Below are 115,343 nucleotides of genomic sequence, written 5' to 3'. Positions count from 1 at the left end.
CCGGAGCGGCACACCCAGATCCCGTTGACCGCGACGTCCACCCTGTCCGGATCGAACGCGGCGGCGGTGGTGCCGACGGCGGCGAGAATCCGACCCCAGTTCGGGTCGTTGCCGAACAGCGCGGTCTTGACCAGGTTGTTGCGGGCCACCGAGCGGCCCACCTCGACCGCGTCGTCCTCGTCGGCGGCACCGACCACGTCGATGGCGATCTGCTTGGTGGCGCCCTCGGCGTCGGCCACCAACTGCTGGGCCAGGTCGTGGCAGGCGGCGGTGACGGCCTCGGTCAGCTCGACCTCGGTGGGCTCCACGCCGGACGCCCCGCTGGACAGCAGCAGCACCGTGTCGTTGGTGGACATGCAACCATCGGAGTCGACCCGGTCGAAGGTGACCCGGGTGGCGGCCCGCAGCGCGGCGTCGAGCAACTCCGGCCCGGCCACCGCGTCGGTGGTCAGCACGCAGAGCATGGTGGCCATCCCGGGGGCGAGCATGCCGGCGCCCTTGGCCATCCCGCCGACGGTCCAGCCCGCGCCCCGGACGACGATGGTCTTCGGCCGGGTGTCCGTGGTCATGATCGCCTCGGCGGCGGCGAGGCCGCCGTCGCGGGCCAGCCCCCGGATCGCGGTACGCACCCCGGGCAGCAGCTTGTCCATCGGCAGCCGCTCGCCGATCAGGCCGGTCGAGCAGACCGCCACGTCACCGGCGCCGAGCCGCAGCCGGAGGCTGGACGCGGTGAGCGCGGCGGCGGTGTGCTCGGCGGTGGCGTGGGTGTCCTGGAAGCCGGCCGGGCCGGTGCAGGCGTTCGCACCGCCGGAGTTGAGCACCACGGCACGGACCACCCCGCCCCGGACGACCTGCTGGGTCCAGCGCACCGGCGCGGCCTTGACCCGGTTGCTGGTGAAGACGGCGGCGACCCCGGCGTCCGGGCCGTCGTTGACGACCAGGGCGACGTCGGCGGCCCCGCCGCTCTTGAGCCCGGCCGCAACGCCGGCCGCGCGGAACCCCCGGGGGGCGGTGACGCTCACTGTGCCAGCCTTTCATTCGCGACTGCGGGGCTCCGCTGCGCTGCGCTCCTCGCGCTCACGGGTGCCAGCCTTTCATTCGCGACTGCGGGGCTCCGCTGCGCTGCGCTCCTCGCGCTCACGGTGCTACTCCAAAGGAGGACAGGCCGGTGGTCTCGGGCAGGCCGAGCATCAGGTTGGCGTTCTGCACCGCCTGGCCGGCCGCGCCCTTGCCGAGGTTGTCGATGGCGCTGACCACGATCACCCGGCCGGAGTCGACATCGACGGTGGCCTGGAGGTGACAGGAGTTCGCGCCGGCGGTGGCGGCGGTGTGCGGCCAGGCCCCCTCGGGCAGCAGGTGCACGAACGGCGCGTCGGCGTAGGCGGCGGCCAGCACCGCGCGGGGGTCGGCGTCGCCGGTGGGCACGGCGGTGACGGTGGCGAGGATGCCACGCGGCATGGGCGCGAGCACCGGGGTCAGCGACAGGCCGGTCGCGCCGGTGGCCTGCTTGATCTCCGGGACGTGCTGGTGGGCTCCGACCTTGTAGGGCGACAGGTCACCCATCACCTCGCTGCCGAGCAGGTGCGGCTTGGCAGCCCGGCCGGCGCCGGAGGTGCCGGAGGCGGCGACCACGACCACGTCGGCCGGCGAGACCGTGCCGGCGGCGATCAGCGGGGCCAGGCCCAGCGTGATGGCGACGGCGTAGCAGCCGGTGTTGGCGACCCGGTTGGCTCCGGCGATCATCGCCCGCTGGCCGGGCAGCTCCGGCAGGCCGTACGTCCAGGCCCCGGCGTGCGGGCCGCCGTAGTACCGGGACCAGGCGTCGGCGTCACGGAGCCGGTGGTCGGCACCGAGGTCGACCACCCGGACCGACTCCGGCAGCTCGGCGGCGAGCGCCGCCGACTCGCCGTGCGGCAGGGCCAGGAAGACCAGATCCGCGTCGGCCAGGACCGTCGGGTCGGTCACGGCGAACACCAGGTCCAGACCCGCGAGCTGCGGGTGTACGGCGGTGACCGGCGCGCCGGCCTGGCGGTGCGCCGTGGCGGCGACCAGGTCGAACTCGGGGTGACCGGCGACCAGGCGCAGCAGCTCGCCCCCGGCGTAGCCGCTCGCCCCGGCGACCGCAACTCGGATACCCATTCCAACCTCCGCATGACTATGCAGAGAAGGTTAGCGGGGCCCCCACCCCAACGCAACTTCATACGTTCCACTGCATGGGCATGAGGGGTGAGCTGGATCACTCAGACACATTGACAGCCGTAACCGCTTTGGCCATCCTGAGAGAGCGCTCTCTAGCCCGCCTGTCAGCTCATACCCCGCCTGCACCCTGCGGCCGAAGGAGTCGTCGTTGCGTACCCCGAGAAGCTGGACCACCGCGCTCGCCGCGATCACCCTCGCCAGCGTCACCGCCCTCGGCGCCACCACCGCGCCCACCCGCGCCGTCGGACCGTCCCCGCTACCGCTGACCGTCACCAACAACACCGGCCGGGCGGAGGCCGTCCACCTCTACCTCCTCGGCGTCGACCTCGCCTCCGGCCGGCTCGGCTACGTCACCGCCGGGGGCACCTTCACCCCCTGGCCGGCCGGCGGCCAGCCACCCACCCCCGCCCCCGAGGTCGCGATCGCCGGGCCCGCCAACGGCGGCACCGTCACCCTGCAGGTCCCCCGGGGCCTGTCCGGGCGGGTCTACTTCTCGTTCGGCCAGAAGCTGCGCTTCTCGCTGACCCCGGACGGCCTGGTCCAGCCGGCGCCCTGGGCGGCCGGTGACCCCAACCGCGACATCCTCTTCGACTGGTCCGAGTTCACCTACAACGACGCCGGGCTCTGGCTCAACAGCACCCAGGTCGACATGTTCGCCGTGCCGCACGCGGTCAGCGTCACCGGTGCCAGCGGCACCACCCGGCGAACCGGTCAGCTCGTCGGCGGCGGCCGGCAGGCCGTCATCGACGCCGTCCGGGCCCAACCCGGCTGGGCGGACACCGTCCAGACCCGGTCCGACGGCACGGTGCTGCGGGTCCTCTCCCCCGGCAAGGCCGTCGACGCCGGCCGATTCGCGTCCGGCTACCTCGACCCGTACATCGACGCCGCCTGGCGCTCCTACACCACCCGGACGCTGACCGTGACGCCGTTCACCGACCGGCCCGACGTGCGCTACCTCGGTCGTACCGCCGGCACCACGATGACGTTCACCGACCCGGCCGGCCGACAGGTCGCCACCTTCACCAGGCCGACCAGCTCCGACGTGTGGGACTGCGACGGGGCGCTCGCCGCTCCCAACGACCAGGTGGTCGGGCCGATCGCCCGGACGCTCTGCGCCGCCCTGCACCGCGCCACCCTCGACACCATCACCACGCAGCCCGGTGGCGGTCCGGCCGACTTCTACCGGGGCACGCTGACCAACCACTACTCCCGGATCATCCACCAGCACATGGTCGACGGCCGGGCGTACGGCTTCGCCTTCGACGACGTGCTCGCCCAGGAGTCCCTGGTGCACGACGGCGACCCACGCGCCGCCGGCCTCACCCTCACCCCGTTCACGGGTAGCGCCACGCCGACGCCCACCGCCACCCCGACCCCCACCGCCGGCCCGACCTCGTCCCCCGGCCAGCCGTGGAACGCGACCCGCCACCTCCAGGCCGACGGCACCCTGGCCGGCGTCACCGGACCCACCGGCACGATCACCCTGGCGGCAGCGAACGGCAACCACGACGGCACCCCCACCAATGCCCGGGTCTTCACCGCCCGTGGGCTCACCGGCACCTGGACCGGCGGAGCCACCGCCTTCGACCTGGCCGTCGACGCCGGCACCGCCGTCGGCGACGGCGTCCAGGCCCGGGTGTCGTACGACCTCACCGGCGACGGCACCGCCGACCGGGTCGAGACGTACGCCTACTTCGCCACCGACCCGGTGCCCGGCGTCGAGCGCTACCGGCAGACCCAGGGGCTGCGCTCGGCCACCGGCTCCCTTGGCGACCTGCGCGGCGGGACGGTGACCGTGCAGGTGTGGAACGCCATCGGCGGCACCCCGACCACCCTCGGCGTCGGCGACGCCTCCCGCGTCGTACTGCCCTTCACCGGCTGAGCGGCCGACGGCCCCGACCCGGTGAACGGGTCGGGGCCGTCGGGCCGGTGTGCTCAGGCCCCGCGCAGGGTCGCCCCGAAGCGCTGCGCGGCGACCGCGACGGCGGCGTCCCGGGCCGCCACCGCCTCCTCCACGGTCAGCGTCCGGTCCGGGGCACGGAAGGTGAGCTTGTACGCCAGCGACCGGCGACCCGCGCCGAGCGCCTCCGAGGCGTACACGTCGAAGAGCCGGACGTGCTCCAGCAGCTCACCGGCACCCTCGACGAGAGCGGCCCGGACGTCGGCGGCCGGCACCGACTCGTCCAGCACCAACGCCACGTCGATCAGCGCCGGCGGGAAGCCGGAGACGGTCGGCGCGGACGTCACCGGTGCGGCCGGCAGGGCGTCCAGGTCCAGCTCCATGGCGCTGGTCCGCCGGGGCAGCTCCAACGCCGCCACCACCGTCGGGTGCAGCTCACCGGCGTGGCCGACCACCACGCCGTCGACCACCAGTGCGGCGCAGCGACCGGGGTGCCAGGGGGCGTGCTCGGCGGCCCGCACCTCGATCCGCTCGGCCGGAAGGTCGGCGGCGGCGAGCACCGCCCGGCCGGCCTCGACGGCGTCGGCCCAGCCGGCGGCGCGGCCCGCGCCCCACCAGCCGGCCGGCTCCACGTCGCCGGTGAGCACCACCGCGACGTGCCGGGGCTGGGCCGGCACCACCGCGTCGGCGGCGGCGAACTCGGCGTCGGTGGGACGCCGGTCCACCCCCATGGCCGGCGGGGCGCCCGCACCGGGACGCGGGTGGAACACCGTGCCGATCTCGTAGAGCGCCAGGTCACGGTGGCCCCGGCCCAGGTTGCGCTTGAGGATGCCGAGCAGCGGGCCGAGCAGCGCGGTCCGCAGCAGCGGCTCCTCCTCGGACAGCGGGTTGGCCAGCCGGACCGCCGGACGGCGGGGGTCGTCGGCGGGCAGGCCGAGCTGGTCGGCCAGCTCCGGGGCGACGAACGGCAGGGCCAGCACCTCGACGTAGCCGCGCTCGGCGAGCGAGCGGGCCACCGCCCGGCGGCGGCGCTGCTGCCAGGTCAGGCCCCGGCCGGGCGGCGCGGTGGGCAGCACCGACGGCACCCGGTCGTACCCGTCGAGGCGGACCACCTCCTCGACCAGGTCGGCCGGGTCGGTGAGGTCGGGCCGCCAGGTCGGCGGGGTGACGGTGAGCACGTCGCCGGTGCCGGCGGCCGTCCCGACCGCGCCCGGGTCCTCGGCCAGCCGGTCGGTCCCCCGGACCACCGTGCAGCCCACCTGCTCCAGCAGGTCGACCACCCGCTGCGGGGTGTAGGCGACCCCGATCCGGCGCGACGGCAGGTCGGCCGGGAGGACGACCGGGCGCATCGGCCGGACGTGGTCGAGGTCGAGGATCTCCGCGCCGGCCTCGCCACCGCCGTGCGCGGTGAGCAGTTCGACGGCGCGCTGGAGGGCCACCAGCGGCAGGGCCGGGTCGACACCCCGCTCCCACCGCTTGGCCGCCTCGCTGAACAGCTTGTGCCGGCGGGCGGTACGGCCGACCATCACCGGATCCCAGTGGGCGGCCTCCAGGAGCACGTTGGTGGTGCCACCGACCACCTCACTGGTCTCGCCACCCATCACCGCGGCCAGCGAGATGGGGACGCCGGCACCCTCGCCCGCGAGGGTGTCGGGCAGCCCGGCGTCGCAGATCACCATGTCCTCGACGGTGAGCGCCCGGGTGACACCGTCCAGGGTGGTCACCTTCTCGCCCGCCTCGGCCCGGCGTACCACCAGCGGGCCGGTGATCCGGTCGGCGTCGAAGGCGTGCATCGGCTGGCCCAGTTCGAGCATCACGTAGTTGGTGATGTCGACCGGCAGCGAGATGCTGCGGATGCCGGCCACGGTCAGCCGCTGCCGCATCCAGCCGGGCGTCACCGCCGTCGGGTCGACGCCCCGGACCAGCCGGGCGGTGAACCGGTCACAGCCGACGGTGTCGCGCAGCTGCACCGGGTACGCCGGCTCGGCCGTCCCGGCCGGTGCGGGCACCAGGCCCGGGTCGCGGAAGGACAGGCCCAGGGCGTACGCCAACTCCCGGGCGATGCCCCGCACGCTCAGGGCGTACCCCCGGTCCGGGGTGATCTCCAGCTCGACCACGACGTCGTCGAGCCCCACCACGGGCCGGGCGTCGTCGCCGGGCCGGGCCGTGGTGTCGGGGGGCAGCACGATGATGCCGGAGTGGTCGTCGCCGAGGCCCAGCTCCTGCGCCGAGCAGATCATCCCGGCCGAGGTGCGCCCGTACGTCTTGCGGGCGCCGATGGCGAAGTTCCCCGGCAGCACGCCGCCGGGCAGGATCACCACGACCCGGTCGCCGGGGGCGAAGTTGCGCGCCCCGCAGACGATCTCCTGCGGCTCGCCGGTGCCGTTGGCGGTACCGACGTCGACCCGGCAGTGCCGGATCGGCTTCTTGAAACCGGTCAGCTCCTCGATCTCGCGGACCTCACCGACGACCAGCGGCCCGGTGACCGTCCGGCTCAGGTCCACCACGGACTCGACCTCGATGCCGAGGTCGACCAGGGCCTGTTCCAGGTCGCCGGTGGGCAGGTCGACGGGGAGGTCGACGTACTCCCGCAGCCAACTGACAGAAACTCGCATGACTCAGACCACCGTCTCCGTGACTCGTACCCGCATCGCCCTACGCCCCGGCCCCGAACGCGCGGGTGAACCGCACGTCGCCCTCGGCCATGTCCCGCATGTCGCTGACCCCGTGCCGGAACATCACCGTCCGGTCGATGCCCATGCCGAATGCGAACCCGGAGTAGACCTCCGGGTCGATGCCGCAGGCCCGCAGCACCCTCGGGTTGACCATGCCGCAACCACCCCACTCGACCCAGCGCGGGCCGTCCCGGTGCTCGGGGAACCAGACGTCGAACTCCCCCGACGGCTCGGTGAACGGGAAGTAGTGCGGACGCCAGCGGGTCTTCGCGCCCTCGCCGAACATGGCCCGCGCGAAGTGGTCCAGGGTGCCGCGCAGGTGCGCCATCGTGATGCCCTTGTCCACCACCAGGCCCTCGACCTGGTGGAAGACCGGCGCGTGGGTGGCGTCCAGCTCGTCGGTGCGGTAGACCCGGCCGGGCACCACCACGTAGATGGGGGGCTTGCGGGTGAGCATGGTGCGCGCCTGCACCGGCGAGGTGTGGGTGCGCAGCACCAGGCCGGAGGAGTCGGCACCCGACGGCGGTGCGATGTGGAAGGTGTCCATCAGCCCGCGCGCCGGATGGTCGGCGGGGATGTTCAACGCGTCGAAGTTGGTCCACTCCAACTCGACCTCGGGGCCCTCGGCCACCTCGTAGCCCATTCCGACGAACAGGTCGCTGATCTGCTCCATCAGGGTGGACAGCGGGTGCCGGGCACCCCGGGGCCGCCGGTCGTACGGCAGGGTCACGTCGACCCGCTCCTCGACCAGCACCCGGGCCGCCTGCTCCCGGTCGAGGACCTCGGCGCGGGCGGCGTACGCGGACTCGATCGCCCGGCGGGCCTCGTTGACCCGCTTGCCGGCGTCGGACTTCGCGGCCGGCGGCAGCGCGCCGATCTCCCGGCGGGCCAGCGACACCGGGGAGCGGTCGCCGAGGTGCGCGGGGCGCAGCGCGGTCAACGCGTCGGGGTCGGCGGCGGCGGCGAACGCCTGCTCGGCGGCGGCCACCGCCTCGGCCAGGGCGGCCGGGTCGAGCAGGGCGACCTGCTTCGGGTCGTACGGATCGTTGCGGTAGCTCATGGCGTACGGGCACTCCCTCACGGCGGCGCCGGCCCTCCCGGGCGGCTAGGCGAGTCTACGGACGCGCGGCTTCGCCGCAGCCCGCCGGTGGGAGTTACGCGCGGGGGAAGGTCAGGCCCGCCGCCCGCCGACACCGGCGGGCTGGCTAAACGAACGCCGTGGCGCGTTCCTCACGTGACCGACTCCCCTGCTGGATGCGTGCGCCGATCGAGGTCAGCGCAGTGCTCGGGCTGAAGCGTACAGGCAGACGGCCGCAGCCGCAGCCAGGTTCAGGCTCTCGGCCCGCCCGTGCAGCGGCACCCGCACCCGGGCGTCGGCGACGGCGGTCAGCTCCTCGGGCAGGCCGTGCGCCTCGGAGCCGAACAGCCAGCCGGTGGGGGCGGCCAGCCGCCCGTGGTCGATGAGGTCGTCGAGGTCGCTGTCGCCGTACCCGGTGGTAGCGAAGATCGAGAGCCCGGCGGTACGGAGCACTTCGACCGCCTGATGGGGGTCGGTGGCGCGGACCACGTCGACGTGGAAGAGGCTGCCGGCCGAGGCCCGCACGCACTTGCCGTTGTACGGGTCGACGGTGTCGCCGGCGAAGACCACCGCGCCCGCGCCGGCCGCGTCGGCGGTGCGCAGCACGGTGCCGGCGTTGCCCGGATCGCGGATTCCGGCGAGCACCGCGACCAGTCGCGGCCCGCGCGCCAGCGCGGCGTCCAGCGGCACGTCGAGGTGCCGGCAGACGGCGACCAGCCCCTGCGGGGCGACGGTCTCGGTCAGCGCGGCGAGGGCCTCGTCGGTCACCTCGGAGACGGGCAGGTCGGCGTGGGCCGCCCGCGCTGCCAGGTCGACGTGCCGGTCGAGGGCGGTCGGGGTACCGAAGAGCTCCACGACCGTGTCGGTTCGGTCGAGGGCCTCGCGGACCGCCTGCGGCCCCTCGGCCAGGAACCGCCCGGCCGCGTCGCGGTCCCGGCGGCGGTGCAGCCGGCGAGCGGCGACCACCCTGGGGGTACGCGGGGTGAACGGGCCGGTGACGCCGTCGAGGCGTCTCCCGCGCGGTGGTGACTGCATGGGAGACGCCTCGATCTGCTGCCGGGGTGGGTCAGGCGGCCTGGGCCGCGGCGCCACCGGTGCCCTCGGCCGCCACGGCGGCGCGGGCCAGCTCGACGATCGCGGCGAACGCCGCGGCGTCGTGGACGGCCAGGTCGGCCAGGATCTTGCGGTCGACCTCGATGCCGGCCAGGCGCAGGCCCTGGATGAGCCGGTTGTAGGTCATGCCGTTGGCTCGGGCGCCAGCGTTGATGCGCTGGATCCAGAGCTGCCGGAAGTCGCCCTTGCGGTCACGGCGGTCCCGGTAGGCGTACTGCATCGAGTGCAGCACCTGCTCCTTGGCCTTGCGGTACAGCCGGGAGCGCTGACCGCGGTAACCGCTCGCGGTCTCCAGCAGGGTACGACGCTTCTTCTGGGCGTTCACAGCCCGCTTGACGCGTGCCATCTCAACTCCTTATTCGGTTCAGGTGGCGCGCGTCAGCGGCCGAGCAGCTTCTTGATTCGCTTGACGTCAGCCTTGGCCAGCTCGACCGTGCCGGTCAGCCGCCGGGTCTGGGTGGAAGGCTTCTTCTCCAGGTTGTGGCGAAGGCCGGCCTGCTGGGCGACGATCTTGCCCTTGCCGGTCACCTTGACCCGCTTGCCCATACCCGTGTGGCTCTTCATCTTCGGCATGTGGAACGTCTCTCCCTGTTACTGGCCGCTGGGTTCAGCGGTCGGGCCGGTCTCGCCGGCTGCTGCGGTCTCACCGGCCACCGGGGCCTCGCCATCTGCCGGCGCCGCGGACTCGTCCGTGGTCCGGTCCCGAGGCCCGGTGCGGGACGCCGTGGCGGCGACCGCGGAGGCCTTGACGGCCCGGTGCGGAGCGAAGACCATGATCATGTTTCGACCGTCCTGCTTCGGAGCGGCCTCGACGTATCCCAGGTCCGTGATCTCGGACTCGAGCCGGCGCAGGAGCCGGTAACCCAGCTCCGGGCGGCTCTGCTCGCGACCGCGGAACATGATCGTCACCTTGACCTTGTCGCCCGCCTTGAGGAACCGCACCACGTGACCCTTCTTGGTCTCGTAGTCGTGCGGGTCGATCTTCGGCCGGAGCTTCATCTCCTTGATGACGGTCTGCTGCTGGTTACGCCGCGCTTCGCGCGCCTTGAGTGCGCTCTCGTACTTGAACTTGCCGAAGTCCATGAGCTTGCACACCGGCGGGCGCGCCATCGGCGCAACCTCGACCAGGTCCAGGTCGACGTCCGCGGCCAACTGCAGGGCGCGCTCCAGCGGGACGATGCCCACCTGCTCACCCTCAGGGCCGACCAGTCGGACCTCACGTGCCCGGATCTGATCGTTCACGCGTGGTTCGACGCTGATGGGGCCTCCTCGAGTCGAGTCTGCTGCGTGGCCGACCCCGCGCAGCCCCCGGGTGAGGGCGACTCGGAAAGCAGAAGGCCCCGGCACATGCCAGGGCCCGCTCGACCGGTCGGCACGATCACATGATCGCGCATCCGGAACCGGGGCAGGCCCGGAACCGGTGACCGGACCCGGCCACCTACTGGGGCGACTCGGGTGGGAGCAGGCGCTCCGCTTCAGGACCACCCGCACGCCGGAGGCGGGGGCGGTCTGGTCGACTTGCCCACACTACACCCGCGCCCCAGCCATCCCCAAACCGGGCCCGCAGGTCAGCGGGGGTAGAAAGACCGCCGGCCCCAGCCGCACCCCGGCGTACCCGGTGACAGGCGTGGCACCGGGCCTCGGCCCGCCGCCCACCGGACGGCCGGCACGACGGTCGACCGCAGGCGACGACGGCAGGGCAGCGGCGTCGACCGAACCGGCGGGGCGGGCGGCGGCAGGGGCGGTTCAGTGGTTGGTCGGAGCGCCGCCGAGCCGGGACAGGTGGGCCTGGTGCAGCCGGCGCAACGCGCGGACCCCGTCGACCGCGATCTCCTTGTCGGCCGCCTGGAGGGCCACCATCGGCAGCAGGTCGTCGTCGTGCAGCTCCAGGTGGGCCCACGGTGCGCCCCGGTCGAAACGCACCCCCCGGATCACCTCCCAGGGCAGCTCGTACGAGCCCACCACGTTGCGTACCCGGACACCACGGACGTCCGCCTCGACCCGGGGCCGGGTGAAGAGCAGGATGCCGAGCGCGCCGAGCACCCCGAGGCCGACCATGGCGAGCTGGTCACCACGCTGGAAGGTGCCGTAGCCCTCGCCGGTCGCCCCGGTCAACGAGGTGGCGACCAGGCTGAAGACCACCAGCAGGGCGATCGCCGAGGCCCAGCAGACGACCCGGATGCGACGCGGCTTCAGGCGGATCAACTCGGTGTCGCTCACCCGCCCAGTCTGCCACCCGTTCCCGGCCGCCACTGCGCCGCCACCCGCCCCACCAGCCCCCGATCGACCGCGACCGGCCGGGTCCAGGCGGGCCGGGCGCGAGTCGGGGCGGGGCGCGGGTCGGGTCGGGCGTTCGCCGTGGTGCCGAAGTAGCGGTGTCAGGGTGGTGTCGACACCGCTACTTCGGCGACACAGAGTGGATCATGCCGGGCAGGAAGGGCGGATCACCGCGCGGCGGGGTTCAGAGCCGGCAGGCGTGGATGTTGGTGACCAGGATGGCCCGCGCGCCCAGCTCGTACAGCTCGTCCATGATCCGGTGCACGTCGTCACGGAGCACCATCGCCTGCACGGCGACCCAGCCCTCCCGGTGCAGCGGGGAGACCGTCGGTGACTCGATGCCGGGGGTGAGCGCGCTGGCCCGATCGAGCAGGCCGGCCGGCACGTCGTAGGCGAGCATCACGTAGCGGCGGGCGACCAGCACCCCGTGCAGGCGGCGCAGCAGCTGCTCCGACTGCGGGTGCGCCGGGGCGTCGGCCCGGCGGACCAGCACCGCCGAGGAGCGCAGCAGCGGGTCGCCGAAGACGACAAGTCCGGCCTGGCGCAGCGTGGCGCCGGTCTCCACCACGTCGGCGACGACGTCGGCGACACCGAGCCGGATGGCGTTCTCCACCGCGCCGTCGAGCCGGATCACGTCGGCCTTGACGCCGAGTTCGGCGAGGTACCGCTCGACCAGCCCCGGGTACGCGGTGGCGATCCGGTGTCCGCCCAGGTCCTGGACGTCACCGACGTCCTGTGGGCGGGCGGCGAAGCGGAAGGTGGCCCGGCCGAACGCCAGGTCGACCACCTCCTCGGCGGGTGCGCCGGAGTCGATCAGCAGGTCCCGGCCGGTGATCCCGACGTCGAGGTCACCCGAGCCGACGTAGGTGGCGATGTCCTTCGGCCGCAGGTAGAAGAACTCGATGTCGTTGGCCTCGTCCGGGCAGACCAGGTCCTTGGGGTCGGTGCGCTGGCGGTAACCCGCCTCGCGCAGCATCTGGGCGGCCTTCTCGGCCAGGGCGCCCTTGTTGGGTACGGCGACACGCAGCATGACGGAGTGCTCCTTCGCTCGGATCAGATCAACGACGCGGCGCACTCACAGATGTCGGTAGACGTCCTTCAGCTCCAGCCCGCTGGCCAGCATCAGCACCTGCACCTGGTACAGCAGCTGGGAGATCTCCTCGGCGGTCCGCTCCGGGCCCTCGTGCTCGGCGGCCATCCACGACTCGGCCGCCTCCTCGACGACCTTCTTGCCGACGAAGTGCACCCCCTTGGACAGGGCGGCGACCGTGCCCGAGCCCGGCGTGCCGGCGGCGGCCTTGGCCTGGAGCTCGGCGAACAACTCCTCGAACGTCTTCACGGGACCAGATTCTTCCAGCCACCCGCCGACGCCGTGCGCTCCGGGTCCGGCCGAGTCATCCGGCCCACCGCCCGGTTCCCGCTGGCTGGGACGGTGACCGACCGGGAGCACGCCCCGGACGGGACCACGGACCGGCGGGAGCACGATGCTGGCCGGTCACGGCGTCGCCGGGACGACGGTCACCCGACGCCGGACCGACCGCCGGCAACGGACCGGACACGAATGGACACCGATCTCTCATCTACCTGATGGGACACCCTTCGGGGGATCGGCGGTCTTCTTTATCCTGGCGGCCATGGTCAGCAGCAGCTCACGTACCCGCACGGCCGCCGCCACCGCCGCCGCCGCGCTCCTCGTCGCGGTGGCCGGATGCGCACCCCAGGACGAGACCCCCACCCCCGACGCCGTTCCCACGGCGGCCACCTGCACCAAGGAGGGCCTGAAGACCCGGACGGCGGGCAAGCTCACCGTCGCCACCGACGAGCCCGCGTACGAGCCGTGGTTCCGGGGCGACAAGCCCGACACCGGCGAGGGCTTCGAGGCCGCCGTCGCGTACGCGGTGGCCGAGAAGCTCGGGTACGCCCGCGGGGACGTCACCTGGACCCGGGTCAAGTTCGACACCGCCATCGCCCCCGGACCGAAGACGTTCGACTTCGACATCAACCAGTTCTCCATCACCGAGGAACGCAAGCAGGCGGTCGACTTCTCCGCCCCCTACTACCTGGTGCGGCAGACCGTGATCGCGCTCAAGTCGTCCAAGATCGCCGGGAAGAAGTCGCTGGCCGACCTGAAGGACGCCAAGCTCGGCGCCCAGGTCGGCACGACCAGCTACCAGGCGATCACCGACCTGATCAAGCCCAAGGCGAAGCCGCAGGTCTACAACAGCAACGACGACGCCAAGAAGGCCCTGCAGAACGGCCAGCTCGACGGGCTGGTGGTCGACCTGCCGACGGCGTTCTACATCACCGGGACGGAGCTGCCCGACGCCACCGTCGTCGGGCAGTTGCCGCAGGTCGGCGCACCGGAGGCGTTCGGGCTGCTGTTGGACAAGGACTCCCCGCTCACCGCCTGCGTCAGCAGGACGGTCGGCGAACTCTCCGAGGCGGGCACGCTCAAGCAGCTGGAGCAGAAGTGGCTCACCCAGGTGGCGGGGGCGACCGAACTCCAGTGAGCCACCGGGCGACCCACCCCCACGGCACCCCGACGCCACGCCGCCAGCACACCCCCTCGGCCGCCCAGCGGCGGCGGGCCGCCTACCGGCGTCGGCAGACGACCCGCAGCGTGCTGGTCGCCGCCGCCTCCACGGCGGTGCTCGGCACGCTGCTGGTCGTCGCGGTCACCGGCGCGCCCGGCTGGGACCGGGTCCGCCGGTCGTTCCTCGACCCGGCGATCGCCCGGGACGCCCTGCCGGAGGTGCTGACCGGGCTCTGGCTCAACGTCCGGCTGCTGGTCTGCTGCGCCGTCGGGGCGCTGCTGCTCGGCCTGCTGATCGCGCTGCTGCGTACCCTGCGGGGCCCGGTCTTCTTCCCGGTCCGCGCGCTCGCGGCGGGCTACACGTACACCTTCCGGGGCCTGCCCCTGATCATCGTGCTGTACGTGCTCACCCTCGGCGTGCCCGGCCTGCGGTTACGGGGCATGCCCCCGGTGCTGGTGCTCGGCGGGCTGGCGCTGGTGCTCACCTACGGTGGTTACCTGGCGGAGGTGTTCCGGGCCGGCATCGAGTCGATCCACCCGAGCCAGCTCGCGGCAGCCCGCTCGCTCGGGCTGACCTACCGGCAGACCATGCGGCACGTGGTGCTGCCGCAGGCCGTCCGGCGGGTCGCGCCGCCACTGCTCAACGACGTGGTGGCGTTGCAGAAGGACGTCGGCCTGGTCTCCCTGGCCGGCCCGATCGACGCGGTCCGGGCGGCGCAGATCGCCACCGCGCAGACGTTCAACTACACGCCGTACATCCTGGCCGGGGTGCTGTTCGTGCTGCTCGCCATCCCGCTGATCGCGGTCACCGACTGGGTGACGCTGCGCTCCGCCCGACGCCAGTCCGGAGGCTGACATGGCGATGCTGACCTGCCGGGGGCTGCGTAAGGAGTTCGGCGAGCAGGTGGTGCTCGACGGTCTCGACCTGACCGTCGACGAGCACCAGGTGGTGGCCCTGATCGGGGCGTCCGGGTCGGGCAAGTCGACGCTGCTGCGCTGCCTCAACCTGCTGGAGGAGCTGGACGACGGGACCATCGAGCTGGACGGCGAGGAGATCTCCGACCCCCGGGTCGACCCCGACCGGGTCCGCCGGCGGATCGGCATGGTCTTCCAGTCGTACAACCTGTTTCCGCACCTGAGCGTGCTGGAGAACGTCACCCTCGCCCCACGCCGGGTGTACCGGCGGGGGCGGGCCGACGCCGAGGCGCAGGCCCGGGAGCTGCTGGACCGGGTGGGACTGGGGGCGAAGGCGGACGCCTACCCGGACCGGCTCTCCGGCGGCCAGCAGCAGCGGGTGGCGATCGTCCGGGCGTTGGCCAACTCCCCCCGGCTGATGCTGCTCGACGAGGTCACCTCGGCGCTCGACCCGGAGCTGGTCGGAGAGGTGCTGTCGATGATCCGGGACCTGAAGGCCGACGGGATGACCATGGTGCTGGCCACCCACGAGATGGGCTTCGCCCGGGACGTCGCCGACCAGGTCTGCTTCCTCGACGCCGGCCGGGTGGTCGAGGCCGGCCCGCCCGCCCAGGTGCTCGGCGAGCCGACCCAGCCGCGCACCCGGCAGTTCCTCAAACGCATCATCGAGGCCGGTCGACTCTGAGCGTCGCCAGGCGGACCGGCTCCGTGGGGCGAGGTGCGACCTCGCCCCACGGAGCGGGTGTCAGCCGGCTCCTGGCCGCGCGGGCCGGGAGCCGGGTGGTGGGGCACCACGGCCCGGACCGGTCAGCCGGCGAAGCCGACCCGGTGGCCGTTGGCGTGGGCGACGGCCCGGATCGCCAGGGCGGCGTCCAGGGCAGCCACCGTCGCCGCCCAGCCCTTGTCCTCGGCCGACCCGGGCAGCCCGGCGCGGTCCCGGGCCTGCTCGATGGTGTTCACGGTGAGCACCCCGTGCGCCACCGGCTTGCCCTCGTCGAGAGCGATCCGGGTCAGACCGTCGGTCACCGACCGGCAGACGTAGTCGAAGTGCGCGGTCGTGCCGCGCACCACCACGCCGAGGGCCACCACCACGTCGCAGCGCCGGGCCAGGGCCTGGGCCACCACCGGCAGCTCCACCGAGCCGGCCACCCGGGCCGTCACCGCCCGCGCACCGCACGCCTGCGCGGCGGCCACCGCCCGGTCGAGCATGTGGTCGGTCAGCTCGCCGTGCCAGCGGGCGGCCACCACCCCGACGGTCAGCCCGGTGGCGTCCACCGGGGTCACTCCGGGTTCACCGAAACCCGCCATCGTTACGCTCCGATCTCGTCGCCGGCGACCGGACGACCCATCGGGGCCTCGGTCACCTCGTCCAGCTCGTCCAACAGGTGGCCCATCCGGTCCCGCTTCGTCCGCAGGTAGCGGACGTTCTCCGGGTGCGGCCGGACCGGCAGCCCCTCCCGGCCGGTGATGGTCAGCCCGTACCCCTCCAGCCCGGCGCGCTTGGCCGGGTTGTTGGTGAGCAGCCGCATCGACCGCACGCCCAGGTCGTAGAGGATCTGCGCGCCGGTGCCGTAGTCCCGGGCGTCGGCGGGCAGCCCCAGGTCGAGGTTCGCGTCCACCGTGTCGCGCCCCTGGTCCTGGAGCTGGTACGCCTGGAGCTTGTGCAGCAGGCCGATGCCCCGTCCCTCGTGCCCGCGCACGTAGAGGACCACGCCCCGCCCCTCCCGGGCGACCCGGGCCAGCGACGCCTGCAACTGTGGGCCGCAGTCGCAGCGCAGCGAGCCGAAGACGTCCCCGGTGAGGCACTCGGAGTGCACCCGGACCAGCACGTCCTGCCCGTCGCCCAGGTCACCGAAGACCATCGCGACGTGCTCGGCCGGGTCGTGCTCGGCCCGGTAGCCCAGCGCCTGGAACACCCCGTACGGGGTGGGCATCCGTGCCTCGGCGACCTGCTCCACCTGCTTCTCGTGCCGCCGCCGATACGCCACCAGGTCGGCGATGGTGACCAGGGTGAGCGAGTGCTCGGCGCAGAACTTCTCCAGGTCCGGCAGGCGCATCATGGTGCCGTCGTCGTTGACCAGCTCGCAGAGCACCCCGGCGGGGCGCAGCCCGGCCAGCCGGGTCAGGTCGACGGCCGCCTCGGTGTGCCCGGGACGGCGCAGCACCCCGCCCTCGCGGGCCCGCAGCGGCACCACGTGGCCGGGGCGGGCCAGGTCCGTCGGGTCGGTGCCGGGGTCGGCGAGCAGCCGGATGGTGTGCGCCCGGTCCGCGGCGGAGATGCCCGTGCTGACCCCCTCCCGGGCGTCCACGGTCACCGTGTACGCGGTGCCGCGCCGGTCCTGGTTGGTGTGGTGCATCGGTGGCAGGTCCAGCCGGTCGCACTCCGACTCGGTCAGCGGGACGCAGACGTAGCCGGAGGTCCAGCGGACCATGAAGGCCAGCAGCTCCGGGGTGGCCAGTTCGGCGGCGAAGATCAGGTCGCCCTCGTTCTCCCGGTGCTCGTCGTCGACCACGACGACGGGACGGCCGGCGGCGATGTCGGCCACCGCCTGCTCGATGTCGGCGAAGATGGAAACGCGCTCACTCATGCCACGACCTCCGAGTAGGTGGACGGGATCGGTCGGGAGGTCGCCCTGGTCGCCCGCGAGCTGCCCCACCAGGCGGCGAAACCCGCGACGCAGAAGGCGCCGTAGACCAGGTACATGGCCGCCGACGGGTAGAAGCCGCCGCGCAGCAGCAGCGGTACGCCGACCGCGTCCACGGCGATCCAGACCAGCCAGAACTCCACCCAGCCCCGGGCCATGCCATAGGTGGCCAGCAGGCTGCCGGTGAGAATCCAGGCGTCCGGCAGCGGGCCCCACGACCCGAGCCCGGCGAGCACCGGGTAGCCGAGGGCGCTGCCGACGACGGCGGCCAGCAGCATGCCCAGCCGTTCCCGGCCGGTGGCCCAGCGAGGGCTGACCGCCGGCCCGTCAGCGCCGTGGCGGCGGTTGCCCGACCAGCGCCACCAGCCGTAGACGCTGACCGCGAAGAAGAAGACCTGCCGGCCGGCCTGGCCGTAGAGGTCGTGCGCCTGTGGGGTGGCGAACACGCCACCGAGGAAGACGGTGAACAGCAACCCGTTGCCGATCATGCCGACCGGCCAGGCCCAGACCAGTCGGCGCAGCCCGAGAAGCGCCGAGGCCAGCCCGAAGACGTTGCCGACGATCTCCCGGACCAGCACCGGCGAGCCGGCGACGTGCACCTGGGCGTCGAGCAGCCAGCCGAGCGGCCCCGTCACCGGGCACCGCCGTCGACGGGCGGGATCAGCGGGCCGGCGGTACCCCCGGCCGCCGTCGGATCGGTCGCCGGGCGGGTGCCGAGGAGGCGTTCGACGTACTTGGCCAGTACGTCCACCTCCAGGTTGACCGGGTCACCGACACCCCGGGCACCGAGGGTGGTGAGTTTCAGGGTGGTCGGGATCAGCCCGACGGTGAACCAGTCGTCGCCGACCGCCGCCACGGTCAGCGACACCCCGTCGACGGTGATCGAGCCCTTCTCCACCACGTACCGCGCCAGGGCGGCGGGGAGCCGGAAACGCAGTGTCTCCCACTGCGCGGCCGGTTCCCGGGAGAGCAGTTCGCCGACCCCGTCGACGTGCCCCTGCACCAGGTGCCCGCCGAGCCTGCTGTTCAGCGCGGCGGCCCGCTCCAGGTTGACCGGGTCGTCGGGGCGCAGCCCGCCGAGCGCGGAACGGCGCAGCGTCTCCCCCATCACGTCGGCGGTGAACACCCCGCCGCCGACGTCGACCACGGTCAGGCAGACCCCGTTGACCGCGATGGAGTCGCCGTGCCGGGCGTCCGAGGTGACCAGCGGGCCGCGGATCGCGACCAGCGCCGAGTCACCCCCGGTGTCGGCGATCCGGACGACCTCGCCCAACTCCTCGACGATGCCGGTGAACATCTCAGGCCTCCCTCTTCCGGGGCAGCGCGGTGATCCGCAGGTCGGAACCGACCCGGGTAACGTCGGTGATCTCCAGATCGATGGCCTCGGCGATGGTCGTCACACCCGCGTCGATCAGCGCGGTCGGGCCGGCGCCGAGCAGTTTCGGCGCGACGTACCCGACGACCCGGTCGACCAGGCCGGCGGCGAGGAACGCCCCGGCCAGCCGGGGACCGCCCTCCAGCAGCGCGGCCCGCACCCCCCGGTGGTGCAGCTCGGCCAGCAGGGCCGGCAGGTCGACCCGGCCGTCCGGGCCGGCCCCGACCTGCGCGGCGGTGGCGATCCAGGTCCGGGCGGCGCCGTCGCGGACCCGGGCGTCGACCGGGGTACGCCCCGCGCTGTCCACCACCACCCGCAGCGGTTGCCGGATGGCCAGGGTGCCGTCGCGCAGGTTGCGGGCGGTGAGCCGGGGGTCGTCGGCGAGCACGGTGCCCACCCCGGCGATGACCGCGTCCACCGTGCCGCGCAGCGCGTGCACGTCCATCCGGGCGGCCTCGGAGGTGATCCACATGCTGCTGCCGTCGGCCGCCGCCGACCGGCCGTCGAGGGTGGCGGCGTACTTCCAGATCAGGTACGGCCAGCCGCGCCGCATCGAGGTCAGCCAGGCGACGTTGCCGGCCTCGGCCTCGTCGGCGCGTACCCCGAACTCCACCCGCACCCCGGCGGCGCGCAGGGTGGCGGCACCGCCCGAGGCGACCGGATTGGGGTCGGGCACGGCGATGACCACCCGGGCGACCCCGGCGCGGATGAGGGCGTGGCTGCACGGGCCGGTGCGACCGGTGTGGTCGCAGGGTTCCAGGGTGACCACGGCGGTGCCGCCCCGGGCCCGCTCACCGGCCTGGGCGAGCGCGACGATCTCGGCGTGCGGCCCGCCGGTGTACGCGTGGAACCCCTCCCCGACGACGACGCCGTCCGCATCGAGCAGCACGCATCCGACGACGGGGTTGGGGCTGGTGGTGCCGAGGCCACGGGCGCCGAGCGCGATGGCACGACACATCGCCTCATCGACGGAGACGCCGTCCATGCCCTGCCCTCTCCCTCGCCGGTCCGCGCGCGGGCGGTACGGGAGAAGCCGGGCAGCGGGCGGAGCCGGGAACGGCAGAGCCGCCCCGGGGAGCCCACGCGCGGCCGGAAGGCGCTCGCGCAGGCCCGCCCCGCCCGCGCGCTGTCTCCCATCCGGACTGTCGGGGGTGCGGACGAACCGCTCCCCCACCGTCGGCCCCGGATTCTCACCAGGTCCACCGGACGGCAGAGCCGTCCGGGTCGCGGGCTTACCACGTTGGCCGTGGATCACCGCCGGTTCGGAATTTCACCGAGCCCCGCCAGCGCGTGGTGGGTACATGCGAAGTCTTACACGTTCACCCGGGAGGTCCGCCACCTCCAGCGTGCTACTTCACACCCCGCCGGCACGTCGGCGGTCCACCGCGACGTATGAACCCGGTTGGCTCTTGGCGACCGTTTTCATCTCGCTGGCGCTGGCGATGGCGTCCAGTGGGTCGGCGAAGCGCTTCCTGGCGTCCGAGAGCGAGACGCCGATGGAGAGCGTGACCAGGGCAGCTCGCCGGATGTTGCCCCGGCGGTCCTTCAACTCGACGAAACCGCGCTCCCGGTCGGTCGGGTCGTAGAGGGTGTCGGCGGACTTCTCGAAGTCGACCACGGCCCGCGAGGTCAGCGGGCGGATCTGCTCGGGGGCGCAGACGATCACGAAGTCGTCTCCGCCGACGTGGCCGAGAAAGGCCGGCGGCAGCCCGATCGCGACCACCGCCCGGTGCAGGCTACGGGCCAGCGCCGAGATGAACTCGTCGCCCCGGACGAAGCCGTACCGGTCGTTGACGCTCTTGAACCGGTCGATGTCGATGTAGCCGACGGCGTAGTCCACGCCGCTGCGTACCCGGTCGCTGATCTCCCGGCGGATCCGGCTGTTGCCGGGCAGGCCGGTCAGCGGGGAGACCTCGCGGAACTCCTTGTTGCGGCGCAGCGTGGAGCTGACCCGGGCCACCAGTTCGGCGGTGTCGAAGGGCTTGACCAGGTAGTCGTCGGCACCGGCGCTGAGCCCGTGGACCTTGTCCACGGTCATTCCCTTGGCGGTCAACATGATCACCGGCAGCGCCGAGGTGATCGGGTTGGCGCGCAGCCGGCGGGTCAGTTCCAGGCCGTCGATGCGCGGCATCATCAGGTCCACCACCGCCAGGTCCGGCCGGTGCCGCTCGATCATGTCGAGGGCCTCCTGGCCGTCACCGGCATGCAGCACCTCGAAGCCGTGCAACCGCAGGTTGAACTCGACGAAGCGGGCGATGTCCTCGTCGTCGTCGACGACCAGGATCAGGTCGGGACGGTCACCGGCGGGCTCCACCTCAGGCCCCGGGGACCGCGCGCTCCGCGAGCCCACGCAGGCGGCGGACCGCCTCGGCCGGGTCGGCTGCCCCGTACACGGCGGTGCCGGCGACGAAGGCGTCCGCGCCGGCCGCCGCGGCCTGCTCGATGGTGTCGGCGGCGATCCCGCCGTCCACCTCGATGCGCAGTTCCAGGTGGCCGCTGTCGACGTGCCGCCGGGCCGCCCGCACCTTGTCCAGCAGTTGCGGGATGAACCGTTGCCCACCGAAGCCGGCCTTGATCGTCATGATCAGCAGGGTGTCGAAGCTGGGCAGCAGCTCCAGGTACGGCTCGATCGGGGTGTCCCGGTCGATGGCCAGCCCGGCCTTGGCGCCGGCCGAGCGGAGTTCCTTGGCGAGCGCGACCGGGTCGTCGCACGCCTCGGCGTGGAAGGTGACGTTGTACGCGCCGGCGTCGGCGTAGCCGGGGGCCCACCGCCGCGGGTCGGTGATCATGAGGTGCACGTCGAACGGGAGCTGGGTCACCGACCGCAGGCTCTGCACCACCGGCAGGCCGATGGTGAGGTTGGGGACGAAGTGGTTGTCCATCACGTCGACGTGCAGCCAGTCCGCAGCGCCCTCGACGGCGCGGACTTCATCGGCGAGGCGGGCGAAATCGGCGGCGAGGATGCTGGGCGCGATGATCGACGGCGGTACGGTCACGGGGCAAGTGTACGAACGCGGCCGTCCGCCGCGGACAGCACGGCACCATGAGCGACACCTTGTGACCCATACGTGACGCACAGTGCATAATCAGCTCCCTTCGGGCCGAGATCGGGACGAAGAGCCAGCCGTGACTGGCCGAACGACCCCGACACGGCAACACTCCATCCGGGACGGTCACGTATGCTGCTCGCCCGGCGGCGGGCAACGCCACGCGGGGCGCGGCGACGGACCGTCATCTCCCGGAAAGGGCGGACGATGCGACGGTGGCTCGTGACGCTGGCGCTGGCCGGCGCGGTGACGGTGGCGCTCGGCGGCTGCGTGCCGCAGCACAGCGCCGACGGTGACCTGCTCGACGACTGGCCGGTGCTGCCGGTGGCCCAGTCGTTCGTGCCCGCCACCGACGCCTGCCTGCCCCGGATAACCCCGGTGGTACAGGCCGGCACCTACGAACTGGTGGACTGTGCGCGCAGCCACCTGGCCGAGGCCATCCACGTCGGCACCTTCACCGGCGCGGTGGTCCGGGGTGACCGGCCCGAGCCGGGGTCCGCCGCGCTGCGACCCGCCCGCACCGAGTGCGACCAGCGGGCCCGGGACGTGCTCGGCGGCGACTGGCACTCCGCCCGGCTCACCATGAACATCGCGCTGCCGTCCAACTCGGCCTGGAACAGCGGCGCCCGCTGGTTCCGGTGCGACCTCAGCGAGACCGACAGCATCGACAACACCCGGCCGGTGAACCGCGTCGGCAGCCTGCGGGGGGCGATGATCGGCGACAACCCGCTCAGCCACCGCTGTTTCGATCCCAAGCTGATCGGCAACAACCTCAACTACATGGCGCCGGTGCTCTGCTCCGAGCCGCACCGCGCCGAGTTCGTCGGCGTCTACCTGGAGCGCAGCGACCTCAGCTGGGCCGAGTTCGGTCGCGCCAACCAGCGGGTGCACCGGCGTTGCATGGCGCTGATCGCCGGCTTCGCCGAGGTGCCCAACAACAGCGACCTGCCGTACCGGGCCGGGTCCATCTTCTATCCTCCGTCGCAGCGTGAGTGGGAGGAGGGCGACCGGGGAATCCGTTGCTTCCTGTGGAGCGACGACCGGAAGCTGACCCGCTCGATGCGCGGCGCCGGCCCGAAGGGTCTGCCCGCGATCTGAGCCCGGGTGCCGTAAGCTGCCGCACCGTGACGTAGAGCAACAGCGCGATCCGGCCGGTCTCCGGGCCCGCGACGAGCCGACACCGCGCTGGCGACGAGCGAGGGACGGGTGTGATGCGGCGGTGGTGGACGGCGCTCGCCGCGGGCGGCGTGACGGCCCTGGCGTTGGGCGGCTGCGCCACCCCGGCCGGGATCGACCGTGACCTGACCGACGAGTGGCCTGCGCTGGCCACCCCGCAGGTCTTCGTCCCCACCGAGGGCGCCTGCCACGCCGGGGTGCAGGACGTCGGCTACCTCAGCGGCTGGAATCCCGTCGACTGCGCCGGGACGCACCACACCGAGACGATGCACGTGGGCACCCTGACCGGGGCACCTGCCCGGCAGACCGCTCCCCCGGCAGCCGGTTCACCCGCCGTCCGGACGGCTCACGCCGAGTGCGACCGGGAGGTACGCCGGGAGATCGGCACGGACTGGCGGGCCGGCCGGCTCGGCCTGACCGTCGTCTTCCCCTCCCCGCAGGGCTGGGCCGGCGGGGCCCGCTGGTTCCGCTGCGAGCTCGGCGAGGTCCGAAGCATCGACGAGCCGGGGATCCGCCCGCGCACCGGGAGCCTGCGGGGAGCTCTGGCCGACGACACCGACCTGAAGCTCGGCTGCTTCAACCCGAAGGTCGCCCGGGACGACGTCCAGGCGATGACCCCGGTCTCCTGCACCGCCCGGCACCACGCCGAGTTCGTCGGGGTGTGGCAGGCCCCGGACGTCAGCTATGCCGAGTTCCAGCGCTCCGGCGACCGGACCCACCGGGGCTGTCTCGGCCTGATCGCCCGGCACACCGGCGTGCCGAACGACGGCAACCTGAAGTTCCGGGCCGGCTCGATCTACTACCACCCGTTCGAGCGGGAGTGGCGCAGCGGCAACCGTGGGGTCCAGTGCTTCCTCTGGCTCAGCGACCGCACCCTCACCCGCTCCCTCAAGAACGCCGGCCCCCACTCCCTCCCCCTCCGCTAACACCCCTCCCCTCCTCCCCCTCCTCCCCCTCTCCGGGGTTGATCAAGAGGTTTACGTCATCCGCCAGCGCGATACTGACGTAAACCTCTTGATCACCGGGGGGTGAGTGGGTGGGGCCAGGTGGGGGTGGGGGTTAGCCTCGGCGGAGGACGGCGAGGAACATGGCGTCGGTGCCGTGGCGGTGGGGCCAGAGTTGCACCGTGGGGCCGTCGCCCAGGCCGGGCATGCCGGGCGGCAGCAGCGTACGGGCGTCGACGAAGTCCGCCGGCACCCCGGCGCGGCGGGCCGCCTCGGTGACCGTCACGTGCGTCTCCACGGTGTGCGGGGAGCAGGTGACGTAGGCGACGAGGCCACCCGGACGGGCCGCCCGCAGTGCGGCGGTGAGCAGTTCCCGCTGCAGCCGGGTCAGCGGTGGCAGGTCCGACGGCTGCCGCCGCCAGCGCGACTCCGGCCGGCGACGCAGCGAACCCAGCCCCGTGCACGGGGCGTCGACCAGCACCCGGTCGAAGTGCGCCTCCGGCAGCTTCGGGTCCGCCCCGACGGTACGGCCGTCGGCGTGCAGCACGTTCACCGGCAACCCCCGGGTCGCCTGTTCGACCAGCCGGGCCCGGTGCTCGGCGATTTCCACCGCGGTCACCCGGGCGCCCCGCTGCGCGGCGAGCGCACCGAGCAGGCCGGACTTGCCACCGGGGCCGGCGCACAGGTCCAGCCAGCGGCCGTCGGGGCCGTCGAGCGGGGCCACTGCCAGCGCGTTCGCCACCAGCTGGGAGCCCTCGTCCTGCACGTGCGCCCGGCCGTCGGCCAATGCCGGCAGGTCACCGGGGGCACCCCCACCCAGATAGACCGCGTACGGGGAGAACGCGCCCGGGGCACCGCCGACCTCGTCGGCCAGCTCGACCGGGTCCGCCCGGCCGGGACGGGCGCACAGGTGCACCGGCGGGCGCTCGTTGTCCTCGATCAACAGACGGGTGGTCTCGCCCAGGTCACCGCCGAGGGCATCGGCGAAGGCCCGCACGATCCACTGCGGGTGGCTGTAGGTCACGGCCAGGTGGCCGATCGGGTCGGCCGTCATCGACGGGGCGAGCTTTGCCACCCAGGCGTCGAGATCCTGGCCGGCCACCTCGCGCAGCACCGCGTTGGCGAAACCGGTGGCGCCCGGCCCGACCGCCCGGACCAGGTCCACCGTGGACGACACGGCGGCGTGCGCCGGTACCCGGGTGTGCAGCAGCTGGTACGCCCCGAGCCGCAGCGCGTCGCGCACGGGCGGGTCGATCCGCTCGACGTCCCGGCCAGCCGCGGCGGTGAGGATCGTGTCCAGGGTGCCGAGCTGGCGCAGGGTTCCGTAGGTCAGCTCGGTGGCGAAGGCGGCATCCCGCCCGGTCAGCCCCTCCTCGCGGAGCATCGCCGGCAGCACCAGGTTGGCGTACGCGTCGTCGCGGTGCACCGCCGCGACCGCCTGGTACGCCGCGTACCGGGGCCGGTCCACCGCCGGCCGGACCGGCCGGCCGGGTCGCCCGTCCCGCCGGTCGGCCCCGCCCCGCTCACCCCACCCGCCGGAGCGGGCGGGCCGGTCACCCCGGTAGCCACCGACGGGCCGCTCGGACCGCCGGTCGTCACCGCGCCGCTCGGACGGCCGAGCGTCGGCAGGAGGCTCGGACCGCCGGTCGGCGGCAGGAGGCTCGGACCGCCGGTCGGCGGTGGGGGCAGCCGGACCCCGGTCGTCGGCAGGGCGCTCGGGCCGTTGCGTCGGCCCGGTCACGCGAGTTCCTCCCCGGCACCGGCCCGGACGCCGCGCGCCCAGTCGGTCGCCGGCATGGCCTTCTTGCCCGCCGCCCGTACCTCACCGAGCTGCACCGGCACGGTCGCCGTGCCGGCCAACACGCGGGACTTCTCCACCAGCAGTTCTCCAGGCTTCAGATCGGGGCCGTTGCCGACCGGGGTCACCGGGCCGAGCTTGACCCGGTCGCCCCGGAAGGTCGTCCACGGGCCGGGTGCCGGGGTGCAGGCGCGGACCCGCCGGTCCACCGCGAAGGCGGGGTCGGTCCAGCGCACCCGGGCGTCGTCCACGGTCAGCTTCGGGGCCAGCGAGACCCCGTCGGCGGGCTGCGGCTCGGCTCGGGCGGTGCCCGCCCCGATCGCGTCCAGGACGGCCACCAGCAGCCCGGCGCCGGAGTGGGCGAGCCGCTCCAGCAGGTCGCCGGAGGTGTCGGTGGGGCGGATCTCGTCGGTGAGCGTGCCGTAGACCGGGCCGGTGTCCAGCCCCTGTTCCAGCTGGAAGACGCTGGCCCCGGTCAGCTCGTCGCCGTGCAGCACCGCGTGCTGCACGGGGGCCGCGCCCCGCCATGCGGGCAGCAACGAGAAGTGCAGGTTGACCCAGCCGAACCGGGGGATCTCCAGCGCCGCCGGGGGCACCAGCGCGCCGTAGGCGACCACCGGCACGCAGTCGGGCGCCAGGGCACCGAGCCGGTCGAGGAACTCGGGCTCCCGGGGCCGGGCCGGAGTGAGCACCTCGATGCCGTGCTCGTCGGCCCAGGCGCCGACGGGTGAGCGGACCACACCCCGGCCCCGGCCGGCGGGCGCGTCGGGGCGGGTCACCACGGCCACCAACTCGTGCCCGGAGGCGTGCACGGCGGCCAGGGCCGGGACGGCGACAGCCGGCGTACCGGCGAAGATCAGACGCATCGGCGGGTCACCGGCCCAGACCGAAAGGGCTGCCGGCGGCGTGCGGGCTGACCTTGACCGTCGGCGGGGCGGCTTCGTCGTACCAGTCGGCCTGGCGGATCGCCTTCATGGCCTCCTTGCGCCCGGCCGGGTCCAGCCGGTCCAGGAAGAGCACCCCGTCGAGGTGGTCGGTCTCGTGCTGGACACAGCGGGCCATCAGCCCGGTGCCGACGATCTGCAACGGGTCGCCGTAGCCGTTGAAGCCCTTGGCGATCACGTTCTGTCGGCGCCTGGTGTCGAAGTACAGCCCGGGAATCGACAGACAGCCCTCCGGGCCGTCCTGCTCCTCGGCGTCGGGGAACTCCAGCACCGGGTTGACCAGGTGGCCGAGCACGTCGTCCACCTCGAAGGCGAAGACCCGCAGGCCCACGCCGAGCTGGGGCGCGGCCAGCCCGGCGCCGCCGCGGTCGCGCATCGTGTCGGTGAGGTCGGCGATGAGCTTACGCAGCTCGACGTCGAAGTCGACGACCGGATCGGCCGGCGTGCGCAGCACCGGGTCCCCGAACAGACGGATGGGCTGGACGGTCACGCGGGGTGGCTCCTTCGTTGGACGGCGTGGTGCCGTACCAGTCTACGGAGTGCCGAGGGTGGTACCGGCCGGCCTACCGCGATGCGCCGACCCGGAGGCGGTGTCCGTGGTCACCGGCAGGGTGTCGAAGCCGCGCAGGGTGAGCCGGGTGCGCCGCTCCGGCCGACCGGCGCGGGCCAGTCCGGGCAGTCGGCGCAGCAACAGCGGGAAGGCCAGCTGCGCCTCCAGCCGGGCCAGCCCGGCGCCGAGGCAGTAGTGCGGGCCGGCGCCGAAGGAGAGTGGGTGCACCGACGGCCGCCACGGGTCGAACCGCTCCGGCTCCGGGTACCGGCGCGGATCCCGGTTGGCGGCCCCGAGCAGCAGCAGTATCCAGCTCCCTGCCGGCAGGTCGACCCCGCCGCAGGTCGTGGCGGCGGCGCTGACCCGGGTGGTGAGCTGCACCGGGGAGTCGATGCGCAGCAGCTCCTCCACGTAACCGGGGGCGAACTCGGGGTGCTCGCGCAGGGCGGCGGCCTGGCGGGGGTGGTCGAGCAGGACGACGAGCCCGTTGCCGAGCAGGTTGGTGGTCGTCTCGAAGCCGGCCACCAGCAGCACCACCAGGTTGGCCAGCAGCTCGTCGGCGGTGAGCCGGTCGCCGTCAGCGTCGTGTGCCTGGACCAGATCGGTGGTCAGGTCGTCGGCGGGCCTGCGGCGGCGGGCCCGGATCAGTTCGGCGAAGTAGCCACGCAGCTCCGTCGCGCCCCGGTCGGCCACCACCAGCTCCGCCGGGGTGATCTCCGGTTCGAGCACCCCGGTCAGGTCGGCGGCCCAGCGGCGGAACAGCGGTCGGTCGGCCGCCGGGACGCCGAGCAGCGCGCAGATCACCCCGACCGGCAACGGGTACGCGAAGGACTGCATGAAGTCGACCGGCGTCCCCGCCCGCCCGTCGTCGATCATCCGGTCGACGAGCTGGTCGGCCTGCGCCTCGACGACCTCCCGCAGGACGGCGATCCGGCGCGGGGTGAACGCCCCCGCCACGAGCCGACGCATCCGGCTGTGGTCCGGCGGGTTGGTACGCAGCATCGACCGGGAGATCGACACCATCGCCGGGCTGCCCTGCCAGCCGGGCAGGAACTGGTCGCGCAGCACGTCGTCGAGCACCCCGAAGCGGGGGTCGCGGAGCATCTCGTCGGCTTCGGCGTAGCCGGTGACCACGAAGAACACCGGCCCGGCCCGGACCACCGGGCCGGCCGCCCGCAACCGCTCGTAGGTGGGGTACGGGTCGACCCGCCCGGGTGGGGACATCAGCACGCTCAGCGCCTCGGCAGCGTCCACGTACGGCCTCCCGCGTCGACATGTCGGAAGGTCCCATCATGCGGCGTCCGGCGCCGTGCCCGCGACCCCCTCCGGCCCCGGTGGAGGTGCGGGCCGGGATCAGGCGCCGGCTCCGGGCTCCCCGGCCAGCACCGCGTCCCCGCCGAGCAGCGCGTGCGCGGGCAGCGGGAGCCGGGTGCCGTGGGCGGCCTCCCAGTCGTGGACGAGGCTCGGGCGGACCTGGGCGGCGAAGTAGTCGACCGCGCTCGTCCCCCCGACGACCGGCTCGTCCACCTCGGCCACCAGCTGCGCCGGCACCAGCGGGAAGCCGTTGCGCAGGGCGGCACTGAGCCGGCGATGCCCGTCGACGACGAAGAAGTACTCGCCGGTGAAGCCGATCCGCAGCGGTTCGAGGGCCTCGTCACCGGCCGCCGCCAACTGGTCGACGAACTCGGACTCCCCGAGCCCGCGCAGGGTGGCGACGTCCTCGGTCGGGTAGACCCGGGCCGGGTCCAGCAGCAGCAGCGGTGGGGCGTCGCGCAGCACGTCGGCACCGAGCCGGCCCTCGTACGCGTCGACGATGTGCGTGATGACCTCGTCGGCGGCGGCCCGGGTGGTGTCACAGACCAGGTCGTAGTTGCGCAGCCGGGCCTTGTCGACGCCGTACCGGAGGATGAACCGGTGGCGCTCGCTCTCGCTGCGTTCGCGGAGCTTGGCCTCCGCCTCCTCCAGGGAGGTGTAGCTCTCGGCGGGGCCGGAGGGGCGCAGCAGCACCCGGCGGGCCGCCTCGGCCGGCTCGGTGATCATGTGCACCTTGAGCGCGTCGGTGAAGAAGTGCCAGGCCAGCCGGGAGTCCATCACGAGGGACTCGCCGGAGGCGGCGATGTCGCGCTGGAGCTGGTCGACGTAGCCGTCGACGGCCTGGTCCAGCTCGGCGTGCAGGTTGAGCTGGAGCGCGGTCATCTGCCGCTCCTGCGCCATCTGCCGGTAGAGATCACCGACGCTGACCCGGCGCAGGCCCAGCCGCTTGGCGATCTCGACGGAGACGGTGCTCTTGCCGCTACCGAGGTCACCGTTGAAGACGATCGACTGACGAACGGTCACGACTGGTCCACCCCTGCTCACCGGCTGCTTGAGATCATCGATCTGGCGTCGGTTCGACGCGCTCCCGCGTTCGTCGCGCCATCCGTGCGCCCGGGCATGACGGGCGATGCTATCACGCGTAACTCCGCCGTCCGCCGTACCCGTTGTGCGACGGACGGCTGGCCAGGCGGCCGGCGAAACTGATCAGTGACTCAGAACAGGCTGAGCGGATCGACCTGGAGGCGGACCGGATCGGCGGACCGGCGGGCGCTGCGTACCCCGGCGGCGGTGTGCAGCGCCTCGGCCAGCGCGGCGGCCCGCGACCGGGGCACCCGGACCAGCATCCGTTCCCGGTCCTGGTCGGCGGGGACCGGGCCGAGCACCTCCGCCCCGTCGGGCAGCCGGGCCTGTGCCAGCAGGTCGGCCACCGCGTCCGCGCCGCCGGTGACGCTGGCCATCTTCACCGCCGGTGGGAAACCCAGCTCCCGGCGCTCGGCCAACTCCCGGGCGGCGAACCAGGCCGGATCCCAGCGCAGCAACGCCTGCACCGGGGCGAGCGCGCCGTCGGCGACCACCACCACCTTCCCGCCGGCCGGGGCGGGCCGGGCCAGGGCCGCGGCGGAGAGCCACCGCCGCAGGGTCTCCTCGCCGGCCCGCAGGTCGGCCCGGGTGAGCAGGGCCCAGGAGTCCAGCAGCAGGACCGCGCCGTACCCGCCCTCGGCCACCGGCTCGGCACCAGGAGTGGCGATCACCAGCCCGGCACCGTCCGGGACGTCGGCCAGCACCTCGTCGCGGCCGGAGGTGCGCACCGGCACACCCGGAAAGGCCCGGCCCAGTTCCTCGGCGGTCCGGCGGGCGCCGGTGACCGCCGCCCGCAGCCGCCGCCCGCCGCACTGCGGGCAGGCGTACGCGGCGGTGACCCGGCCGCACCACCGGCAGGCGGGCGGGGCGTCGGCGGCGCGCAGCGCCAGGGGGCCGGCGCAGTGCGGGCAGCGGGCCGGGATCCGGCAGTCGGCGCAGGAGACCGAGGGCAGGTAGCCCCGGCGGGGCACCTGGACCAGCACCGGCGCGTCCGCGCGCAGGGTATCCCGGGCGGTGGTCCAGGCCAGACTGGGCAACCGGGCCGTCGCGGCACCCGGGTCGCGGGCCAGCTGCGGGTCGTCACCGGTCGGGGCGATGGCCGGGGTACGCGCCCGCAGGGTCGCCCGGTCGGCGACCACCTCGCGGGCCCACCCGGTCTCCACCAGCAGCTGCCCCTCCGCGGTCCGGGTCCAGCCGCCGACCAGCGCGGCGGCGTCGGCGAGCCGGGCCCGGGTGAGCAGCACCTCCCGGGCGTGCGGGTAGGGCGCCCGCGGCTCGGCGTGCAGGTCGTCCCCGTCGTCCCAGATCGCCACCAGGCCGAGCCGCTCCACCGGGGCGAACATGGCGGCCCGGGTGCCGATCACCACCGGCACGTCACCCCGGCGGGCGGCCAGGAAGGCACGGTAGCGGCGGGCCGGGCCGAGCGCGGCGGAGAGGGTCACGTGCCGTCCGGGGCCGAGCAGGGCGGTCAGCGCCGCGTCGAGGCGGTCGAGGTCCCGGGCGTCGGCCACCACCACCACCGCGCCCCGCCCCCCGGCGACGGTGGCGGCGACCGCGTCGGCGTACCGGGCCGCCCAGTCCTCCCCGGCCAGCGCCGACCAGACGGCCCGGGGCGCCCGCCCGTCGGCGAGCGCCGTCAGGTACGCCGGTCCCGCCGGATAGTCCCGCCACCCACGCGGGTCGACCACGGCCCGGGTCGCCGGCGGGGCGGGGGTCGGATCAGGGGTGGCGGGCCCACCGGCCGGATCGGCGGCGGCACGGGGTTCCTTCTCGACCCGGGCGTGCCGGGGCGGGACGGCCAGCCGGAGCACGTCGGCGAGGTTGCCGGCGTACCGGTTGGCGACCGCCCGGGCCAGGTGGGCCACCTCCGCCGCCAGCACCGGCTCCGGGGAGACCACCTTCTCCAGGTACGCCAGCTTGCCGTCGTGCGTCGAGGCGTCGACGCGTTCCAGCAGCCACCCGTCGACCAGCTGGCCGGCGAAGCGGACCTTGACCCGGACCCCGGGGACCGCGTCGGCGTCCAGGCCGACGGGGACCAGGTAGTCGAAGGGGCGGTCGAGGTGCGGCAGCGGGACGTCCACGCAAACCCGAGCGACCGGCGACCCGTCCGCGGGTCGCCGGTCGTTGGGCGTGGTACCGGTCAGGCTCCCGCTACCGACTTCAGGTCGGCGGCCCGGTCGGTGTTCTCCCAGGTCAGCTCCGGCAGCTCACGGCCGAAGTGGCCGTAGGCGGCGGTCTGCCGGTAGATCGGGCGGAGCAGGTTGAGGTCCCGGATGATGGCCGCCGGGCGCAGGTCGAAGACCTCGCCTACCGCCTTCTCGATCGCGGCCACCGGCACGGTCTCGGTGCCGAAGGTCTCGATGAAGAGGCTGACCGGGTGGGCCTTGCCGATCGCGTACGCGACCTGCGCCTCGCAGCGCTCGGCCAGGCCGGCGGCGACCACGTTCTTGGCCACCCAGCGCATCGCGTACGCGGCGGAGCGGTCCACCTTGGACGGGTCCTTGCCGGAGAACGCGCCGCCACCGTGCCGGGCGTACCCGCCGTAGGTGTCGACGATGATCTTCCGGCCGGTCAGGCCGGCGTCACCCATCGGGCCACCGATCTCGAACCGGCCGGTCGGGTTGACCAGCAGCCGGTAGCCCTCGGTGTCCAGGCCCAGGCTCTCCAGCTCCGGGGCGATGACGTGGTCACGCACGTCCGGGGTGAGCAGCGAGTCCAGCGAGATGTCCGCGGCGTGCTGGCTGGACACCACGACGGTGTTCAGCCGGACCGGGCGCAGGCCCTCGTACTCGATGGTGACCTGGGTCTTGCCGTCCGGCCGCAGGTACGGGATGGTCCCGTCCTTGCGCACCGCGGACAGCCGCCGGGCCAGCCGGTGTGCCAGTGCGATCGGCAGCGGCATCAGCTCCGGCGTCTCCGAGCAGGCGAAGCCGAACATCATGCCCTGGTCGCCGGCACCCTGCGCGTCCAGCGCGCTCTCCGACGCCCCGGTCCGCAGCTCGAAGGCGTTGTCGACACCCTGCGCGATGTCGGGCGACTGCGCGCCGATGGAGACGCTGACACCGCAGGAGGCGCCGTCGAAGCCCTTCTTCGACGAGTCGTACCCGATGCCGAGGATCGTTTCCCGGACGATGGTCGGGATGTCGGCGTACGCCTTGGTGGTCACCTCGCCGGCGACATGGACCTGACCTGTGGTGATCAGCGTCTCGACGGCGACGCGGCTGTGCGGGTCCTGGGTGAGCAGGGCGTCGAGGATCCCGTCGCTGATCTGGTCAGCGATCTTGTCCGGGTGGCCTTCCGTGACCGATTCGGACGTGAAGAGGCGGCGTGTCACGGCACTCCTAAGCTCTTTAGAAAATCGTTCCGCAGCAGTCTAGTCATCACGGTGCGCCACTCTCGACAGGGCGAGCCGGCATCCATCGTTCAGGACCGGGCGGGCCACCGGGCGAGGACGAGGTCCCAGACGCTGTCGGCCAGGTCCTCCTTGGCCTGCTCGGGAAGGTGGTGCACGGCACCGTCCGCACCGATCACGGTGGCCGCGTTGGTGTCGGCGCCGAAGACCTTGTCGACCCCGACCTCGTTGACGACCACGAGGTCGGCCCGTTTGCGGGCCAGTTTGGCCCGGCCGTTGGCCTCGGCGTCGCCGGTCTCGGCGGCGAACACCACCAGCACCTGCTCCGGACGGCGACGACGCCCCAGCTCGGCGGCGATGTCGGGGTTGGTGACGAGCGCGATGGTCGGCGCGCTGCCGTCGTCCGACTTCTTGATTTTGCCAGTCGCGTAGCTCGCCGGACGGAAATCGGCCGGAGCCGCCGCCATCACCACCGCGTCGGCGTCGTCGGCGGCGGTCAGGGTCGCCGTGCGCAGCTCCTCGGTGGTGCCCACCCGGACCAGGTCGACCCCGGCCGGGTCGGCCAGTGACACGTTCGCGGCGATCAGGGTGACCCGGGCGCCGCGGGCGACGGCCGCGCGGGCGAACGCGTAGCCCTGCTTGCCGGAGGACCGGTTGCCGAGGAACCGGACCGGGTCGAGGGGTTCCCGGGTGCCGCCCGCGGTGACCACCAGGTGCCGGCCGGCGAGGTCGGCGGGGGCGTCGACGCCTCGGGCGAGAGCCCGGCTGGCGACCGCGAAGATCTCGGCGGGTTCGGGTAGCCGCCCCTTGCCGCTGTCCGCGCCGGTGAGCCGACCGACGGCGGGCTCGATCACCCGGACGCCCCGGGCGCGCAGGGTGGCCACGTTCGCGACGGTGGCCGGGTGCTCCCACATCTCGGTGTGCATCGCCGGGGCGAGCACCACCGGGCAGCGCGCGGTGAGCAGGGTGTTGGTGAGCAGGTCGTCCGCGAGGCCGTGGGCGGCCTTGGCGAGCAGGTCCGCCGTGGTCGGCGCCACCACCACCAGGTCGGCGCGCTGGCCGAGCCGGACGTGCGGCACCTCGTGCACGTCGGACCAGACGTCGTCGGCGACCGGCTGGCCGGACAGCGCCGCCCAGGTCGGCGCCCCGACGAAGCGGAGCGCCGACGCGGTCGGCACGACCCGGACCCGGTGACCCGACTCCGTGAAGAGTCGCAGCAGCTCGCACGCCTTGTAGGCGGCAATGCCACCGCCGACTCCGAGCACGATCTCGGCGGACATCGGGGCTACGGGGGTTACGGCTGGTCGGTCGGCTCGGCGGTGAGCAGGCCCGCGTTGATCTCGCGCATGGCGATGGAGAGCGGCTTCTCCTGCGGGGTGGTCTCCACGAGCGGGCCGACGTACTCGAGCAGGCCCTCGCCGAGCTGGCTGTAGTAGGCGTTGACCTGACGCGCACGCTTGGCGGCGAAGATCACCAGCGCGTACTTCGAGGTGGTCTTCTCGAGAAGCTCGTCGATCGGCGGGTTGGTGATGCCCTCGGGGTTGGCGATGGATCCCACGAAATACCTCTGCGTCTGAAGTGTCCGCGCGAACGCGGCTGGTCGCTCGGCCGCGCGAACGCGACCGGCCGCTCGACCGCGGGTCTACGGCCGGACAGGAGCCAGATTAGGACGAACCGAGCAAGCCTACCAGCTCGGCGGTGGCGCGCTCGGTGAGGTCGTGCCGGACGGTGTGCCCGGCGAGGGCCATGACGGCCGGCTCCGGACGGTGTCCGGGCGGCAGCAGCAGCACCAGACGGGCCCCCGGCAGGGCCGCCCGTACGGCGAGCGCCCCGGGCAGGTCCAACGGGAGCAGTACCGGCCGCCCCCGCGCCAGTCGGTCGATCACCGGGGCGCGCGGGGTGCCCCGGCGGTACGGCCCGGCCCGGGACCACTCGAGCAGCTCGCCCGCGGCGATCATCCGATCGAATTCGGCCGGCTCCCGAAAGAGCCGGTCGACGCCGTCGGACTCGTCGGGGCGACGCGGCCGGGTGGTCACCGGAACCGGCACCCACACGGACGGCGAACGTGCCCGGACCGCCTCGACCACACCGCCCCGACCGACACCCGAAGGTCCGGTCAGGACGGTGAGCCGAGCCGCCGGGCACGCCTCGTCATCCGTGCTCACCGCTTGTTTCTACCTGCTGCGGCGTTCAGTTGGCGGCGAACTCTCCAAGCAGCGCCTTGCGCTGCTGCTCGCCCAGGCCACGCAGGCGGCGGCTGTCGGCGATCTTGAGCTTCTCCATGATCTGGGTGGCCCGGATCTTGCCGATACCCGGCATCGCCTGCAGCACGGCCGACACCTTGAGCTTGCCGACGACGTCGTCGGACTCGGCTCGCGCAAGGACTACGGCCAGGGTGGTCTTGCCCTGCTTGAGCTGCTCCTTCAGCTCAGCACGGGCCTTGCGGATCTCCGCGGCCTTTTCCAGCGCGGCAGCGCGCTGCTCGGGGGTCAGTGACGGGAGCGGCACCAGTTCTCCTCAGGTCCCTATCGCGGCGGGCGGAACGCACCGCCGCTCTGTGAAACGTGGTGTCGCTGGCAACCAAAGGGGTCCGTGGTTCCCAGCGCGGGGAAAACTAGCGTTCGGCGGAGCTTTCGGCAACGTGGACGCGCGATGATCAACGTAAAGTGACCGAGCCGTCAGTCAGTCACGGGCAGCCAGAATGTGCCGGCAGTCGGCTGCCGCGCGGTCCGCGGCGGCCCGCAACGCGTCGACGTCGGGGCCCGCCCCGAGCACCTCCCGGGAGTACGACGGCAGCACTGCGGACAGGCTCGAACCGAACACGACCGGTAGGTCCGCAGCCGTCGCGCCCTGTGCGCCGAGCCCCGGAGCGAGCAGTGGACCGTTGACCCGGGACAGGTCGTGACCGGTGTCGCCGATGGTCGCGCCGACCACCAATCCGAAACTCCCGAGCGGCTCGGCACCCCTGTTGAGCTGGGAAATCTCATCGATAACAAGCTGCGCGACGGTGCGCCCGCCGGAGGTGACGGCACGCTGCACCGCCGCCCCTTCGGGGTTCGAGGTGAGCGCTAACACGAACACTCCGCCACCGTGCGTGGCGGCCGACTCGAACATCGGCGCCAGTGAACCTACTCCCAGGTAGGGGCTCGCGGTGACCGCGTCGACATACAGCGGGCTGGATGGATCAAGGTACGCGGAGGCGTACGCCGCGACTGTCGAACCGATGTCACCGCGCTTGGCGTCGAGGAGAACGAGCGAGCCAGCCTCGCGCAACTGTCGGATAGTTGACTCAAGAATCGCCACTCCGCGGCTCCCGAATCGCTCGAAGAAGGCCGACTGGGGCTTGATCACCGCAACCCGGTCACCGAGCGCTTCCACGACGGTCCGGACGAACCGCTCCAGCCCGTCGACGTCGTCCGGCAGGCCCCAGCGCGCCAGCAACCCGGGATGCGGGTCGATGCCCACGCAGAGCGGCCCACGCTCCGCCACCGCCCGGTGCAACCGGGTTCCGAAGGTCTCCATCGATGCTCCTCTCGTCTCGTACTCCACTGACCGTGGCGGCGGTCGCCGTCCCGGTCAGGCCCTTGTCCATGCGGGTTCAGCCGACTCGACCGCGGCGGCGATCCCGGCCTCGCTCCGGGCCACGTCCGCGTCCCCGGTCGGGGACCGCCGCACGGTGTGCACCAGGTCGCGCAAGGGGCGGAGGCAGCCGCTCCGGGCCATCGCGGCGGCCGTCGTGGCCGCCACGTCCACCTCGTGGTCCAACTGCGCCCCGCCGAACGCGCCCCGCACCCGGACGTCCGCCACGCCCGGCACCCCCCGCAGCGGCTCCAGGACGGTCCGCAGCCCCGTACCCACCCGCGCGCCACCCCGGCGGCCCAGTCGCCGGCCGTAGCAGCCACAGGAGGGCGTTGACGACCACACCGGCCAACGGGTTGCCCATGGGTGTCGGGCCACGCGCGCGGCATCCGGTCGGCCGCCGATGTCCCGCCCCGGATGGCGGAAGCGCAGACCGGTGCCCCGCACCACCGGCTCCACGGTCACCGCGGCCAGCTCGCCGGCGGGCCGGGCGACGGCGTCGGTCAGCACGGGCCCCGTTGCTCTGCCGACGCAGCCGGGGGCCCGGGACGGTGGGACCGGGACGTCGCACCCCACCAGCACGGCGACGGGCACGACCGGGAACGCCGGGCGTACCCGTCGGCTCACCGGCCGCCCACCGCCCGCTCGCCCGTCGGCTCACCGGCCCCGGTCGAGACGCGGGCCGCGGCCCGGACCAGTGCCGGGCCCCGGTAGATGAAGCCGGTGTAGAGCTGGACCAGGCTGGCCCCGGCGTCGAACATCCGGGCGGCGTCGTCCGGGTCGAGGATGCCGCCGACGCCGATCACCGGGAGCCGGCCGCCGGTCTCCCGGTGGACGAAGGCGACCATCTCCCGGGCCCGCCCGGTCAACGGCCGGCCGGACAGACCACCGGTCTGCGCGCCGCGCTCCCGGTCTGCGGGGGCGAGGCCGTCGCGGGCCAGGGTGGTGTTGGTGGCGATCACCCCGGCCGCCCCTCGGGCCAGACAGACCTCCAGCAGTTCGGCCACGGCCGACTCGGTCAGGTCCGGGGCGATCTTCACCAGCACCGGCTTCTCCCCCACCAGCGCGGTCAGCAGGGCGTCCAGGTGGGCCCGGTCCTGCAACGACCGCAGCCCGGGGGTGTTCGGGGAGGACACGTTGACCGCGAAGTAGTCGCCGTGCCCGCGCAACGCCCGGTACGAGGCGAGGTAGTCCTCGACCGCCTCGTCCAACGGGGTCACCTTGGACTTGCCCAGCGAGATGCCCAGCGGCACCCCGAGCGGGCGGGGCAGCGCGGCCAGCCGGCCGGCGAGGGCCGCCGCACCGGCGTTGTTGAAGCCCATCCGGTTGATCACGGCCGCGCTGTCGGGCAGCCGGAACAGCCGCGGCCGGGGGTTGCCCGGCTGGGCGTGCGCGGTGACCGTACCCACCTCGACGAAGCCGAACCCCAGCGCCGGCCAGGCCGGCAGGGCCACCCCGTTCTTGTCCATCCCCGCCGCCAACCCCACCGGATTGGGGAACTCCACCCCGAACACGGTCCGGGGCGCCCGGTGCAGATGGCGGGCCCGCAGCAACGCCAACGCCGCCGGCCGCCGGGAGAGGGTCGCCAATCGACGCAACGTCCAGTCGTGCGCCGCCTCGGCGTCCCCACCCCCGATGCGGAACAGCAGCCCCCGAACCCCCTTCTCGAACATCACCACGCCCACCGCCCCACTCCCCACTCCCTCCCCACCGGCGGTCCGCCGGCATCTTCATCAGTGATCAAGAGGTTTACGTCACCGCACCCGCCGTTCCCTGACCAAAACCTCTTGATCACCGGACGGGGTGGGGGGTTGGGGTGGGGGTGGGGGTGGGGGGTCATTGGGTGGCTCGGAGGGCGGCGTGGAGTTCCTGGAGGGGGCGTACCTGCATGTCGCCCCGGATGCGGGCCTCGATGCCCATCACCGCCGCCGCCGCGCCCGGCACGGTGGTGATGCAGGGGATGTCGGCCGTGACGGCGGCACTACGGATCTCGTAGCCGTCCGAGCGGGCGCTCGCGCCCGAGCCCTGGGGGGTGTTGATCACCAGGGCCACGTCGCCCGCGAGGATCATCGACACCGCGTCCGCGCCCTCACCCGCCTGGTAGTGCTTGCGGATCTGCTCGCAGGCGATACCGTGCCGGCGCAGCACCTCGGCGGTGCCGGCGGTGGCGACGATCTCGAAGCCCAGGTCGGCCAGCCGCTTGATCGGGAAGATCATGCCGCGCTTGTCCCGGTTGGCCACCGAGACGAAGATCTTCCCGGCGATCGGCAGCGAGCCGTACGCGGCGGACTGGCTCTTGGCGAAGGCGTGCCCGAAGCTGCTGTCGATGCCCATCACCTCGCCGGTGGACTTCATCTCCGGGCCGAGCAGCGAGTCGACGCCCTTGCCGGCCGGGGTGCGGAACCGCTTGAACGGCAGCACCGCTTCCTTGACCGAGACCGGGGCGTCGGGCGGCATCACCCCGCCGTCGCCGGTCGCCGGGAGCAGCCCCTCGACGCGCAGCTCGGCGATGGTCGCGCCGAGCGCGATCCGGGCTGCCGCCTTCGCCAACGGCACCGCGGTGGCCTTGGAGACGAACGGGACCGTCCGGGACGCCCGCGGGTTCGCCTCCAGCACGTAGAGCATGTCGTCCTTGAGGGCGTACTGGACGTTGAGCAGGCCCTGCACCCCCACCCCCCGGGCGATCGCCTCGGTGTAGCGGCGCACCTCGGTCAGGTGCGGACCGGCCAGCGTGATCGGCGGCAGCGCGCACGACGAGTCACCGGAGTGGATGCCGGCCTCCTCGATGTGCTCCATCACGCCACCCAGGTAGACCTCGCCGTCGGCGTCGCAGAGCGCGTCCACGTCGATCTCGATGGCGTCGTCGAGGAACCGGTCCACCAGCACCGGGTGGTCCGGGGAGATGTCGGTGGCCCGGCCGATGTAGGCGCGCAGCGTGTCGTCGTCGTAGACGATCTCCATGCCCCGCCCGCCGAGCACGTACGACGGGCGCACCAGCACCGGGTAACCGATCTCGTCGGCGATCGCCTTCGCCTCGTCGTACGAGGTCGCCATGCCGTGTGCCGGGGCGCGCAGCCCGGCCCTGGCCAGCACCGCGCCGAACGCGCCGCGCTCCTCGGCCAGGTGGATCGACTCGGGTGAGGTGCCGACCACCGGCAGCCCGGCGTCCTTCAGCCGCTGCGCCAGCCCCAGCGGGGTCTGCCCACCGAGCTGCACGATCACCCCGACCACACCGGGGCCGCCGGCCGCCCTGCCGGAGGAGTCCTCGGCGTGCCAGACCTCCAGCACGTCCTCGAAGGTCAGCGGCTCGAAGTAGAGCCGGTCGGCGGTGTCGTAGTCGGTGGAGACGGTCTCCGGATTGCAGTTGACCATCACCGTCTCGTAGCCGACGGCGCCGGAGGCCGGGTCGAGCGGTGCGCTGCGCAGCGCCTGTACCGCGTGCACGCACGAGTAGTCGAACTCGATGCCCTGGCCGATCCGGTTCGGCCCGGAACCCAGGATGAGCACCTTGGGCCGGTCCGACGGGGCGACCTCGGTCTCCGCGTCGTACGTCGAGTAGTGGTACGGGGTGGTCGCCTCGAACTCGGCGGCGCAGGTGTCCACCGTCTTGTAGACCGGGCGTACGTCGAGCCGGTGCCGCAGGGTGCGGATGCCGTCCTCGGCGGCCAGTTCCGGGCGGAGCGCGGCGAGCTGCCGGTCGGACAGCCCGGCCCGCTTGGCCCGGCGCAGCAGGTCGGCGTCGAGCACCGGGGCGTCCACGATCTCGGCCCGCAGCTCGACCAGGCTCGCGATCTGGTCCAGGAACCACGGGTCGATCCCGCCGGACGCCCGCGCGACCTCCGGGATCGACGCGCCCAGCCGCAGCGCCCGCTCCACGGTGTAGAGCCGGCCGTCGTGCGGCATCCCCAGCGCGGCGAGGGTGTTCTCCCTGGTCGCGTCGACCGGGTCGGGCTGGGTCCAGAAACCCGCGGCCTTCGTTTCCATCGAGCGCATCGCCTTGTTGAGCGCCTCGGTGAAGTTGCGCCCGAGGCTCATCGCCTCACCGACCGACTTCATCGTGGTGGTCAGCTCCGGGTCCGCGCCGGGGAACTTCTCGAACGCGAACCGGGGGATCTTCACCACCACGTAGTCCAGGGTCGGCTCGAACGCCGCCGGGGTCTTGCGGGTGATGTCGTTGGGGATCTCGTCGAGGGTGTAGCCGATGGCCAGCTTCGCGGCGATCTTGGCGATCGGGAAGCCGGTGGCCTTCGACGCCAGCGCCGACGAGCGGGACACCCGGGGGTTCATCTCGATCACCACGATCCGGCCGTCGGCCGGGTTGACCGCGAACTGGATGTTGCAGCCGCCGGTGTCCACCCCGACCTCCCGCAGCACCGCGATGCCCAGGTCCCGCAGGTTCTGGTACTCCCGGTCGGTGAGCGTCATCGCCGGGGCGACGGTGACGCTGTCACCGGTGTGCACGCCCATCGGGTCGACGTTCTCGATCGAGCAGACCACCACCACGTTGTCGTGCCGGTCGCGCATCAACTCCAGTTCGTACTCCTTCCAGCCGAGCACGCTCTCCTCGATGAGCACCTCGTGCACCGGGCTGGCGGCCAGGCCGGCACCGGCGATCCGGGTCAGGTCCTCGTCGGTGTGCGCCATGCCGGAGCCCAGGCCGCCCATGGTGAACGACGGCCGGATCACCACCGGCAGGCCCAGTTCCCCGACGGTCTCCCGGACCTCGTCCATCGAGTGACAGACCCGGGACCGGGGCACCAGGCCGTCCGGGTCGGCCAGTCCCAGCCGTACGCCGGCCTTGGCGACGATCTCCTTGAACAGCTGGCGGTCCTCACCGCGGTTGATCGCCTCGATGTTCGCGCCGATCAGCTCGACGCCGTACTTGTCGAGCACGCCCGCGGCGTGCAGGGCGACCGCGGTGTTCAACGCGGTCTGCCCGCCCAGGGTGGCCAGCAGCGCGTCGGGGCGCTCCTTGGCGATGACCAGCTCGACGAACTCCGGGGTGATCGGCTCGACGTAGGTGGCGTCGGCGAACTCCGGGTCGGTCATGATGGTCGCCGGGTTGGAGTTGACCAGGCTGACCCGGATTCCCTCGCTGCGCAGCACCTGGCAGGCCTGGGTGCCGGAGTAGTCGAACTCGCAGGCCTGCCCGATCACGATCGGCCCGGAGCCGATCACCAGGATGTGCTTGAGATCAGTCCGCTTAGGCATTCGTGCGCCCCTCGCTGTGGGTCCGGCCCGGACCGGGCTGTCCGTCGGGGCCACGGCCCTCGATCAGCTCGGCGAAACGGTCGAAGAGGTAGTCGGCGTCGTGCGGGCCGGCTGCCGCCTCCGGGTGGTACTGGACGGTGAAGGCGGGCACGTCCACGGCCCGCAGCCCCTCGACCACGTTGTCGTTGAGACAGACGTGCGACACCTGCACGCCGCCGAACTCGGTCTCGATGACCTGGTCGGGGACGACCGCGCCGGCCGGTCCACCCGGCTCGCGGCCCGGCCAGGCCACCGCGAAGCCGTGGTTGTGGCTGGTCACCTCGACCTTTCCGGTGACCCGGTCGAGCACCGGCTGGTTGATGCCCCGGTGGCCGTAGCCCAGCTTGTAGGTGCCGAAGCCGAGCGCCCGGCCGAGGATCTGGCTGCCGAAGCAGATGCCGAACAGCGGGATCCGGCGGCTCAGCACCTCCCGGGCGAGGGCGACCGGCCCGTCGGCGGTGGCCGGGTCACCCGGGCCCGGCGAGAAGAAGACCGCGTCCGCACCCGTGGCCAGCAGGTCGTCGATGGTGGAGCCGGCGGGCAGCACGTGGGTGGTGACCCCCCGGGCGGCCAGCCGGCGCGGCACGTTGCGCTTGATGCCCAGGTCCAGCGCGGCGACGGTGAACCGGTGCGGGCCGTCAGCCGGCACCACGTACGGCTCGCCCGTGGTCACCTCGGCGGAGAGGTCCGCGCCGACCATCTGCGGGGACTGCCGGACCCGGTCCAGCAGGGCGCGTGGGTCGTCGTCGACGCTGGAGATGCCGACCCGCATCGCGCCGCGTTCGCGCAGGTGCCGGGTGAGTGCCCGGGTGTCCACCCCGGCGATGCCGACCACGCCCTCGACGCCGAGCCGGTCCTCCAGCCCCCCGACGGCCCGCCAGTTGGAACCGATCCGGGCCGGGTCGCGGACCACGTAGCCGGCGACCCAGATCCGGCCGGACTCGTCGTCCTCGGTGTTCACGCCGGTGTTGCCGATGTGCGGGGCGGTCTGCACCACCACCTGCCGGTGGTAGGACGGGTCGGTCAGGGTCTCCTGGTAGCCGGTCATGCCGGTGTTGAAGACCGCCTCGCCGAAGGTCTCCCCGACACTGCCGTACGCCTCGCCGTGGAACGTGCGCCCGTCCTCGAGCACCAGGATCGCCGATCTACGCTTCACCATGCTGAGCCTCCTCGATCCGGACTGCGGGACTCCGCTTCGCTACGTTCCTCGCTCGGATCACGCGCTTCCTCCGATCCGGACTGCGGGACTCCGCTTCGCTACGTTCCTCGCTCGGATCACTTGACAGCCTTTCCGTCCAGGACCGTCGGCTCGCCGCGCAGGAAGGTCGCCACGATGCGACCTGGCAGCGTCATGCGGGCGTACGGGGTGTTGCGACTACGGCTGGCCAGCTCCGCGGGCTCGATCATTCGGCTGGCGGCCGGGTCGACCAGGGTCAGGTTCGCCGGCACGCCGGGCGCGGGGGCGAGGCCGTGGCCGTCGAGGCCGGCGATCCGAGCCGGGGTACGCGACATCCGCTCGGCGATCAGGTCCCACTGCGGGCCGAGCACGTCGAGCACGACGGACAGCGCCGTCTCCAGCCCGAGCATGCCGGGCCTGGCGTACGCCCACTCGCACTCCTTGTCCTCCACCGCGTGCGGCGCGTGGTCGGTGGCGACGATGTCGATGACGCCCTCGGCGAGCGCGGCGCGCAGCGCGGCGACGTCGGCGCCGGTCCGCAGCGGCGGATTGACCTTGAAGACCGGGTCGTAGCTGGCCGCCGGGCTCCAGTCGTCCGCGATCGCGGGGCTGGCGAGCTCACTGCGGCCACTCACGACCTCGTCGGTGAGCAGCAGGTGGTGCGGGGTGACCTCGGCGGTGACCCGGACCCCCCGGGCCTTGGCCTGGCGCAGCACCTCGACGCTGCCGGCGGTGGAGAGGTGGCAGACGTGCAGCCGGCTGCCGACGTGCTCGGCGAGCAGCACGTCCCGGGCGATGATCGCCTCCTCGGCGACCGCCGGCCAGCCGGTCAGCCCGAGCCGGGTGGAGACCTCGCCCTCGTGCATCTGCGCGCCCTCGGTGAGCCGGGGCTCCTCGGCGTGCTGGGCGATGATCCCGTCGAACGCCTTGACGTACTCCAGGGCGCGGCGCATCAACTTCGGGTCGGCGACGCAGTGCCCGTCGTCGGAGAAGATCCGCACCCGGGCTGCCGAGTCGGCCATCGCGCCCAGCTCGGCGAGCCGCTCGCCGGCCAGCCCGACGGTGACCGCGCCGATCGGCTGCACGTCGACCAGACCGGCCTGCCGGCCGAGCCGCCAGACCTGCTCGACCACGCCGGCGGTGTCGGCGACCGGCGAGGTGTTCGCCATCGCGCAGACCGCGGTGTAGCCGCCGAGCGCCGCCGCCCGGGAGCCGGACTCCACGGTCTCGGCGTCCTCCCGGCCGGGCTCGCGCAGGTGGGTGTGCAGGTCGACCAGGCCGGGCAGGGCGACCAGCCCGGTGCCGTCGACCACGACGGCGTCCGGGGCGGTCAGCCCGGACCCGGTCTCGGCGACGACGCCGTCGCGGATCAGCAGGTCGGTCGGCGCGGCGCCCATGACGCTCACGCTCTTGATCAGGTACGCGGTCACCGGTTGTTCCCTCCGAGCAGCAGGTAGAGCACGGCCATCCGCACGGAGACCCCGTTGGCGACCTGTTCGACGATGGTGGAGCGGGGTGAGTCGGCGACCTCGGGGGTGATCTCCATGCCCCGGTTCATCGGGCCGGGGTGCATGACGATCGCGTGGTCGGGCAGCCGACGCATGCGCGGGCCGTCCAGGCCGTAGCGCCGGGCGTACTCGCGGGCCGACGGGAAGTAGGAGTCGTTCATCCGCTCCCGCTGCACCCGCAGCATCATCACCACGTCCACCCCGGGAAGAACGGCGTCGAGGTCGTAGCAGACGTCGGTGCCGGGATGGGAGACGGCGGCCGGGACGGCGGGGGTGGCCGACGGCGCGGCGCCCGCTCGGGCGGCCCAGTCGACCGGGATCAGCGTCGGCGGGCCGACCAGGGTGACCTTGGCACCGAGGGTGCTCAGCAGCAGGACGTTGGAGCGGGCCACCCGGGAGTGCAGCACGTCCCCGACGATCGCCACGTGCAGGCCGGCGAGCCGACCCAGCCGGGCCCGCATGGTGTACGCGTCGAGCAGCGCCTGGGTGGGGTGCTCGTGGGTGCCGTCGCCGGCGTTGACCACCGACCCGTCCACCCAGTTCGCCAGCCGGTGCGGGGCGCCGGAGGCGGGGTGCCGGACGACCACCGCGTCGGCCCCCATCGCCTGGAGCGTCAGCGCGGTGTCCTTCAGGCTCTCGCCCTTGGTGACGCTGGAGCCCTTGGCGGAAAAGTTGATCACGTCGGCGCTGAGCCGCTTGGCGGCGGCCTCGAACGAGATCCGGGTGCGGGTGGAGTCCTCGTAGAAGAGGTTGACCACGGTCCGGCCACGCAGCGCCGGGAGCTTCTTGACCTCCCGGCCGGCGACGGTGGCCATCTCGGCGGCGGTGTCGAGGATCTGGGTGGCGGTGTCGGCGTCCAGGTCGGCCCCGGAGAGCAGATGCCTGATCATGAGCGGGGCCGCCTCTCGTGTGCGCCCACGGGGCACCGTCGCATCGCGTCGTGCGCGGTCATCGCGTACCCCCGTAGAGCTTGACCTCGTCGGCGCCGTCGGTCTCGGCGAGGGTGACCCGGACGCTCTCGGCGAGTGCGGTCGGGATGTTCTTGCCGACGTAGTCGGCGCGGATCGGCAGCTCCCGGTGACCCCGGTCGACCAGCACGGCGAGCTGGACCGAGGCGGGCCGACCGACGTCGTTGAGGGCGTCGAGCGCGGCCCGGACGGTACGACCGGAGAAGAGCACGTCGTCGACGAGGACGACCCGCTTGCCGTCGATGCCACCCGCCGGCAACTGGGTGGGGCCGACCGCGCGGGTGGCGTGTCGACGCAGGTCGTCCCGGTAGAGAGTGATGTCGAGCACCCCGACCGGGACGACGACGTCCTCGAAGGTGCTGATCCGGGCGGCGAGCCGCCGGGCGAGGGGGGCGCCCCGGGTGGGGATGCCGAGCAGGACGGTGTCGGCGGCACCCTGGGTCTTCTCCAGGATCTGGTGGGCGATCCGGTCGACGACGCGCTGGACGTCGGCGCTGGCGAGGATCACCTTCACCGAGGGTTGTCGCTCCTGCGACGGTGGGGCAGCCGGTGGGCAGGCCACGGCGGACCTCCTTCCCCGCCTCACGGGACGGGTCGTTAAAGGATGTCGGGGTGTCCGGTGGGGTCGCGGGCGGCCCGACCGGGGCTGGCGGCCACGTTACCAGCGGTCACCTGGCCGTTCGCCGCGACCCACTGATCCCCGGATCAGGACGGTGAAATAGGGACAACTCCCCCACTATCTCCGACGGGAATGTCACGAGCACTTGACCACGTGTCGCAATCCCCGTACCGTCACGCTCCGTAGCGATCGCTGGGAGAACCCCAAAGCACAGCACTGGGAGTGTCCGAATGCCCTCTGAATACGCCAAGTCGCTGGGTGCCCGCCTGCGCTCCATCCGCCAGCAGCAGGGTCTTTCCCTGCAGGGGGTGGAGGAGAAGTCGAACGGCCGCTGGAAGGCCGTGGTGGTCGGCTCATACGAGCGCGGCGACCGGGCCGTCACCGTGTCCCGCCTGGCGGAGCTGGCCGACTTCTACCGCGTTCCCGTCTCGGAGCTGCTGCCCGACGGCAGCGGTGTGCGGCACGAGCCCACCAGCAAGATCGTCCTGGACCTGGAGCGACTCTACGACGAGGCCTCCGAGGACCTCGCCTACGTCGCCCGCTACGCCCGGGCGATCCAGCAGCAGCGCGGCGACTACAACGGTCGGGTGCTCTCCATCCGCGCCGACGACCTGCGTGCCCTGGCGATCGTCTACGACGCCTCGCCGTCCGGGCTGATCGAGCGGCTCACCGAGCACGGTGTGCTGGTCGCCGACCCGCGGGCGTTCTTCGCCTCCTGACCTGCGGTCGCCGACGAGAAGGGCCCGTGCCGTCCGGCACGGGCCCTTCTCGTCACACCATCCCCCGCCACCGGGACCGTCCGGTCCCGGGACGCGCCCGGCCCTGGTGGGACGTGCGCGACCCGGGTCAGCGGGTGGCGTACTCGGCGATCCGGCCGAGAATGCCGTTGAGGAAGCGCGGCGAGTCGTCGGTCGACATCTGCCGGGCCAACTCCACCGCCTCGCTGATCGCCACCGCGTCGTCGATCTCGTCGACGTAGAGCAGCTCGTAGACGGCGATCCGGGCCAGGTTGCGGTCGACCGCCGGCATCCGGTCCAGGGTCCAGCCCTCGGCGTAGCTGGCGATCACCTCGTCGATCCGGTCGAGGTGCGCGGCGACCCCCTCGACCAGACCGACCGCGTAGTCCAGGTGCTCGGGGCGCGGTTTCTCGATCCGCTCGACGTAGCCGGCGAGCACCTCGACCGGGGGCCGGTCCCGCAGATCGGCCTCGAAGAGCACGTCCAGCGCCCGCTTACGCGCCTTGCGGCGCGACGGCATCTGCTGCTTGGGGCCCTCGGCCATCAGGCTCGGCCGAGGTAACGGCCGTCGCGGGTGTCGACCTTGATCTTCTCGTCGGTGGTGATGAAGAGCGGCACCTGCACGGTCGCGCCGGTCTCGACGGTGGCCGGCTTGTTGCCGCCGGTCGACCGGTCGCCCTGCAGACCCGGCTCGGTGTAGGTGACCTGGAGCACCACGCTGGTCGGCAGCTCGATGTAGAGCGGCACGCCCTCGTGGGTGGCGACGGTCGCCTCGGCCTCGGGGAGGAGGTAGTTGGCGGCCTCGCCGACGGTGCCGCCGGGGACGGTGATCTGGTCGAACGTCTCCAGATCCATGAAGACGTAGTCCTCACCGTCGGCGTAGAGGTACTGCATGGTGCGCTTGTCGACGGTGGCGGTCTCGACCTTGGTGCCCGCGTTGAAGGTCTTGTCGACGACCTTGCCGGACAGCACGTTCTTCAGCGTCGTGCGGACGAACGCCCCACCCTTACCGGGCTTGACGTGCTGGAACTCGACGACGGCCCAGAGCTCCCCGTCGAGGTTGAGTACCAGGCCGTTCTTGAGGTCGTTGGTGGATGCCATTTCCTGCCTTGATCATCAATTGGCGGACAGACCTGGCAAGTCTACTAGCTGCGTCTAATCGGCGGCTGCGCCGTCGGCCGGGGCCCGTTCCGGCGGATGAGACCATCGCCACATGTCACGCACAGTGACGAAGGACGTCAGCCGGCCACGCCCAGGCGGGTGGCGAGGTGCCGCAGGGCCAGCCGGTAGCCGTCCACACCGAGACCGCAGATCACCCCGGTGGCCACCGCCGAGACCACCGAGTGGTGCCGGAACTCCTCCCGGGCGTGGATGTTGGAGATGTGCACCTCGACCAGCGGACCCCGCAGCAACGCACAGGCGTCCCGCACCGCGATCGAGTAGTGCGACCAGGCCGCCGGGTTGAGCACCACCGCCGCCGCCTCGTCCGCCGCGCCGTGCAGCCAGCCGAGCAGCTCATGCTCCGCGTCGGTCTGCCGGACCACCACGTCCAACCCCAGTTCACGGCCCGTCTCGACGCAGAGCGTCACCAGGTCCGCATAGCTGGTCACGCCGTACACGTCGACCTGGCGGGTGCCCAGCCGGCCCAGGTTCGGCCCGTTGAGCACGTACACCCGGGGGAGGTCGGGGCCGCTCACCGGCTGACCTCCCGGAAGGCGGCGTGCAGCAGTTCGTCGTCGGGGCCGTCCAGGATCGCCGGGCGGGCCAGGCCGTCCAGCACCACGAAGCGCAGGCGGCTGCCCCGCGCCTTCTTGTCCACCCGCATCGCCGCCAACAGGGCCGGCCAGGCGTCCGCCGGGTAGCTGGTCGGCAGGCCCAGCGCGGACAGCACCCCGCGGTGCCGCTCGGCGGTCGCCGCGTCGAGCCGACCCGCCAACCGGGCGAGAGCGCCGGCGTAGACGGTGCCGACGGAGACCGCGTGCCCGTGCCGCCAGCGGTACTCCTCGACCTTCTCGATCGCGTGCGCCAGGGTGTGACCGTAGTTGAGCACCTCCCGGACGCTCGACTCGCGCAGGTCACCGGAGACCACGTCGGCCTTCACCCGGATCGCCCGCTCGATCAGCTCCCGGACCACCGGCCCGGTCGGATCGACGGCGGCGGCCGGATCCGCCTCGACCAGATCCAGGATCACCGGGTCGGCGATGAAACCGCACTTGACCACCTCGGCCATCCCGGCGGCCAGATCTGCCGATGGCAGGCTGTCCAGCGTGCCCAGGTCGGCCAGCACCCCGACCGGCGGGTGGAAGGCGCCCACCAGGTTCTTGCCGGCTGCCGTGTTGACCCCGGTCTTGCCGCCGACCGCCGCGTCGACCATGCCGAGCAACGACGTCGCCACCGGCACCCAGCGCACCCCGCGCAACCAGCAGGCCGCCACGAAGCCGGCCAGGTCGGTCACCGCACCGCCGCCCACCCCGACCACCGCATCGGTACGGGTGAAACCGGCCGCGCCGAGGCGGTCCCAGCAGTCGGCGGCCACCTCGACCCGCTTACCCGCCTCGGCGTCCGGCACCTCGATCATCAGCGGGGCCATCCCCACGGCGGCCAGCCGCTCGCCGAGCACCTCCACCAGTTCCTTGAGTGGTGGCGCGTGCAGCACCGCCACCCGCGTCGCCTCGGGCAGCAACGCGGGCAGCTCGGCCAGCAGGCCATGTCCGACCAGTACGTCGTACGGCAGTTCGCCGCCGACCGGAATCCGGGTCACCTCGTCCATCGCCGGCAGCCTAGTCCAGCGCCGTCCCCGGCACGGCGACTGTCCACCTGCTGGCCTGACCAGAGCGCGGGCCGCGTGACCGGACGACGAGGCCGGCGTTTAGCCCGACGAGACCCGGGCACCGAGGACGGGGTCGGCCCGAGCGGCGGAGGAACCCATGGCCAGCACGACCATCGACGGCGCGGACATCCGGCTGCCGGCCACCATCCTCGGCGTCGGCCTCGGCGGGTTCGTCGACGGCATCGTCCTGCACCAGGTGCTCCAGTGGCACCACATGCTCAGCAGCACCGGCAGCGACAACATCGGGATCAGGGCATATCCGGTGGACACCGTCCCCGGGCTGCAGATGAACACCCTCTGGGACGGACTGTTCCACGTGGTGACCTGGGTGGCGGTGCTCACCGGGCTGGCCCTGCTGTACGCCCGGGTCACCCGGTCCCGGGGCCGGTTGTGGCGTTCCGGCCTGCTCTGGGGCTGGGCACTGGTCGGGTGGGGGCTGTTCAACCTGGTCGAGGGGGTGATCGACCATCACCTGCTCGGCATCCACCACGTCCACGGTGGCCCGCACCAGACCGCTTGGGACGTCGGCTTCCTGCTGCTCGGGGCGGCCCTGGTGGCCCTCGGCTGGACGATCCGACGTGGTGCCACGACCGTGGACACCTGCGCCGAGCGGCGATGATCGGGCCGCACGGGAGCGGGATCGGCCCATTGCTGCTCGTACCGTTGGTGATGTTCTGGGGCTATCTGGCCGCCGCCCTGCGCCGCCGCGACCCGGGCCGCGGCGGCTGGAGCAGCTGGCGGACGGCCAGCTTCGGCACCGGCACGGCGTTGCTCGCCGTAGCCCTGCTGCTGCCCGCCCACGACCTGGTCGGGCACGTGTGGCAGCACCTGCTGGTCGGCATGCTGGCACCGCTCGGGCTGGTGCTCGGCGCACCCGGCACCCTGGCCCTGCGGACGGTACGACCCCGGGTCGGCCGGGCGGCTCTGCGGCTACTGCGCCGTCCCGCCCCGGCGGTGGCCACCCACCCGGTCACCGGGCTGCTGCTCACCGCCGGGGGCCTCTACCTGCTGCACCTGACACCGCTGTACCGGGCCGCCCTGACCCGTCCCGGCCTGCACCCGCTGCTCCTGCTGCACTTCCTGGTCAGCGGGTACGTCTTCACGTGGGCGATCGCCGGCCCCGACCCGGGTCCACACCGCCCCGGTGTGCCCCTGCGCCTGGTGGTGCTCGGCCTGTCCGTCGCCGCCCACGCCACCCTCGCCCAACTGATGTACGCGGGCCTGGTCGACGCCGCCGCCCCGACAACCCAGTTACGGACGGCGGCGACCCTGATGTACTACGTCGGCGACCTGGCCGAGATACTGCTCGCCCTGGCCCTGCTGGCAACCTGGCGACCCACGCCACGCCGGGACCGGGCCGCCCGCGCACCCGTACCGGCCTGAGCGGTCGGGCCGCCCACGCGCCTCGGCACGGGACCGGCCTGAACGGGCGGGACCGCACGGCCTTGTCGGGGCGGGACCAGGTCACGCTCGGCTCCGGCCGGTTCCGCCTCGGCCGCGTCCCCGCCGGGGGTCAGGGCTTGAGCAGGGCGACGATCTCGGCGACGATCTCCCCCGGCAGGCGGTCGTCGGTGACCACCGTCGCCGTCGCGACCTCCGCGTAGAGCGGTCGGCGCTGATCCATCAGGTACTTGAGGGTGGCGCGCGGGTTGACCGACAGCAGCGGCCGGCCGGCACCGAGCCCGACCCGCCTCACCGCGTCGGGAAGCTCCACCGACAGGTGCACCACGGTGTGCCCGACCAGCGCGGCCCGGTTCTCCTCGGCGAGGATCGCACCGCCGCCGAGGGCGAGCACCCCGGCATGTGACGCCAACCCCGCCAGCACTGCGGCCCGCTCCAGGGCCCGGAAGTGCGCCTCGCCCTCGTCGATGAAGATCTCCGGGATCGGCTTGCCGGCCATCTCCTCGATGTCGGTGTCGGTGTCCCGGAACGCCACCCCGAGCAGGGCGGCCAGCTCCTCGCCAACGGTGCTCTTGCCGGAGCCGGGAGCCCCCACCAGCACACAGACGGGTTTCGTCACCGAAGCCACCTTCCTGCGGGGCTCCCGGCGGTCATCGGATGACCAGGGTGTCGAGGTAGCCGGCGAGGTTGCGGCGGATCTCGGCCACCGAGTCGCCGCCGAACTTCTCGGTGGCGGCCTCGGCGAGCACCAGCGCCACCATCGCCTCGGCGACCACCGCCGCAGCGGGGACCGCGCAGACGTCGGAGCGCTGGTTGATCGCGGTCGCCGGCTCCCCGGTGCTGACATCGACCGTGGCCAGCGCCCGGTTCAGCGACGAGATCGGCTTCATCGCCGCCCTGACCCGCACCGGCTCGCCGGTGGTGATGCCGCCCTCCAGGCCACCGGCCCGGTCGGTGACCCGACGGACCCCGGTGGCGGTGGGCATGATCTCGTCATGCGCCTCGGAACCCCGGGACCGGGCCTGCTGCCAGCCGTCACCGATCTCCACCCCCTTGATCGCCTGGATGGACATCAAGGCGGTCGCCAGCCGGGCGTCGAGCTTGCGGTCCCACTGCACATGGCTGCCCAGGCCCGGCGGCACGCCGTACGCCAGCACCTCGACCACGCCACCGAGGGTGTCGGCGGCCTTCTTCGCGGCGTCGACCTCGGCGACCATCCGGGCGCTGGCATCCGGGTCGAGGCAACGCAACGGGTCCGCGTCGATCCGGGACGCGTCCTCCGGGGTCGGCCGCAGGCCCGGCTTCGCGGCGACCGAGCCGAGTTCCACCACGTGCGACACGATCTCGATGCCGAGGGCCTGCTTCACCAGGGCCTTCGCCACGGTGCCGACGGCGACCCGGGCGGCGGTCTCCCGGGCGCTGGCCCGCTCCAGGATCGGCCGGGCATCGGTGTGGCCGTACTTCTGCATGCCGGCCAGGTCGGCGTGGCCCGGCCGGGGGCGGGTCAACGGGGCGTTACGGGCCTGGCTGGCCAGCTCGTCCGGGTCGACCGGGTCGGCGGCCATCACCGTCTGCCACTTCGGCCACTCGGAGTTGCCCACCCGGATGGCGACCGGGCTACCCAGGGTGACGCCGTGCCGCAGGCCGCCGATGGCCTCGACCTCGTCCTGCTCGAACGCCATTCGGGCGCCCCGGCCGTAGCCGAGCCGTCGACGGGCCAGCTCACCGGCGATGTCACCGGTGGTCACCGCCACCCCGGCGGGCACCCCCTCCAACACCGCGACAAGAGCCGGACCATGCGATTCACCTGCAGTCAGCCAACGCAACACAGCGGCCAGTCTGTCACGCCGGGTGCCCGCCCCCACGCCGTGCCCGGCCCGTCCCGCCCTGCGGACGCCGACGTCCCCCGGTCGGTCTGCCAGGGGCGGTTCAGGACCAGTCGAAGCGCATCCCCAACCGCTGTTCCAGCGCCGCGTTGTGCGGGGCGAAGTGGGCGCTCAACTCGGCCCGTACCTGCGCCGGCATGGCGCTGCTGCGCCGGTGGTTGTGCGCCTCGTACGCGGCGAGCTGGTGCGGGGGCAGGCCGAGGAAGTCCAGCACCCGGGCGTACGTGGCGGCCGGCTCGGCGTACAGCGTCTCGCTGGGCAGGATCAGCAGCTGGGAGCGGTCGAAGCGGTCCAGCCAGGGCGTCAGGTGCTCCAGGTAGCGGCCCCGGGCCCGGTAGGTGTACCAGTCGTACGCCTCGCTGAAGTACGTCGGATCGGCGATCAGCTTCTCCCGCTCCCCCGCCGTCCGCTCCTGTTCGCGGGCCAGCGCCTCGGCGAAGTCCAGCGGCTCCCTGCCCTCGGTACGCCGCTCCTTCCAGTGCGAGTACGCCCGCTCCACCGGGTCGCGGAGCAGAAAGATCAACCGGACGTCGGGCAGCAGCTCGGCGACCCGCTGCGGGACGAGCGGATGGAACATGTACAGCGGCGCGGCCTCACCCACCCGCACCGGCCCACCGTGCCGGCGGGCCAACGCCTGGCGGTGCCGCTCGGTCGGGAAGTGCGAGCGGTACCACGCCTCGCCCCGACCCCAGTTCTCCTCGAAGTAGTGCGACGTCTTGGTGTTCCAGGCCGGGAAGAGCCGGGGCACCAGGGGGTGCGCCAGCAGGTAACGCCAGAGCGAGGTGGTGCCGCCCCGCTTGGTGCCGGTGATCAGGAAGTCCGGCAGCGGCCGGCGGTCGCTGGTCCGTTCGCCGTACCGGACCAGCGAGCTGCGCACCTGGTGGGTGACCTGGTGCGGGACCACACCCTTGAGGCGGTCGCGGATGGTCATCGTCTCCCTCTCGTCATGCCGGTCTCGGCCTGAGCATCGTCATGCCGGTTTCGGCCTGAGCATCGTCACGGCGGCGCGGACCGTACGCCGGACCCGCCCGTCCAGCAGCAGCCCGGCGGCGGCGACCACCAGCACCACCAGTGCCAGCACGAGGCCGGCCACGCCCCGGCCGGCGACCAGTGCGCTGAACACCGCCACCACGGCCGCGCCGCCGCCGGCCCCGAGCGCCGCCCAGCCCACCGAGCGGGTGAGCAGCGGCTCACCGATCGCCACCCGGGCGGCCACCGCCGCCAGCACGTTCTCCGCGACCACCCCGGCCGTCCAGGCGTACGCCGCGCCGAGTGCACCGTGGTCGGGGATGAGCAGGAAACCCAGCCCGACGGTGAGCGCCAGCCCGACCACGGTGGCCTGGAGGTGCCGGGCGCTGTTGCCGCTCATCAGCAGCATCGTCTGCACGATGCCCACCCCGGAGTTGACCAGCATGGCCCCGGCGAGCACCGCCAACGGGGTGGCCCCGGCGGTGAACCCGTCGCCGAAGAGGCTGAGGAAGGCGGGCGCGAAGACCGCGAGGAGCAGGTACGCCGGCCAGGACAGCAGGATGATCACGACGGTGACCCGCCGGTAGACCAGCGCCGCGTCGGCGGTGCGCCCCTGCCCGAGCAGTCGGGACAGCTGGGGCGCGACCGCCACCCGCAACCCCTGCATGATCAGCAGTCCGGCCAGGGCGTACCGGCCGACCGCGCCGAAGACACCGGACTCGTCCGCGCCGGCCAGCGCCGAGGTGAGCAGCACCCCGACCCACATGCTGCTGGCGTCGATGGCCGCCGACACCGCCCGGGGCAGCGCAAATCCCCAGAGGGTACGCCAGTCCGTGCCGTCCGGCCGCAGCCGCACCCCCGCGAGCAGGCCGAACGGCCGCAGCAGCAGGACGGTGGCGGCGACCACGGCCAGCGCCACCGGCAGCAGCCAGCCGCCGAACCCGACGGCCACCCCGGCACCGGTGGCGACCGTCGCCAGCAGCAGGACGGGCCGGGCCAGCGGCACCAGCACGTACTGGATGCCGACCACGGCGGTCACCGGCCGGACCGCCCGGACCGCGGCGAGCAGCACGGTCATCGCCACGGTGGCCGGCAACGCGAGGAACGCCAGCCGCAGCAGCGTCGACCCCTCCGGACCGTCGAAGAAGACCGGGGCGAGCCGGTCGGCGGTGAGCGCGCCCACCGCCGCCACGAGCCCGCTGAGCAGCAGGACCGGCAGCAACGCGACCGGCAGCAGTCGGGCGGCGTCGCCGTCGACGCCGGTCCGGCGTCGGGGCAGCGCCCAGACCAACGCGGTGTCCGCACCGGCGCAGCAGATCGCGCCCAGGATGGAGACCACGCCGATGGCGGTGAAGAGCGCACCGGAGCCGTCGGTGCCGAAGCCGCGCACGATGACCACGGTGAGCAGGAAGCCCAGCGCGCCGTTGACCGCCGCGCCGACCAGCCCGACCGCGCCGCTGCGGGCGCTGCGACGTACCTCGCCCGAACCGCTCGCCGCGTCGGCTGCGTCCGCCACCGCCGGCCCGGCCGACTCCCCGGTCGCCGCGGCACGGCGGTCGACCTGCCGGGGGATCGCCGGAGTGGTCCCGGTCCCCGTTCCGGTGCCCGGTTGCCTCATGCCTGCTCCCCGCCGCCCTCGGTGCCCGTCTGGTCTTCGGTCCGGGTGGTGGCCCGGGTCGGTGGGATCACCCCACCGGGCCGCGCCGGCGGCACCACGGTCGGTGCGTCCACCCCGCCAGCCGGACGGGCCCCGCCGACCGGAACCGAAGCCGGAACCGGAACCGAAGGCGGGGGCGATGCCGGAGCCGAAGCCAGGGGCAGGGCCGGGACCGGGGCCGAAGGCGGGGGCGATGCCGATGCCGATGCCGGAACCGAAGCCGATGCCGGAGGCGGGACGGCGGCGGTGGCTCTGCCGGCCGGAGGCGGCACGGCGGCAGTGGCTCTGCCGGCCGGAGGCGGCACGGCGGCAGTGGCTCTGCCGGCCGGAGGTGGCACGCTGGCCGTGGCGCGGGTGCGTTGGGTCGGCACGGTGGCCGACGCCTTCGCCGGCACGGAGGCCGTGCCGGTGGCCGAGGCCGCGCCAACAGCCGAGCCCGTCCCGACAGGCGAGGCCGCGCCAACAGCCGAGGCCGCCCCGACAGCCGAGGCCGTGCCGGTTGCCGATCTTGGTGCGTGCGGTGGACGGGAGTCGGTGACTCCCGGCGCGAGCGTCACCGCGCGGTTCACCGGCCCGCTGACCGCCGCCAACCCGGCCCCGACGGCGAAGAAGATGACCGACATGTTCGGGTCGATGTAGGCGTACACCGGGATCACCACGAGGGCGATCACCGGGATGGTGCTCAGCCACTGCCCGGCCGGGGAGACCGCCCCGGCCAACCGTTTGGCGATCAGCACCAGCCAGGCCAGGAAGGCGATCAGGGCCGGAATGCCGTGGCTGTAGAGCACCTGCCACACCATGCCCTGGGTGCCCAGCGGTTCCTCGGCGAGCGTGGTGTCGACGCTGTTCGGCGCGCCGTACCCGAGCAGCGGCGAGCGTTCGACCGCCTGGAGGGTACGCACGTAGAGGTCCATCCGGTCGACGTTGGTGTCGGTGCTGCTGACCCGGTTGTTGATCAATTCCTGCACCGGCACCACCAGGCTGACCACCCAGACCAGCAGCACCAGCCCGCCGATCGAGGCGATGAGTTTGGCGTTGCCCCGGACCAGCGCCCGCAGGCCCAGGTAGGTCAGCCCCGCGCCGAGGCCGAGGAACATGCCCCGGTTGAGGGTCATGAACGCCGGCACCATCGACAGCGGCAACGACACCATCAGCGCCACCCGGAACTTGCCGGTACGCACCGAGGTCAGGTACGCCAGCACGCACGGCACCAGCAGGGCGTACGCCGTACCCCAGTTGTTGGTGTACGGGTAGGGCGCGGCGGTCCGGTAGATCGGGGCGCGCGAGACCGGATTGAACTCGTTGGCCCGCACGTGGGTCAACGCCTGGATGAACCGCTCCCCCGACATGCTGCCCGGCAGCAGCATCTCCACCGGGGTGGTGAGCTGGAAGCGGGGTGCCAGCACGGCCAGCCAGCCCAGCGCGACCACACCCAGCCAGTACCAACCCAGCGGACGGAGCACCTGGTCCCAGGGGGCGCCGTCCCGGACCAGGTTGTAGACGTAGACACAGACGATCAGCGCGGTCAGCATGTAGCCGAAGCGCAACCCGGAGGTGAGGTAGGCGGTGGCCCGGTCCAGCCGGGTGAAGCTGAGCAGCACCAGGGCGAGCAGCACCAGCCAGCAGGCGGTCCCGGCGGGCAGCGCCACCCGGCCCCGGGTGACCAGCAGGCCCAGCAGCACCACCCCGAACACCGACCAGCCGAGGTAGAAGCCGCCGAGCGCCCACCAGAGCGGCACCAGCCCGAACATGGCCAGCAGCGGCCAGGTGGGCAGGGGCGGAGGCCCGGAAGGTGACGCGCCCGCCCGGAGCCGCCGGTCAGACACCCCGCCCCCGGCGCTGGGCCAGCCGGAGCACCCGCTCCCCGGACAGCAGCCCGAGCACCACCGGGACGGTCACCAGCACCCGCTTCTCCCGAGGGTTGAGCCGGACCACCCGGCCGAGTTCCCGCACCGCCTCCCGACGCCGCCGGCCGGAGGCGAGCGCGAAGGCGATCTGGCCGTGCAGCCGGGCCAGGCCGGTCCGGCTACCCGCCAGCTCGGGATGCTTGTCCAGCAGGTAGCGGGTGGCCTCGACGATGGTCGCCCAGCGGCCGAAGAAGAACGAACCGCCGTGCCAGTCGACCACCACCAGCACCTCGGGCACGATCACCACCGGGCCGTGCCCGGCGATCCGCAGCAGCCACTCGTAGTCCTCGCCGTAGCCGCCGGGCAGCTCCTCGTCGACCGGGCCGATCGCGTCCCAGGTGGAACGCCGGATGAGGATGGTACTGGAGTGCACCTCCATGATCCGGTCCTCGACGAAGTCGGGCAGGGCGACCTCGGAGCGGTCGAGCTGCCGTTCCTTGGCGATGCCCGGACCCTCCAGCCGGATCCCGCAGCTCGCGGCGGCGGCGTCCGGGCGTCGTGCCAGCAGCTCCACCTGCCGGCGCAGCTTCGCCGGCAGCCAGAAGTCGTCGTCGTCGCAGAACGCGATCAGCTCGGCGGTGGACTCGTCGACGCCGGTGTTACGGCCGCCGGGCAGGCCCTGCCGGTGGGCGTTGTGGACGTACCGCAGGGTGCGGCCGGCCGGGACGTCGACGGCCAGCTCGCGCAGGTCGGTGTGGTCGTAGACCACGACGCACTCCACCGGGCCGGGGTAGTCCTGGTCGAGCACGGCGCGGACGGCCCGTTCCAGCAACCCGGGCCGGTCCCGGGTGGCCACCACCACGGTCACCGGCGGGTGCTGCGGAGCGGCTGTAGCCTCAGTCACGCTTCTCTCCCGTCACCACGAATCCGACCGGTTCCACGCCGACCGCGCGCAGTCGTTCCACCAGTTGGCTCAGCCGGCCGGTGCGGGTCTTGTCCCGCGCGGCGACCAGCACTGCCCGACCCTCCCGGGCGGCCCGCACACCCCGCTCGTCGTGCAGGGCGGGCGGCGCGTCGATCACGGTGACGCCGCCGGCCACCGGGGCGTCCAGCGGGACCAGGCGCACCCCGCCGGCGCCGATGCGCAGCTCCTCGCCGTCGACGGCGGGGGTCTCCTTCGGCAGCACCCTCGGGATGACCTCGGTCTTGTCCGCCGAGGTGGTGGTGGTGGACCGGTAGACCCCGCCGTTCTTCGGGTCCTCGGTGGGGAACGGCCGGGGCTTGCGGACCGGCTGGATGATCATGGTGTCTTCCGGGTTGCCCGCCGGTGCCGGGGCGGGAACCGCCGGGGCCGGGGTCGGCACGCCGCTGGGCATCGGCCGGGGGCGGGGCACCCGGGGACGGGTCGACTCGACGGCCGGGTGCCGGCGCTGGGCTTCGGTGAGCAGTGACCGGATCCGGTCCCGACTCTCCGGGGCGACACCCAGGCGTACCTCCTGCCCGGCCTGGGCGAGCGCCGCGGCGACCCCGGCGGTGACCTGTTCGCGCCGCTCGTCGGCGGCGGTGGAGAGCAGGACCAGCGGCAGCGGCTTCGGCCCGTCCACCCAGCGGCTTAGGGCCAGCACCAGGTAGCGCAGGTCGGTGTCGGAGAGCCGACCGGAGCCGTCCCGCCCGACGGTGCCCAGCAGCGGGGCGCCGACCAGCGCGGACGCCTCGCTGGCGGTGCGCACCCGACGGTCCATGGACTCCCGGACGAAGGCGATCAACCCGCCGACCAGCAGGCCGCCGAGCAGCCCGGCGACCAGGATCAGCGGGGCGGCGTCCCGGCTGGACGGCACGGGCGCCCGAGCGGCGCTGGTGACCGAACCGGGGCTGAGGTCGGCCGAACCGATCTTGGAACGCTGCTCGGCGAGGGTGGCGAGCTGGTCGTTGAGCGCTCGCAGCTGGTCCAGCAGGGCGCTGGTCCGCGGCGACGGGTTGGACGAGCCCTGGTTGGCCGGCAGCGACCGCTGGGTGGTGGTGCGCTGGGTGGTGACCAGGGCGATGGTGTCGTCGTACGACTTGAGCACGGCGGCGCGCTGGTTCTCGTACATGCCCTTGCGCAGTTCCAGGTACGACTCGGCCGCACCGTTCGCACCGTCCACCGCCTCGGCCTCGCTGTGCCCGGCGTAGCTGAAGCGCATCACCTGGCCGCCGACCGGCGTCTCCACGGTGAGCGCGTCGGCCACGTCGGTGGTGTCCCGGCCGGTGATCGAGGCGACCTTGTCGATGACGTCGTTGCTGGTGGCGATCCCACTCTCGGCGGTCATGTTGACCGCCCGGTCGGCGCCGCCGGAGGGCACCGAGAACGGGTCGGTGACCACCGGGCGGACCACCACGGCCGTGGTCGCGGTGTAGGTCGCGGGGAAGACCAGCAGGTAGGCGGCCGCCAGCAGCACCACCAACCCGGTGGCGGCGAGCACCGTGCGCCAACGCCGCACCGGGATACGGGCCAATTCGGCCAGGCCGACCGGGCGCTGCCGGGCGGGAGTGACGTCGGTCACGTCCATCAGTCAGGTCCTCTTGCGATGCGGGGGGTGGGCAGGTCGGCGCGGGCCGGACGACGGCCCCGGTGCGAGCCGCTGGTCGTCCCATTGTCGCTGACCGTTCACCTGTGGTCGACAGCCGACCGGTCCCCTACGGTACGGGCGGTCCGCCGGTGTCCGGAGACACCGACGGACCGCCCGGATCGGGTGCGGATCAGGAGGTGGCGAAGAACAGCGTCTTGCTCGACCACGTCACGTCGGTGCTGGCCGGCGCGAGCTCGACCGAGGCGGCACCGTCGACGGCGGTCTCGTCGAACGGCACCGCACTCAGCGCGCCGTGCGTGTTGCCGTAGACGATCTTGCCGTTGACCCAGGCCATCCCGCGCACGTTGCCCCAGTTCAGACCCGCGCTCGGCAGGGTGAACTCGGTGCAGCCCACGATGTAGCCGTCCGGCTCCAGGTAACGGTAGAACAGTTTGTTGGTGCCGGCCTTGGTGTAGTACATCCGGCCGTTGAGGTAGAACGCCCCGCTCATCGTCGCCGCGTTGAACCAGTTGTTGTACCCACTGCTGATCCAGGGCGCGCCCACCGAGCCGCCCGAGAAGATCGACACGTCCAGGTAGCTGCCGCTCGGCGCGGTCGCGTCGGTCTTCGACCAGTAGAGCTTGTTGCCGATCGAGAACGCCGCGCCGGCCGAGGTGAGGTTCGGCTGGCTGCTGCTCACCGGCGTGCCCAGCGTGCTGCCGTTGAACGGCACCTTGGTGGCCTGGCCGTTGGCGGTCCCGACGTACAGGAAGCCGGACGACGCGGAGGGCGCGTTGGTCGCCGCGACGGTACGGCCACCGGCGAGCGGGAACAGGCCCATCCGGCCGTGGTACTCGTTGCCCAGACCGTCGGAGTCGAAGCCGGCCAGCAGGCCGTTGCTGCCCCGCCACAGCTCCCACATGATCGGGCCCCAAGTGGTGGTGCCCGTCGGGGCGCCCGAACGGGTCGGGTTCCAGGTCAGCGGCAGGCCGTTGATCGGGTCCAGCGCGCCCAGGCCGAACCGGTTGATCGCACCGGAGCCGGCCGAGTCGTTGCCGTTGGCGTTGCTCAGCCAGCGGAAGTGACCACCCACGTAGACCACGTTGTCGGCCACCTCGACGGAGGTCACCGAGTCGGTGCCGGTGTAGTTGACCCAGGTGGCGTCCAGCGCGGAGCCCCGGTCGGCGGTCTCGAAGCGGGCGATGGCGTCGCAGTACGCCCCGTCACCCCGGCCACCGTCGGCGATGATCACGAAGTACGTGCCGTCGTCGGAGAAGTCGACGTCCCGGGCGTAGAACGGGAACGACGCGCTGTAGCACGGGGCCACGTAGCGCTGGGTGCTCCAGTCCGCGACCGCCGGGGTGCCGTCCAGGTCGACGACCACCACCTGGTTGCGGGACTGGCCGTTGACCTCGGTGAAGTTGCCCACCGCGACCAGGGTCTTGCCGTCGGGTGCGACGGCGAGGCCCCAGACCAGCTCGCTGCTCGCGCGGGCGACGCTGGCGTCGATCTGGAAGGTCGGGTCGATCGCGCCGGTGGTCGCGTCGAGCCGGGCGAGCAGCGAGTGCTGGGTGCCGTTGACCCAGTGGAACGCGCCGGCGATGTAGAGCTTGTTGCCGACGACGATGGTCCGCCGGACCAGGCCGCCGTCGCTGCGGCCGACCCAGCCGGTGACCGTCGCGCCGGTGCTCGGGTCCAGCTCGACGAGGTTCTTGCGGCTGACGCCGTTCACGTTCACGAACGCGCCACCGACGATGAGCTTGCCGTCGGGGCTCGCCGCGAGGGCGTGCACCGCGCCGTCCAGCGTCGGGGTGAAGTCCGCCTTGAGCGCGCCACTGGCCCGGTCGTAGGCGAACAGGTAGTTGCGGGTGGTCCAGCTCGCCGCCCCGGCGGCCTTGACCGAGGTGAACGAGCCCCCGACGTAGACGGTGTTCCCGATCTCGGCGAATGCCTTGGTGTCACCGTTCTGCGCGTGCGGGATGTTGTCCGCCGGGTCCGCCGAGGTGAGGGTGCTGGTGACCGGCGTGAGGTTCGCCGCACGGGCGGGCGCGGCCAACAGGCCGACCGCGAGCACCGGTACGGCGAGCGCGGCGAACCACCGCCGCCACACCGGTCGAGACGTTCTGTGAAGCACTGGCGCCCCCAAAGATGAAGTGAGATCGTGCGTAGCTTGCTCTGCCCGGACATTTCCCACCATCGACCGAACCGGCCCGCTCGACCACCGGCTCGGTCCGGTCCTGCCGTACGGGTCGCGTCCGGACGACCCACGGAGGACGAGAATCGCGCATCGACCGGGGGAGCCTGACACCGGGCTGCCGGTCCCGGCTGGCCTCATGCCTGTTCCTCCCACCGGAACGGCGGGACCGTCCCGGTGCTGGCGACCGTCCAGGAGGCCGCCCGGACCAGGTCGTCCGTGGTGACGGCGTCGGCCTCCCGGGCCAGCACCAGTCCCCGCCGGTCGAGTTCGCGGGCCATCTCGACCTGGTGGTCGTCGACGTGCTCGCCGTGCCGGGCCCGGCGCGGCACGTAGACGGCCCGGCGCCCGGCCCGCATCGCGGCCAGCGCCGAACCCACCCCGGCGTGGGTGACGATCACGTCGGCTTCCCGCATGGCCTGCTGCATCTCCGCGTGGGGCACCTGCTGGCGGGCCCCGGCCGGCATCCGCGGGATCCGGGTCGACCCGACCTGCCAGAGCACCTCCGCCTCGGCGGGCACCACGTCGACCAGGCGTTGCAGCAGGCGCGGAAATCCGAACCGGTCCTGGGTGCCGAGGGTCACCACGATCCGGGAGACCGGGCGCGGGGTGGCGGGTGCGGCCAGGTAACCGTCGAAGATGGAGCCGCCGTAGCGCCAACGGCCGTCCGCCCAACCCGGGTACTGGGTGTAGAGCCGGGTCCGGGGCACCCGGGCGACCAGCCGACCGGTCAACGACGGGCCCTCGGTCCGGGTGGCGCTCTCGATGTAGTGGCAGTCCAGGCCGTGCCGGGCGGCGGGCAGGAAGAACGACATGGCGACGCTGGCGCCGGTGCTGATCACCCGACGGAACCGTCCGCCGCAGAGCACCCGGCGGGCGGCCAGCAGATCGCGCAGCGCGCCCACCGGATCCCGGGTGGTGGCCGGCGGCACATGGATGACCTCGTGACCGTCGAGCAGCGAGCGGCTCTGCGGGGAGTCGAACGTCGCCCAGACGCAATCGTCCTGCACCCCGAGCCGGGGCAGCAGGTCGTGCAGCTCGGCGAGGTGCCCACCGGTGGAGGCGACGAGGAGGGTGGTCACGTCGGTGGCCCAACTTCCGTTCGAGGAGTGGTGGGGGCCGGGTCCGCACCGGCGCGGGGAGGGGTCACGCCGGTGCGGACGGGGAGGGTTCAGGTACCGGTCAGCACCCGGTCGTCGGGGGCGGCGACCGGCTCGGCCGGTGGGCGGACCCGACCGTCGGCGACCAGCACGGCGAGCACCATCACGCCGGTCAGCAGGGTGCCGAAGAACCACCCGCCGAAGACGTCGGTGAGCCAGTGCTTCTCGGCGTAGATGCGGGTGTATCCCTCCACCGAGACCAGCACCGCCAGGGCCGTGACCAGGCCGATCAGCACCCGGCGCGGAAGCCGCCAGGTCAGCGCGGCCAGCACCAGGACGGTGCCGAAGGTCATCAGCACCCGGGCGCAGCCGCCGGAGGGGTAGGTGCCCAGGTCGGTCGGCGGGTGGCCCCGGTCGACGACCACCTTGAGGATCTCCTGGGTGTACTGCTCGACGACGAACTGCAACGGCATCGCCACCAGTGGAATCCACCAACGGCGACGACGCCAGGCGACGGCGAAGAAGATCGCGGCCACCACGGTCACCCACTTGAGCGGGTAGCGGTCACCGATCGGGGAGATGAACAGGTTGACGTCTGCCCAGGCGTCGACCCGGCGGGCGTGCACGTAGTCGAAGACCGGGTGGTCGACGTGGGGTTCGAGCCGGGAGATCGCCTCACCGAGCGGCCAGCAGACGGTGATGATCGCGGCCGAGCCGGCCAGCAGCACCACCAGGGCCGCGCCGACCCGGCCGAACGCGGCGGTCAGCCCGGCGAGGGCGACCCGCACCCGTTCGGCCGTCCGGCCCGTGTCGACGGCCGAGGCCCACCGGGACGCCAGCACCGGAACGGTCACCAGCGGCACCAGCACGGCCAACACGGCGAGCCCGTAGACGAGGGTCACCGCCGGTCACCGCCGTCCGGTCCGTCGATGCCCGGGGCGCAGTCCACCCCGAGCCGAATGACGCGTGACGATCCCATCGTGCTCCCTGATTGTGCCGGCCGCCGGCCGGACCTCCCACACCCTGCGCCCCGGACGAGGTCCCCACACCGTCCCGGGTCGGACCGACCACGCCGTCGCCGGCCTGTGGTGATCGAGTGGGGTCACCCTAGTGGAACGTGAGCGCGACGGGTAGCGGCGATGACGGCAGTGTGGCTTTTCCCCGTTTTTCCGGTCGGGACCCCGACACTTGTTCCCAGTCAGCGGGAGAAACCGCCGGTCAGGGGCGGGGTGAGCCCAGCCGGTCGGCGAGGGTGTGCAGCAGCGCGGGGTGCAGCTTGTCACTCCAACCGCCCCCACCGGCGGCGAGTTCCGCCGTGCGCAACCACAGCTCGACGAGATAGGCATCGGCGACGAGTCGACGCCCGGCAGGGTCCAGGCCGAACGCCGCGCCGTACCGGTCCAGCACCTCGACCAGCTCCCCGGTCGCCCCCGCCACGTCCCGGCCGTGCAGCGACAGCGCACTCTGGAACCCCTGGTGGGCGAGGTCGAACCCGACCGGCCGGTCGGTGCCGCTGTTCTCCCAGTCCCAGGCGACCAACCGCCCCCGGTGACGGCCGAGGTTCCACGGCACCCAGTCGCCGTGCCAGTGACCGAACTCCACCAACCGGTCGCCGTCCCGCTCGGTGAGGGCGGCCAACGCCGCGACCACCGGACCGCCGGCGGTGGCGGCCCGCGCGGTCAGGGCGGCCAGGAACGCCGAACCACGCAACGGGCGGGGCGTTCCCGCCGGCCCGCCGCGCCGGGCCACCGCCAGCATCGCGGCCACCTCCGGCCGGTGCGGGTGGCGCAGTCGGCGCACCCGCGCCGGCATCGGCTCGACCAGGGTCACCGCCAGCTCGCCCCAGCTCACCTCGCGCAGCAGCCGGGGCACGTCCGGAAAGTCACCGCCGTCGCGGGGCAGCTCCCGCAGTGCGGCGGCCTCCGCGCGGACCATCGCCCGAGTCGCGTCGTTCCACCCGATCTTCGCGTACGCCCGCGCGACGCCCCGGTCGTCGAAGAGCTGCAACGTCGGCTTGTGGTGCGGGTCGGGCGGGCGGATGCCGATCGCGGCGTGCAACGCCCGCCCCTGCAGCCGGCCCAGGTGCTCGGCGAGCAGCAGTTCGGCCGGGTCGCCGTCGACAGGCACCGCCACGGTCAGCACCGGCATCCGGGCCAGCCCGGTCGCCCCGAGCCCGGCCAGCACACCGACCACCAGCCGGTTGGCCCGTACCCGGGGCGGTCGCAGCGCGTTGTACGCCAGGGTCGACGCCGCGCCGACCCGACGGGAGACCAGCGGGAGCAGGAACCTGGCCCGCTCGACCGAGGGCACCACGGCGTACCGGACGGCGGGGCGGTGGCCGTCGGGAACCGGGGCCGGGTCGGCCGCGACGCCGAGCCACAGCCGGGGGTCGCCGAAGATCGCCCGGGTCACCCAGCCCAGCCCGTCCTGCCGGGTCCGGGGGTCTGTCACCACCGTCATGCCCTCCACCTGTCCCGCCCGACCGCCGCGCGCTGGCGGACACGATAGGGGCAGTGGACAAACAGCCGCCCGGCGGGCCGGGGCCCGCCGGGCGGCGTACGGTGCCTGGTCCGGCTCAGCGTTGCCAGACGCGCACGTAGTCGACCCGGAAGTCGGCCGGGAAGCGGGTGGCCGCGTCGGGGTCACCCAGCCAGCCGCCGACCTGGAAGTTCAGCCGCAGGTTGAACGGCTTGTTGAAGGCCTCGTCGAACCACGGGGTGGTGCTGCGGTCACGCTGCCAGACCTGCCGGCCGTCGATGTACCAGCGGATCACCCCCGGCTCCCACTCCGTGGTGTACGTGTGGAAGCCGTCACCCGGGTGGCCGGTCGGGAAGTCCCAGCGCTGGTCCTGCTTGACCGGCGTGTAGTCGTAGAAGATCGCCTGGGTGGCGGCCTCGTAGTAGGACCCGCCGCCGGGCAGCTCCACCACGTCGATCTCACCCTTGCCACCGTCGTCGGGGCGCAGCCAGAACGCCGGCCACAGGCCCTTGGAGTCGGCCGGCCCGTTGGGCGACTTCGCCCGCATCTCGAAACGGCCGTACGTGAACGACGCCTTGCCGATGGTGTCCAGGTAGCTCTGGGTGTACTGCCGGGTCTGCGAGCTGCACACCGCGGTCTCCCGTTGCGCCCGCAGGGTCAGCACCCCACCGGAGACGAAGGTGTTGTCCGGGTCGTCGACGTTGCAGCCCCGGTCGATGTCGCGGCCCTCGTTGTCGCGCAGGTTCCACCGGTTCAGGTCGACGGTCGGCCCGGTGAACTCGTCGGACCAGACCAGCCGCCAACCAGGCACGTCGGTGCTGGGCCGGACCGTCGGCGTCGGGCTCGGCGCGACCGTGGTCGGCGCGGGCGGGCTGACCGTCCGGGTCGGCGTCGGCGTCACCGTACGGGTCGGCGACGGCGTCGGGGCGGCGGTGGTCGGCGGCACCGTGGTGACCGGCGGCCGGGTGGGCAGCCGTCCGCCGCGGCGGTAGGTCACCACCAGGCTGGGCCGGATCGCGGCCTTGGAGTTCTCCCGGGACGCCCAGTAGATCCGGGTGTTCCAGGTCTCCTGGGTCAACGCGAGAGTGACCTGGCCGTTGCCCTTGACCGCGCCGGAGACGTCCCACTCGTTGTAGCCCTGGGTGACCCGGTCGACGGCGGCCAGCTCCGGGCCGAGGACGGGCCGTCGGTGCCACGCCCCGGTCCCCACGGCGGTGCCCTGGGCGGCGTGGGCCCGGATCCGGGAGGAGAACTGCTGCCAGGCGTACACCCGCAGCGACGCCTTGACGTCGGTCGCGTCGGCGGGCAGGCCGCGCACCTGGAACTCCAGCACGGCGTCCCGCTGGCCGACGCGGTTGCCGTCACAGAGCTGCGGGCAGCTCGCCAGGGTGGTCTTGATCCCGTTGTCACCGTCCTGCGGGACCTGGGTGACCGTGGTGTCCGCGACGGCAGAGAGCACGATCGGCGGCACCTCGGCGGCGACCAGCGGCATCATCGTGGCCACGATGGCGCCGACCGCGGTGACACTGAGGACACTCAGGACGACGGCCTTGCGTCGGCCACTGATGGCCGGAAGGGCGCGGTGGATTCCGTGCCTGCTCAAGGAACACTCCCCGGGTGGGCGACGATTACCGGCAGCAGCGTATCGACCACGGGTGGATGTGGCAGGTTCGAAATCGAAGTGCCGACACGACTTAACCAAAGCATAAGAGAGAAGGGGTTGCTTTTCGCCGGCCAGCAGACGAATGCCGGCTTCCCGAGGTTACGCCTGATTGACCGGAAAGTCGGCGATGCAGGTCGCGGGTCAGCGACCGACAATGACTGACGGGTCAGCGGCGGCCCACGGTCGGGTCAGCAGCGCGCCCCGACCAGGGCCGCGCGGGTCAACGACGCGCCCCGACCAGGGCCGCGCGCATCGCGTCCACCGGTGCCGGTACCCCGGTGAACTGCGTGAACTGGCCGACGGCTTGGGCCAGCAGCAGATCCAGCCCGGAGACCACCCGGCGACCGGCTGCCAGCGCCGAGGCGGCCAGCGGGGTCGGCCACGGGTCGTACAACGCGTCGAAGAGCACCGTGGACGGTCCCCAGTCGACCTCGGCCGCCAACAGGTCGGCGACCCCCTTCGGCACGGTGGAGACGACCAGGTCGGCGTGGGTGTGCGCGGCGGCGTCGGACCAGTCCACCGCGACCAGTTCCACCCCGACCGCCGCCGCCACCGGCCCCAGCTGCGCCACGGCCGCCGGGCGGCGGGCCACCACGGTCACCTCGGTCGCGCCGAGCCGGGCGGCGGCGGCGAGGGCGGCCCGCGCGGTGCCCCCGGCGCCGAGCACCGTGACGGCGGCCCCGGGGAGCACCCCGGCCGAGGTCAGCACGGCCACCATGCCGGTGACGTCGGTGTTGTCGGCGTACCAGGAGCCGTCGGGACGACGTACCAGCGTGTTGGCCGCGCCGACGGCGGCGGCGACCGGCGACGCCCGGTCGGCCACCGCGAGCGCCGCCTCCTTGCCGGGCATGGTCACCGAGAGCCCGGCCCACTCCGGGCCCAGGCCGGCGACCAGGGCCGGCAGCTCCTCGGCGTCGCACTCGATCCGGGTGTACGACCAACCGTCGAGCCCGGCGGCGGCGTAACCGGCGTTGTGGATCACCGGGGAGAGGGAGTGCGCGATCGGCCGGCCGAGTACCGCCGCCCTCACCGGCAGCTCCCTCCACTCAGCATCGATCTACGAAGGTCTCAGAGCTTGACCGAGGCCGAGCAATTACCAACGCCAGTCCGACAGATCCTGATATCGTAAGTGGATCGCGCAAGCCAGGCAACCCCCTGCTCGGAACTACTACAGACCGAGTCGCCCACCCACGTCCAGGATCCACCGGAAGGTCGCTCCTGCCACTGCGCACAGTGACCATCACTAAGAGTGTCGGTGGCGAAAAGTTCCCACAGGCCGTTCTGGTAATAAGTATACCGACCACTGGCGCCGGTTGTAGACAGAGTCGCAGCCTGCGCAGGAGCAGCCGCCCCCGCGATCAAAAGCAGTGAGATGCCCGCGACGCTTACGACCCGCCCCGTCACTCTGGTCTTCTTCATGACCACCTCCTATAGCTCGAAGCGGTTCATTTAACATAGATACCCAAGAGTATGGAAGCCCCCCATTTCATCCGGAAAGCCCTGACCGCAACATGCATGCACCCTACGGACAGCAGGGCCGCAACAGCTCAACGCCTAGAACAGCCAACACCCGCACGTTGACAAGAACTTAAGGCACCGCTATCTGCAGTTCTCGCCTGAAAGTACGCCATTTCGGCACATTGTGCGCCGCAACTGCAGGTAATCGGCGTCATTGGACCCATAGCCCATGGTGCCCTTTTTGTCCGTGGTCATGAAGTAAATCCAATCGCCTGGGGGTGCGTTCATGGCACCCTTGAGGGCGTCCTCACCTGGGTTGCTGATGGGCGTAATCGGAAGACCGGAAACATCGTGGGTGTTGTAGGGATTTTTAGGGTCGTTGATTTCACTCTGTTTAAGATCATCAGAATCCTTCGGATCCTTGCCTTGCAAGCGGAGCCAGTAGTTGATCCCGCTGTCAATTCCGAGACATTTACAGCCGATCTTCTCCGCGTAGACCCGGTTGTAGATCACCCGGGCCACCTTCGGCATGTCCACGTGGTTCACCGACTCGGCCTGCGCGATGGAGGCCGTGATCAACGCCTCGTACGGCGAGATGCCCCGGTCGGCCTCCACCGTCTCGACGAACTTCATCTCCCCGGTGACGTCGAGGAACTTCTCCACCATCATCGACAGGATCTGCGCGGCGGTCGCCTTCGGCGGAAGCTCGTAGGTGGCCGGATAGAGGAAGCCCTCCAGACTCCGCGCCGCCTTCTTGCCGTCCTTGCGGTTGAACCAGAACTCCGGCACCCCCAGCTTGACCGGGTCCTTGGCGGCGGCCTTGAACTCGCCGACCGGGATCTTGGTCTCCTTGGCGAGCAGGTCGTAGATCGCCAAGGTGATCATGCCCTCGGGGATGGTGACCCCGTTGACCACGCGGCTCTTGGGGTCCAGCAGCAAGGTGAGCGCGTCGGCGGCGCGCATCTCCTTCTTGACCTTGTACCGGCCGACCTGGATGTTCTTGCTACGCGCGTTCTCGTCGGCCGCCTCGACGAAGGCCTTGGTGCTCTTGACCACACCGGCGTCGTAGAGGGAGTTGCCGATGTCGGTGGCCGTGTCGCCCTGCTTGACGTCGACCAGCGCCTCACCGGTGCCCGGACCGTCGAAGTCCGGCGTGACGAAGTGGCTACGGACCCGGTCGAAGCCGTAGAAGGCACCGCCACCGATGCCGCCCAGCAGCACCAGGGCCATCAGCAGAGCGAAGATGGTCTTGCCGGGCCCGCCGCCCGACTTGCCGCCGCCCGACTTGCCGTTGCGTCGGTTGACGAAGCCACGCCGGTGTCGGCCCTTCTCCCCCCTCTCCTGCTCGTCGAACCCGAGGTCCAGATCGTCGATCATTCCGTCCGCCTCCGCTGCGCTTCCAGCCAGCTCTGCAGGATCTCGACCGCGGCGGCCTGGTCCACCACCGCGCGTTGGCGCTTTCCCCGGACGCCCCGCTCGGCAAGCCTACGAGACGCGACGACCGTTGACATCCTCTCGTCGGTGAGCGTCACCGGAACCGGCGCTATCACCTCGGCCAGCCGGTTGGCGTACGCCGACACGTGCTGGGCGGCGGGGCCGAGTTTGCCGGCGAGGTTGACCGGAAGGCCGACGACGACCTCGACGGCCTCGTGCTCGGCGATGAGGTGGGCCAGTTCGGTGAGATCGCTCGGCACCGCGTCCGGGCCGGTGGTCAGGTCCCGGGCCAGGGTGACCAGCGGGGTGGCCAGCACCCCGTGCGGATCGGACCGGGCCACCCCCACCCGGACCTGACCGACGTCGACGCCCAACCGGACCCCGCGCGACAACTCACCCATGGCGGGTCATGTCCCCACTGTGACGAGCCAGGGCGGACCGCGTCGGTCCGCCCTGGCCCACTGGCTTCCCCGTCACGCGTCGGCGATCGCCTTCTCGACCGTGAGCAGCAGCTTCGGCGCCTCGGCGGCGGGCAGGCCACCACCCTGCGCGACGTCCGGGCTGCCGCCACCCCGACCGGAGAAGGCCGCCTTCACCAGGTCGTTCGCCGCCAGGCCGCGTCCCCGGGCCGCCGCGTTCACGGCCACCACCAGGGATGCCTTGCCGTTCGATCGGGCCGCCACGGCGACCACCGCCGGCCGCGCCGGGTCGATCTTGCCGCGGATCTCCTGGGCCAGGGTCCGCACGTCGTTGCCGGCCGCGCCCTCGGGCGCCTCGGTGCCGACGTACGCCACCCCGCGGACGTCCTTCGCCTGCCCGGCCAGCGCCGCCGCCCCGCCCAGCACCAACTGGGCGCGGAGCTTCTCCAACTCCTTCTCGGCGTCGCGCAGCTGGGTGACGGTCTGCTCCACCCGGTCGGCGACCTGCTCACCGGGCACCCGGAACAGCTCCGCCAGCCGGGAGACCAGCAGGTGCTCGCGGGCCAGGAAGCCGAACGCGTCCATGCCGACCAGCGCCTCGATCCGGCGTACCCCGGAACCCACCGACGCCTCGGAGAGGATCTTCACCAAACCGAGCTGGGCCGAGCGGGCCACGTGGGTGCCGCCGCACAGCTCCCGGGCGTAGTCGCCGACCTCGACGACCCGGACCCGCTCGCCGTACTTCTCGCCGAACAGCGCCATCGCGCCGATCCGCCGCGCCTCCTCCTGGGTGGTGATGAAGGCGTTGACCTCGAGATCGGCCAGCAGCACCTCGTTGACCTGCTGCTCCACGTCGTGCAGCACGCTCGGCGACACCCCGGTCGGGGTGTTGAAGTCGAACCGCAGCCGACCCGGCGCGTTCAACGAACCCGCCTGGGTGGCCGACTCGCCGAGGAAGTTACGCATGGTCTGGTGCACCAGGTGGGTCGCGGTGTGCGACCGGGAGATCGCCCGCCGTCGGGTCACGTCGATCTCCGCGTAGCCGGTCTCCCCGGCTCGCACCTCACCCCGGACCACCTTCGCCCGGTGCACGATCAGCCCCGGCACCGGCTGCTGCACGTCGAAGACCTCGACCTGGCCGCCACCGACGGTGATCAGCCCCTGGTCGGGCTGCTGGCCGCCGCCCTCGGCGTAGAACGGGGTGGTGTCGAGCACCAGCTCGACGGTGTCCCCCTCGACCGCCGCGCCGACCGTCGCGCCACCGCTGAGCAGCGCCCGGACCCGGGACTCCCGGGTCAGCTCGGTGTAGCCTGTGAACTCCACCGCGCCGCCGTCGTCGCGCACCGACCGGTACGCCGACACGTCGGTGTGCCCGGTCTTGCGGGCCTGCGCGTCGGCCTTGGCCCGGTTGCGCTGGTCGGCCATCAGCCGGCGGAAGCCCTCGGCGTCGACCTGGAGGCCCTGCTCGGCGGCGATCTCCAGGGTCAGGTCGATCGGGAAGCCGTAGGTGTCGTGCAGCTGGAACGCCTTGTCGCCGGAGAGCGCCGGCTTCCCCGCCGCCCGGGTCTCCGCGATCGCGGTGTCCAGGATCGTGGTGCCGGCCCGCAGCGTGGACAGGAAGGCGTCCTCCTCGGCGTACGCGTACTGGGAGATCCGGTCGAACTCCTGGGCCAGCTCCGGGTACGACGGGGACATGCAGTCCCGGGCCACCGGCAGCAGCTCCGGCAGCGCCCGCTCCTGCCAGCCCAGCAACCGCACCGCCCGGATCGCCCGCCGCATGATCCGGCGCAGCACGTAGCCACGCCCCTCGTTGCTCGGGGTGACCCCGTCACCGATCAACATCAGCGCGGTGCGCACGTGGTCGGCGACCACCCGCAGCCGTACGTCGTCCGGGTGCGACTCGCTGGCCACGTGCCCGGAGTGCGCGCCGTACCGCTTGCCGGTCAGCTCGGCGGCCCGGTCCAGGATCGGCCGCACCTCGTCGATCTCGTACAGGTTGTCGACGCCCTGGAGGATCGAGGCCATCCGCTCCAGGCCCATGCCGGTGTCGATGTTCTGCGCCGGCAGGTCACCCAGGATCGGGAAATCTTCCTTCCCGCTGCCCGGACCCCGCTCGTACTGCATGAAGACCAGGTTCCAGAACTCCATGTAACGGTCCTCGTCGACCGCCGGACCACCCTCGCGGCCGTACTCCGGGCCCCGGTCGTAGAACAGCTCGGAGCAGGGCCCGCACGGGCCGGGGATGCCCATCGACCAGAAGTTGTCCGCCTTGCCCCGGCGGACGATCCGCTCGGCCGGCACCCCCACCGACCGCCAGATCTCGAACGCGTCGTCGTCGTCGAGGTAGACCGTCGGCCAGATCCGCTCCGGGTCCAGCCCGTAGCCGCCCTCGGCGACCGGCTTGGTGACCAGGTCCCAGGCCAGCGGGATCGCCCCGGACTTGAAGTAGTCGCCGAAGGAGAAGTTGCCGTTCATCTGGAAGAACGTGCCGTGCCGGCTGGTCTTGCCGACCTCGTCGATGTCCGGCGTACGCAGACACTTCTGCACACTGACCGCCCGCCGGTACGGCGGGGTCTGCTGCCCCAGGAAGTAGGGGACGAACTGCACCATGCCGGCGTTGACGAACAACAGGTTCGGATCGCTGATGGCGGGCAGCGGAGCGGACGGCACCACGGTGTGACCGTTCGCCTCGAAGTGGGCGAGGTACCGCCGCTTGATCTCCGCCGTCTTCATCGCTGGTGTTCCTCCGGAAAGATCTCTCGGTCACCGATACGCGGGTCCTCCCGCAGCTCGGCGAACTGGTCGTCGAACGCCTCACCTCGGGCGAACGCCTCGTGGATCTCCTGCTCGCGCTCGGCCATCCCGGTCCGCACGTCCTCCACGAAGCTACGCAGCGACTCGACCAGACCGCCAGCGGATTCGGACAGCCCACTGGCGATCCCGGCCGGGGTGTACGCCTGGGCGGTCCGGGTGGCCTTGCGGACCACCAGCACGCCCACGGCCAGCCCGATGCCGAGCCAGAAAAGTCGCCTCATGTCTCATTCCTCCTGTGCGACGCCGGCCGGGTCAGCTGTTGCCGCGCCGGGCAGCCCGACGCTGCTGCTTGATGGTGTCGCGCACCTCACGCTCGGTCTCCGCGGTACGCCGGGCCGAGGCGGCCCGACGGACGCCGTACCCGAAGGCCGCCACCTTCACCAGCGGGTTCGCCGCGGCGGCCGAGACGACGGTGGCCAGGTTCGCCACGTTGGCGGTGACGTTCTGCGCGTGGCTGGTCATCGTGTCGACCTTCGCCAACTGGAGGTTCACCCCGTCGAGGGAGGTCTGCACCTGCTCCAGGGCGACGTTGACGTTCTTCACCGTGGTGTTGACGTCCCCCAGCAGCGGGGCGGTCTGCTCGTTGAGGTCGTTGATCATCCGGGTCGTCGCGTCCACGGTGTGGCGCAGCCGCAGGATCGGCACCGCCAGCACGAGCACCAGCATCAGGAACGCGCCGGCCGCGATCAGCGCAGCGATCTGTCCACCATCCACGCATGTCCTCCTCAAGCAGGGTTCCGGGGCCCGACGCCCCGGAACACGCGACCCGGATACCCGCCGTCGCGGCGTGACCCGTGGGGTCATCGGGAGCAGGCGGGCCTGCCAGCCCCAGACCCTACCGTCCGTGATGGAAGCCGGCTCAGGACGGTGAGCGTGTCAGGCCGTTGAGCGGATCATCGGTGATCGTCGGGAACGGGTCCTCACCGGTCAGTGACGGGTCGGTGCTCGGCTGTGGCCGGGTCCGCTCGTCGTCGATCGCGTTGCGGACCTTCACCGACACCAACGAACCGGTGCACTCCCCCGCTGCGGGTGCGGCCGGGGCGGACGGCGGGACCGCCGGTTCCCCGCTCACCGGCGGCGGCGTGCAGGTCGGTTCCCGCACCCAGAGATCGAGGGTCAGCTCGTCCCGCCGCCAGCAGGTGTAACTGCCCTTGGCCGGCTGCTCCGGGCACCGGGTCACCTTCCACGGCCGCCATCCCTGCGACCGCAGGGCCTGCTCGTAGACCCGGTTGGTCTCCTCCGGCGCGCGGTCGGAATCCACGGTGCGCTCACGCAGCCGGCAGTCCTGCAGGCACCAACGGCTGCCGCTGACGTTGTCCACCGTCTTCACCGTCGCCCAGCCCGGCACGCCCAGCTCGTCGAGGGTGTCGAAGACCGGATCCCGGCTCAGTGTCCGCATCCCGAAGTAGAGCGGGAGCGCCCCGAGCAGCACCACACTGACCAGTACCAGGATGCCCAGCCGCAGGCGACGCCGTTCCCCGGTCCGGCGACGCGGCTCGGCACCGGTCGGGCCGCCGGAGTCGGCACCCATCGGGCCGTCCTCCGTCGCCGGGCGCAGCGGCCCGCCGCCGGTCGGCTCGTCCGGATCGGACCGAGCCCCGTCCGGTGGCGCCACCCGGGCCACACCCGGACCGTCGACCCGACCGGCCGACGGGACGGCAGCGACACCTGCCGCCTCTGCCCGGTCGGGCGGGCGCACCGGCGGGGCCGCCCGGCCGACGGACTCCGCCGGTCCGGCACCGGGCCGTACGCTCGGCGCGGTGGCCCGGGCCACCGCCGCCGCGGCGACGACCCCGCCCGCACCGGTGGCCCGGGGACCGGCATCGGACTGCGGTCCGGAGCGCCGGCCGTCGTCCGGCGGCCCCGCCGGACGACGCGGTTCATCCGGGGGTACGGGCGGGCGGGCGACGCCGGTGACCGAGCCGGTGGCGGGGCTGTCCGGGCGGGCGGTGCCGGTGAGCGAGCCATCCGGGCGGGCGGTGCCGCGCGACGGTGCGCCGGGACGCGGCGCCCTCGGGTCGGGTGCGCCGGGACGCGGGCCCGCCGGGGCGGCTGCGTCGGGGCGGGGGCCAGCCCCGGCGGCCCCCTCCGGGCGAGGCCCGGCGGCACCGCCCGGGACCGGGGCACCGACCCGGGGAGCGCCGGACGTCGGTGCCGCCGCTGAACCGGCCGGTCCCGAACCATCGGGCATGCGTGCTGCCGGCCCGGGGCCGCCGGGACGCGGACCACCCGCGGGCGGCGCAGAGCCGGGCACCGGCACGGAAGCCGATCCCGCAGCCCGCGGACCCCCGGGCACCGACCCGGGACCACCGGCACGCGGACCCCGAGTCGGGTCCGGTGCCGGACCGGGATCGGGGTGGGCCCCTCGGACCGGGCGGTGGTCGTCCCCCGTCGGCCCGGGAACGGGACCGGCCGACCGGCCGGGGGTCCGCTCGGGCGGGGTCGGGCGGACCGCACCACGGGCCGGGCCGGGCTGAACCGGCCCGGCAGTCCCGGGCTGAACCGGCCTGGATGTGCTGGGCTGAACCGTCCTGGATGTGCCGGGCTGATCCGGCCGGGCCGGGCCGGGCTCGATGTCGGTCCGTTCCGGGCCACCGGGCCCACCCCGGCGCACGGGGGCGGCCGGACCCGCTCCGCCCGGCGGCGTCGCCCGGTTGAGCACCCGCAGGGCGGGGTCGGTGTGCGAGGTACGCCCGGCCTGCCGCAGCCAGTCCGCCGGCCGATCAGGCCGGTCGCCACGCGGCCGGTCCCCCTGGGCGGGCGCGGTCGGGGCCGGCTGACCGGCCGTTCCGCCCTCGTCCGGCCGACTCCGCCGGCCCCGCGGTTCGTCGGCGTCCGGGCGAGCCCGAGAACCGGACGGTCCGTCCTCGGTCGGGCTGCGCCATCCTCCCGACGGCTCCTCGCCGTCCCGGCGGGTCCGACGACCCACGGGCCCGTCGCCGTCCGGTGCGGGGCGGTGGACGGCCGCCTCGGCGTCGTCGGGGCGGGCCCGCCGGCCCGCTGGTGCGGCGACGTCGGTGGGCGGGCGGCGACGCCCGTTGTCGTCCCGGGCAGCCGGGTCGGGCCGACCGGCACCGGGAACCGACCGGGCCGACGGAGCACCCGGAACGGGCGAGGTCGGCGGGACATCGGGCAGCGGCGGCGCGTTGCCGGTCAGCGGCACCACAGGCTCGTCCGGCTCGGCGGCGCGACGGCGGCCACCCCGCTCGGCGGCCGGCCGCTCACCGGGATCGCGGACAGGGGTGGACGATGCCTCGGCACGGCGACCGACCGAGGCCCGTGGGCCGGGTGCGGTCGCATCCGGCCGGGGGCCGCCACCCCCCGGTGCCGTCGGGGCGGGACGCGGCCCGCCGACCGTCGGCACCGGTAGCCCTTCGGCGTCGGACGGGGCTCCCGCCGCGGCACGGGGTGCGCCGGTCGGGTGCGCCGGAGTGGTCGGAGGACCAACGGGGCCCATCCCGGGTCGGCCCGCCGGGTCGACCGGACCAGGCCGTCGACCTGTCGACCGGTCGTCGGGCACGGTCCGGCGACTGCGCAGGGATGGACCGGCGGGTGCCGGAACTCCCCGCCGCTCATCGGGTACGGCCCGACCGCCCGGGGGTGGACCGGCAGGTGCCGGAGCGCCGGAGGGCTCGTCGGCGGTTGCCGGGACACCGGGGGGGCCGACGGGTGCCGGAGCACCGGGCCCCGCCCAACCGACAGGTGGCGCCTGACCGGAGGGGACCGAAGCCCGGCCCGGACCGGAGCCGGGGACCGAAGCACGAGCCGGACCAGTGCCGGGGACCGAAGCCCGGCCAGGACCAGCGCCGGGGACCGAAGCACGAGCCGGGCCGGAGCCGCCGGCGGGGTCGGGGTGAGACGGCTCCTCGGGCCGCTGCGGGCCGGGACGGCCGACCGAAGCCGGACCCGGCCAGGGTCCTTCACCCGGGCGGGGGCGTTGTTCGGGGGCTGCGGGCCAACCCGCGCCGCGGACCGGCGGGGCGGCCTGGCCGCCGGGCTGTGTAGGCCCCGGCGGCGGCCCGTCGGGGCGGGGGGCGGGACGGCCGGGTCGAGGCGGCTCAGGCCCGGCCGACGCCGGGACGGACCGACCCGGGCCACCAGCCGGCGGCTGGTCGGGTTGTCCACCGGGCTGCACCGGACGGGGGCCGCCGGGCGTCGACGCCTCCCGCCGCAGACCCGACGGAGCAGCGAGCGGACCGCCCGGCGGTGCAGACTCCGGCCGGGCACCCGGCGGTGTCGGCTCCGGTCGGGCACCCGCTGAGCCGGGCTCCGGCCGGGGGCCCGGGGGCACCGGCTGCGGCCGGGAACCCTGCTGCGGTGGGCGGGGACCGCCGGGCGTCGACCCGTCGGAACGCGGGACAGGCTGGCCGACCCGCGGAGCAACCGGCCCCCCCGGACCGGGTGACGGACCGGTCTGCGGCGCGGCCGGACCCCGTCCGACGGGCGGCGGGACCGGACCACGGACCGGCGGAACCGGGCCGCCGTCCGGGCCGAGTTCGGTACGCTGCTGCTTCGCCGTACGCAGGTCGTCGATCCAGCCGAACTCCTCGCCGGCCGGCTCGGGCGGGGCGTCGTCGCCGCCGCGTCCCCGACCCCACCGGCGTCCCTTGGCGCGAGGTTCACGCCGTTCGTCAGGACCGTCCTGCGGTTGCTCGCCGCCACGAGATGTCACTGCTGAACCTCCCCGGCGGCATTGCCGCCGTCCTCATCCGCCCCACCGGCGTGCTCCGTGCCCGACGGGTGACGGCCGTTCACCACCGGCACCGGCCCCTCGGGGCGCGACGCAGGGGCGGACAGCCCCCGGACGATCCGGCGCAGCAGGGGCAGCCGCGCGGCCACCGACCGCTCGGCACCGTGCCCGCTGGGCCGGTAGTAGTCGGTCCCGACGAGGTCGTCGGGAGCGTACTGCTGGGTGACCACTCCGCGCTGGTCGTCGTGCGGGTAGCGGTAGCCCGTGCCGTGCCCGAGCCCCCGGGCGCCGGAGTAGTGCGCGTCGCGCAGCCCGCGCGGCACCGCGCCGCCCCGACCGGCCCGTACGTCGGCCATCGCCGCCCCGATCGCGGTGGTCGCCGAGTTGGACTTGGGCGCGGTGGCCAGGTGGATCACCGCCTGGGCGAGGTTGAGCTGGGCCTCGGGCAGGCCGACGTACTCCACCGCGTGCGCGGCGGCGGTGGCGACCGACAGCGCGGACGGGTCGGCCAGGCCGACGTCCTCACTGGCGAAGATCACCATCCGGCGGGCGATGAACCGGGCGTCCTCCCCGGCGACCAGCATCCGGGCCAGCCAGTGCAGCGCGGCATCGACGTCCGAACCGCGCATGCTCTTGATGAAGGCGCTGGTCACGTCGTAGTGCGCATCGCCGTCGCGGTCGTAGCGCACGGCCGCCACGTCCACCGCCTGCTCGGTGGTGGCCAGGTCGATCCGGTCGACGCCGAGCGCCGTCGCCGAGGCCGCCGCCGCCTCCAGCGCGGTCAGCGCCTTGCGGACGTCGCCGCCGGCGAGGCGTACCAGGTGGTCCTCGGCGTCGGTGGCCAGGGTGAGCGCGCCACCGAGGCCGCGCGGGTCGGTCACCGCGCGGCGCAACAGGCCACGCACGGCCGCGTCGTCCAGCGGCTGGAGGGTGAGCAGCACGCACCGGGACAGCAGGGGTGAGATGACGGAGAAGTACGGGTTCTCGGTGGTCGCCGCGAGCAGGGTGACCGTGCGGTCCTCGACGGCGGCGAGCAGCGAATCCTGCTGGGTCTTGCTGAACCGGTGCACCTCGTCGATGAAGAGCACGGTCTGCGGGCCACCGGAGCGGCGCTGGCGACGGGCGGTCTCGATGACGGCCCGGACGTCCTTGACCCCGGCGGAGAGCGCCGACATGGCCACGAAGCGGCGGTCGGTGGCCCGGGCCACCAGGTGGGCGATGGTGGTCTTGCCGCTGCCCGGCGGGCCCCAGAGGATGACCGACAGCGCCGCGCCGCCGCCGACGAGTTGGCGCAGCGGGGCACCGGGCGCGAGAAGGTGTTCCTGCCCGACCAGTTCGTCGATGCTCGCGGGCCGCATCCGGACCGGCAGCGGGGCGTCCTCCCCCACCGAGGCGAAGTCGTCGACGCCGACGGAGCCCGCGGGGGCGCTGGGCGCCGCGGCGGGTGCACCGAGGGAGAAGAGGGCGTCGGAATCCATCAGGAAGACAGTACCGGGCGCGGCCCACGACGCCGGAATCGCGCCGTGGGCCCGCCCGTTCTGATCCGTTGCGGTCAGCCGCGACCCGGCCGGCGGCCCCGGTACCACCGGCCCCCGCCACCGCCGCGCGGGCCGCTGCCGACGCCGGCCAGGTAGAGCGAGAGCAGCAGCAGGCCGATCAGCACCAGGGTGTTCCAGTTGAACAGGTCGGGAGCGCCGAGTTTGGTGTTGAGGAGGTCCAGCAGGAGCGCGAAGCCGAAGACGACGGCCGCGAGGATGGCGAGCATGTGTATGTCCTCCGGTAGGGGGTTCCCAGTAGGTCGGCCCGGATGTACCCGATCGGTCGACTCGTCAATCTCCATCGTGGAGATCGCCGCTGGTGGGCCGATCCACCCCCGGCCGGGTTCTAGGCTGCTCGCATGATCGACTTCGACCGGGAACTCACCGGGCGGGCCGCCGTCCTGGCCGCCACCGACCACCACCCGTACGTGCGGCACTCACTGCGGCTCGGTGACGATCCGCACGGCTGGATCCGGCAGGGCGCGGTGGCCTGGCTGGTCACGCCGGAGAACGGCCGGGCGGGCGGCGTGCTCGGCCCGGCCGGGGCCGCGGTGGAGCTGGTCGCGGCGCTGGCCGCCGTCGGCGCCGTCCGGGCCGGGCAGTACCTGCAGCTCCCCCGGACGGCCCGGGACCTGCTGGTCGACCGGTTCGCCGCGACCCGGGTCGACGAGTGGGACTTCCTCTGGACCAGCGTCCCCCCGCCACCGCAGCCCGGCCAGGAGCGGGTGGTCCGTCTCGGCGCGGCGGACCACCCGGCGTTGGCGGCGCTGATCGGAGACGCCTTCCCCACCTCCTCGTCACGCCCGGGCGACTCCACGATCGTCGACTGGTACGGCATCCACGACGGCGGCCGGTTGATCGCCTGCGGGGCGGACCGCAGCCGGAGCGACGTCGGTTTCGTCGCCGGGCTCACCGTGGCCCGCGACCGCCGCGGTCGCGGGCTGGGGGCCGCGTTGACCGCCGGGATGACCCGGGCCCTGCTCTCCCGGTACGACCACGTCGCGCTGGGTGTCTACCGCGACAATGTCGGGGCGCTGCGGCTCTACCGCCGACTCGGCTTCACCGGAAGCCTGGAGCGCAGCTCGGTGTGGCTCGGCTGAGCCCGCCGGGACGGCCCGCCGAACATCCTGGGGCGCAGCGCCGGGTGGCTCGACGGAGCCCGCCGGGGCGGCCCGCCGGCCGGCCCACCAGGCGGGCAGGTAGAGCGGGGCGGCCACCGCCAGCACCACGGCGCCGACCACCATCGCCGTACCGACGCCGCGGTGGTCGGCCAGTGCGGTGAGCAGCACCGCGCCGAGGGCGAAACCCGGCTGCCCCATCATCGAGTTCAGCGAGATGACGCTGGTCCGGTACGGCCCGTCGACCTGGCGGTGCAGCAGCCCCAGGTGCAGGGGGTTGGACGCCCCGTGCACGGCGTAACAGGCCAGGTAGGCGACCAGCACCCCGACCGGCCCGGCGAGCAGTCCCATGCCGAGCACGGTGGCACCCTGCACGATCCGCAGCAGCGCGGCGGCGGGGGCGGCGCCGAACCAGCGCAGCAGCAGCGGGGTCGCCGCCGCACCGGCCGCCGAGACGAGCCAAGCCGCCGAGTTGGCCGGGCCGAGCAGCGCCGCCGCCCGTTCGGCGTCGCCGACCACGTCGGCCAGTCGGATCGGCAGCAACGACTCGAAGGTCACCATGCCGAAGCCCCAGAACAGCTCCACCGAGACCAGGGCGAGCAGCACCCGGGAGCGGCGCAGCAGGCCGATGGCCTGCCCCACCATCCGGGGCGCCGCCACGGCCGAGGCGCGCAGCGCGCCGGGCCCCCGGGGCGGGCCGGTCTCGACCAGCAGGAGCAGCAGGGCCACCAGGGCCACCGCCTGGAGCACGGCGGCGACCAGCACCGGCACGGTCAGGGCGCTGACCGGCCCGACCGGCCCGAGCGCGATGAGGCCACCGCCGAGCAGCGCGCCACCGGCGATGGCGAGGCCGGCCACGGTGCCGGCGAAGCCCAGGCCGGGCTCGTAGTCGGCGGCCGGGTCGGCGGCCAGGGTGGCGTCGACATACCAGGAGTCGAGTGGGCCGCTGTCGAGCGCCCGGTAGACGCCCTGCAGGGCCCAGACCAGGAAGAACAGCGCGAAGGAGTCGGCCACCGCGAACAGGCCGAGCGAGAGCAGGCTCACCGCCCAGGCGGTGACGAGGACCGGCCGGCGGCCGAGCGCGTCGGCCAGGCCACCGGTGGGTAGTTCCAGCACCAGCACCACCAGGCCCTGGGCGGTGGAGACCAGGCCGATCTGGGACAGCGACAGGCCGCGCTCCTGCATCAGCAGGATCATCGCCGGGATGGTCAGGCCGGCGGGCAGCCAGCGCAGCGCGTGGAGGGTGAGGTAGCGCAACCGGACCTGCCGTACGGTCAGCGTGCTCATCGGTACCTCTCCAGCAGCGGATAGGCGGCCAGGAAGACCTGCACCGGGCGGGCCTGCGGGTCGACGGGCTCGTGCTCGGCCTCGCGGTGGTACCGCTCCAGCAGCTGCCAGACCTCCGCCGTGAGCGCCGCCAGCCGGGCCGGCGGCACGGTCAGGAAGATGTCACTCATGCCGAACGCGTCCCGCCAGGCGGGCGTCGCCTCGTGCTGGGTGGCGAACCAGCGCTCGGCGTGCTCGACGAGCAGGCGTACCTGGTCGCCCTGGATCCACTCGATCGCGGCGCGGGCGTCGGGGTCGTCGTCGAAGTCGGTCGGCTCCCAACTGGTGACGTCGTGCGCCGCCTGCCACCAGCGCTGCCGCCCGGTGCCCCGGTCGCGGGCCTCGGTGACCAGCCCGACCTCGGCGAGCTGACGCAGGTGGTAGCTGGTGGCACCGGTGTTGGTGTCGAGCAGCTCCGCCAGCGTGGTGGCGGTGGCGGGCCCCTTGACCCGCAGGGCACCGAGCAGCCGCATCCGCAGCGGGTGCGCCAGCACCCGGACCTGCCGCTTGTCGATCCGCACGTCGCGCGGCACGGGCCGGGGGGTGACTCCATCGTGCGCCATGACCGCACAATACCTGTGCACACTTCCTGTGCACAATAAGTGTGCACAGGAAGTGTGCGTCGATCACCATGGGCCGGCACAAGCCGGGGTGGACGGGTCGGCGCGACCCGGGGCTGACGGGCCGGCCGTCAGCCGGCGAGGAGTTCGGTGACGCCGCGCAGCCGGGTCCGGAGCAGGCCGGCCGCGCGGGCGGAGTCGAGGCGTACGTACGTCGGGCGGACCAGCCCCGACGACGCGCCGGCGGCGGTCGTCAACCCACCCGGATCGAGCCCGTCCCGGCGGGCCACCAGCAACCCCAGGGTGGCCCGACTGACCGCGTCCGGGCCGGCCACGTTGAGCAGGCCGGCGTACGACGACGAGGCCAGCTCCAGCACGGCGTCGGCCAGGTCGGTGACGTCGATCGGGCAGCGCACCTCGTCGGTGAACAGGGTGCCCCGGCCGGCCAGCGCGTCCCGGCAGAGCTGGATCTGCTTGCTGCCCTCCCCCACGATCAGCGAGGTGCGCACCAGCACGGCCGACGGGTCGATCGCCCGGACCGCGGTCTCCGCCGCCGCCTTCGCCGCCCCGTAGAAGTGGATCGGACTGGGCGGCTCGTCGTCGCCGTACGGCTCGGGACGCCCGCCGTGCAGCGCGTCGCTGGACAGGTGCACCAGCCGCGCCCCCGCCTCGCACCCACCACTCCCCAGCAGCGATCAAGAGGTTTACGTCACCTCACGGCGTGATGATGACGTAAACCTCTTGATCAACGACACGGGGAGGAGGGGGAGGGGACGGGGGAAGGGGGACCGGGGTGGGGGAGGGGGTCAGACTGGGTCGGCTACCGGGGCGGCGGGGCCGGCGGTGCCGGGGGTGGGCTTGGGCTTGGCGTCGATGCCGGCTTCGGTGCGCTGCTGGGCGGTGATCGGGGTGGGGGCACCGGTCAGCGGGTCGAAGCCGCCGCGCGTCTTGGGGAAGGCGATCACCTCACGGATCGAGTCCGCCCCGGCGAGCAGCATGCAGACCCGGTCCCAGCCGAACGCGATGCCGCCGTGCGGCGGAGCGCCGTACTTGAACGCCTCGAGCAGGAAGCCGAACTTGTCCTGCGCCTCGTCGGGGGTGATGCCCAACAGGTCGAAGACCCGCTGCTGCACGTCACCCCGGTGGATACGGATCGAGCCGCCGCCGATCTCGTTGCCGTTGCAGACGATGTCGTACGCGTACGCCAGGGCCCGGTCCGGGGCCTGCTCGAACCGGTCCACCCACTCGGCGTTCGGCGAGGTGAACGGGTGGTGCACGGCCGTCCAGCCCCCCTCTTCCGTGCGCTCGAACATCGGCGCGTCGACCACCCAGCAGAACGCCCAGGCGCTCTCGTCGATCAGCTTGGCCCGCTTGGCGATCTCGATCCGGGCCGCGCCGAGCAGCTCCTGCGCCTCCCGCGCCTCGGTGCCGGCGGCGAAGAACACCGCATCGCCCGGCTTGGCCCCGACCGCGTCGGCCAGCCCACCCAGGTGCTCGGCGGAGAGGTTCTTGGCCACCGGCCCGCGTGCCTCGCCGGTCTCGGCGTCGAGCACCACGTACGCCAGGCCCCGCGCGCCGCGTGCCTTCGCCCAGTCCTGCCAGCCGTCCAGCTCCTTGCGGGTCTGCGCCGCGCCGCCCGGCATGACCACCGCGCCGACGTAGCCGCCCGCGTCGATCGCCCCGGCGAAGACCCGGAACTGCGTGCCGCGCAGGTACTCGGTCAGCTCGGTCAGCTCGACGCCGTAGCGCAGGTCGGGCTTGTCGGAGCCGTACCGGGCCATCGCGTCGTGCCAGGTGATCCGCGGGATCGGCCGGGAGATCTCGTGGTCGGCCAGGTCCTTCCACAGCGCCGAGACGATCGCCTCACCGAGTTCGATCACGTCGTCCTTGGTGACGAAGGACATCTCGATGTCGAGCTGGGTGAACTCCGGTTGGCGGTCGGCCCGGAAGTCCTCGTCGCGGTAGCAGCGGGCGATCTGGTAGTACCGCTCCATGCCGCCGACCATCAGCAGCTGCTTGAACAGCTGCGGCGACTGCGGCAGCGCGTACCAGCTGCCCGGCTGGAGGCGGACCGGGACCAGGAAGTCCCGGGCGCCCTCCGGGGTGGACCGGGTCAGCGTCGGCGTCTCGATCTCCAGGAAGTCCCGCTCGTGCAGCACCCCCCGGGCCAGCTGGTTGGCCCGGGAGCGCAACCGCAGGGCGTTGGCCGGGCCGCTGCGGCGCAGGTCCAGGTAGCGGTACCGCAGCCGGATGTCGTCGCCGGCCTCGACCTGGTCGTCGACCGGCAGCGGCAGCGGCGCGGCCTCGGAGAGCACCTCCAGCGCGGCGGCGGTCACCTCGATCTCGCCGGTGGGCAGTTCCGGGTTGTCGTTGCCCTCGGGACGCCGGGTCACCTCGCCGGTGACCTTGACGCAGAACTCGTTGCGCAACGCGTGCGCGTCCTCCTCACGGAAGACCACCTGGACCACGCCGGAGCCGTCGCGCAGGTCGACGAAGATGACACCGCCGTGGTCGCGCCGGCGGGCCACCCACCCGGCGAGCGTCACCGTGGTGCCGGCGTCCGTCGCGCGCAGGCTGCCGGCGTCATGGGTACGGATCACGACTAGCGTCTCCTCATCTGCGGTACGTCTACTCCCCCGCATTCTGTCAGCCGCCCCACCCGCCCGGTTGCGGGGTAAGGAAGGGCCCCTTCCCACGCCTGCGGTATGACAGGTCCCCCTGCTCACGTCTGGGTGGGCAGCAGTGGCGGCCGGTGGCCGACCCCTCGGTCAGCGAGCGGGCGTCGCGAGCGGCCCGCGTCGGCCCGGCCGGTCGGGTGATCCACGACGCGCGAAGCGGGCCGCCGGTGTCCCGACGGCCCGCCTCACGAGGTGGATCAGATGATGCTGACGCCGTAGACGCTCAACGGCTCGGTGACCGGCTGGAAGTACGTGGTGCCGCCGGAGGTGCAGTTGCCGCTGCCGCCGGAGGTGAGCCCGACGGCGCTGGTGCCGGAGAAGAGCGAGCCGCCGCTGTCGCCCGGCTCCGCGCAGACGTTGGTGCGGATCAGGCCGGAGACCGAGCCCTCGGCGTAGTTCACCGTGGCGTTGGTGGCCGTCACCGAGCCGCCCTTGAGGCCGGTGGTGCTGCCGGAGCGCTGCACGCTCTGGCCGACGAAGGCGTTGGCGGCGCCGGTGACGTCCTGGTAGCTGCCGTTGTAGAGGGAGACGTTGCCGGTCGCGTTCGCGGCGTTGCTGTGCCGGACGATGCCGTAGTCGTTGCCCGGGAAGCTGGTGCCGGTACGGGTGCCGAGCACGGACGTCTGGCCGGAGTTCGAGTACCAGGTCGAGCCGATGTTGGTGCAGTGACCGGCGGTCAGGAAGAAGGTCTGGCCGGCGCTGTTGCGGACGTTGAAGCCGAGCGAGCAGCGGCCACCGCCGGTGTAGATCGCCTGGCCACCGGAGATCCGGGTGCTGAGCACCCCGGCCTCGGCCTCGACGCGGACGGCACCACCGGTACGGGCGGCGGCGGCCTTGACCTGCGCGAGCTTGGCGCCGGTGATGGTGCTGTCGACCGAGACGACCACCTGGTTGGTGACCGCGTCGGTCCACCACGCGGTGCCCGGGATCTTCGCCGAGCGCTCCAGCTCGGCGGTGGCGGACCGGAGCTGGGCCGCACCCCGGGTGACCAGCTTCGGGGTGGCGCCGGCGGCGCGAACCTGCCGGGCGGCGGCGTCGTCGGTGACCGCGACGACCATCTTGCCGCTGGCGTCGGCGTAGGTGCCGGCGGCACGGTCGCCGAGGCGGTCGGCCAGGCTGGCGGCCGAGTCGGGGGATGCGGGCGAGGTGGGGGCCGCCTGAGCGGGCACGCCCAGCAGCGCGCCGGTGACCAGGGTGCTGGCCATGGCGACGGCGGCGGTGCGGCGGAGCAGAGACCTCGTGGGTCGCATGTAACAACCTCCGGAAGGGGGTGACGGGTGGCGTCACGAGAACGCACCCGGGGACAACCGGCCGACCTGGGGAAACCGGCCGATTGACTGAAGTATTCACATATTTAAGATCGTAAGCAAGACATGGCTTTGCCCGAATTCACCCCGCCGGCCGGTATGACGGCCAGGCAACACCGTGGACACATGTATGTCAGACCCGCTCCGGCCCCTTCCGGTGGGCAGGAGCGGGTCAGGCGTACGGCGACGGAGCGGGTGTGGGACACCCTGGTCCGGTCGGAGGTCGAGCCGGTCGGCGGGGCGTGCCCGACCGGCCCGGCTCGCGGTGCGGGCCGACCACCCGAACGGCGTCAGGCGCGGGCGGCCAGCCTGGCGGCGCGGGCGTCGCGCTTCTCCTCGAACCGGGACGCCGCCTGCTCCAGGCCGTCCAGGCGGGCGGCGATCCGGTCACGGGCGGCCTCACCCTCGGCGTCGAGGCCGGCGAGGTGGAACACGTTCCACTGGCGCAGCACCGGGGCGACCACGTCGTCGCGGTGCTGGCGCAGGTCGTAGATGCCGGCGAGGGCGATCGCCACCGACTTGCGGGTGAAGCCCTCGATGCCCACCCCGGGCATCTGGAAGTCCCCCAGCACCTCGTCGATCGCCCGCATCGTCTGGTTCGGGGCCACCTCGAGGGCCGCGCCGAGCAGGTTGCGGTAGAAGATCATGTGCAGGTTCTCGTCGGCCGCGACCCGGCCCAGCAGCGCCTCGCAGACCGGGTCGCCGGTGATCCGGCCGGTGTTGCGGTGCGAGATCCGGGTGGCCAACTCCTGGAACGACACATACGCCAGCGAGCGCAGCATCGACGAGTCGTGCGAGTTGCTGTAGCCGGCGGTCATGTGCACCATCCGGGCCCGCTCCAGGGCCACCGGGTCGACCGCCCGGGTCACCGTCAGGTAGTCCCGGATCGCGGTGCCGTGCCGCCCCTCCTCGGCCGTCCACCGGCCCACCCAGGTCCCCCACGCCCCGTCCGGCCCGAACAGGCTGGCGATCTGGTGGTGGTACGACGGCAGGTTGTCCTCGGTGAGCAGGTTGACGATCAACGCGGTCCGGGCGATGTCGGGCAGCGTCGAGTCCCCCTCCGACCACGCCTCGCCGCCGAGCGGGCCGTCGAAGGTGCGACCCTCGCTCCACGGCACGTACTCGTGCGGGAACCACTCCTTCGCCACCGACAGGTGACGGTCGAGGTTCTTGGCGACCACGGGTTCGAGTTCGTGGAGCAGCGCGGTCTGGCTCAGTTCGGTCACAGGGGCCTCCCTACGGTGGCGTAACTTACGCCACCGTAGGTCCCCGACGGCGTACGCGCCAGTAACCGGGGCTCAGCCGACCAGCGGTTTCAGGTCCACGCCCGGCGGCGTCCACTCCCCGGCCACGGCGCTCACCTGCTCGCCCGAGCGGATGTCCTTGACCTGGTCACCTTCGGCCCCCGGGAACCACACGTACGGGATGCCACGCCGCTCGGCGTACCGGATCTGCTTGCCGAACTTCGCGGCGTTCGGCGACACCTCGGTCGGGACGCCCCGGGACCGCAGCGCCTCGGCCACGGCGTTGCTGGCCGCCCGCTCCTCCTCGACACCGACCGCGACCAGCACACAGGTCGGCACGCTGCGGGAGATCGACAGCGCCTCGGCACCGAAGAGCAGGCCGAGCAGCCGGGTCACCCCGATCGAGATGCCCACCCCGGGGAAGCGGACCGCACCGGAGCTGGCCAGGTCGTCGTACCGGCCACCGGAGCAGATCGAGCCGAACCGCTCGTAGCCGACCAGCGACGTCTCGTAGACGGTGCCCGTGTAGTAGTCCAGGCCCCGGGCGATGCGCAGGTCGGCGACGCAGAGCCCCGGCGCGTGGGCGGCGGCGGTCTCCACCACCGCGACCAACTCGGCGATGCCCTCGTCGAGCAGCGGATCGGTCACCCCGAGGGCGCGCACCGCGTCGGCGAAGGAGGCGTCCGGTGCGGAGATCTCGGCCAGCGCCAGGCACGCCTTGGCCTGCGCCTCGCTCGCCCCGGCCGTCTCGGCCAACAACGCGGCCACCTTCGCCGGGCCGATCTTGTCGAGCTTGTCGACCGCGCGCAGCGCCGCCTCCGGGTCGGTCAGCCCGATGCCCCGGTAGAAGCCCTCGCAGATCTTGCGGTTGTTGACCTGGATCACCACCGGCGGGATGGGCAGCGAGCGCAGCGCGTCGCCGATCACCAGCGGCATCTCCGCCTCGTAGTGCGCCGGCAGGGTGTCCCGGTCGACGATGTCGATGTCGGCCTGGAGGAACTCCCGGTAGCGCCCCTCCTGCGGGCGCTCGCCCCGCCACACCTTCTGGATCTGGTAACGACGGAACGGGAACTGGAGCTTGCCGGCGTTCTCCAGCACGTACCGGGCGAACGGCACGGTCAGGTCGAAGTGCAGGCCGAGCGAGTCGTCGCCGGCCGGGCCGTCCGCGTCGGCCTGCAACCGGCGCAGCAGGTAGACCTCCTTGGAGGTCTCCCCCTTGCGCAGCAGCTGGTCCAGCGGCTCCACCGAGCGGGTCTCCAGCGGCGCGAAGCCGTACAGCTCGAAGGTGTGGCGGATCCGGTCGAGGACGAACTGCTCGATCATCCGCTGGGACGTGGTCCACTCCGGGAAGCCGGAGATGGGCGTGGGCTTGCTCATGGCGTACTCCTTGCGGGTCCGCGCGGGGCGCGGTGAGATCGGAGGTCCGCGCGCGGCGCGGACGAGAAGCTACAGGCCGCGGGTGGGGGCCGCCGGGCGTGCGCCGCCGGGGCCCGCCACCTCGGCGAGGTACGGATTGCTGGCGCGCTCGCGGCCGATGGTGGTCGCGGGGCCGTGGCCGGGCAGGACGACGGTGTCGTCGGCCAGCGGAAGGACCTTCTCCCGCAGGCTGGTCAGCATCCGGGGCATGCTGCCGCCCGGCAGGTCGGTGCGGCCGATCGAGCCGGCGAAGAGCACGTCCCCGGAGAGGCAGATCTGCTCCGCCTCCCAGGGCGAGCCGGCGCCGGGCAGCCGGAACAGCACCGACCCGCCGGTATGGCCCGGGGCGTGGTCGACGGTGATCTCCAGGCCGGCCAGCGCCAGCGTCGCCCCGTCGGTCAGCTCCGCGACGTCGTCGGGCTCGGTGTACGGCAGTCGGCCGCCGAACAGCGAGGTGAGGTCCATCGAGAGCGCCTTGCTCGGATCGGCCAGCAGCTCCCGGTCGTCCGGGTGCACGTACGCCGGGATGCCGCGGGCGCCACAGACCGGCGCGACGGAGAAGGTGTGGTCGAGATGGCCATGGGTGAGCAGCACCGCGGCCGGGTGCAGGCGGTGCTCGGCGAGCACGGCGTCGAGCCGGTCGAGCACCCCGATGCCGGGGTCGACCACCACGCACTGCTCCCCGGGCGCGGTCGCCACCACGTAACAGTTGGTGCCGAAGGCGTCCGCGGGAAAGCCGGCCACGAGCACGTCCGCTCCCCTTCCGTTCGAGTCGTCCGTCTCCTGGGCAGCCTAGTCGCCGCCGGCGATCCGGTATCCGCGCCCACCCGTCCCGCCAGCCCCGTACGGCACAGTGACGCACTTTGATAAAGCCAGGTCGGACCTCGTACACCACTTTCACAGCGGGTACCCGTACACTCTGCGGGCGTGTGGCGTGGCGCACCTGCGGACACAGCGGGCGCGAACGGCCCGACCGCCGGTGACGACCAGGTTAGAGGAAGGGGAGCACGGGTGGCTTCCAGCAGGGACCGGCAGCGCAAGCTCGCGCGGGAGAAGCTCGACCGGCAGTTGGCCCGGCGGGCCGCCGCCGCCCGGCGGCGTCGACAGATCCAGGCCGGGGTCGGTGCGGCCGTCGTGCTGGTGCTGATCGTGGCCGGCGCGGCCTGGGGACTGGGCGCCTTCGACCGTGACCCCGAGCAGAAGGCGGCCGAGGACGTCTGTCTGTGGACGCCGCAGGACGCGAGCGCCAACACCAACCTCAAGGACGTCGGCACGCCGGCCACCAAGGATCTGCCCACCTCCGGGGTGCGTACCATGACCGTCGACACCGACCAGGGCGGCCCGATCACCGCCGAGCTGGATCTCGCCGGGGCGCCCTGCGCCGGGGCGAGCATCGCCCACCTGGCCGCGGCGTCGTTCTACGACAACACCAAGTGCCACGAGATCACCGCCGAGGGCGCGCTGCGCTGCGGCGACCCGAGCGGCACCGGCCTGGGTGGCCCCACCTACTCGTTCTACAACGAGAACGTGCCGACCGCGCCCGAGGCGAGCCCCTCGGCCAGCCCGCAGCCCGGACAGCCGCCGACCTATCCCAAGGGCACGGTCGCGATGATCGGCAACCCACCGGGTGCCAACGGCAGCCAGTTCCTGCTCTTCTTCAAGGATTCCAGCCCGGCCCAGCCCGCGTACCCGATCATCGGCCGGATCACCGGCGGCCTCGACGTGGTCGAGAAGATCGGCGCCCTGCCGACCGTGGACAACGGGGCGGGCGCCAAGGTCAAGCCGAAGACCGACGTGGTGATCCGCAAGCTCACCGTCGGCGAGGCGCAGGCCGCGCCGGCCCCGGCGACCGGTTCCCCGGCCGCGTCCCCGGCCGCCAGCCCGAGCGCCGGCTGAGCCGGCCCACCACCCGTACCTGCGGCCCCGCCGCGCCAGAGAAAGTCCAGGAGGAGTGACCGTGACGTCCACGAGAGAGCGGCAGCGCGCGGCGGCGCGGGCCCGACTTGAGCGGGAGATGGCCGAGCGCTCGGCCCGGGCCCGCAAGCGCCGGCAGACGCAGGCGATCGTCGGGGCCGCCGCCATCCTGGTGCTCGTGGTCGCCGGTACCGTCTGGTTGGCCACCAGCCTCGGTGGCGACGACGATGACAGCAAGCAGCAGGCCGCCGGCACCGAGGGCTTCTCGCAGTGCACCTACACCGAGACGCCGAAGGAGGGCCGGCCGGCCCAGGTCAAGGACGTCGGGCTGCCCCCGAACCAGCAGGCCAACAAGGGCACCCAGACGATGACCATCGACACCAACCTGGGCCCGATCGTCGCCAAGATCGACCGGACCAAGGTGCCCTGCACCGCCGGCAGCTTCACCCACCTGGCCAGCAAGGGCTTCTTCGACAACACCAAGTGCCACCGGCTGGTGACCGAGGGCATCAAGGTGCTCCAGTGCGGCGACCCGAGCGCGACCGGCAAGGGCTGGCGGCAGACCGACGGCACCGGCGGGCCCAGCTACAGCATGGCTGAGGAGAACCTGCCGACCGACAAGCGGCCCCCCTACCCGGAGGGCGTCATCGCGATGGCCAACGCCGGGCAGGGCAGCACCGGCAGCCAGTTCTTCATCGTCTACGGCGACTCGCAGCTCGACCCGAACTACACCGTGCTGGGCACCATCACCTCCGGCATGGACCTGGTCAAGCAGGTCGGGGCGGCCGGCGACGACAAGGCGTTCGCGCAGCAGGCGGGGGGTGGCCACCCCAAGAAGGAGGTCACCATCACCAAGCTGACGATGAGCGACATCGAGGGCTGACCAGCACGCACCATACGACGAAGCGCCCGCCGGCTGAGCCGGCGGGCGCTTTCTCACATCCTGCTCCTGAGGAAATTTTCGCAGTGCTCCAAGTCCAGCGCTACAGGGTAAAGCCGCCAGTGATCCAGGTCATCAAACTTACGACTCCGTCTCGCATTTGGGGGTGACGGAGGATGCTCACCACCGAGCACCGCGACCGTTCATAGTCATGGCACTAGAAGATCCGGACTAGCGTCAAGGCCTTTCCCGGAAGCGGCCAAGTGATACTTTCGCCCGGCATAAGACCAATTTCAGGTCCGCTCGTAGGGCGGACCGCAGCATCGTTGTTCCCAGCACTGAACTTGACGAAGGAACCGATCAGTGGAGTACTCCCAATACCTGAGAAGCAAGTGCTGATATTCAGAGCGTTGGTCAGCTTTACGGTCGAACTAGTGCAGGGCACACTTGATATGGCGAATGCAGGCGAGGTGGGTAATACCATCACAGTGACACCCATCGCAACTGAAGCAACCAGAACTCGCTTGATTCCTCTTCGCACTAAATCGCCTTTCTCGCAGCCCGAATCCCGCAGTGGCGGAATCTTCATCCGAGGATCACTCCCCGCAATCAGGCTATCACGAATAGCGATATAGAGATACCTTAGCCACGGTCTCGCTACGGTGCTGCGAAACTATCTCCAGGAAGACAGGCGCGAACATCGTTCTTCCCATTCAGACAATTCATCGCCGCAGACATACCCGAGGCACGGGATTATTACGTCGAAGCCGCCCGCAGGCTCGGGCGACCATGATCAGCCGTCCAGTAGTCGCTGCCCTGTCAACGCTCACGGCAGTCAGCTCCGCCAGAAATACTCTTCGTCAGCTGCTCGCCGCAGCGCCGAGCCAAACCCAAGCGCTCCACACCATTGCGTAGTTCGTGTAGAACAGCCTCACACCCGCAGCAACATCGCCCGCGCACGAAGAATGCAGCGCACGCGAGACCGTGTAGCTCAGCCACTGCAGCAGCCGATGGCTCTCTTTGAGACCTGAACTGCGCCCACTCACCGCCAGCACCACCTGACGGCCAAAGAAGCACCTCGATAGAATCTAAGGTCAGGCGCCGGAGGTGACCCGGTAGGCGTCGAAGACCCCGTCGACCTTGCGGACGGCGGCCAGCAGGTGCCCCAGGTGCTTCGGGTCGGCCATCTCGAAGCTGAACCGGCTCACCGCCACCCGGTCCCGGGTGGTGGTGACCGTCGCCGACAGGATGTTGACCCGCTCCTCGGAGAGCACCCGGGTGACGTCGGCCAGCAGCTTGTGCCGGTCGAGGGCCTCCACCTGGATGGCCACCAGGAACGTGGAGGCGGAGGTGAGCTTCCAGCTGACCTCTACCACCCGCTCGGCCTGGGCCCGCAGATCCTCGGCGTTGGCGCAGTCGTCCCGGTGCACGCTGACCCCACCGGAGCGGGTGACGAACCCGAAGACCGAGTCCGGGGGCACCGGCGTGCAGCAGCGGGCCAGCTTGATCCAGACGTCGCTGACGCCCCGCACCACCACACCGGGATCGCTGCTGTTCTGCCGGCTGTGCGGCGGACGGGTGGCGACGGCGGTCTCGGCGATGTCCTCCGCCGCGCCCTCCTCGCCGCCGTACGCGGCCATCAGCTTCTGCACCACCGACTGCGCCGACACCTGGCTGTCGCCGACCGCCGCGTAGAGCGAGGCGACGTCGGCCAGGTGCAGGTCCCGGGCGATCGCCATCAGCGCGTCGGAGGTGAGCATGCGCTGCAACGGCATGCCCTGCTTGCGCATCGCCTTGACGATCGAGTCCTTGCCGGCCTCGATCGCCTCCTCCCGCCGCTCCTTGTTGAAGTACTGGCGGATCTTGGTACGGGCCCGGGGGCTCTTGACGAAGCTCAGCCAGTCCTGCGTCGGACCGGCCGTGTCCGACTTCGAGGTGAAGATCTCGATCACGTCACCGTTGGACAGCGTCGACTCCAACGGCACCAACTTGCCGTTGACCCGCGCCCCGATGCACTTGTGCCCGACCTCGGTGTGCACCGCGTACGCGAAGTCCACCGGCGTCGACCCGGTCGGCAGCGGGATGACGTCACCCTTGGGGGTGAAGACGTACACCTCCTGGCTGGACAGGTCGAAGCGCAACGCGTCGAGGAACTCCGACGGGTCGGCCGCCTCCCGCTGCCAGTCCAGCAACTGCCGCAGCCAGGTCATCTCGTCGATGTGCGCGGGCGGGCCGACGATCTGGGTGCCCTTGTGCTCCTTGTACTTCCAGTGCGCGGCGATGCCGAACTCGGCGGTGCGGTGCATCGCGTACGTGCGGATCTGCATCTCCACCGGCTTGCCGGTCGGCCCGATGACCGTCGTGTGCAACGACTGGTACATGTTGAACTTGGGCATCGCGATGTAGTCCTTGAACCGGCCCGGCACCGGCTGCCAGTTGGCGTGGATGACCCCCAGCGCCGCGTAGCAGTCCCGCACCGTGTCGACCAGGATCCGCACCCCGACCAGGTCGTAGATGTCGTTGAAGTCGCGACCCCGCACGATCATCTTCTGGTAGATCGAGTAGAGGTGCTTCGGCCGCCCGGTCGTCTCCGCCTTGATCTTGGCGGCCTTCAGGTCGGTGCCGACCTTCTGGGTGACCTGCCGCAGCAGCGACTCCCGCTGCGGCTGGTGCTCCCCGATCAGCCGGAGGATCTCCTCGTACCGCTTCGGGAACAGGGTGCCGAAGGCCAGATCCTCCAACTCCCACTTGATGGTGTTCATCCCGAGGCGGTGGGCCAGCGGGGCCAGGATCTCCAGCGTCTCCTTGGCCTTCTGCTCGCGCTTCGGCGCCGGCAGGAAGGAGAGCGTACGCATGTTGTGCAGCCGGTCGGCCAGCTTGATCACCAGGACCCGCGGGTCCTTCGCCATCGCCACGACCATCTTGCGGATCGTCTCCGCCTTGGCCGCGTCGCCGAGCTTGACCTTGTCGAGCTTCGTCACGCCGTCGACGAGCAGGGTGACCTCGGGACCGAAGTCGGCCCGCATCTGGTCGAGGGTGTACTCGGTGTCCTCGATCGTGTCGTGCAGCAGCGCCGCCACCAGCGTGGTGGTGTCCATCCCCAGGTTGCCCAGGATGGTCGCCACCGCGAGCGGATGGGTGATGTACGGGTCGCCGGACTTGCGGTACTGACCGGAGTGCCAGCGCGCGGCCATGTCGAAGGCCCGCTGGAGCAGCCGGGCGTCCGCCTTGGGGTGATTCTCCCGGTGACTCGCGATCAGCGGTTCGAGCACCTCGCTGACCTGCGAACTCTGCCAGGGCGCGTTGAACCGGGCCAGCCGCGCCCGCACCCGACGCCCGGTCGGCGCGTTGGACAGCGCGAAACCGGCGCTCGGCGACGCGTCGTCGTCGAGCGACGACCCCGCGAGCGCGCCGTCGGAGGCCGTGCCGGCGGCGTCGCCGACCCCCACAGGGGTGGCCGGCAGATCGTTGTTCCGATCGGTCACCGCGCCGTCAGCGTCGCCTGTCGGGTGCACCGTGCCCTCCACCGGAGGGACGACATCGTGGGACACCGGACTCCTCACCGATCGCCGGGACCACGCCGGCCGAGCGGCCGACGCCTGTCTTCCAAACCGGCCGTCGAGCCGGCATGTTCCCCGCCGGCCGCCGTCGGGCCGGTGGCACTGCCCGCCGGTTCCCGACCGGCGTCCTGCCCACTGTTCGGACGGGTGACCGCCCGGTCAGCAATGGGCAATGCTACCCGCACGGTAGGTGCCGTGCGGGTCCGCCGGACGGTCCGTCCACGGTCGCCGGGACGACCCGGGAATCAAACGGTCAGCAGGGCATGGACCGGACGCCCGGCGAGCCGCTTGCGCCCCTCCAGGAAGCCCAACTCGAGCAGTACGGTGAAGCCGGCCACCGTGCCTCCGGCCCGCTCGACCAGGTCGAGGGTCGCCTCGGCGGTGCCCCCGGTCGCCAGCACGTCGTCGACCACCAGCACCCGGTGCCCGGCGGTGAAGGCGTCCTGGTGCACCTCCAGCGTCGCCTCGCCGTACTCCAGGGCGTACGAGGCCGAGTACGCCGGCCGGGGCAGCTTGCCCGCCTTGCGCACCGGCACCACCCCCAACCCGGTGGCGTACGCGATCGCGGCGGCGATCACGAAGCCCCGGGCCTCGATGCCCACCACGATGTCGAAGGTGTCCCGCCCGTGGTACTCGACGATCCCGTCGATCACCTCGCGGAACACGTCGCCGTCGGCGAAGAGCGGCATCAGGTCCTTGAACATGACCCCGGGCTTGGGGAAGTCCGGCACGTCCAGCACCCGGCTGGCGACCAGCCGGGCCACCTCCGGGCCGCTGTCTCCCCGTACTCCGGTGCTGTGGGTCTCCGTCACGGTGGTCGGCTCTCCTTCGGTACGACGACGGCGTCCGGCACGCTGCTCGCACAGCATGGCGGACGCCGTCGGGTCGGCTTCTGGCGGGTCGCCCGTCGGTCAGCGCCGCTTCGCGCCGCCGGGCCGGTTGCCCCCGCCGCCGCTGGGACGGCCGCCCCGGGCACCGGTCGCCCGCTTGGCCGCCGGGCGGGCACCGACCTTCGGCGCGCTGCCGGCCAGGGCCGCCGCCTCCGGGTCGATCGGCTCGTCGGCGGTCTCGTCGCCGTCGGGCCGCGCCGCGCCGCGCGGGGTGATCTCGTCCCGGGCGACGGCACTCCGGCGGGCCAGCACCCGCTTGCGGTGTGCGTCGATCCGCGGGTCCTGGTTCTTCAACATCACCAGCAGCGGGGTGGAGAGCAGGATCGAGGTCAGGAACGCCATCGCCATACCGACGAAGAGCACCAGGCCCAGGTCCTTCAGGGTGCCCGCACCGAGCAGGCCGGCACCGATGAAGAGCAGACCGCCGACCGGGAGCAGGGCGACCACCGAGGTGTTCAGCGACCGCATCAGGCTCTGGTTCAGCGCCAGGTTGGCCGCCTCGCCGTAGGTCTGGTTGTTGTTGGCGGTGATGCCCCGGGTGTTCTCCTGGACCTTGTCGAAGACCACCACCACGTCGTAGAGCGCGAAGCCCAGGATGGTGAGGAACCCGATGATGGTCGACGGGGTGACCTCGAAGCCGACCAGCGAGTAGATGCCGGCGGTGAGGATCAGGTTCATGAACAGCGAGACGATCGCGGCGGCGGCCATCCGCCACTCGAACCGCAGCACCAGGTAGACCGCCACCACCAGGACGAAGATGACCAGGCCGAGCAGCGCCCGGGAGGTCACCTGGCTGCCCCACGCCTCGCTGACCTGGCTGCCGCTGATCTGGTCGGGGTTGATGCCGAACTCCTGCGCCATCTTGGCCTTGACCGCGTTGGCCTGCTCGGCGTTGAGCTGCGAGGTGCGCAGCTCGTAGTACTCACCGCTGGTGCTGCCGACCTTCTGCGCGGTCACCACCTTGGCCTCGTCGCCCTCGGCCGCCAGCGCCGCGTTGACCTTGGCCTCGGCCTGGTCCAGGGTGCCGACGCTGGCCGGCACCTGGAACGAGTTGCCACCGGCGAACTCGATGCCCAGGCTGAAGCCGCGCACCGCGAAGCTGAGCACGGCGATCAGCACCAGCACCCCGGCGACGGTGAACCACAGCTTGCGCCGGCCGACGATGTTGAGACCGGCCTCGCCCCGGTAGAGCCGGGACGCCAGACCACTCTTAGCCATCTCAGGCCTCCTTGACGCGCGAGTTGCGGGCGGTGCCCGGTTCGGCCGAACGGGGCGGCAGGGCCCGACCGAGGCCGCTGACCCGGGGCGACAGGAACGCCGGGGTCCGGGCGAACATCGTCATGATCGGGTGCCGGAAGAGGAAGACGACCACCAGGTCGAGCACGGTGGCCAGGCCGAGGGCGAAGGCGAAGCCCTTCACCGTGCCGACCGAGACGATGTAGAGCACCACGGCGGACATCAGGGTGATCGCGTTCGCCGAGATGATCGTCCGGCGGGCCCGGATCCAGGCACGGGGCACGGCGCTACGCGGGCTGCGCCCCTCCCGGATCTCGTCCTTGAGCCGCTCGAAGTAGATGACGAACGAGTCCGCCGCCACACCGAGCGAGACGATCATGCCGGCGATGCCGGCGAGGGTGAGGGTGAAGCCGATCGACCGGCCGAGCACCACCAGCGCGCCGAAGACCAGCAGCGCGGAGAGCACCAGGCTCAGGAAGATGACCGAGCCGAGCAGCCGGTAGTAGAAGAACGAGTAGATGATGACCAGCAGCATGCCGATGCCGGCGGCCAGCAGGCCGGCCCGCAGGTGGCTGTCGCCCAGGGTCGCGGTGACGTTCTGCTGCTCCTGCGGCACGAACGTGACCGGCAGGGCGCCGTAGCGCAGCTGGCTGGCCAGCGCGTTCGCCGACGTGTTGTCGAAGCTGCCGGTGATCTGCGAGTCGCCGGTCAGCACGCCCTGGATCTCGGGCGAGGAGACGATCTCGTTGTCCAGCACCACCGCCACCCGGCACTTGCCGTCCTGGCCCAGGGCCGTCTGGTCGCAAGCGCCGCCGGTGTTGTTGAACGCCTCCCGGGTCAGCTCGGTCCACTTGGACTGGCCGTCGCCGGTGAAGTTCAGGCTGACCACCCAGGTGCTGGCCTGGTCGAGGACCGCGTTGGCGTCCTTGACGTCGGTGCCGACCACCTTGGCCTGGTCGAGCAGGTACTTCGCCGCGCCGCCCTCGCAGGCGACCGCCTGCTGCTTCTCGTCCTTGATCGACGCGGGCGGCCGCTTGTCGAGCTGGGCGCAGGTGATGGTCGGGACGTTGAACTGCATCTGCGGGCTCAGCACCGCGATCTCCTCCGGGGAGAGCGTGCCGAACGGCTTGAGCGTCTCGGCCAGGGCCGGGGTGGTGGCGAGGTCGGCCGGGGCCTGGAGCCCGCTGGCGGCGGCCCAGGCCGCTGCGCCCACCTTCTTCTCGACGGCCTTGCGCTGTTCCTCGATGCTCTGCGACACCGGGGCCTCGCTGGCGCTGGGCGAGGCGGCCGGGGCGCTCGGCGAGGCCGACCCGGACGGGGTGGCGCTCGTGCTCGGCGCGGGGGCGCCGCCGCCCTGGCCACCGGCGCTCGGCGAGCCGGTCACCTTCGGCGAGGCGCTACCGGATGCCTTCGGCGACGCGCTGGTCGAGGGCTGCGGCGAGGCGCTGCCGGACGGGGTCGGCGTCGCGGTGGCGACCGTCCCGCTGCCGTCGGTGGCCTTGAGCACCTTGCGGAAGCGCAGCTCCGCGGCGCTGCCGACGTCGGTCAGCTCCCGGTTCTCACCGGGCAGGGAGATGACGATGTTCCGGTTGCCCTCGGTGACCACCTCGGCCTCGGCCACCCCGTAGGCGTTGACCCGGCTCTCGATGATCTGCCGGGCCTCCTCCAGGTTGGCCGACGTCGGAGGCTTGCCGTCGAGGCTGTTGGTCGCCTCCAGCGTCAGCCGGGTGCCACCGATCAGATCCAGGCCGAGCCGGGGCTCCAACCGGTCCTTCCAGCCGCCGCTGGCGCCGCCCGAGAAGAACACCAAGAGATAGAGGACGACGAAGATGAACCCGAGCACGGCGAGCTGCCGCCCGGGGCGCATCTGTCCCTGAGGTGGTGCCACGGCTGTCTGTCTCCCTGTAACGGTCGCGCCGCCGGTGCAACGGCGACGAGGTCGGGGCGGGGTACCGTCCCGACGTGCTCTCCGCGGGCCGCTCCCGACCGTCGGCACGGTGCACCGCCGCCGACGTGGGGGCATCGGGCGGACGGGGCGCGTGCCGGCCCTGGGGACCGGCCCACCTATCCAGTTGTCACGTCACGTCCCGGTGTCACGTCGCGTCCACCCCGGCGGGGCGGACGGACCTTCACTCCTTGACGACTTCCGCGTTCTCGGTGATCGCCCCGTCGGCCTCCGACAGCTCGGCCCGGGTGACCACCCGGGCGATGGCCGGCCGGGCGTAGCGGGACTGCACACCGGGGGCCACCTCCAGCAGCACGGTGTCGTCCTCCACGCCCACGACCGTGCCGTAGAGCCCGCCGATGGTGACGACCTCGTCACCGGGGCCGAGCGCGGACTGCATGGCCTCGGCCTCGCGGCGGCGCTTCTGCTGCGGCCGGATCATCATGAAGTACATGACCCCGAAGAGCAGGGCGATCATGATGATCGGCGTCAGGCTGCCGGCGCCTCCGCCGGACTGTGCTGCGTAAAGCACGGTGTGCGACCTTCCCATTGGCCCCTGCCCCGGCGCGGTGCGCGTCGGAGCGGAGGCAGATATTCACATCCTGTAGAGACCGCGGCGAGTCTAATCCCTGCACCTGGGAACGCCGAATGCGGCACAGATCACGTTCAGATCACGGTGGATCCGGCGCGTTCGAGAACAGATCAGGCACAGCGGGGGCTTCCGTGCCAAATGTACCATTTGGCGGCGTGCGGCCCAGGTGCCGCCAGGCAGCCTCGGTGGCCACCCGCCCGCGGGGCGTACGCGCCAGCAGACCGGCCCGCACCAGGAAGGGCTCGCAGACCTCCTCCACCGTGTCCGGCTGCTCCCCCACCGCCACCGCGAGGGTGGACAGGCCCACCGGCCCGCCCCGGAACGAGTCGACCAGCGCGGTCAGCACCGCCCGGTCCAGCCGGTCCAGCCCGAGGGCGTCCACGTCGTACACGGTCAGGGCGGCTCGGGCGGTCTCCAGGGTGACCACGCCGTCGGCCCGGACCTCGGCGTAGTCCCGCACCCGGCGCAGCAGCCGGTTGGCGATCCGGGGCGTGCCCCGGGACCGGCCGGCGACCTCCACCGCCCCCTCGTCGGTGATCGGCACCCCGAGGATGCGCGCCGACCGGTGCAGCAGCGCCTCCAGATCGGCCGGGGAGTAGAAGTCGAGGTGCGCGACGAAGCCGAACCGGTCCCGCATCGGGCCGGTCAGCAGGCCGGACCGGGTGGTCGCGCCGACCAGGGTGAACGGCTCCACGTCCAGCGGGATGGCGGTGGCACCCGGCCCCTTGCCGACGATCACGTCGACCCGGAAGTCCTCCATCGCGCTGTAGAGCAGCTCCTCCGCCGGCTTGGCGATCCGGTGGATCTCGTCGATGAACAGCACGTCACCCTCGGCGAGACTGGTCAGGATGGCGGCCAGGTCGCCGGAGCGCTCGATCACCGGGCCGCTGGTCACCCGGATGCCGGCACCCAGCTCGGCGGCTACGATATTGGCCAACGTCGTTTTCCCAAGACCGGGCGGCCCCGACAGGAGGATGTGGTCCGGTGGGGCGCCGCGCCGCATCGCGCCCTGCAACAGCAGGTCGAGCTGGTCACGCACCCGGTGCTGGGCGATGAACTCCTCCAGCCGCTTCGGCCGGACGCTGACCTCCGCGTCCCGCTCCGCGTCGTCGGCGTACGCCGAGACCAGGCCGTCGCCGGTCATGCCGGCCGCCCCGGACGCGACCGTGCCGCCCACCCCGCGTCGGTCATCGGGTCCGGCCCAGCAGCCTGATGGCCTGCTTGAGCAGGACCGGCACCGGCGGGGTCGGCCCGTCCACCGTCTCGGCCACCGCGGCCACCGCCTGGTCGGCCTGCCCGGCCGTCCAGCCGAGCCCGACCAGCGCCTGCCGGACCTGGTCGGGCCACGCTCCGGCGGTCACCCCGGCCGCGCCGTCCGCCCCGACCGGCACCGGGCCGATCCGGTCGCGCAGCTCCAGCACCAGCCGCTCGGCGCCCTTCTTGCCGATCCCGGGAACCCGGGTCAGGGCGGCGGTGTCGGCATTGGCGATGGCCTTGCGGACCGCGTCCGGGGTGTGCACGGCCAGCACCGCCTGGGCCAGCCTCGGGCCGACCCCGCTGGCCGTCTGGAGCAGCTCGAACAGCTGCTTGGCGTCGTCGTCGGCGAAGCCGTAGAGGGTGAGCGAATCCTCCCGGACCACCAGGCTGGTGGCGAGCCGGGCCGGCTGACCGACCCGCAGGTCGGCCAGGGTGCCGGGGGCGCACTGCACGGCCAGGCCGATCCCGCCGACCTCCACCACCGCGTGGTCCGGGCCGGTCGCGGTCACCGTGCCGCGCACGCTGGCGATCATCGCGCTCCTCCTCGTCGTGCCCGGTCGGCGGCGACGGCCAGCTTGGACCGGGTGCCGCCCCGCCACACGTGGCAGATGGCCAGCGCCAGGGCGTCGGCCGCGTCGGCCGGCTTCGGCGGCTCGGCCAGCCGCAGCAGCCGGGTGACCATGGCGGTCATCTGTTTCTTGTCGGCCTGGCCGGAGCCGGTCACCGCCGCCTTCACCTCGCTCGGCGTGTACGTCTGCACCGGCAGCCCGGCCCGCGCCCCGGCCAGCACGGCGATCCCGCTGGCCTGGGCGGTGCCCATCACGGTGCGCACGTTGTGCTGGCTGAACACCCGCTCGACGGCGACCGCGTCGGGCCGGTGCTCGGCCACCAGGTCGGTCAGCGACCGGTCCAGGTGCAGCAGGCGCAGCGACAGGTCGTCGGCGGGATCGGTGTAGACGACGTAGTAGGCGACAAGCGTGCAGGGACGCCCCGGCACGCCCTCGACCACGCCGACCCCGCACCGGGTCAGCCCCGGGTCGACGCCCAGCACGCGCACGCCGCCTCCTCCCCGACCATCGGCAGTACGTGTGTTCGACACCCTACTGGTCCGCCCGGACACGCCGGGGAGCGGACACGCCGACCCGTGCCGGACCGACCGGCCGCCACCGGTTGATTCGTCCGTCCCCGGGCGACGGACGCCTGCCCTGCCGTCGTCCCCGGGCGACGGGCATCTGCCCTGCCGTCCGGGGACGCGGCGACCGGGACGGTCACGGGACCGTCCCCGGCGAAACGCGCCACACAGTCACGGGTCGGAGTATGTGTGGCCGCCCCATGTGCCGCCGGTCGGCCAGCTCGTAACGTTTGCGCCATGACGACAGAACCCGGGGCGGTCCCCCACGTCGTACACGTCGACCTCGCCGGTCGTCGCGCGCTGGTGACCGGTGGTGGCAGCGGCATCGGCCGGGCCTGCGCGCTGCGGCTCGCGGCGGCCGGCGCGGCGGTGCGGGTGGTGGACCGCGACGTCGAGGCGGCGAGGGCGGTGGCCGCCGAGGCGGGGGGCCGGGCGGAGGGGGTCGACCTGGCCGACCCCGACGCCGTGGCGGGAATCGACGCGGACGTCGACATCGTGGTCAACAACGCCGGCCTCCAGCACGTCGCGCCGGTGCCGGACTTCCCCGTCGAGCGCTTCGCCCACCTGCACCGGGTGATGGTCGAGGCGCCCTTCCAGATCATCCGGCGGGCGCTGCCGCACATGTACGCCCGGGGCTGGGGGCGGATCGTCAACATCTCCTCCGTGCACGGGCTGCGCGCCTCCCCCTACAAGGTGGCGTACGTGTCGGCCAAGCACGCGCTGGAGGGGCTGTCGAAGGTGGTCGCCCTGGAGGGCGCGGCGCACGGGGTCACCGCCAACTGCATCAACCCGGCATACGTGCGAACCGCGCTGGTGGAGGGCCAGATCGCCGACCAGGCGGCCCGCCACGGCATCGGCGAGGACGAGGTGATCGAGAAGATCATGCTGGCCCGCGCCGCGATCAAGCGGCTGATCGAGCCGGCGGAGGTCGCCGAGTTGCTGGCGTACCTGTGCACGCCGTCGGCCGCCTTCATCACCGGCGCGTCGATCCCCCTCGACGGGGGCTGGACGGCGAACTAGTGGCCGCCCGGACAATGGACGTCGTGTCGTCGCCGGTCGAGTTCCTGGAGCTGCTCGCCCGGGAGGCGGCGGCGGTCGAGTTCGAGGGTCCACTGGTGGCCGCGCGGGCCGCCGGGCTGCCTCCCGAGCGGCTGGCCGAGCTGGAGCAGGCCAAGCTGGTCGCGCTGCGGGTACGCGGCCTGTTGGAACGCCGACGCCGCCGGGAGAGCGAGCTGTCCGGCCTGTTCGACACCGCCGGTGACCTGGCCGGGCTGCGGGAGCTGGACGACGTGCTGCGGGCCATCGTGCACCGGGCCCGGCACCTGCTCGGCGCGGACGTGGCGTACATGACGCTCAACGACGACGAGCGCGGCGACACGTACATGCCGGGTCACCGACGGGTCGATCTCGGCGGCGTTCCAGCGGCTGCGGCTGGCGCTGGGCGACGGGCTGGGCGGCCTGGTGGCACAGACCGGCACCCCGTACGTGACCGCGAACTACGCCGAGGACGAGCGGTTCCACCACACCGGTGAGATCGACTCCGGGGTGGGCGAGGAGGGGCTGGTGGCGATCCTCGGGGTGCCGCTGCGCCTCGGATCCAGCGTCATCGGGGTGCTCTACGCGGCGAACCGGTCGGCCCGCCCGTTCGCCCGGGAGGAGGTGTCGCTGCTGGTCTCGCTGGCCGCCCACGCGGCGGTGGCGATCGACACCGCCCGGCTGCTGGCCGAGACCCGGGCCGCGCTGGCCGAGCTGTCGGCGGCGAACACCACCATCCGGGCGCACAGCAGTTCGGTGGAGCGGGCCGCGGCGGCGCACGACCGGATGACCGCGCTGGTGCTGCGCCCGGACGACGAGCTGGTTGACGCCGACCAGCGGATCCTGGAGCGGGCGTCGCTGGTGACCGCGCTGCTGCTGCTGTTCCGGCGGACGGTCGCCGAGGCCGAGGGCCGGGTCCGGGGTGAGCTGCTCGACGACCTGATCGCCCGGCCGTTGCGGGACACCGACGCGCTGCGCAGCCGGGCTCGCCGGCTCGGAGTGGACCTGGACGCGCCGCACGTGCTGGTGGCGGTGGGTGACGACGCGTTCGCCGCCACCGGTTCGGTCCGGCTGCGGGTGCTCTCCTGGGCCACCACGTACGCCTCGACCCGCAGCGGGCTGGCCGCGGCCCGCGGCGGGCACTGGAGGTGCAGCTCGCCCTGCGCCTGCACCGGCTGCGTGCCCCGGCCTGAGCCGGCAGACACCGCGCCGACCCGGACGCCCGGCGGACACCGCGCCGACCCGGGCGCCCGGCGGACAGCGCGCCGATCCAGGTGCCCGGCAGACACCGCGCCGATCCAGGTGCCCGGCAGACACCGCGCCGATCCAGGTGCCCGGCAGACACCGCGCCGATCCAGGTGCCCGGCAGGCACCCGGGCCGACCACCGCCCGGCGGGCCCGGGTGTCAGCGGGCCCGCAGGCCGTTTAGCACCCCGTCGACGACCCTTTCCGGCAGGAACCGCTCGTCCAGCTCCGGGTGCCAGCGCAGCAGTCGCTGGATCAGCATCGGCCCGGTGAGCAGCGCCATCGCCACCTCGATGTCGAGGTCGGCCCGCAGCTCGCCGGTGGTGACGCCCCGGCGGAGCACCTCCCGCATCAGCTTCCGCCGGGGTTCGATGATGTTCTGGTAGAGCTGGAAGTGGTCCGGGCTCCGGTTCACCTCGGGTATCAGGCACGGCATGATCCTGGCGGCGCGCGGGTCGACGTTGTGCCCGACGGCACCGACCAGCAGCACCAGGTCGTCGCGGACGGAGTGCCCGGCGGGTTGCGCGACGATGCCCTTGAGCCGGCGCAGCGCGTCCAGCAGCAGGGCGTCCTTGCCCGCCCAGCGGCGGTAGATGGTGGCCTTGCCCACCCCGGCGCGGGCGGCGATCGCCTCGATCGACAGCGCCTCGATGGTGCTGCCCTCGGCGAGCAGGTCGAGGGTGGCCTCGATGATGGCTTCGTCCGCGCGGACGCTCCGCGGTCGGCCGGGCGACCGCGGAGCATCGGCGGTGGTGTTCATGTCAGACATTGTTTCCGAACCTACGTGGTTCCGGCCAATTCCCGTTCCTCCACCGGCTGCACGGTGGTGGAGGTGGTGGGCCGGCCCGGCATCCAGCGCAGCACGATGAGGATGCCGAGGGCGGCCACCACCGCGGAGATCGCCGCCGCCCAGTGCATGGCCGAGACGAAGGCGTCGTTGGCCGCCGCGATCAGCTTCGGCGCCGCCGGGCCGAGCTGCGCCGCCGCCGCGTACGCCCCGGAGACCGACTCGTTGGCCGCCTCCCGGGCCGGGGCGGGCAGACCGTCGATGGCCAAGGCGATGTCCTGCCGGTAGACCGCGGAGAGCACCGAACCGAGGACCGCGACGCCCAACGCGCCGGCGACCTGGCGGACCGTGTTGCTCACCGCCGACCCGACGCCGGCCTTCTCACGGGGCAGCGCCGACATGATCGACTCGGTGGCCGGCGGCATGATGTTCGCCATTCCGACGCCCTGGAGGAAGAAGGCCAGCAGCACCACCCACAGCGGCGTGTCGGCGTCGATGAAGGCGAAGGCGGCCAGCGCCACGGCGGTCAGCACGAGGCCGACCACGGCGACCGAGCGGCCACCGTACCGGCGCACCATCGCGGCGCTGCGCGGGGCGAAGACCAGTTGGGCACCGGCGAACGGCAGGAAGCACAGACCGGTCTCCAGTGGGCTGTAGCCCCGGACCAGCTGCATGTAGAAGGAGCTGAAGAACATCACGCCCATCGCGGCGAAGAACACCAGGCCGACGATCGCCACCGGCGCGGCGAACCGGGGCACCCGGAACAGCCGGACGTCCAGCGACGGGTGGTCGCTGCGCCGCTCGTGCACGACGAACCAGGCCAGCACCGCCAACCCGCCGAGGACGGCGGCCCACACCGTCGCCCGACCGAAGCCGTGCTCGCCGCCGTCGATGATGCCGTAGGTCAGCGCGATCAACCCGACGACCGAGAGCAGCACACCGAGCACGTCGACCCGGCCCGGCCGGGGGTCGCGGGACTCGGGCACCAGCAGGGCCACCAGCAGCACACCGATCGCCACCACCGGCACGTTGATCAGGAAGACCGAGCCCCACCAGAAGTGTTCCAGCAGCGCGCCGCCGAGGATCGGGCCGATGGCCACCGCCAGGCCGACCGCGCCGGCCCAGATGCCGATCGCCCGGCCCCGTTCCCGGGGGTCGAAGACGTTGGAGATGATCGACAGGGTCACCGGCATGATCGCCGCGCCGCCGATACCCATCAGGGCACGGGCCGCGATCAGCTGGCCGGGGCTCTGCGCGTACGCCGACAGCAGCGACGACAGGCCGAACAGGACCAGGCCGACGAGCAGGAACCGGCGGCGGCCGGCCCGGTCGCCGAGCACCCCGAAGGTGAACAGCAGGCCGGCGAAGACGAGGGTGTAGGAGTTGATCGCCCATTCCAGCTCGCCCTGGCTGGCCCCGAGGCCGTGCACCGGGTCGGCGAGGGTACGCAGGGCGACGTTGAGGATGGTGTTGTCGAGGACGACGACGAGCAGGCTGATCACCAGCACGCCGAGGATCGCCCACCGCCGTGGATGTCCGGTGTTCTCGTGCGGTTGCATGGGTTCCGGTGCTCCCCCCGGTTCACCCGTCCCGTGCAATACGAGACGGGGCAGACTCGTAACGACACTCACCTTACGAGGCCAGTGTTTCGATACGACACCGGTTCGTATCGGATGTGTTGCGGCTCACGCCCGGGGGCGGCCGACCGACGGGTGGCGGTCCGGGTCAGGCCGGCACGCCACACGCGGCCAGGGCGGCGGAGAAGCTGGTCAGCCGGGTCGACGGGGGTGGGAAGGGCTCGATCCAACCCGGGCCGGCGGCGTACACGCGTACCCCCGGGAAGTCCCGGCCGAAGCGGACCAGGCGGTACGCGCGGCCGGTGACCGGCGTCTGCGACCAGAGCACCACGGTCCGCGGCCGGGCCCGCAGCACGGCGGAGCCCAGCGCCGCCCAGGGCAGGGCCGGCCCGAGGTGCAGGCAACCCCGCCCCTGCTCACGCAGCGCGGCGGCCATCGCGTGCAGGCCCAGGCAGTGCGCCTCGTGCTCGACGCCGGCGAGCAGCACGCCGTCGGTGCGCAACTGCCGGCCGGGGTCGCGCCGGTGCACGTCCAGCCCGATCCGGACGCCCTCGGACAGGGCGTGCTCGACGGCGATCTCGGCGGCGTCGCGCCCCCGCAGCCCGGCCAGCAGCGGCACGCAGAGCCCCTCCCAGACCGCTGCCACCCCGACGTCGGCGGCGAACTCCAGCACCAACGCGGCGACCCGGTTCGCGTCGAGGTCCTCGGCGGCTGCCGAGAGCCGCTTGCGGGCCGTCTCGACGGCCCCGACCGGCATCGGATCTGTCAACACCAAGACGCACCCCCCGGGTAGGCGACCACTACCCGGGGATTCGCCCCGGCGACGCGGTTCGGATGCGCCGACGGGGGACTTGTCTGCGCCGGCTCAGCCGGTGAGCGCGTCCAACGCCAGGTCCACGTCCGCCTCGGTGGTGTAGAGGTGGAACGAGGCACGGACCCGCCCGGCGCGGACCGCCGCCCGCACCCCGGCCCGCTCGAGCCGCTGCTGCGCGTCGGGCACCTCCACCGCGACGATCGCGCTGCGGCCCGGCGGTTGCCCCAGCCCGGCCAGGAACCGGTTCGCCAGCGCCACGTCGTGTGCCCCGATCACCGCCGGCCCGAGCTCGGCGACCAGTTCCAGGGCCGGCGCGGTGCCCACCCAGCTGAACCAGGCCGGGGAGATGTCGAACCGACGGGCGTCGTCGGCCAACCGCAGCGGCGGGCCGTAGTAGGAGGAGTGCGGGTCCTTGCCCGCGTACCAGCCGGCGGCGTCCGGGCGCATCCGCTCCCGCAGCGCCGGGGCAAGGTAGGCCAGGGCCGAGCCGCGCGGCGCCATCAGCCACTTGTACGCCCCGACCGCGACCGCATCGGCCAGCGCCGCGTCGAACGGGAGCCACCCGCACGCCTGGGTGGCGTCCACCACCACCAGCGCGCCGTGCGCGCGGGCCGCGGCCACGATCTCGGCGTACGGGGCGACGGCCCCGTCAGCGGACTGCACCAGGCTGAACGCCACCAGATCGGTGCCGGCGTCGATCGCGTCGCACAGACCGGCCAACGGCACGGTGCGCACCCGCACCCCCCGCTCCTGCTGCACCAGCCAGGGAAAGAGGTTGGAGGTGAACTCGACCTCCGGGACGACCACGGCGGCTCCGGCCGGCAGGGCAGCGGCGACCGGCGCGAGCAGTTGCGACACGGTGCTGCCGACCGCGACGTCCACCACCGGCACGCCGACCAGACCGGCGAACGCCTCCCGGGACCGCTCGGTCGCCTCCCCCCACACCTCCCACGAGGTACGCCCCACCCGCCAGTCGGCCAGCGCGTCCTGCACCGCCGTCCAGACCGGCTCGGGTGGGAGCCCGTAGCTGGCGGTGTTCAACCAACCGGGCTCCGGCTGCCACAGCTTGCGTGCCTGTTCCAGCTCCATGGGATCGAGGCTAGTGACGACGCGGCTGCCCGGTCAGCGCCAATCAGGTGGTGGTGGCCCCCGCCCGGCACCGCCCGTCCCGCACCGCCGGGCACCCGGCACCCGGGTCGGCCTTGACAGGCGGACCTAGGTTGATGATCCACATCGCGACCAACCCCTGGAAGGGTGATGCCCCGTGCCGGTCGGCTTCACATTCGCCGTCATTCTCGGAATCGGGCTGGTGTTCTCCGGCGCGACGGCGCTCGTCGCCCGCAACCGGGGCGTCAAGCAGATGTCCGCGCTGGTCGCACTCGGCTTCCTGGTCGGGACGGTGGCCTTCGCCGTGGGGTCGAGCGCCCACTCCGTCCCGATCCGCTCGGTCGGGATCGTCACCAGTTTCAACAAGCCGACCGGCGAGGTCACCGGCTCCGGACTCAAGTGGGTCGCCCCCTGGCAGAAGGTCGGCGAGTGGGACGCCGGCCGGCAGAAGTACGACCACATCGGCGGCGACCAGTGCGTGCGGGTCCGCACCGGCACCCTCGCCGACGCCTGCGTGGAGGTGCTGATCGAGTGGCAGGTCAAGCCCGAGAACGCGCCGAAGCAGTTCATGGACTACAAGGGCGACTTCGAGAGCTTCCGCGGCCAGCGGGTGGGGGTGCAGCTCGACAGCGCCGTCAACGACGCCTTCGCCGCGTACAACCCGCTGGAGAAGATCGACGCCCGGACGGGCAACCTGAACGTCGACCTCAAGCCGTTCGCCGAGGGCATCCGGGGCAACGCCGAGGGCCGGCTCTCCGGCGACGTCGACATCCTGTCCGTGACCATCACCCGGGTCAACCACGACGACAAGACCGAGGGCAACATCAAGGCCTTCCAGGACAAGCTGGCGCAGACCCGCAACCTCGAACAGGACCGCAAGAACGCCGACATCCAGAAGCAGATCACCGAGACCAACGCCAAGGTCGACAAGGTGTCCCGCTGCCTGGAGATCGCGGAGAAGAACGGCAGCACCCCCGGGCTGTGCATCAACCCGGGGATCGTGACCGGCGGCAAGTGACGCCCCGCCCGGCGGGGTGACGACCTGCCGGGCGGGGTGACCACCGCCCGGCGGGTCAGCTGACGTTGGCCGGGCCGAGGACGCTCTTCAGGTCACCCATCAGCGCGGTGGTGGCGGCCACCCGGAACGGCCCGAGCCGCAGCGTGGTCACCTTGCCGCCGTTGAGCAGCTTGACGTGCACCTCGGTGTCGCCGGGATGCAGCACCAGGGTCTCCTTGAGCCGTTCCACCAGCGGCGGCGTGCAGCGGTGCACCGGGATGGTCAACGTCACCGGCTTGTTGGCCGGGTTGCTGGTGACGTCCGGCATGGACATGTCCATCGCCATGATCCGTGGGGTGTCGTCGCGCCGGTCCACCCGGCCCTTGACCACCACGATCGCGTCCTCGGCGATGTACTGGCCGATCACCTCGTAGGTGTTCGGGAAGAACAGCGTCTCCACCCCGCCGGCCAGGTCCTCCAGGGCGGCCGAGGCCCAGGCCCGGCCCTGCTTGGTGACCCGGCGCTGGACGCCGGAGAGGATGCCGGCCAGGGTGACCACCGCGCCGTCGGGCACGGTGCCCTCCTCGGACAGCGCGGCGATCGTGGTGTCGGCCGCCGCGCCGAGGACGTGTTCCAGGCCGAACAGCGGGTGGTCGGAGACGTAGAGGCCGAGCATCTCGCGTTCGAAGGCGAGCTTGTCCCGCTTGTCCCACTCCGCATCGCCGATCACCGGCATCACGGTGGTGCTGCCGCCGGTGTCGGCGTCGCCGAAGCCGGCGCCGAAGAGGTCGTACTGGCCGACGGCCTCCTTGCGCTTGACGTCGGCGAAGGCGTCGATGGCGTCGGCGTGCACGGCGAGCAGGCCCTTGCGGGAGTGCTCGAGCGAGTCGAACGCGCCCGCCTTGATCAGGGATTCGATGGTCTTCTTGTTGCAGACCACCGCGTCGACCTTGGACAGGAAGTCGTAGAAGTCGGCGTACTCGCCCTTCTCGTCGCGGCACCGCATGATCGCCGCGACCACGTTCGCGCCGACGTTGCGCACGGCGGCCAGGCCGAAGCGGATGTCCTTGCCGACCGGGGTGAACGGACCGGCGGAGGTGTTCACGTCCGGCGGCAGCACCTGGATCCGCATCCGGCGGCACTCCGACAGATAGAGTGCCATCTTGTCCTTGTCGTCACCGACGGAGGTGAGCAGCGCCGCCATGTACTCGGCCGGGTAGTGCGCCTTGAGGTACGCCGTCCAGTACGACACCAGCCCGTACGCGGCGGAGTGCGCCTTGTTGAAGGCGTATCCGGCGAACGGCACCAGGACGTCCCAGACCGCCTGGATCGCCGTGTCGGAGTAGCCGCGCTCGCGGCAGCCGTCCCGGAACGGGATGAACTCCTTGTCGAGGATCTCCTTCTTCTTCTTGCCCATCGCCCGGCGCAGCAGGTCGGCCTGGCCGAGGGTGTAGCCGGCGAGGATCTGCGCGGCGCGCTGCACCTGCTCCTGGTAGACGATCAGGCCGTGGGTGGGGGCGAGGATCTCCCGCAGCGGCTCCTCCAGCTCCGGGTGGATCGGGGTGATCTCCTGGAGGCCGTTCTTGCGCAGCGCGTAGTTGGTGTGCGAGTCGACGCCCATCGGGCCGGGCCGGTAGAGCGCCAGCACGGCGGAGATGTCCTCGAAGTTGTCCGGCTTCATCAGCCGCAGCAGCGAGCGCATCGGCCCGCCGTCGAGCTGGAACACGCCGAGGGTGTCGCCCCGGGCGAGCAGCTCGTAGGCGGGCTTGTCGTCCAGCGGCAGGGCCAGCAGGTCGAGCTGCTTGCCGTGGTTGAGCTGGATGTTCTTGACCGCGTCGTCGATGATCGTCAGGTTGCGCAGGCCGAGGAAGTCCATCTTCAACAGCCCGAGCGACTCGCAGGTCGGGTAGTCGAACTGGGTGATGATCGCCCCGTCGGCGTCCCGGCGGGTCAGCGGGATGTGCTCGATGATCGGCTCGGCGGACATGATGACGCCGGCGGCGTGCACGCCGGTCTGCCGGATCAGCCCCTCGATGCCCTTGGCGGTGTCGATCACCTTGCGGACGTCCGGGTCGGTCTCGTAGAGACCCCGGATCTCGCCGGCCTCGGCGTAGCGGGGGTGCTTGGGGTCGAAGATGCCGGTGAGCGGGATGTCCTTGCCCATCACGGCCGGGGGCATCGCCTTGGTGATCCGGTCGCCGACCGCGTACGGGAAGCCGAGGACCCGGGCCGAGTCCTTGATCGCGGCCTTCGCCTTGATCGTACCGAAGGTGGCGATCTGGGCGACCTTGTCCTCGCCCCACTTGTCGGTGACGTACTTGATCACCTCGCCGCGCCGACGCTCGTCGAAGTCGATGTCGACATCCGGCATCGAGACCCGCTCGGGGTTGAGGAACCGCTCGAAGATCAGGCCGTGCGGGATCGGGTCCAGGTCGGTGATGCCCAGCGCGTACGCGACCAACGAGCCGGCGGCCGACCCGCGGCCCGGACCGACCGCGATGCCCTGGTTCTTGGCCCACTGGATGAAGTCGGCGACCACCAGGAAGTACGACGGGAAGCCCATCTGGTTGATGACGCCCAGCTCGTACTCGGCCTGCACCACGTGCCCCTCGGGGATGCCCCCGGGATAGCGGCGGGCCAGCCCCTTGAAGGTCTCCTTGCGGAACCAGGACTCCTCGGTCTCCCCCTCGGGCACCGGGAAGCGCGGCATCAGGTTGTGGAACTCGAACATTCCGCTCGGGTCGACCTTCTCGGCGACCAGCAGGGTGTTGCGGCAGCCCTGCTGCCAGAACTCCGAGGAGTCGACCGCGCGCATCTGGTCGGCGGACTTGACGAAGTAGCCGCCGCCCTCGAAGCGGAACCGGTTCGGGTCGGCGACGTTGCTGCCGGTCTGCACACAGAGCAGCACGTCGTGCGCCTCGGCCTGGGCCTCGTGCGTGTAGTGCGAGTCGTTGGTGACCACCGGCGGGATGTCCAGCTTGCGGGCGATCGTGATGAGATCTTCCCGGACCCGCTGCTCGATGGAGAGCCCGTGGTCCATGATCTCCAGGAAGTAGTTCTCCCGACCGAAGATGTCCTGGTAGGTGGCGGCAACCTTGAGCGCCTCGTCGAACTGGCCGAGCCGCAGCCGGGTCTGCACCGCGCCGGACGGGCAGCCGGTGGTCGCCATGATCCCCTCGGCGTGCTCGGCGATCAGCTCCATGTCCATCCGGGGCCACTTGACGTAGTGCCCCTCCATGGACGCGCGCGAGTTGAGGGTGAACAGGTTCTTCAGGCCCTGCGCGTTGCGCGCCCACATGGTCTTGTGGGTGATCGCGCCGTTACCGGAGACGTCGTCGCTCTTCTGCTCCGGCCGACCCCACTTGACCCGCGCCTTGTGATAGCGCGACTCCGGCGCCACGTACGCCTCGACGCCCAGGATCGGAGTGATGCCGGCGGCCATGGCCTGCTTGTAGAAGTCGTTCGCGCCGTGCATGTTGCCGTGATCGGTGATCGCCACCGCCGGCATCCCGAGCCGGTTGGCCTCGGCGAAGAGGTCCTTCAGCCGGGCCGCCCCGTCGAGCATCGAGTACTCGGTGTGTACGTGCAGATGCGCGAACGAATCGCCCATGCGTGGCGTCCCCCCGGATCGGATCATGGGTCACGAGATCAGGCCGGTCCACGATAGCGCCGGCCGGCGGACCCCTCGGCACCGCCGCGCGGGGCCCGGTGCCGGGTCCACCGATCGAGTCCCAACCCGTCACCGGACGTCACGATCCGACTGCCTACCGATCGCGTCGGCTTCCCCGGCGAGCCGCCAGGACGGGCAGGTCACCCGCGACGGCCGGAGCACGCGGTGGGCCCCGGGCGGTCGCCCGGGGCCCACTTCTACCGGTCAGTGCCGAACCGTCGCGGTCACTCCTCGGTGCTGCGTCGCGACCGGCGGGCGACCATCAGGGCGGCGGTGCCGGTGGCGACCATCGCGGTGCCGATGCCGAACGTCCAGGCCAGGCCGGAACCGCTGTCGCCGGTCACCGGCAGGTGCGGGTGCCTCGTCGGGGTCGGCGACACCGTCGGCTGGGTCGGCGAAGCCGTGGGCTGCGTCGGCGAAGCCGTGGGCTGCGTCGGGCTGGCCGTCGGTGAGGTCGGGGCCAACGGCCGCTCACAGTTCGCCTGCGCCAGGATGACCGTGCCCACCGGGATGGTCACGGGCTGACCGCCGACGACCGCGCCGGTCAACTGGACGGTGGCCTGCACGGCGATGGCCGCAGCGGTGTCGGCGGTGACCGTCTCGACGCTGGTGAGGGTGACGGTGAGAGCGGCACCGACCAGGCCGGGAACCGTCACCGCGGCACTCGCGGTGACACCGGGAGTGTTCGGCACCAGCACGACCGGTGCGCCGAACAGGGTCAGTCCGACGACGTTGGTGTCCGCGGTGGGGGCGCCGACCTGCGGGCAGTTCACCGCCGCGCTGATCAGATCCGCGTTGAGCACGGGAACGCCCAGCACACCGAGGGTCAGCGCGGTGATGTCGGAGTTGGCCAGGGACGCGGTGGGGCCCCGGGTCGCGCTGACCTGCACCACGGTGCCGCTGGCGGTGACCCCCACGGCACCGGGGATGACCACCGCCAGACCGGTGGTGGAGTCGGTGCCGCCGCCGGCCGGTGCCGTCGCACTGCCGATGGTCGCGTTGGCGCTGATGACCGGCTCCCCGAGGACGGTGGCGGAGAGATCGACCACCACGCCCCGCGCGCTCGCGTCGCCCGGCGCCGCCACTGCGGGCCCACCGGTCGCCAGTGCCATGAAACCGGCGATCCCCGTGCCCGCAACGGCCACTGTCGCCACTGATGCCATTCGCCTTACCAGTTTCACGCTCTCGCCTCTTGTTCGTCTCTCCTCCCGACGATCGGGAGGAATTACCTGCAAGTAGACTAAACGGACTTAAATGTCGAAACAGAGAAATGCGGATAGCCGGCAAACCGGATGCGTTCCCTCGCCGGCCGACGCGTTCCCCACCGCGTTCACCGCCGGGGCGCGGGGTGCAGGGTCCAAGGGAGACCCTGG

Annotated in this window: 96 protein-coding genes, 3 pseudogenes and 1 riboswitch (1 of these 100 cut by a window edge); of the genes and pseudogenes, 15 read left to right on the top strand and 84 right to left on the bottom strand. The window is 72.6% G+C overall.

Going from position 1 to position 115,343, the window contains the following annotated elements; genetic code table 11:
* Both argJ and argC read right to left on the bottom strand, forming a co-directional pair.
* Positions 1–1,022, bottom strand: partial view of a bifunctional glutamate N-acetyltransferase/amino-acid acetyltransferase ArgJ gene (argJ, locus tag ACIG87_RS12110; RefSeq protein WP_396850517.1) — the 5' portion only. The gene continues 151 nt to the left of window position 1, outside the view; the window shows 1,022 of its 1,173 coding nt (coding positions 1–1,022); its start codon is at positions 1,020–1,022; the stop codon falls past the left edge of the window.
* A gap of 115 nt (positions 1,023–1,137) precedes the next feature.
* Entirely contained in the window at positions 1,138–2,139 is a 1,002-nt protein-coding gene (argC, locus tag ACIG87_RS12105; protein WP_396850515.1) for an N-acetyl-gamma-glutamyl-phosphate reductase, read from the bottom strand.
* Between the two features lie 208 nt (positions 2,140–2,347).
* On the opposite strand from argC, the gene ACIG87_RS12100 reads away from it, so the two are divergent.
* Positions 2,348–4,081 (top strand): beta-1,3-glucanase family protein, encoded by a 1,734-nt coding sequence (locus tag ACIG87_RS12100; protein ID WP_396850513.1) that lies wholly within the window; start codon positions 2,348–2,350, stop codon positions 4,079–4,081.
* A 53-nt stretch (positions 4,082–4,134) separates the two neighbouring features.
* Here the strand turns inward: ACIG87_RS12100 and pheT are convergent, their stop codons facing one another.
* From pheT to ACIG87_RS12055, 9 genes are all read right to left on the bottom strand, one after another.
* The gene (pheT, locus tag ACIG87_RS12095) at positions 4,135–6,714 is read right to left on the bottom strand and encodes a phenylalanine--tRNA ligase subunit beta (RefSeq protein ID WP_396850512.1); all 2,580 of its coding nucleotides are present in this window, start codon (positions 6,712–6,714) and stop codon (positions 4,135–4,137) included.
* A 40-nt stretch (positions 6,715–6,754) separates the two neighbouring features.
* Entirely contained in the window at positions 6,755–7,834 is a 1,080-nt protein-coding gene (gene pheS / locus ACIG87_RS12090; protein WP_396850510.1) for a phenylalanine--tRNA ligase subunit alpha, read from the bottom strand.
* Positions 7,835–8,047: 213 nt separating this feature from the next.
* The gene (locus ACIG87_RS12085) at positions 8,048–8,887 is read right to left on the bottom strand and encodes a TrmH family RNA methyltransferase (RefSeq protein ID WP_396850508.1); all 840 of its coding nucleotides are present in this window, start codon (positions 8,885–8,887) and stop codon (positions 8,048–8,050) included.
* Between the two features lie 31 nt (positions 8,888–8,918).
* Positions 8,919–9,311, bottom strand: coding sequence for a 50S ribosomal protein L20 (gene rplT, locus ACIG87_RS12080; RefSeq protein WP_088645192.1), 393 nt, complete (start codon positions 9,309–9,311; stop codon positions 8,919–8,921).
* Between the two features lie 32 nt (positions 9,312–9,343).
* The gene (gene rpmI, locus ACIG87_RS12075) at positions 9,344–9,538 is read right to left on the bottom strand and encodes a 50S ribosomal protein L35 (protein ID WP_026267805.1); all 195 of its coding nucleotides are present in this window, start codon (positions 9,536–9,538) and stop codon (positions 9,344–9,346) included.
* A gap of 18 nt (positions 9,539–9,556) precedes the next feature.
* On the bottom strand, positions 9,557–10,207 hold the full coding sequence (infC, locus tag ACIG87_RS12070) for a translation initiation factor IF-3 (RefSeq protein WP_396850506.1): 651 nt from the start codon (positions 10,205–10,207) through the stop codon (positions 9,557–9,559).
* Between the two features lie 504 nt (positions 10,208–10,711).
* The gene (locus ACIG87_RS12065; RefSeq protein WP_396850504.1) at positions 10,712–11,185 is read right to left on the bottom strand and encodes a PH domain-containing protein; all 474 of its coding nucleotides are present in this window, start codon (positions 11,183–11,185) and stop codon (positions 10,712–10,714) included.
* Positions 11,186–11,426: 241 nt separating this feature from the next.
* A complete protein-coding gene (gene hisG, locus ACIG87_RS12060) occupies positions 11,427–12,272 on the bottom strand; it encodes an ATP phosphoribosyltransferase (RefSeq protein ID WP_396850502.1) in 846 nt (281 codons plus the stop codon).
* Positions 12,273–12,317: 45 nt separating this feature from the next.
* Positions 12,318–12,581, bottom strand: a complete 264-nt coding sequence (locus ACIG87_RS12055) for a phosphoribosyl-ATP diphosphatase (RefSeq protein ID WP_132265090.1) — start codon at positions 12,579–12,581, stop codon at positions 12,318–12,320.
* A 295-nt stretch (positions 12,582–12,876) separates the two neighbouring features.
* Between ACIG87_RS12055 and ACIG87_RS12050 the strand changes: the two genes are divergently transcribed.
* From ACIG87_RS12050 to ACIG87_RS12040, 3 genes are read left to right on the top strand one after another with little or no spacing between them, the layout of a single operon-like run.
* Positions 12,877–13,752, top strand: coding sequence for a transporter substrate-binding domain-containing protein (locus ACIG87_RS12050; RefSeq protein ID WP_396850500.1), 876 nt, complete (start codon positions 12,877–12,879; stop codon positions 13,750–13,752).
* The gene (locus tag ACIG87_RS12045; protein WP_396850498.1) at positions 13,749–14,630 is read left to right on the top strand and encodes an amino acid ABC transporter permease; all 882 of its coding nucleotides are present in this window, start codon (positions 13,749–13,751) and stop codon (positions 14,628–14,630) included. Before ACIG87_RS12050 ends, ACIG87_RS12045 begins: the two co-directional genes overlap by 4 nt.
* A gap of 1 nt (position 14,631) precedes the next feature.
* Entirely contained in the window at positions 14,632–15,375 is a 744-nt protein-coding gene (locus ACIG87_RS12040) for an amino acid ABC transporter ATP-binding protein (RefSeq protein WP_396850497.1), read from the top strand.
* A 122-nt stretch (positions 15,376–15,497) separates the two neighbouring features.
* Here ACIG87_RS12040 and ribH read toward each other — a convergent pair whose 3' ends face one another.
* The 7 genes from ribH to rpe all read right to left on the bottom strand — a co-directional run bounded on the left by ribH (position 15,498) and on the right by rpe (position 21,706).
* Positions 15,498–15,998: a 6,7-dimethyl-8-ribityllumazine synthase gene (gene ribH, locus ACIG87_RS12035; protein WP_396850496.1), complete on the bottom strand. Its 501-nt coding sequence runs from the start codon at positions 15,996–15,998 to the stop codon at positions 15,498–15,500.
* A gap of 2 nt (positions 15,999–16,000) precedes the next feature.
* Entirely contained in the window at positions 16,001–17,278 is a 1,278-nt protein-coding gene (locus ACIG87_RS12030; RefSeq protein WP_396850494.1) for a bifunctional 3,4-dihydroxy-2-butanone-4-phosphate synthase/GTP cyclohydrolase II, read from the bottom strand.
* A complete protein-coding gene (pnuC, locus tag ACIG87_RS12025; RefSeq protein ID WP_396850492.1) occupies positions 17,275–17,970 on the bottom strand; it encodes a nicotinamide riboside transporter PnuC in 696 nt (231 codons plus the stop codon). Before pnuC ends, ACIG87_RS12030 begins: the two co-directional genes overlap by 4 nt.
* Positions 17,967–18,632: a riboflavin synthase gene (locus ACIG87_RS12020; protein ID WP_396850491.1), complete on the bottom strand. Its 666-nt coding sequence runs from the start codon at positions 18,630–18,632 to the stop codon at positions 17,967–17,969. The genes pnuC and ACIG87_RS12020 overlap by 4 nt, the downstream gene beginning before the upstream one ends.
* A gap of 1 nt (position 18,633) precedes the next feature.
* On the bottom strand, positions 18,634–19,695 hold the full coding sequence (ribD, locus tag ACIG87_RS12015) for a bifunctional diaminohydroxyphosphoribosylaminopyrimidine deaminase/5-amino-6-(5-phosphoribosylamino)uracil reductase RibD (protein WP_396850490.1): 1,062 nt from the start codon (positions 19,693–19,695) through the stop codon (positions 18,634–18,636).
* A gap of 136 nt (positions 19,696–19,831) precedes the next feature.
* Positions 19,832–20,002, bottom strand: a riboswitch (FMN riboswitch).
* A gap of 62 nt (positions 20,003–20,064) precedes the next feature.
* A complete protein-coding gene (locus tag ACIG87_RS12010) occupies positions 20,065–21,060 on the bottom strand; it encodes a response regulator (RefSeq protein WP_396850489.1) in 996 nt (331 codons plus the stop codon).
* The gene (gene rpe, locus ACIG87_RS12005) at positions 21,026–21,706 is read right to left on the bottom strand and encodes a ribulose-phosphate 3-epimerase (protein ID WP_396850487.1); all 681 of its coding nucleotides are present in this window, start codon (positions 21,704–21,706) and stop codon (positions 21,026–21,028) included. The genes ACIG87_RS12010 and rpe overlap by 35 nt, the downstream gene beginning before the upstream one ends.
* Before the next feature lie 258 nt (positions 21,707–21,964).
* Here rpe and ACIG87_RS12000 point away from each other — a divergent pair, with 258 nt between their 5' ends.
* Both ACIG87_RS12000 and ACIG87_RS11995 read left to right on the top strand, forming a co-directional pair.
* Complete coding sequence (locus ACIG87_RS12000) at positions 21,965–22,855, top strand: septum formation family protein (RefSeq protein WP_396850485.1); 891 nt, start codon at positions 21,965–21,967, stop codon at positions 22,853–22,855.
* Positions 22,856–22,968: 113 nt separating this feature from the next.
* A complete protein-coding gene (locus ACIG87_RS11995; RefSeq protein WP_396850483.1) occupies positions 22,969–23,859 on the top strand; it encodes a septum formation family protein in 891 nt (296 codons plus the stop codon).
* Positions 23,860–23,992: 133 nt separating this feature from the next.
* Here ACIG87_RS11995 and ACIG87_RS11990 read toward each other — a convergent pair whose 3' ends face one another.
* From ACIG87_RS11990 to pyrR, 19 genes are all read right to left on the bottom strand, one after another.
* Entirely contained in the window at positions 23,993–25,345 is a 1,353-nt protein-coding gene (locus tag ACIG87_RS11990; RefSeq protein ID WP_396850568.1) for an RsmB/NOP family class I SAM-dependent RNA methyltransferase, read from the bottom strand.
* Positions 25,346–25,614: 269 nt separating this feature from the next.
* Positions 25,615–26,541 (bottom strand): methionyl-tRNA formyltransferase, encoded by a 927-nt coding sequence (gene fmt, locus ACIG87_RS11985; protein WP_396850481.1) that lies wholly within the window; start codon positions 26,539–26,541, stop codon positions 25,615–25,617.
* Between the two features lie 7 nt (positions 26,542–26,548).
* Positions 26,549–27,109, bottom strand: coding sequence for a peptide deformylase (gene def, locus ACIG87_RS11980; protein ID WP_396850480.1), 561 nt, complete (start codon positions 27,107–27,109; stop codon positions 26,549–26,551).
* A gap of 42 nt (positions 27,110–27,151) precedes the next feature.
* Complete coding sequence (locus tag ACIG87_RS11975; protein ID WP_396850479.1) at positions 27,152–28,423, bottom strand: cytochrome P450; 1,272 nt, start codon at positions 28,421–28,423, stop codon at positions 27,152–27,154.
* Positions 28,424–28,522: 99 nt separating this feature from the next.
* A complete protein-coding gene (locus tag ACIG87_RS11970; RefSeq protein WP_396850478.1) occupies positions 28,523–29,506 on the bottom strand; it encodes an AAA family ATPase in 984 nt (327 codons plus the stop codon).
* 191 nt (positions 29,507–29,697) lie between these two features.
* Complete coding sequence (locus ACIG87_RS11965) at positions 29,698–31,647, bottom strand: primosomal protein N' (protein WP_396850476.1); 1,950 nt, start codon at positions 31,645–31,647, stop codon at positions 29,698–29,700.
* Between the two features lie 59 nt (positions 31,648–31,706).
* The gene (gene metK, locus ACIG87_RS11960; RefSeq protein ID WP_396850474.1) at positions 31,707–32,900 is read right to left on the bottom strand and encodes a methionine adenosyltransferase; all 1,194 of its coding nucleotides are present in this window, start codon (positions 32,898–32,900) and stop codon (positions 31,707–31,709) included.
* An 89-nt stretch (positions 32,901–32,989) separates the two neighbouring features.
* Positions 32,990–34,198, bottom strand: a complete 1,209-nt coding sequence (gene coaBC / locus ACIG87_RS11955; protein ID WP_396850472.1) for a bifunctional phosphopantothenoylcysteine decarboxylase/phosphopantothenate--cysteine ligase CoaBC — start codon at positions 34,196–34,198, stop codon at positions 32,990–32,992.
* A gap of 14 nt (positions 34,199–34,212) precedes the next feature.
* Positions 34,213–34,476, bottom strand: a complete 264-nt coding sequence (gene rpoZ, locus ACIG87_RS11950; RefSeq protein WP_007075826.1) for a DNA-directed RNA polymerase subunit omega — start codon at positions 34,474–34,476, stop codon at positions 34,213–34,215.
* A gap of 106 nt (positions 34,477–34,582) precedes the next feature.
* Positions 34,583–35,083, bottom strand: a complete 501-nt coding sequence (locus ACIG87_RS11945) for a guanylate kinase (RefSeq protein ID WP_396850470.1) — start codon at positions 35,081–35,083, stop codon at positions 34,583–34,585.
* A gap of 25 nt (positions 35,084–35,108) precedes the next feature.
* On the bottom strand, positions 35,109–35,426 hold the full coding sequence (gene mihF, locus ACIG87_RS11940; RefSeq protein WP_396850468.1) for an integration host factor, actinobacterial type: 318 nt from the start codon (positions 35,424–35,426) through the stop codon (positions 35,109–35,111).
* A gap of 174 nt (positions 35,427–35,600) precedes the next feature.
* On the bottom strand, positions 35,601–36,440 hold the full coding sequence (pyrF, locus tag ACIG87_RS11935; protein WP_396850567.1) for an orotidine-5'-phosphate decarboxylase: 840 nt from the start codon (positions 36,438–36,440) through the stop codon (positions 35,601–35,603).
* Positions 36,441–36,494: 54 nt separating this feature from the next.
* Complete coding sequence (locus ACIG87_RS11930) at positions 36,495–37,124, bottom strand: hypothetical protein (protein ID WP_396850466.1); 630 nt, start codon at positions 37,122–37,124, stop codon at positions 36,495–36,497.
* Positions 37,121–38,173: a quinone-dependent dihydroorotate dehydrogenase gene (locus ACIG87_RS11925; RefSeq protein WP_396850566.1), complete on the bottom strand. Its 1,053-nt coding sequence runs from the start codon at positions 38,171–38,173 to the stop codon at positions 37,121–37,123. Before ACIG87_RS11925 ends, ACIG87_RS11930 begins: the two co-directional genes overlap by 4 nt.
* 160 nt (positions 38,174–38,333) lie before the next feature.
* The gene (gene carB / locus ACIG87_RS11920) at positions 38,334–41,708 is read right to left on the bottom strand and encodes a carbamoyl-phosphate synthase large subunit (RefSeq protein ID WP_396850464.1); all 3,375 of its coding nucleotides are present in this window, start codon (positions 41,706–41,708) and stop codon (positions 38,334–38,336) included.
* A complete protein-coding gene (carA, locus tag ACIG87_RS11915; protein ID WP_396850565.1) occupies positions 41,701–42,903 on the bottom strand; it encodes a glutamine-hydrolyzing carbamoyl-phosphate synthase small subunit in 1,203 nt (400 codons plus the stop codon). Before carA ends, carB begins: the two co-directional genes overlap by 8 nt.
* 119 nt (positions 42,904–43,022) lie before the next feature.
* Complete coding sequence (locus ACIG87_RS11910; RefSeq protein ID WP_396850463.1) at positions 43,023–44,354, bottom strand: dihydroorotase; 1,332 nt, start codon at positions 44,352–44,354, stop codon at positions 43,023–43,025.
* Entirely contained in the window at positions 44,351–45,322 is a 972-nt protein-coding gene (locus tag ACIG87_RS11905) for an aspartate carbamoyltransferase catalytic subunit (RefSeq protein ID WP_396850462.1), read from the bottom strand. Before ACIG87_RS11905 ends, ACIG87_RS11910 begins: the two co-directional genes overlap by 4 nt.
* Before the next feature lie 58 nt (positions 45,323–45,380).
* Positions 45,381–45,962, bottom strand: coding sequence for a bifunctional pyr operon transcriptional regulator/uracil phosphoribosyltransferase PyrR (gene pyrR, locus ACIG87_RS11900; protein ID WP_396850461.1), 582 nt, complete (start codon positions 45,960–45,962; stop codon positions 45,381–45,383).
* 287 nt (positions 45,963–46,249) lie between these two features.
* Here pyrR and ACIG87_RS11895 point away from each other — a divergent pair, with 287 nt between their 5' ends.
* Entirely contained in the window at positions 46,250–46,738 is a 489-nt protein-coding gene (locus ACIG87_RS11895; RefSeq protein WP_013285505.1) for a transcriptional regulator, read from the top strand.
* Positions 46,739–46,865: 127 nt separating this feature from the next.
* Here ACIG87_RS11895 and nusB read toward each other — a convergent pair whose 3' ends face one another.
* From nusB to aroB, 4 genes are all read right to left on the bottom strand, one after another.
* A complete protein-coding gene (gene nusB, locus ACIG87_RS11890; RefSeq protein ID WP_176739216.1) occupies positions 46,866–47,276 on the bottom strand; it encodes a transcription antitermination factor NusB in 411 nt (136 codons plus the stop codon).
* A gap of 23 nt (positions 47,277–47,299) precedes the next feature.
* Entirely contained in the window at positions 47,300–47,857 is a 558-nt protein-coding gene (gene efp, locus ACIG87_RS11885) for an elongation factor P (RefSeq protein ID WP_091253160.1), read from the bottom strand.
* A 137-nt stretch (positions 47,858–47,994) separates the two neighbouring features.
* Entirely contained in the window at positions 47,995–48,453 is a 459-nt protein-coding gene (aroQ, locus tag ACIG87_RS11880) for a type II 3-dehydroquinate dehydratase (protein ID WP_396850460.1), read from the bottom strand.
* Positions 48,450–49,526 carry a 3-dehydroquinate synthase gene (aroB, locus tag ACIG87_RS11875; RefSeq protein ID WP_396850458.1) on the bottom strand — a complete coding sequence of 359 codons (1,077 nt, stop codon included), beginning with the start codon at positions 49,524–49,526 and terminating at the stop codon, positions 48,450–48,452. The genes aroQ and aroB overlap by 4 nt, the downstream gene beginning before the upstream one ends.
* Before the next feature lie 157 nt (positions 49,527–49,683).
* Here aroB and ACIG87_RS11870 point away from each other — a divergent pair, with 157 nt between their 5' ends.
* Together ACIG87_RS11870 and ACIG87_RS11865 are read left to right on the top strand one after the other, a co-directional pair.
* On the top strand, positions 49,684–50,205 hold the full coding sequence (locus tag ACIG87_RS11870; RefSeq protein WP_396850457.1) for a DUF2243 domain-containing protein: 522 nt from the start codon (positions 49,684–49,686) through the stop codon (positions 50,203–50,205).
* Positions 50,206–50,234: 29 nt separating this feature from the next.
* The gene (locus tag ACIG87_RS11865; RefSeq protein WP_396850456.1) at positions 50,235–50,969 is read left to right on the top strand and encodes a cytochrome c oxidase assembly protein; all 735 of its coding nucleotides are present in this window, start codon (positions 50,235–50,237) and stop codon (positions 50,967–50,969) included.
* A gap of 130 nt (positions 50,970–51,099) precedes the next feature.
* Here the strand turns inward: ACIG87_RS11865 and ACIG87_RS11860 are convergent, their stop codons facing one another.
* The 21 genes from ACIG87_RS11860 to ACIG87_RS11760 all read right to left on the bottom strand — a co-directional run bounded on the left by ACIG87_RS11860 (position 51,100) and on the right by ACIG87_RS11760 (position 79,910).
* Complete coding sequence (locus ACIG87_RS11860) at positions 51,100–51,606, bottom strand: shikimate kinase (protein ID WP_396850454.1); 507 nt, start codon at positions 51,604–51,606, stop codon at positions 51,100–51,102.
* A gap of 31 nt (positions 51,607–51,637) precedes the next feature.
* Positions 51,638–52,816, bottom strand: coding sequence for a chorismate synthase (aroC, locus tag ACIG87_RS11855; RefSeq protein ID WP_396850452.1), 1,179 nt, complete (start codon positions 52,814–52,816; stop codon positions 51,638–51,640).
* A gap of 100 nt (positions 52,817–52,916) precedes the next feature.
* Complete coding sequence (locus tag ACIG87_RS11850; protein WP_396850450.1) at positions 52,917–53,804, bottom strand: sulfotransferase family protein; 888 nt, start codon at positions 53,802–53,804, stop codon at positions 52,917–52,919.
* A gap of 39 nt (positions 53,805–53,843) precedes the next feature.
* Positions 53,844–55,460: a lipopolysaccharide biosynthesis protein gene (locus ACIG87_RS11845; protein WP_396850449.1), complete on the bottom strand. Its 1,617-nt coding sequence runs from the start codon at positions 55,458–55,460 to the stop codon at positions 53,844–53,846.
* On the bottom strand, positions 55,457–57,325 hold the full coding sequence (locus ACIG87_RS11840; protein WP_396850448.1) for an O-antigen ligase family protein: 1,869 nt from the start codon (positions 57,323–57,325) through the stop codon (positions 55,457–55,459). The genes ACIG87_RS11845 and ACIG87_RS11840 overlap by 4 nt, the downstream gene beginning before the upstream one ends.
* A complete protein-coding gene (locus tag ACIG87_RS11835; protein WP_396850447.1) occupies positions 57,318–58,250 on the bottom strand; it encodes a glycosyltransferase family 2 protein in 933 nt (310 codons plus the stop codon). The genes ACIG87_RS11840 and ACIG87_RS11835 overlap by 8 nt, the downstream gene beginning before the upstream one ends.
* Positions 58,243–59,895: a Wzz/FepE/Etk N-terminal domain-containing protein gene (locus tag ACIG87_RS11830; protein ID WP_396850446.1), complete on the bottom strand. Its 1,653-nt coding sequence runs from the start codon at positions 59,893–59,895 to the stop codon at positions 58,243–58,245. The genes ACIG87_RS11835 and ACIG87_RS11830 overlap by 8 nt, the downstream gene beginning before the upstream one ends.
* Positions 59,896–60,085: 190 nt before the next feature.
* Complete coding sequence (locus ACIG87_RS11825) at positions 60,086–62,092, bottom strand: delta-60 repeat domain-containing protein (RefSeq protein ID WP_396850445.1); 2,007 nt, start codon at positions 62,090–62,092, stop codon at positions 60,086–60,088.
* Positions 62,093–62,226: 134 nt separating this feature from the next.
* Positions 62,227–63,171 (bottom strand): glycosyltransferase, encoded by a 945-nt coding sequence (locus ACIG87_RS11820; protein ID WP_396850444.1) that lies wholly within the window; start codon positions 63,169–63,171, stop codon positions 62,227–62,229.
* An 89-nt stretch (positions 63,172–63,260) separates the two neighbouring features.
* Positions 63,261–64,091 (bottom strand): phosphatase PAP2 family protein, encoded by an 831-nt coding sequence (locus tag ACIG87_RS11815; RefSeq protein WP_396850443.1) that lies wholly within the window; start codon positions 64,089–64,091, stop codon positions 63,261–63,263.
* Between the two features lie 316 nt (positions 64,092–64,407).
* Entirely contained in the window at positions 64,408–65,649 is a 1,242-nt protein-coding gene (locus ACIG87_RS11810; RefSeq protein ID WP_396850441.1) for a hypothetical protein, read from the bottom strand.
* Positions 65,650–65,764: 115 nt separating this feature from the next.
* Complete coding sequence (locus ACIG87_RS11805) at positions 65,765–67,270, bottom strand: family 16 glycosylhydrolase (protein WP_396850439.1); 1,506 nt, start codon at positions 67,268–67,270, stop codon at positions 65,765–65,767.
* Between the two features lie 280 nt (positions 67,271–67,550).
* A complete protein-coding gene (locus ACIG87_RS11800; RefSeq protein ID WP_396850438.1) occupies positions 67,551–68,360 on the bottom strand; it encodes a shikimate dehydrogenase in 810 nt (269 codons plus the stop codon).
* A 569-nt stretch (positions 68,361–68,929) separates the two neighbouring features.
* Positions 68,930–70,165: an endolytic transglycosylase MltG gene (mltG, locus tag ACIG87_RS11795; protein WP_396850436.1), complete on the bottom strand. Its 1,236-nt coding sequence runs from the start codon at positions 70,163–70,165 to the stop codon at positions 68,930–68,932.
* On the bottom strand, positions 70,162–70,623 hold the full coding sequence (ruvX, locus tag ACIG87_RS11790; protein ID WP_396850434.1) for a Holliday junction resolvase RuvX: 462 nt from the start codon (positions 70,621–70,623) through the stop codon (positions 70,162–70,164). The genes mltG and ruvX overlap by 4 nt, the downstream gene beginning before the upstream one ends.
* A gap of 72 nt (positions 70,624–70,695) precedes the next feature.
* A complete protein-coding gene (alaS, locus tag ACIG87_RS11785) occupies positions 70,696–73,374 on the bottom strand; it encodes an alanine--tRNA ligase (protein ID WP_396850432.1) in 2,679 nt (892 codons plus the stop codon).
* Positions 73,371–73,676 (bottom strand): hypothetical protein, encoded by a 306-nt coding sequence (locus tag ACIG87_RS11780; RefSeq protein WP_396850430.1) that lies wholly within the window; start codon positions 73,674–73,676, stop codon positions 73,371–73,373. Before ACIG87_RS11780 ends, alaS begins: the two co-directional genes overlap by 4 nt.
* A gap of 31 nt (positions 73,677–73,707) precedes the next feature.
* A complete protein-coding gene (locus tag ACIG87_RS11775) occupies positions 73,708–74,169 on the bottom strand; it encodes a DUF948 domain-containing protein (RefSeq protein ID WP_067312329.1) in 462 nt (153 codons plus the stop codon).
* 145 nt (positions 74,170–74,314) lie between these two features.
* The gene (locus ACIG87_RS11770; protein ID WP_396850429.1) at positions 74,315–74,986 is read right to left on the bottom strand and encodes a hypothetical protein; all 672 of its coding nucleotides are present in this window, start codon (positions 74,984–74,986) and stop codon (positions 74,315–74,317) included.
* Between the two features lie 3,137 nt (positions 74,987–78,123).
* The gene (locus ACIG87_RS11765; RefSeq protein ID WP_396850428.1) at positions 78,124–79,623 is read right to left on the bottom strand and encodes a replication-associated recombination protein A; all 1,500 of its coding nucleotides are present in this window, start codon (positions 79,621–79,623) and stop codon (positions 78,124–78,126) included.
* Positions 79,624–79,697: 74 nt separating this feature from the next.
* A complete protein-coding gene (locus ACIG87_RS11760) occupies positions 79,698–79,910 on the bottom strand; it encodes a hypothetical protein (protein ID WP_396850427.1) in 213 nt (70 codons plus the stop codon).
* 132 nt (positions 79,911–80,042) lie between these two features.
* Here ACIG87_RS11760 and ACIG87_RS11755 point away from each other — a divergent pair, with 132 nt between their 5' ends.
* The gene (locus ACIG87_RS11755; protein ID WP_396850425.1) at positions 80,043–80,783 is read left to right on the top strand and encodes a GNAT family N-acetyltransferase; all 741 of its coding nucleotides are present in this window, start codon (positions 80,043–80,045) and stop codon (positions 80,781–80,783) included.
* Here ACIG87_RS11755 and ACIG87_RS11750 read toward each other — a convergent pair.
* The 8 genes and pseudogenes from ACIG87_RS11750 to ACIG87_RS11715 form a co-directional block, all read right to left on the bottom strand.
* A pseudogene (locus ACIG87_RS11750) lies at positions 80,772–82,088 on the bottom strand (MFS transporter); the annotation flags it as partial. The gene ACIG87_RS11755 and the pseudogene ACIG87_RS11750 overlap by 12 nt on opposite strands.
* Positions 82,085–82,690 (bottom strand): ArsR/SmtB family transcription factor, encoded by a 606-nt coding sequence (locus tag ACIG87_RS11745; protein ID WP_396850423.1) that lies wholly within the window; start codon positions 82,688–82,690, stop codon positions 82,085–82,087. The gene ACIG87_RS11745 and the pseudogene ACIG87_RS11750, both read right to left, overlap by 4 nt.
* Before the next feature lie 128 nt (positions 82,691–82,818).
* Positions 82,819–83,376, bottom strand: coding sequence for a sugar nucleotide-binding protein (locus ACIG87_RS11740; protein ID WP_396850564.1), 558 nt, complete (start codon positions 83,374–83,376; stop codon positions 82,819–82,821).
* Between the two features lie 117 nt (positions 83,377–83,493).
* Positions 83,494–85,287 (bottom strand): aspartate--tRNA ligase, encoded by a 1,794-nt coding sequence (gene aspS, locus ACIG87_RS11735; protein ID WP_396850421.1) that lies wholly within the window; start codon positions 85,285–85,287, stop codon positions 83,494–83,496.
* A 275-nt stretch (positions 85,288–85,562) separates the two neighbouring features.
* On the bottom strand, positions 85,563–86,615 hold the full coding sequence (locus tag ACIG87_RS11730) for a S1 family peptidase (RefSeq protein WP_396850419.1): 1,053 nt from the start codon (positions 86,613–86,615) through the stop codon (positions 85,563–85,565).
* 347 nt (positions 86,616–86,962) lie between these two features.
* The gene (locus ACIG87_RS11725) at positions 86,963–87,898 is read right to left on the bottom strand and encodes an acyl-ACP desaturase (RefSeq protein WP_396850417.1); all 936 of its coding nucleotides are present in this window, start codon (positions 87,896–87,898) and stop codon (positions 86,963–86,965) included.
* A 72-nt stretch (positions 87,899–87,970) separates the two neighbouring features.
* A complete protein-coding gene (gene hisS / locus ACIG87_RS11720; protein ID WP_396850416.1) occupies positions 87,971–89,293 on the bottom strand; it encodes a histidine--tRNA ligase in 1,323 nt (440 codons plus the stop codon).
* Positions 89,294–89,362: 69 nt separating this feature from the next.
* The gene (locus ACIG87_RS11715) at positions 89,363–90,082 is read right to left on the bottom strand and encodes an MBL fold metallo-hydrolase (protein ID WP_396850414.1); all 720 of its coding nucleotides are present in this window, start codon (positions 90,080–90,082) and stop codon (positions 89,363–89,365) included.
* Between the two features lie 261 nt (positions 90,083–90,343).
* On the opposite strand from ACIG87_RS11715, the gene ACIG87_RS11710 reads away from it, so the two are divergent.
* Both ACIG87_RS11710 and ACIG87_RS11705 read left to right on the top strand, forming a co-directional pair.
* Positions 90,344–91,228, top strand: a complete 885-nt coding sequence (locus tag ACIG87_RS11710) for a peptidylprolyl isomerase (protein ID WP_396850412.1) — start codon at positions 90,344–90,346, stop codon at positions 91,226–91,228.
* Positions 91,229–91,289: 61 nt separating this feature from the next.
* Positions 91,290–92,129 (top strand): peptidylprolyl isomerase, encoded by an 840-nt coding sequence (locus ACIG87_RS11705; protein ID WP_396850410.1) that lies wholly within the window; start codon positions 91,290–91,292, stop codon positions 92,127–92,129.
* A gap of 1,091 nt (positions 92,130–93,220) precedes the next feature.
* Here ACIG87_RS11705 and ACIG87_RS11700 read toward each other — a convergent pair.
* From ACIG87_RS11700 to ruvC, 8 genes and pseudogenes are all read right to left on the bottom strand, one after another.
* Positions 93,221–95,500, bottom strand: a pseudogene (locus tag ACIG87_RS11700) (RelA/SpoT family protein); the annotation flags it as partial.
* A gap of 431 nt (positions 95,501–95,931) precedes the next feature.
* Positions 95,932–96,498 (bottom strand): adenine phosphoribosyltransferase, encoded by a 567-nt coding sequence (locus ACIG87_RS11695; protein ID WP_396850409.1) that lies wholly within the window; start codon positions 96,496–96,498, stop codon positions 95,932–95,934.
* A 99-nt stretch (positions 96,499–96,597) separates the two neighbouring features.
* Complete coding sequence (gene secF, locus ACIG87_RS11690) at positions 96,598–97,794, bottom strand: protein translocase subunit SecF (RefSeq protein ID WP_396850407.1); 1,197 nt, start codon at positions 97,792–97,794, stop codon at positions 96,598–96,600.
* A 1-nt stretch (position 97,795) separates the two neighbouring features.
* A complete protein-coding gene (gene secD, locus ACIG87_RS11685; RefSeq protein WP_396850405.1) occupies positions 97,796–99,700 on the bottom strand; it encodes a protein translocase subunit SecD in 1,905 nt (634 codons plus the stop codon).
* Positions 99,701–99,941: 241 nt separating this feature from the next.
* Positions 99,942–100,307: a preprotein translocase subunit YajC gene (gene yajC, locus ACIG87_RS11680; protein ID WP_396850403.1), complete on the bottom strand. Its 366-nt coding sequence runs from the start codon at positions 100,305–100,307 to the stop codon at positions 99,942–99,944.
* A 121-nt stretch (positions 100,308–100,428) separates the two neighbouring features.
* Positions 100,429–101,493 carry a Holliday junction branch migration DNA helicase RuvB gene (gene ruvB / locus ACIG87_RS11675; RefSeq protein ID WP_396850563.1) on the bottom strand — a complete coding sequence of 355 codons (1,065 nt, stop codon included), beginning with the start codon at positions 101,491–101,493 and terminating at the stop codon, positions 100,429–100,431.
* Positions 101,494–101,536: 43 nt separating this feature from the next.
* Positions 101,537–102,139: a Holliday junction branch migration protein RuvA gene (gene ruvA, locus ACIG87_RS11670; protein WP_396850401.1), complete on the bottom strand. Its 603-nt coding sequence runs from the start codon at positions 102,137–102,139 to the stop codon at positions 101,537–101,539.
* Positions 102,136–102,663: a crossover junction endodeoxyribonuclease RuvC gene (gene ruvC, locus ACIG87_RS11665; protein WP_396850399.1), complete on the bottom strand. Its 528-nt coding sequence runs from the start codon at positions 102,661–102,663 to the stop codon at positions 102,136–102,138. Before ruvC ends, ruvA begins: the two co-directional genes overlap by 4 nt.
* 312 nt (positions 102,664–102,975) lie before the next feature.
* Between ruvC and ACIG87_RS11660 the strand changes: the two genes are divergently transcribed.
* Positions 102,976–103,758 (top strand): 3-hydroxybutyrate dehydrogenase, encoded by a 783-nt coding sequence (locus ACIG87_RS11660; protein WP_396850397.1) that lies wholly within the window; start codon positions 102,976–102,978, stop codon positions 103,756–103,758.
* Positions 103,758–105,052: pseudogene (locus ACIG87_RS11655) on the top strand (GAF domain-containing protein); the annotation flags it as partial. The gene ACIG87_RS11660 and the pseudogene ACIG87_RS11655, both read left to right, overlap by 1 nt.
* A 126-nt stretch (positions 105,053–105,178) precedes the next feature.
* Here the strand turns inward: ACIG87_RS11655 and ACIG87_RS11650 are convergent.
* From ACIG87_RS11650 to ACIG87_RS11635, 4 genes are all read right to left on the bottom strand, one after another.
* Positions 105,179–105,787, bottom strand: a complete 609-nt coding sequence (locus tag ACIG87_RS11650) for a TetR/AcrR family transcriptional regulator (protein ID WP_396850395.1) — start codon at positions 105,785–105,787, stop codon at positions 105,179–105,181.
* A gap of 11 nt (positions 105,788–105,798) precedes the next feature.
* The gene (locus tag ACIG87_RS11645) at positions 105,799–107,364 is read right to left on the bottom strand and encodes an MFS transporter (protein WP_396850393.1); all 1,566 of its coding nucleotides are present in this window, start codon (positions 107,362–107,364) and stop codon (positions 105,799–105,801) included.
* 166 nt (positions 107,365–107,530) lie between these two features.
* On the bottom strand, positions 107,531–108,154 hold the full coding sequence (locus ACIG87_RS11640; RefSeq protein ID WP_396850391.1) for a transcriptional regulator: 624 nt from the start codon (positions 108,152–108,154) through the stop codon (positions 107,531–107,533).
* Between the two features lie 93 nt (positions 108,155–108,247).
* A complete protein-coding gene (locus ACIG87_RS11635; RefSeq protein WP_396850389.1) occupies positions 108,248–109,285 on the bottom strand; it encodes an aminotransferase class V-fold PLP-dependent enzyme in 1,038 nt (345 codons plus the stop codon).
* Between the two features lie 175 nt (positions 109,286–109,460).
* Here ACIG87_RS11635 and ACIG87_RS11630 point away from each other — a divergent pair, with 175 nt between their 5' ends.
* The gene (locus ACIG87_RS11630; protein WP_396850387.1) at positions 109,461–110,321 is read left to right on the top strand and encodes an SPFH domain-containing protein; all 861 of its coding nucleotides are present in this window, start codon (positions 109,461–109,463) and stop codon (positions 110,319–110,321) included.
* 55 nt (positions 110,322–110,376) lie between these two features.
* On the opposite strand, the gene dnaE is transcribed toward ACIG87_RS11630, so the two are convergent.
* On the bottom strand, positions 110,377–113,910 hold the full coding sequence (dnaE, locus tag ACIG87_RS11625) for a DNA polymerase III subunit alpha (RefSeq protein ID WP_396850385.1): 3,534 nt from the start codon (positions 113,908–113,910) through the stop codon (positions 110,377–110,379).
* Between the two features lie 284 nt (positions 113,911–114,194).
* On the bottom strand, positions 114,195–115,082 hold the full coding sequence (locus ACIG87_RS11620) for a hypothetical protein (RefSeq protein WP_396850383.1): 888 nt from the start codon (positions 115,080–115,082) through the stop codon (positions 114,195–114,197).
* Between the last annotated feature and the right edge of the window lie 261 nt (positions 115,083–115,343).

The organism is Micromonospora sp. NPDC051925 (genome assembly GCF_044548625.1).
Taxonomy (GTDB): domain Bacteria; phylum Actinomycetota; class Actinomycetes; order Mycobacteriales; family Micromonosporaceae; genus Micromonospora.
Note: the sequence above shows the minus strand (reverse complement) of the source record. Positions and strands in the feature narration are given on the sequence as shown.

Coding starts and splice junctions, on each gene's coding strand:
- argC (WP_396850515.1), bottom strand. CDS start 2,139: ATGGGTATCCGAGTTGCGGTCGCCGGGGCGAGCGGCTACGCCGGGGGC.
- pheT (WP_396850512.1), bottom strand. CDS start 6,714: ATGCGAGTTTCTGTCAGTTGGCTGCGGGAGTACGTCGACCTCCCCGTC.
- pheS (WP_396850510.1), bottom strand. CDS start 7,834: ATGAGCTACCGCAACGATCCGTACGACCCGAAGCAGGTCGCCCTGCTC.
- ACIG87_RS12085 (WP_396850508.1), bottom strand. CDS start 8,887: ATGCAGTCACCACCGCGCGGGAGACGCCTCGACGGCGTCACCGGCCCG.
- rplT (WP_088645192.1), bottom strand. CDS start 9,311: ATGGCACGCGTCAAGCGGGCTGTGAACGCCCAGAAGAAGCGTCGTACC.
- rpmI (WP_026267805.1), bottom strand. CDS start 9,538: ATGCCGAAGATGAAGAGCCACACGGGTATGGGCAAGCGGGTCAAGGTG.
- hisG (WP_396850502.1), bottom strand. CDS start 12,272: ATGCTGCGTGTCGCCGTACCCAACAAGGGCGCCCTGGCCGAGAAGGCC.
- ACIG87_RS12050 (WP_396850500.1), top strand. CDS start 12,877: ATGGTCAGCAGCAGCTCACGTACCCGCACGGCCGCCGCCACCGCCGCC.
- ACIG87_RS12040 (WP_396850497.1), top strand. CDS start 14,632: ATGGCGATGCTGACCTGCCGGGGGCTGCGTAAGGAGTTCGGCGAGCAG.
- ribH (WP_396850496.1), bottom strand. CDS start 15,998: ATGGCGGGTTTCGGTGAACCCGGAGTGACCCCGGTGGACGCCACCGGG.
- ACIG87_RS12030 (WP_396850494.1), bottom strand. CDS start 17,278: ATGAGTGAGCGCGTTTCCATCTTCGCCGACATCGAGCAGGCGGTGGCC.
- ACIG87_RS12020 (WP_396850491.1), bottom strand. CDS start 18,632: ATGTTCACCGGCATCGTCGAGGAGTTGGGCGAGGTCGTCCGGATCGCC.
- ribD (WP_396850490.1), bottom strand. CDS start 19,695: ATGGACGGCGTCTCCGTCGATGAGGCGATGTGTCGTGCCATCGCGCTC.
- ACIG87_RS12000 (WP_396850485.1), top strand. CDS start 21,965: ATGCGACGGTGGCTCGTGACGCTGGCGCTGGCCGGCGCGGTGACGGTG.
- ACIG87_RS11995 (WP_396850483.1), top strand. CDS start 22,969: ATGCGGCGGTGGTGGACGGCGCTCGCCGCGGGCGGCGTGACGGCCCTG.
- fmt (WP_396850481.1), bottom strand. CDS start 26,541: ATGCGTCTGATCTTCGCCGGTACGCCGGCTGTCGCCGTCCCGGCCCTG.
- coaBC (WP_396850472.1), bottom strand. CDS start 34,198: ATGTCCGCCGAGATCGTGCTCGGAGTCGGCGGTGGCATTGCCGCCTAC.
- pyrF (WP_396850567.1), bottom strand. CDS start 36,440: ATGGAGACCTTCGGAACCCGGTTGCACCGGGCGGTGGCGGAGCGTGGG.
- carB (WP_396850464.1), bottom strand. CDS start 41,708: ATGCCTAAGCGGACTGATCTCAAGCACATCCTGGTGATCGGCTCCGGG.
- ACIG87_RS11905 (WP_396850462.1), bottom strand. CDS start 45,322: ATGATCAGGCATCTGCTCTCCGGGGCCGACCTGGACGCCGACACCGCC.
- ACIG87_RS11895 (WP_013285505.1), top strand. CDS start 46,250: ATGCCCTCTGAATACGCCAAGTCGCTGGGTGCCCGCCTGCGCTCCATC.
- nusB (WP_176739216.1), bottom strand. CDS start 47,276: ATGCCGTCGCGCCGCAAGGCGCGTAAGCGGGCGCTGGACGTGCTCTTC.
- efp (WP_091253160.1), bottom strand. CDS start 47,857: ATGGCATCCACCAACGACCTCAAGAACGGCCTGGTACTCAACCTCGAC.
- aroB (WP_396850458.1), bottom strand. CDS start 49,526: ATGGACGAGGTGACCCGGATTCCGGTCGGCGGCGAACTGCCGTACGAC.
- ACIG87_RS11870 (WP_396850457.1), top strand. CDS start 49,684: ATGGCCAGCACGACCATCGACGGCGCGGACATCCGGCTGCCGGCCACC.
- ACIG87_RS11850 (WP_396850450.1), bottom strand. CDS start 53,804: ATGACCATCCGCGACCGCCTCAAGGGTGTGGTCCCGCACCAGGTCACC.
- ACIG87_RS11845 (WP_396850449.1), bottom strand. CDS start 55,460: ATGAGGCAACCGGGCACCGGAACGGGGACCGGGACCACTCCGGCGATC.
- ACIG87_RS11830 (WP_396850446.1), bottom strand. CDS start 59,895: ATGGACGTGACCGACGTCACTCCCGCCCGGCAGCGCCCGGTCGGCCTG.
- ACIG87_RS11825 (WP_396850445.1), bottom strand. CDS start 62,092: ATGGTGGGAAATGTCCGGGCAGAGCAAGCTACGCACGATCTCACTTCA.
- ACIG87_RS11810 (WP_396850441.1), bottom strand. CDS start 65,649: ATGACGGTGGTGACAGACCCCCGGACCCGGCAGGACGGGCTGGGCTGG.
- mltG (WP_396850436.1), bottom strand. CDS start 70,165: ATGATCGACGATCTGGACCTCGGGTTCGACGAGCAGGAGAGGGGGGAG.
- ruvX (WP_396850434.1), bottom strand. CDS start 70,623: ATGGGTGAGTTGTCGCGCGGGGTCCGGTTGGGCGTCGACGTCGGTCAG.
- alaS (WP_396850432.1), bottom strand. CDS start 73,374: ATGAAGACGGCGGAGATCAAGCGGCGGTACCTCGCCCACTTCGAGGCG.
- ACIG87_RS11780 (WP_396850430.1), bottom strand. CDS start 73,676: ATGAGGCGACTTTTCTGGCTCGGCATCGGGCTGGCCGTGGGCGTGCTG.
- ACIG87_RS11770 (WP_396850429.1), bottom strand. CDS start 74,986: ATGGGTGCCGACTCCGGCGGCCCGACCGGTGCCGAGCCGCGTCGCCGG.
- ACIG87_RS11765 (WP_396850428.1), bottom strand. CDS start 79,623: ATGGATTCCGACGCCCTCTTCTCCCTCGGTGCACCCGCCGCGGCGCCC.
- ACIG87_RS11760 (WP_396850427.1), bottom strand. CDS start 79,910: ATGCTCGCCATCCTCGCGGCCGTCGTCTTCGGCTTCGCGCTCCTGCTG.
- ACIG87_RS11755 (WP_396850425.1), top strand. CDS start 80,043: ATGATCGACTTCGACCGGGAACTCACCGGGCGGGCCGCCGTCCTGGCC.
- ACIG87_RS11745 (WP_396850423.1), bottom strand. CDS start 82,690: ATGGCGCACGATGGAGTCACCCCCCGGCCCGTGCCGCGCGACGTGCGG.
- ACIG87_RS11730 (WP_396850419.1), bottom strand. CDS start 86,615: ATGCGACCCACGAGGTCTCTGCTCCGCCGCACCGCCGCCGTCGCCATG.
- hisS (WP_396850416.1), bottom strand. CDS start 89,293: ATGAGCAAGCCCACGCCCATCTCCGGCTTCCCGGAGTGGACCACGTCC.
- secF (WP_396850407.1), bottom strand. CDS start 97,794: ATGGCTAAGAGTGGTCTGGCGTCCCGGCTCTACCGGGGCGAGGCCGGT.
- yajC (WP_396850403.1), bottom strand. CDS start 100,307: ATGGGAAGGTCGCACACCGTGCTTTACGCAGCACAGTCCGGCGGAGGC.
- ruvB (WP_396850563.1), bottom strand. CDS start 101,493: ATGACCGGCGACGGCCTGGTCTCGGCGTACGCCGACGACGCGGAGCGG.
- ruvA (WP_396850401.1), bottom strand. CDS start 102,139: ATGATCGCCAGCGTGCGCGGCACGGTGACCGCGACCGGCCCGGACCAC.
- ACIG87_RS11660 (WP_396850397.1), top strand. CDS start 102,976: ATGACGACAGAACCCGGGGCGGTCCCCCACGTCGTACACGTCGACCTC.
- ACIG87_RS11650 (WP_396850395.1), bottom strand. CDS start 105,787: ATGTCTGACATGAACACCACCGCCGATGCTCCGCGGTCGCCCGGCCGA.
- ACIG87_RS11645 (WP_396850393.1), bottom strand. CDS start 107,364: ATGCAACCGCACGAGAACACCGGACATCCACGGCGGTGGGCGATCCTC.
- ACIG87_RS11635 (WP_396850389.1), bottom strand. CDS start 109,285: ATGGAGCTGGAACAGGCACGCAAGCTGTGGCAGCCGGAGCCCGGTTGG.
- dnaE (WP_396850385.1), bottom strand. CDS start 113,910: ATGGGCGATTCGTTCGCGCATCTGCACGTACACACCGAGTACTCGATG.
- ACIG87_RS11620 (WP_396850383.1), bottom strand. CDS start 115,082: ATGGCACTGGCGACCGGTGGGCCCGCAGTGGCGGCGCCGGGCGACGCG.